We start from the raw sequence: 113,027 nt of genomic DNA, 5'->3' as shown, positions 1-113,027 counted from the left end.
GCCTTTTCGGCCCAGGTCTTGTACGCTTCGGCGCCCAGATCCCGGCGGAACTGTTCGATCTTCACGGACCGCTCGGGCAGGGGTCTGGTGAAGTCCTCGTATTGATACGCGTCATCGAAGCCGATTTCGCTGGTGTCGGCCAGGTCGCTCGCGAAATGCACGGCGTCGAGACGTGCCCAATAGATCGCGCTCATACACATGGGACAGGGTGCGCCGCTGATGAATATCTCCATCCCCATCAACATTTTCGCGCGTTCCGGAACCTTGTCGGGAGATCCTTCGGGTCGCGGGACCAATTCGAGCGTCGACTCGTTCTGATGCTCTTTCGAAATACTCGGGGACTCACCGTTGAGCACCTGGGTCGCCTTGCGGATGGTTTCTATTTCGGCGTGGGCGGTGGCATCACCGGTGAGCAGCACCCGATTCTGACCGCGCGCGACGATCACCCCGTCCTTCGCGATGACGGCACCGAACGGTCCACCCCAATCGTTGTCGACAGACTCTTTCGCCAGCCTGCATGCCTCTTCCATGAGTTCATCCGGTGTCATAGGACATTGCACCTCGAATTGTGGTTCGGACGTACTTCATCGAGCCTCTGCCGCATACCGAATCTACCTCCGGCCCGATCCCCGGGGAACAGCGTGCGCAATGGCGACGCATTCGTCTGACTTTGGAAACCACTCCGTGTCCTTGGACCAGATCGCGGCCGACAGCGACCGGGTCGAGCTCGCCGGGTTCGGCCCGGCTCACCCTTTTCGGGTGAGCCGCACACGCCGCCGCTGTGTGACTCTCGCCATCGCGGCACTGTTCTGCGATCCAGCGAACCGGCCGAACCGCAGCTCTTCCGCACGACCCACTGTCCGGCATTCACAAACAAGGAGAATCCGTTGAAACTCAGAAACAGCGTCTGTGGGATCGCCTCGATCGCGGTGGTTCTGCTGATGACCGCGGCGTGCGGCTCCGATGACGACTCGTCCGCACCGGCAGCCACCTCGACCACCCAGACCACCGAGACCGACGCCATGCGCAGCAGCGTCGCCGCGACGGCGTCCTCGATGCTGAGCACGGTGCGCGACACCGCGGATCAGGCGGTGCAGGACGCGATCAACACGGTCCTGGCCGCCGCGCCGGTCACCTTCGCCGCGGGAAGTTCCGATCTCAGCGCGGCCGCCACCGCAACCCTCAAAGCGGTAGCGGTGCCCCTGCAGGGCAACGACACCCAGATCCAGATCACGACCTACGCCGAGGATTCGAATATCGCCTCGGCCAAAGCCCTGGCCGAGGCGCGCGGCGACAACATCGCGGCCGCCCTCGAGGGCGACGGCGTCGACAAGTCGCGCATCACGGTGAAGTCCGACGCGAATCCCTCCGATCCGGAGGTCGACGCCAACGAGGCCGCGATCACGGTGGTCGACGAATAGCGGCTTGCCGAAGGTCTGTCAGACACCGCCGTGACCTGCGCTGATGCCGGTCACGGCGGTGCGATGCCGGGCGGGGTACCCGGGCCGGGTAATCTTTCGCCTCATGTGGATCATCCTTGCCATCTCCGTGGTCAGCTCGGTCGCCATCGCGATCTTGTTCGCGACGGGCTTCCCCAAGGACTGAGCATGTGCCGATAGCCCTGTGCGCGGCGGGCATCGGCGATCCGTGCCGTTTTCGTCCTGTTCAGTGGCGATCGGCCTAGAGTTGACTGATTGTGCGGGGCACTGTGGCGGGGGATGGTGGGCTTGCCTTCGCGGTGCGGCGACGTCGCAAGCCTGGGGCTTTCCGGGTGTATTGGACGCTGGCGCGGGCGGGATTCAAGCGGCAGGCGCAATACAAGCTGGCGATGTTCGCCGGGCTGTTCACCAATTGCGTGTTCGGGTTCGTGCGTGCGGCGGTGATGGTCGCGGCGGTGCGGGCCGCCGGTGATTTCGGCGGGTACGACGAAGGCACCATCGGGGCCTACGTGTGGTTGTCGCAGGCGCTGCTGGGCGCCACCCAGTTCATGGGGCCGCAGATCGACCTGGTCGACCGGATCAAGACCGGTGACGTGGCGATCGATTTCCTGCGTCCGATCGACGTGCAACTCGGCTACCTGGCCACCGATATGGGCCGCGCCGCGTGCACGATCCTGCCGCGCGGAGTGCCGAGCATCGTCATCGGCGCCGCCACCTTCGGCTTGTCGATGCCGAGTACGCCGGTGGCCTATCTGCTCGGCCTGATCAGTGTGCTGCTCGCGGTGGCCCTGTCGTTTCTCTGCCTGTTCGCGGTGGCGCTGATCGGGTTCTGGGTGGTCGAGATCCGTGGCATCCGGGTGCTGTATCAGATCGTCGGAACGTTTCTGGCTGGGCTTTTCGTCCCGGTGCACATGTTTCCCGACTGGTTGCGTGTCGTCGCCATGTCTACACCGTTTCCCTCCATCCTGCAGGCCCCGATCGATACGCTGTCAGGGCGGGCCGCCGGGTCGGACGCCTTGATCATCGTTGCGATACAAGGCTTCTGGGTGTTGGTGATCGGACTGCTCGGCAGGGTGTTGCTGCGGGCGGGACAACGCAGGCTGGAGGTACAGGGTGGCTGAACCGGATTCCGCGCGCGTTGTTGCCGGGACCTGGTTCACTCCCTATCTCGCAGTATTGCGTTCGCGTGTGAAAGCACAGCAGGTGTACCGCCTTTCGTTCGCCACCGAGGTGTTCAGCGCCTTCCTGATCGGGCTGGTGGAGTTCGCCGAGGTGTGGGTCATCTTCCACAATGTCAAAACACTCGGCGGCCTCGATGTGGACGCGGCGCTGCTGCTGTTCGGGCTGTCCAACACCTCGTTCGCGCTGGCCCAGGTCGCGGTCGGGCATCTGGATTCGCTGCCGTCGATGATCCGGATGGGCACGCTGGACGCGTATCACCTTCGCCCACAGCCGTTGCTGTTGCAGCTGGTGACCAGCGACATCTCGTTACGCAGGCTCGCGCGGGCCGCTGTCGCGGTGATCGTGCTCGGGATCGGGCTGTGGCGCAACGATATCGACTGGGGCATCGCCCCGGTTACCTTGATCGTGATCACCCTGATCAGTGGAATCGCGCTGTTCTGTGGCCTTTTCGTGTGCGCAGCCGGACTACAGTTCTTCTTGATCGACGGTGCCGAGCTCACCAACAGCTTCACCTACGGCGGTTCGTTCGCCGCGATGCAGCCGGCCTCGGTGTTCCCGACACCACTGAAACTGTTGTTCGGGTTCGCGATTCCCGTCGCGTTCACGGCATACGTGCCGACGATCGCCCTGCTCGGTTTGCCGGGGCCGCCACTGTTGCCCGCGTGGTCGGCGTGGCTGACGCCACTCGCCGCGGCGTGGGTGTGGCTGCTCGCATCGGCTGCGTGGCGGATCGGTACGAGGCACTATCAGGGAGGAGGGGGATAACGATGGACGAGCACGAGAACCAGGATCCGATCATCGACATCGATGACCTCACCCGGCAATTCACCGTCTACCGCAAGAACGGCAGCCGCTGGCGCCGACATCGCGACACCATCACCGCCGTCGACCGGATGAGTTTCCGGATCGAACGCGGCTCGGCGGTCGGCTATATCGGCGCCAACGGCGCGGGCAAGTCGACGACCATCAAGATGCTCACCGGCATCCTGGTGCCGACCACCGGAACCGTGCGCACCTGCGGCCTCGAGCCGGTGCGTCAGCGTAAGGAACTCGCCTCGCGCATCGGCGTCGTGTTCGGGCAGCGTTCGCAACTGTGGTGGGATCTGCCGCTGCACGAGTCGTTCGCGATCCTGGCCGCGATCCATCGTCTCGATCCCGATATCGCCGACAAGCGGACCCACGAACTGGTGGAACAGCTGGAAATGGCCGACACCCTCGACACTCCCGTCCGCCAGCTCTCGCTCGGTCAGCGCATGCGCGCGGAAGTTGCGGCCGCACTGTTGCATTCGCCCGAGCTGGTGATTCTGGACGAGCCGACGATCGGCCTCGATGTGCTGTCCAAGCAGCGATTACGTGAGTTCCTGCGCGCCGAACGGATCGAGCGCGGCACCACGCTGCTGCTCACCACCCACGACATGGGCGATATCGAACGACTCTGTGATCGGGTGCTCGTCGTCGATTACGGCAGGCTGGTGTACGACGGTTCGCTGGCCGGGCTCGGCGCCACCGTCGGCGCGCGCCGGGTACTGGTGGTGGACCTGGCCGCGCCCACACCGGATCTCGATGATCTGCCGTCCGGGGCCCAGTTACTGTCCAGCGAGGCGGGCGGCATGCGCCAGCGCCTGGCCTTCGACGCCGAGAAGACCACCGCGGCGGCGTTACTGGCGGCGGTGTCGGACCGGGCGCAGGTGCGCGATCTGTCGATCGAGGAACCCGATATCGAGGACGTAGTCCGCCGGATCTACGAGTCGACCCGCTGAATTCAGCTCGGCCCGTCCGGGTTTCCCGAGTACATGCGCACCTCGCCGCCCTCCCCCAGGAAGGCGTTGACCAGCATGATCCGCTGCGCGCGCAGCTCCTCGTCGCCGGGGGCTCCGGTGGTGATCGAAATCTGTGGGATGGCAGCCCAGTTCACGACGTAGCGCTCGGGCGGGCCGTCGTCGTCGGACAGGCGCGCGAGCCGGAACACCGACACCGCACGACGTTCCATGAGGCCGCGCACGACATCGGCGATGCGCTCTGGGTCCTCCAGGGCGAACAGGAACCCGAAGGTCAGCTCGGGCGATGACACGTAAGCGGGCACAATCACCGAGATTAGTGCATGCGGCCCCGAAATGATTGCCGGAAATGTGCCACCACGGTTACCCGGGAGTGCTCGTGGGGAGACCCGGCCGTAATGGTGGATAACAATTTCCGCCGACCACCGAGTTTGTACACCCTACTATTGCGCGTCGGCGCCGCATCGCGCTTTCCTGAAAGGGTCCCGATTCCCCCGGGCCGTCTTCTCCACCCGCAGCGTCGCGGACTCTTGTCGACGTCCGGGCGGGGCTACGCCGGTGCCGGGGAGTGCACCCCCATACCCATCCTCCTCGGCTCTGGCGTATCCATGCACAAAAGCGTTGTCAGGGGGCGTGCCCATGCCGATCGATCACGGCCACCGTCTGGATGCCGCACAACTGCCGACTCCCTCGGCACTGTTGCGGGCCTTTCTGGAAACCGACCACCCCGACCCGGCGCCACACCGGGTTCTCGACGCCGCCCGCGGGCTCGCGAGCTGCCACGATCGCCGGCGCAGAGTGCTGGAGCAGGCACGCGACCCCGCCGCGTCGAGCAGCACCGGCGCGGCGTGCGCGCGACTGGTCGACGACATCGACAACGACCGCGGCGCGCTGATCGCCCGCATCGACGACTGGGTCGCCGCCCACGTGGCACACCGCGACGGCGCCTCGCTGCACACCGAGACCCTCGGCGCGGTGATCGACCGGATGGCCGCGAAATGGATCGCCGCCCAGCAGGCCATGGCGGGACCGGCTCAAACGACGACGACACCACGGCAGCGGGAGGCTCGCACCCATCTGCAGTGGTGTCGTCTTGCCGAATTGACCGACGGCTACCGAGATCTGATCACCGATGTCACCGAACACCGCAGGCGGTTGCCGGTGTGGTGAATCGTCAGGCCTTGTCGCCCGGTTCGGCGAACACCGGCGCCGAACCGAGGTCGCCGTCGGCCGGAGCGTCGAGGTCGACCGGGTCGGTCTCGGCATCGCGTGCCTTCGCCAACTCCGCCTCGGCCCGGTCCTGCGCCGCGTCGCGACGAGCAGCAGCCGCGGCTTCTCTCATCTCGATCGCGTCGGTGACGAACTCACCGATCTCCCGGGCAACCTCGGCGACCGTTCCGGTGATCAGCATCGCGATCTTGCCGACCCGCTGGGCACCGGAGGACGTCAGTTCCTGGACCAGATCCTTATTGCTTTCGAATTTGCCGACCATTTACACGCCCACTTCGGTTGCCTTCCGATTACGCATAACGATAACACCGGGCTTGGGTGCCCTCTTCACGAAACGATCGGGCACCGCGAGCAGGAAGATCTTGGCCCAGACCGAACCGATCTGCTTGGAGAAACGACCGGTGTTGTAGGGCAGGCCGTACTTTTCCGCCAGCGCCTTCACCTCGGGCGCGATCTCCGGGTACCGGTTCGCCGGGATATCGGGGAACAGGTGGTGCTCGATCTGGTGCGAGAGGTTGCCCGACATGATGTGGAACAGTCGCGAGCCGTTGATGTTGGCCGAGCCGAGCATCTGACGCACGTACCACTCACCGCGGGTCTCGACCTCGGTCTCCTCCTTGGAGAACGTCTGGACGCCCGACGGGAAGTGGCCGCAGAAGATGATCGAATAGGTCCACAGGTTGCGCACCAGGTTCGCGGCCGCGTTGCCCGCCAGCGTGTGCAGGAACAGCGGGCCGGTGAGCGCCGGGAACATCACGTAGTCCTTGAGGACCTGCTTGCCCGCCTTCTTGCCCTGCCCCTTGAGCAGCGGCTTGAGTTCGGACCACTTGCGCTTGCCCTTGATGATGTTGTCGGCTTCGAGGTCGTGCAGCATCACGCCCCACTCGAAGAACGTCATCAGCAGGAAGGCGTAGAGCGGGTTGCCCAGGTAGTAGGGGTTCCACTTCTGCGCCTCGTCGATCCGCAGGATGCCGTAACCGATGTCGCGATCCATGTCGACGATGTTGGTGTAGGTGTGGTGCATGTAGTTGTGCGAGTGCTTCCACTGATCGGCCGGGCAGACCGTGTCCCAGTCGAATTCGCGGGAGTTGATGCCGCGCTCGCGCATCCAGTCGTACTGGCCGTGCATCACGTTGTGGCCGATCTCCATGTTGTCGAGGATCTTCGACACACCGAGCGCGGCGACGCCGGCCAGCCAGAACGGCGGCAGGAAGCCCAGGTACATCAGACCGCGGCCGGCGATCTCGAAGCCACGCTGGGTCTTGATGATGTTGTAGATGTAGTCGCGGTCGCGTTCGCCGAGGTCGTCGACGACGCGGGCGCGGATCGCGTCCAGCGCGGCGCCGAGTTCTTCGACCTGCTCCGGGCTCAGGATGACCGGACCGTCTGTGCCTTCGGTGAGGATCGTCATGGCTGTATCTCCCCTTGCTGGTGTTCGGTGTCGTTCTACAGTGCGATGTCGACGTCGCCGACCGCTGTGTTGATGCAGACCTGGATCTGCTTGTCGGGCTCGGCGTCGAGTTCGCCGGTGCGGATGTTGCGGGTGCAGCCGGAGACCTTGGTCGCGGTGCAGGAGAAGCAGATCCCCATGCGGCAGCCGTATTCCGGGGTCAGGCCGGACGCTTCGGCCTGCTCGAGCAGCGTTGCTCCGGTGTTGTCGGCGGCAACGTCGCTGCCGGAGAAGGTGACCGTGCCGGTGGCCTCGGACGGGTCCGCCGGGACCGTGGTGAGCGTGAATTCCTCACTGAGCACCCGATCTTGGAGACCCTCGGCCTCGAAGATCGTGTGCACCGCCCGCATCAGCGGCGGCGGCCCGCACACGAAGGTCTGCGCGTCGGCGAACCAGGGCGCGACCCGCTCGAGCTCGTCGTAGTCGAAGAATCCACTGCCGGTGGAGGTTTCACCGTCGATCACCGTGCCCGGCTCGACCGGGTAGCGGTATTCGATACGGAAGTTGGCGCGACGCTGCGCGATCGAGGACAGCTCGGCCCGATGCGGCACCATCTCGGGCTGACGGGCGTAGTGCAGGAAGGTGACCTGCCCGGTGTAACCCTCGGCGTCGAGGGTCCGCAACATCGACAGTACCGGCGTGATCCCGCTGCCACCGCTGACCAGCAGCACCTTGCCGGGCCGGCGCTCGGGTAGGTGGAACACACCGGCGGCGGGCGCCAGGTCGACGACCATGCCCGGCTTGGCGTTGGCGTGCAGGTAGTTCGAGACGAGCCCGCCCGGGTGCGCCTTGACGGTGAGCTGCAGGTAGCGCTCGCCGCGGCTCTCCGGGTCGATCGGCGAGTAGCAGCGGGTGTGGCGCACGCCGTTGATCGAGACGCCGATCTGCACGTACTGACCGGCGGCGTGGCCGCGCCACTGCCGCGAGGCACGCAGGGTGAGCGTCACCGAGCCGGGCACCGCGTGCGAGACATGGGTGACCTCGGCGCGCAGTTCCCGAGCGGTGAGCCCGGGGCGGACGAGCTCCAGGTACCGGTCCAGCGGGTGCGGCGTCGTCAACGTCTGCACCAGATCGATCAGTCCCACCATGTCGTGTTGCCCCTTATTGCGAAGTACGGAGAAGTCCAGCGACGTGCTCGTCAAATTTCAGTGCACGTCTGTACACTCACTAGTGTGCCCGATGGCCCCGGGCCACTGTCAACCGGCAATAATGTGAGGCGGACAACATCATGACGAAGGCCGCTATGGTGAACGGATGTATGCTCACCGATGTGACTGAGCAGGCAGGAACCCGCAACGAGCGCAAAGCGCATACCCGGGCAGCCCTCCTCGAGGGCACCCTGGCGCTGGCCTCGGAGCGCGGATTCGCGGCATTGAGCCTGCGTGAGATCGCCCGGTCGGCCGGTATCGTGCCGACCGCCTTCTACCGGCACTTCGCCTCGCTCGACGACCTCGGCGCGACCATCGTCGACGAGGGCGTCACCGCGCTGCGGCTGGCGTTGCGTGAGGTCAGGCGTAAGCCGGACGCGCATCTGGCCGATACGGTCCGCTTCGTCTTCGAGCAGGTTCGCGCCAAACGCGCCCTGTTCGGTTTCCTCATTCGCGAGCGTCACGGTGGGCCTGCCCCGCTGCGTCAGGCGATCGCGATGGAGATGCAGCTCATCGTGCGCGAGATCGTCGCCGATCTGTCGCGCCTGCGCGCGCTGGATTCGTGGAGCACCACCGAGCTGGAGATCGCCGCGGATCTACTGGTCACCACCGTTACCGACGGCATCGCTGCGTTCGTCGCGTCCACCTCCCGTGAGGAATCGGCGATCGTGGAGCGCACCGTGATGCAGATGCGCCTGATCGCATTGGGCATCGCGGGCTGGGTACCCAAAAACGCGGACTGAATTCAGAGTACGGGCGTACACACAATTCGGCGCCGCCCCATCGGTGATGGGTCACATATCGGCCGCCACCGCGCGCGACGGCGCGTGCACCGGGAGCAGCACCAGCAGACCCGCCGCCAGCACGACCAGAAGTCCGGCGATGCCGGCGCGGTCGCTGTGGAACATCGAGACGAACACCCCGAACAGGGCCGGTGCCAGGAACGACACCGCCCGGCCGGTCGTGGTGTACAGGCCGAACAGCTGACCCTCCCGTCCCGGCGGAGCGAGTCGCGCGAGGAACGAACGGGCCGAGGCCTGCGCGGGACCGACGAACACCGTGAGCGCGAGCCCGAAGATCCAGAACATCGCCGGGCCCGACACCATCAGTAGCGCGAGACCGCACCCGATCATCCCGACCAGTGCCGCCACGATCACCCGCTTGGGCCCGATCCGGTCGTCGAACCGCCCGGCCACGACGGCGGCCGCCCCCGCGACGACGTTCGCGGCGATCCCGAACAGCAGCACATCGGCGTCGGCGAACCCGTACACCGTCACCGCGAGCACCCCGCCGAAGGTGAACACCCCGGCCAGACCATCCCGGAACACCGCGCTGGCCAGCAGGAAGTACACCGTGTGCCGATCCTGACCCCACAACTCCCGCACGTCACGCACGAGCACCCGGTAGGAACCGAGGAAGCCGACTTTCGCGGCGCCGGGGTCGGCGCCGGTGCGCGGCATCTCGGGCACCGCGAACAGCACCGGCAGCGCGAACACCGTGAACCACACTGCCGCGAGCACGATGACGAGCCGGACATTGAGGCCCTGATCGGTGGGCATCGCGAGCAGTCCGCGGGTGTCACCGTCCCCGGCGAGGAATCCCACGTAGCAGATCAGCAGCAGCACGATGCCACCGAAATAGCCCATCGCCCAGCCGAATCCGGAGACCCGCCCGACCGTGGCCGGGGTCGACACCTGCCGCATCATCGCGTTGTAGGGGACGCCGGCGAGTTCGAAGGTGGCCGAGGCGAAGGCGAGCAGCGCCAGGCCGAGCCAGAGGTCGTGATAGTCGTCGCGGACGAAGAACATCAGCGACATCGCGCCGACCGTGAGCGCCGTCAAGGTCGCCAAGGCCCGTTTACGGGAACCGACCGCGTCGAAGTACTGCCCACAGACCGGCGCGGTCAGCGCGACGATCAGCCCCGCCCCCGCCAGCGCCCAGCCCAGCCACGCACTCGCCGGTGTCGACCCCGGCAGATCATCGCCCACCTTGTCGGTGAGATACACCGAGAACACGAAGGTCAGCGTCACGGCCTGGAACGCCGACGATCCCCAGTCCCAGAGTCCCCACGCCAGTACCTGCCCGCGTCCGGCCGCCTCGCCGACGGTCTCGGCCGCGTTCACCTCGGTCATAAGCCGAAGAGTAACGGCGAACCGGCACCCACGCCGTCCAATACATCCACGCCGTCTGTTCATATGAACCTGGTTGCATAGTACCCAGCGTTCCGGATACTCTCGTGCCATGGCACTGGAGCACGCGCTACTGGTCTCGCTCACCGAGCGGGCCGGGTCGGGTTATGAGCTCGCTCGCCGATTCGACAAGTCGATCGGCTACTTCTGGAGTGCCACCCACCAGCAGATCTACCGGGTGCTCAAGCGAATGGAGTCCTCCGGCTGGGTCACCGTCGAATCGGTGAACCAGCAGGGCAAGCCCGACAAGAAGGTGTATTCGGTGGCTCCGGCCGGTCAGGCCGAGATCGCCCGCTGGCTCGCCGAGCCCACCGACGCCATCCCCGCCCGCGACGAACTGGGTGTGAAGATCCGCGCCGCCGCCTACGGCGACATCGATGCCATCTGCGCCGAGGTGCAGCGCCATCGCGGCCAGCATGCCCAGCGCCTCGACGAGTACCGCCTCAGCGAAAAGAAATTCTTCCCGGTGCCGGACCAGCTCTCCGGCACCGCTCTGCACCAGTATCTGGTGCTTCGCGCGGGCATCCGCGCGGAGTCCGGCTACCTCGAATGGTGCGACGAAGTACTGCAGGCCCTGCGACCGCGAAAAGGTGACGACCACCCATGACTGCCTATCCCCATCTGTTCGAGCCACTCGACCTCGGCCACACCACGCTGCGCAACCGCGTGGTCATGGGCTCCATGCACACCGGTCTGGAGGACCGCGCGTGGGACACCAACAAACTGGCCGCCTACTTCGCCGAGCGGGCCCGCGGCGGTGTCGGCCTGATCATCACCGGCGGCTACGCCCCCAACCGCACCGGTTGGCTGCTGCCGCTCGGCGGCAAGCTCACCAACAAGACCGAGGCGTACCGGCATCGCACGATCACCAAGGCGGTGCACGCCGAGGGCGGCAAGATCGCCATCCAGATCCTGCACGCCGGGCGCTATTCCTACATGCCGACCAGTGTGTCGGCGTCGGCGATCAAGTCCGCGATCAACCCGTTCAAGCCCCGGGCGCTGTCGTCGAAGGGCGTCGAGCGAACCATCGACGATTACGCGCGCTGCGCGGGCCTGGCCAAGTTCGCCGGGTACGACGGCTGCGAGATCATGGGCGGTGAGGGCTATTTCCTCAACCAGTTCCTCGCGCCGCGGGTGAACAAGCGCACCGACAAGTGGGGTGGCACTCCGGAGAACCGGCGTCGGCTGCCCGTCGAGATCGCTCGTCGCATCCGCGCCGAAGTGGGCCCCGATTTCATCATCGTGTTCCGGTTGTCGATGGCCGAACTCGTGGAGAAGGGCCAGACCTTCGATGAAATCGTCGCCCTGGCACAGGAATTGGAAGACGTCGGCGTCGACATCCTCAACACCGATATCGGCTGGCACGAGGCACGGGTGCCCACCATCGTCACCTCGGTGCCACGCGCGGCGTTCGTGGAGTTCACCGCGAAGATCGCGCGCACGGTGAACATCCCGGTCTGCGCCTCGAACCGGATCAACATGCCCGAGGTCGCCGAGGAGATCCTCACGCGCGGCGACGCGGCGCTGATCTCCATGGCCCGCCCGCTGCTGGCCGACGCCGAATGGGCCAACAAGGCCGAGCAGGATCGGGCCGACGAGATCAACACCTGCATCGCGTGCAACCAGGCCTGCCTCGACCACGCCTTCGGCAACAAGAAGGTGTCGTGCCTGGTCAACCCTCGTGCGGGTAGCGAGACCACGTTGAACCTGCTGCCGACTCGGCGCGCCAAGCGGGTCGCCGTCGTCGGCGCCGGTCCGGCCGGGCTGTCGGCGGCGGTGAGTCTGGCCGAGCGCGGCCACCACGTCGATCTGTTCGAATCCGACGACAAGATCGGCGGCCAGTTCGATATCGCCCGCCGTATCCCCGGCAAGGAGGAGTTCGACGAGTCGATCCGCTACTTCCGCCGCAAGATCGACCTCACCGGCGTCACCCTGCATCTCGAAAAGCGGGTCACCGCTGAGGAATTGATCGCCGGCAAGTACGACTCGGTGATCCTGGCGACCGGTGTGCGCCCGCGCATCCCCAACATCCCCGGTATCGACCACCCGATGGTGCTCTCCTACGCCGAACTGGTGAAGGAGGAGAAGCCGGTCGGCAAGAAGGTCGCGGTGATCGGCGCGGGCGGCATCGGCTACGACGTGAGCGAATACCTCACTGTCGAAGGGCATCCCACGCTCAAGCTCGACGAGTGGAAAGAGGAGTGGGGCGTCGATTCCGAGAACGAGCAGGCCCCCGGCCAGCTCAAGGAGCCCAAGCCCTCCCCCGCGGCTCGCGATGTCGTGCTGCTGCAGCGCAAGTCGACCCCGTTCGGCAAGGATCTCGGCAAGACCTCCGGGTGGGTGCATCGCGCGGCCCTCAAGGCCAAGGGTGTCGAGCAGGTCGGCGGCGTGAACTACGACCGCATCGACGACGCGGGCCTGCACATCAGCTTCGGCGAGAAGCACGAGAACCCGCGCGTGATCGAGGTCGACAACGTGATCGTCTGCGCCGGACAGGAATCCGTGCGCGAACTCGAAGAGCCGCTGCGCGCAGCGGGTGTCGACCTGCACCTCATCGGCGGCGCCGACCTGGCCGCCGAACTGGATGCCAAGCGCGCGATCAACCAGGGCACCCGCCTGGCCGCCCGCCTGTAGTAGTCACCTCCCCCCAAGACCGGTCGTCCGACGCGACGGACGACCGCACCGCCCCGCCCACCGAACTCGCATCCGGTGCGCGGGGCGGTGATCGTCTGCGGATCCGGCCGACCTCGTCGGCCGACCCGATGCGCTGGTGCCCCCGTCGGCGGGACCCGGTGTGCGCTCAGCGGGCAGAAGCGTTGCGAATCAGATCACGCAGGTCGATTCCCTCGGGCGACTCGTACCAGCGCAGATGGCCGAGAAGCCAGTCCCGATAGGCTATTTCGGCGTTGTGCGAATCCTGAGCGACCGTGAGGAAGTAGTCGATTTCGGAGAGTTCGTAGCCGATGTGGACCAGCGGGAGCAGGTCGGGGAGCAGGTCCCGTTCGGCCGCTGACAGCGTTCGCTCGGATTGATATCCCTGGATCAGCGCGGTGATCTGGTCCGCGCGGACGTGTGCGGGGCCGCCGTCACGCAGGGAAACCCAGTCGATGGCGGTGCGCTCGATGGCGGTGGCCAGGTCGAACACGGCGGTGGTCCGGTCGGCCAATCCGAAATCGATCACCGAGGTCACCTCGTGGTCGTCCCACAGCAGGTTGGTGCCGTGCCAATCCCCATGCGTCCACAGTGGCGCGACGCCGGAGATGTCGACCGCCAGTTCGGGCACCTCGGCGCGCCAGTCCCTTTCACCGAGGAACCGGGCGACCGACGGCCGTCGAGCGATGTGCTGTTCGAACGCGCTCACCACATCACCGTGCAGGCTCGCGAGCAGGGGTCGAGCAGGGCGCGTGGGTGCATCGAAATCTGCTGCGGCAGTGTGCAATCGACCGAGCATCGCGCCCGCCCTGGCCGCGTCGTCACCATCGCGATACGGCGACCAGGAGAAGTCCGCGCGATACCGATCCTCCCCCCGACCCACGCGATGCACCTCGTAGACGAACTCGCCTGGATCGCGCCTCGCACCATCTCCGGCACGACGGAGCTCATCGCTCGCCCCGGACCCACGACCGGGGTCGCGTTCGCGCGCCCGGTCGCCGCTGCGGTCGTGGCCGAACGCGGGCGTCGCCCGATCACCCACGGTGACGCGCACTTCGGGCACCGGGATACCCCGATCCCGCAGATGCGCCATGAAGAGATGCTCTTCGCCCAACGCCGCCTCATCACGCAACAGCACCGGCATCCGCTTCACCACCAGCCGCTGCCCGCCGTTCAACCGCACCCCCACCGTCGACGACAGCGGTCGCGCACCACGCCATTCGATCGCCGCGAGTGCCGGTCCACCCCAGGTCGTGGCGACCGCGCGCGCGATCTCGCCGTCGGTGAGGGCGGGCCACGTCGGCTCGGCCAGCGGGTCATCGCCCATTCCGAACACCTGCTCGTCAGCCATCGGTCCAGTATCGATGGTGCCGGGCACCCGGCGTCGAACCCTCGCGGCGCTGTGCCACCCCGTCGATGCGGACACCGCACGGCCGTAGCCGATCCCCTAAGCTCCCCTCGTGAGCTTGCCCTCCCCCACTGCAGACAATCGTGCCGTCGTCACCGGCGCGTCCTCCGGCATCGGCACCGCGCTGGCCGCCGAACTGGCCGGGCGCGGCTATTCGCTGATCCTGGTCGCGCGCCGCGGTGAGATCCTCACCGAGCTGGCCCAGCGGTTGACCCTGGCCCACGGCATCACCGCCGAGGTCCGCGCGGTCGACCTGGCCGATCGCACCCAGCGGGCCAGCCTCGTCGACGAGCTCGCGGTGCGCGATATCGCGATTCTGTGCAACAACGCGGGCGTCGCGACGTTCGGCCCGGTCGCCGAGCTCGACTTCGCCTACGAGCGCATGCAGATGGAACTCAACGCCACCGCCGTGCACGACCTGAGCCTGGCGGTGCTGCCCGGCATGATCGAGCGCAAGGCGGGCGGGATCCTGATCAGCGGTTCGGCGGCGGGCAATATGCCGATTCCGAACAACGCCACCTACGCGGCGTCCAAGGCGTTCGCGAACACCTTCTCGGAGTCGCTGCGCGGGGAGCTCAAGGGCAGCGGCGTGCACGTCACCCTGCTGGCGCCCGGTCCCGTCCGCACCGAAACCCCGGCCCCCGAAGACCAGTCGATCGTCGACAAGATGGTCCCCGACTTCCTCTGGGTGTCGTCGGAGTACACCGCCAAGGTCTCCATCGACGCGCTGGCCCGCAACAAGATGCGCATCGTCCCCGGCCTGATCAGCAAGGGCATGAGCGTCGCGGGTAACTACGGTCCCCGCTCGTTCACGGCACCGATCGCGGGTGCGTTCTACAAGAAGCTGGGCAGCTGAGCACCGCCTGATGCATCGCCGCTGTCAGCAACCCGTCAGGATGGCCTCGCAGGTGGTCAAGGACCCGTAAACACCGAGTTCAGCGGGCCGCGCAGAGCGTAATCCTGGAGTATGCCCCGCCATTCCGAAATGCGGGGGCGTCCTCAGGAGACCACAGTGACGTTGCTCGACATCTTCCCGTCGTTGCGCGCGACCACCGTGCCGCGGCTCGATCCCGCGGTCTGGCCGACCGATACCCACTACGACCACGAGGGCCGGATCACCCTCGGCTCGGTGGCGCTCGCCGATGTCGCCGACCAGTTCGGCACCCCGGTCCAGGTGGTGGACGAAACCGAGGTGCGCGAGCGCTGCCGCGCCTACCGCAAGCATTTCCCCGAGGCCGAGATCGTCTACGCGGGCACCGCGTTGATGGTCGGCGCGGTGGCGCGCTGGGTCGCCGACGAGGGTCTGGCGGTGCAAGTCGGGTCGAGCGGTGAGTTGTCGGTCGCGCTCGCCGCGGGCATCGATCCGCGCCGGATCGTCTTGCACGGCAACGGCAAGACCCTCGATGAACTGAAGACCGCCGTGCGCTGCGGCGTCGGCCGCATCGTGGTCGGTTCGCTCACCGAGATCACCCTGCTCACCGCCCTGGCGACCCAACCGCAGCAGGTGCTGCTCCGCGTCGCCACCGGCATCGATGTTCCCGGCGCCGACCAGTTCGGCTTCCCGCTCGGCAGCCGGTCGTTCGAGACCGCGGTCGCCCGGATCGCGGGCCGGTGCAACCTGCAGCTCGTCGGCCTGCACTGCCACCTCGGCTCGCAGATCCACAACCCCGACCACTACGGCGAGGCGATCCGCCGGATGATCGGCGAGATGTCCTGGATCGACCACGAATACGGCCTGCTGCTCTCCTACCTCGACATCGGCGGCGGGCACGCGGTGGCACTGCGCAGCGGCGACGCGGAACTGAACCTGCGCGAACTCGCCGATATCCTCGACGATGCGCTGGACGCCGGTTGCGCGCGCCACCGTTTCCCTCGTCCCGTGCTCGCGATGGAACCCGGGCGCGCGATCGTCGCCAGGGCGGGCGTCACCCTGTATCGGGTGCTCGCCGTCAACGAGACCGCCGACGGCGGAACCCGTGTGATCGTCGACGGCGGCGGATGCGGCGGCCGAGGCCGTGGACACGGCGGCGCGCTCGTGGTCAACCGACACCCGACGGGCCCGCAGATCACCGCGTCCATCGCGGGCAAGCACAGCGAGTCCGGCGCGCTCATCGCCACCGAGGTGCGGTTGCCCGCCGATCTCCACCCCGGCGAAGTTCTCGCCTTACCGTGCACCGGCGCCTACCACCACGGGCTGGCGACGACCTACCGCACCGTGGGCAGGCCACCGATCGTCGCCGTCGCCGACGGCCGTACCAAGCAGTTGCTGCGCCGTGAGACCACCGCCGACCTGCTCACGCGTGAGCTCGTGGACTGAGTAGCCGACGCGAGCTCGCGCCGCCGAACGGCTCGATCACCGGCGGCGGGTGCCGAAAAGGCTGCGACTGATCTCGCGACCGGCCGCGCTCGCCGCCGAACGCAGGAAGCTCTTCACCGCCGGGTTGGCCATGATCCGCTCGGCGGCCGAGTCCTGCTCCTGCGGAGACGGCGAGCCTGCCGGTGGTGGCGGCGCGGATTCGGGTGCCGGCTCCGCGGCCGCCACGCTGGCCAGCAACATCTCGTAGGCCGACTCCCGGTCGATGCTCTGCCCGTATTTACCCTGCAGCGCGCTCGACAGCGCCTTGGACTTGATCGCCTCGTCGCCGATGGTGTCCATCAGCGAGCGCGGTGGCGCGATCTTGGTCCAGGCGACGGGCGTGGGCGCACCGGTCTCGGAGAGCACAGTGACGATGGCCTCACCGGTGCCGAGCGAGGTCAGCGCCTCTTCGAGGTCGTACACCGACGACTTCGGATATGTGCGCACCGTCTTGGACAGCGCTTTCTGGTCATCGGGGGTGAAGGCGCGCAACGCGTGCTGTACGCGGGCGCCGAGCTGGGAGAGCACCGGGTTCGGGATATCGGTGGGCAACTGGGTGCAGAAGAACACCCCGACGCCCTTGGACCGGATCAGCTTCACGGTCTGCTCGACCTGTTGCAGAAACGCCTTGGACGCCTCGGCGAACAACAGGTGTGCCTCGTCGAAGATGAAGACGAGCTTCGGCTTGTCCACGTCACCCACCTCGGGCAACGTCTGGAACAGATCGGCCAGCACCCACATCAGGAACGTCGAGAACAGCGCGGGCCGCGCCGCCTGCTGACCGAGCTCGAACAGCGTGATCACACCGAGCCCGCCCGCGGTGCGCAGCAGATCGGCCGGGTCGAGTTCGGGTTCGCCGAAGAACGTGTCGCCGCCGTCGGCTTCCAGATTCACCAGCGACCGCAGGATCACCCCGGCCGTCTGCGAGGACACACCACCGATGCCCTTGAGGTCTTCCTTGCCTTCTGGGCTGGTCAGGTGGGTGATCACCGCACGCAGGTCCTTCAGGTCCAGCAGGGCGACGCCGCGCTGATCGGCCCAGTGGAAGATCAGGCCGAGCGTCGATTCCTGGGTGTCGTTGAGGCCGAGCACCTTGCTGAGCAGGATCGGGCCGAACGAGGTGATCGTCGCCCGGATCGGCACCCCGATGCCGCCGGTGCCGAGCGAGACGAACTCGGTGGGCAACGCTCCCGGCGCCCAGTCGGTCGCACCGGTCTCCGCCGCGCGCGCCCGGATCTTCTCGGTGTCGGCGCCCGGCTCGCTCAGCCCCGACAGGTCACCCTTGACGTCGGCCATCACCACGGGAACGCCCGCGCGGGACAGATGTTCGGCGATCCCCTGCAGGGTCTTGGTCTTGCCGGTGCCGGTGGCGCCCGCCACGAGACCGTGCCGGTTCATCATCCGCAGCGGAATACGCACGCGCGCACCAGGATCGGCCACACCGTCGACCATCACCGTGCCGAGTTCCAACGCCGGGCCGCTGACGGCGTAGCCCTCGGCGATCTCCGCGGCCGCACTCGACTCGCCGGACGTCGGTGGCTCCGGAGCCGATTCCGCACTCGCGGAATCGGATTCACTGCCCTCGGCGGGTTTCGCGTTCGCCGCCGCGGCTTCCTGCTCGGCGGCCTCCGCGGCCGCCATGGCCTCGGCGGCGACCCTGGCCGCGTCTTCGGCCGCCTTGCGTGCCGCTGCCGCCTTCTCCTGTGGGGTGGTCATTCGCGCGTCCTCCGTCTGCTCACTGGCACGTACGCAAGAAATGCTCGAAACGTCTGTGGTCAATTCCAGGCAAACTGTATCCGTGCCGGTCACCTGGTCGGCGAACATCCGGAGATGTCGGTGGCAAACCTGGCCCGCCTCGCCCGTGCGACACACCTGCCGACCCGGGGCACGGGCCCACCATTAGGGTGACTCCCGTGTCAGACAAACTCCTGGTCTGGATGGATTGCGAAATGACGGGGCTCCGTCTCGACAGCGACAAGCTGATCGAGATCGCCGCGCTCGTAACCGACAGCGACCTCAACATTCTCGGTGACGGTGTCGACATCGTCATCCACGCCGACGACGCCGCCCTGGCCTGCATGCCACCGGTCGTCGCCACCATGCACGCGAAATCCGGTCTGACCGAAGAGGTTCGGCGTTCCACCGTCACTCTCGAGCAGGCCCAGCAGCAGGTACTCGACTACATCCGCGAGTACGCGCCCACCGCGCGCACGGTGCCGCTGTGCGGTAACTCCATCGGCACCGATCGCGGTTTCATCGCTCGCGACATGCCGGAACTGGACGCGCACCTGCACTACCGGATGGTCGACGTGAGCTCGATCAAGGAACTGTGCCGACGCTGGTACCCGCGCATCTACTTCGGTCAGCCGGAGAAGGGCCTGGCTCACCGCGCGCTGGCCGACATCAAGGAATCCATCCGCGAACTCGAGTACTATCGCCGCACCGCGTTCGTCCCATTGCCCGGACCGACCACCACGGAGATCGCCGCCGCCGCGCAGGCCGCCACCGAGGCCGTGGATGTCACCGGTTCAAGCCCTCTACCAGCGGATTAGGGCCTGGCACCAAAGTCACGCTAGTATCGACGGCGCCGGTGATTCACCGGTGATGGTGACCGTAGTTCAGTTGGTAGAGCACCAGGTTGTGATCCTGGATGTCGCGGGTTCGAGTCCCGTCGGTCACCCCGAAGAGAAGGCCTGGTCCTGATGGACCGGGTCTTCTTTGTTCTCCCGACGTTCCGCGACTACGGACCGACTGGGGCGGCACCGCTTTCGGCGCGGCTCGCTCGGTGCCGCCGCACGGCAGACCGGTTCGCACAGGCCGGGCTGCAGAAGCGTTGCCTGCCGTTGCGGGACGTGTCGGCGTACACCAGCGAGCACCCCTCCGCCGCGCAGGCGCCGAGACGGTCCATCCCCAGCCCGGTGAGGTGCAACGCGGTGCCGACAGTGATCAGCGCCGCGATCTGACGGTCCGTCGCCACCCCGGGGTCACGGAAATGCAGATGCCAGCCGTCGCCCACATGGTCGGTCAGGCGGGGCGCGGAGGCGTACTCGGCCAGCAACACGTTGAGCCGGGCGGCACGCTCGGTACGGTCCGCACACTCGACCACGCCCCGCCAGCGCCCCAGGAAGGCTGTTACCGACGCCAGATCACCCTCGGACACCGGTGCGGACAGCACCAAACCCGCCGCCGCGCAGCGCCGTGCCAACTCCGCGGCGTTCAGACACGGATCGTTGAGCAGCTCGACGCCCAGCAGCACCGGCTCCCGCCCGTAATGGTTGTAATGCACAATGCCATTACATCAGACTCGAATCATGAACACCCACCCCGCACACACCTGGCAGATCGAGTCACGCCACCGGACCAGCGAGGGCGTCGTGGCCTACCAACGCTGCCGCTGCGGCGCGCGCAGGGTAGTCGTCGACCATCTCAGCGTCGCGTCCGAGATCCATCGCGACGAACCGGACCTGGCCGCCGCCGGATAACTCGCACCACCATGACGAACATCACGTTTGACCGCTACACTTTGGACCGCTGCCCAGATGTGGGGCAGATCTCGCCATCGCGTCAGCGCTCGACCGGAAAGACCCCTTGATGAAGCGTTCCACCGTCGTCGCCGTCCTCGCGGCCGCCACCGTGCTCGGCCCCGTCGCCGGGACCGCCACGGCCTCGCCCGGCCTGCCCCTCACCGACTTCACGGCGGAGGCCCCCATCGGCGACTTCGGTCTGCCGAGCGATCAGCCCGAATCCGGTTCGGCGCAGAGCGGCTCCACCACCGGCGTCGAAACCACCGGCTCCTCCGGTACCGGCTCGGCCGGCCTGCCCAACCTCGACCGCCTGCTGTTCGGCGGACGCATTCTGTGCGGCGCTTTCGGCAGCGCGCTCGCGGTCGCGGGCGAGGCGATGATGGACTGCAGCGAACTTCCCACCCCGGTCTGAACCGGCCACGGACACCACGAAGGGGCACCGGAAGTTTCCGGTGCCCCTTCGTGGTTCGTGCGTCGCGCGACTACGGAGCGTCGGCGTTGCCCGCCTTCCATTCCGGCCACGCGATGTTCCAGTCGCCCAGCCCGTCGACACCGGACAGGGTGCCGCCGACCGTGTTCTTGATGACGGTGATGTCGCCGCGCTTGGCGTTCTCGTACACCCAGCGCGCGTTCGCCGGACTCAGGTTCAGGCAGCCGTGGCTGGCGTTGGAGTAGCCCTGCTGCCCCACCGACCACGGCGCCGAGTGGAAGAAGATGCCGCTGTAGGAGATTCGCGTCGCGTAGTCGACCGGCGTGCGGTACCCGTCGGAGGAGTTCACCGCCACACCGTAGGTCGAGGAGTCCATGATGATCTTCTCGTGCCGGTCGCTGACGATGTAGATGCCGTTGTCGGTGGGCGTGCTGTCCTTACCCATCGAGGTGGGCATGGTCATGATCACCTGACCGTTCTTCTCGACCACGACCTGTTTGGTGTTGTCGTCGGCGGTGAAGACCACCGCGTCACCGATGGTGAAGAACGAATGGATGTTGTCCTGGCCGTACAGACCCTTGCCCAGGTCCTTGCCGTAGACGTTCACATCGATGGTCACCTTGGTGCCCGGAGTCCAGTAATGCTCTGGGCGCCAGCGCACTTCGCGATTGTTCACCCAGTAGAAGGCACCCTCGACAGCGGGCTCGGTGGTGATCTTGATGGCCTCTTGCGCGGCACGGCGATCGGGAATGTTCTCGTCGAACTGGATCGCCACCGGCTGACCGATTCCGACCACTTCACCCTCGCCGGGCAGCAGGTACGGCTTGGTCTGGCTCTTCGGCGAGCTGGTGGTGAAGCTCAGCGTCGAGGAGTTCGCGCCACCCAGCCCGATGGCCGAGGCCGTGAGCTTGTAGGTCTTGCCGTAGCCGAGCACCTCCGCGGTCGACCAGGAGCGCCCGTCCGCCGCCAGCTGGCCCGCCACCGTGGTGCCCTGCTGGTTGGTCAGCGTGACCTCGGTGAATTTGCCGTCCTCGACCTGGAAGGCCATCGGCATGCCGGGCGAGACGCCGACCTGCCCGTCCTTGATGGTCGAGACGAGCTTCGGCTTGATGAGCTCGGCGAGGGGATTGCGATCGATCGCCACCTCCACCCCGGTGCCCTCCGCGGCCGAGCATGCCGACGCGCCGAGCGCGAACACCGCCAACAGCACCACTGGAACGATCGTCCGTAGCGACCGAGGTCGCCCCCGCTTCTTACCCATGTCAACCCCGTTTCCGTACCGACGCGATTACAGTGCGCCGCAGATCCCACCGACCCGAATCGCTAGAGCCATCCGTGTAGGCGGGGGGCGTTACGAACTCGACGTCTCGCCCATTCTGCCAGCTGGCCCGGCCGGTTCCAACGGGAAAGCCCCCGCGACACGACCAAGTCACAATCGTTAGATAGGCGCGGGGGCCGTCGGCGTTAACAACGCCAGATGTGCGGCATTGTTGCTGGTCAGCGCCCGATTTCACTTTCCTCCCCACACCCTGCTAATGTTTGTTCCGCACCGGAGACGGGGCAAAGAACAAAAACACGCGCCATTAGCTCAATTGGCAGAGCAGCTGACTCTTAATCAGCGGGTTCGGGGTTCAAGTCCCTGATGGCGCACCACAGACCGCATCCCGGCAGTTACCACAACTGCCGGGATGCGGTCTTTTTGCTCGGAGTCGACCGCCGGGCAACGGTCACGATCTCGTTATCGGACCGCCATGGACAATCCGGTGTGCTAGCGCTCAGGCCGCGATTCGGACTCCCTCGAGCTGCGCAAACCTCCGCAAAACCTGATTCGGGCAAACTTTTTCTGTGACGGCCGCCACGCAGATCAGAGTCGCAAACCTCCTGCATACATAACGATTCTGCAACTGCCCGGCAAGGAACCAAGATCGGCAACGTTTGCCGTTCAGGTTTCGTTCACCTTGCGTTAACCAGTCGTGACCATTCTGTCATCAGGTCACAAACGGACCTGCGGTTTGGTTAGCCCGGAAGTATCCAACCTCCGATAGCACCGAACAGCGCGTGGTCTCCCCGCAGCCAGCTGTGGAGCACCGTGCGGCGCCAGCGATGAACTGCCATCGAGCGTTCGTCCCCCGACAGTGTCGCACCTTCCCATACAGACAGAAACAACGCATCGCCTGACCGGCGTGTACTCCCGTGCGCGCTGCGCGATCCATCGCGCCCTTATGCAGGGCCTGCGTCGCCAGACAGAGATGAAGGAACAGAAAAGCAATGCTCAACAAAGACAAGCTCAGCACCGTTATCGGCCGTCGCTCGCGCCGTGAGGCGTTCACCGTGGCAGTCGCCGCAGTCGGTCTGGTCGCCGTAGCAGCGTCCTCCGCCGTCTCGTTCGCCGACGACAGCGTTCCCGAGCGTGCCGCCATGGTCGTCGAGCAGGCGGAGAACATCCCCGCTGCCGCCGCACCCGCCATCCAGGCCATCCCTGCCCCGGCGCCCGCGCCGCAAGCCGTCCCCGCGCCTGCTCCCGAGGCCGCCCCGGCCCCGATGCCCGAGCCCGCACCGGCCCCCCGCGCCTACGAGAACAACCTCGACGGCTGGATCCGTGAGGCGCTCGACATCATGGCGGCGAAGGGCATCCCCGGCTCCTACGAGGGCATCCACCGCAACATCATGCGCGAGTCGACCGGTAACCCCCAGGCGATCAACCTGTGGGACATCAACGCGATCAACGGCATCCCCTCCAAGGGCCTGCTCCAGGTGATCGACCCCACCTTCGCGACCTACCACGTCGAGGGCACCCCCTTCGACGTCTGGAACCCGGTGTCCAACATCGTCGCGGCCTGCAACTACGCGGCCAACCGCTACGGCTCGATGGACAACGTCAACAGCGCGTACTGATCCACCGCGCTCGACAGCGCCTGCTGAACAACCTGACGGGTGAACGCCCGCGCTCCGGTCATCGCCGACCGGAGCGCGGGCGTTTCGTCGTAGAATCGCCGTCGTGCCAGACAGCGCCGATCAGGCACCCGATCACGCGCATTCCGACGCGGCCACCGCCAGCCGCGTCGCCAAAGCCCGCCGCATGGCCGCCTATGCCTGGGCACGCGATATCCGCGGCGCCGAACTGCTCGCCCTGCCCGCGGCCACCCTGCGCAAGCTGGCCCGCGCCGCCGACACCAATCCACCGAGCACCGGCGAGACCTGGCTTCTGGTCGCTGACCTCCTCGACCAGAAGGACGCCTGGGCGGCCCGTAACCCCGAGCACGCCGCCGCGGTGCGCGCCCACGCCGACGAGAAGCTGCTGTGGGTCAAGCCGCCGGTGAAGCCGTGGGCGGCGGAGTCCTAGCGCCGCGTCTCAGGCAAGCAGCAGCCCGACGGCCAGCGTGAGCATGACCACGGCGATCAGCGAATCCAGTACACGCCACGCGATCGGGCGCGCGAAGAGCGGACCGAGCCGGCGCGCACCGTAGCCGAGGGCGACGAACCACACGACGCTGGCGAGCATGGCCCCCGCCGCCAGGAACCAGCGGTCGGGCGTCGCGTAGGTGCTGGCGAAGGAACCCAGCAGGACCACCGTGTCGAGATACACGTGCGGATTGAGCCAGGTCAGCGCCAAGCAGGTGAGCACGGACGCGCCAACGGCCACCGAGGCGCCCGCCGCTTCGGCGATCAACGTCGACGAACCGAGAGCGCGCCGGGCCGCCAGCAGCGCGTAGCCGACCAGAAAGGCCGCCCCCGCGTACCGGGCCACGGTCAGCACCGCCGGAACCGACTCGACGACGGTCCCGAACCCGGCCACGCCCGCGCCGATCAACACGATGTCGGACACAGCGCACACCGCGATCACCGGCAGCACATGCTGCCCCCGCACCCCTTGACGCAGCACGAACGCGTTCTGCGCGCCGATGGCCACGATGAGCGAGAGCCCGAAGCCCAATCCGGAGAGGGCGGCCAACGCCGCCGATGATGCCGTCACAGTTACCGACGTTAAGAGACCGTCAATTTTCAGTCCAGCTAATGATTCTTCACAACCATTAGAGTTGCTTACGTGGATCTCCAGCTGGACCAGTTGCGCGCCCTCAACGCCGTTCTCACCGAGGGCACGTTCGACGCGGCCGCGCGTCGGCTCGATCTCACCCCGTCGGCCATCAGCCAGCGGATCAAGGCGCTGGAGGAATCAGCGGGACGCGTGCTGGTGCAACGCTCGAAACCGGTGCGCCCCACCGAATCCGGGCTCGCGGTGCTGCGGCTGGCCCGGCAGGTGGAGTTGCTCGCGGGCGACACCGCGCGTGAACTCGGCGATGCCGGCCGCCCCGCCGACCGGCCGATCCGCATCCCGATCGCCGTCAACGCCGACTCCCTCGAATCGTGGGTGATGCCCGCGCTCGCGACGGTGCCCGCCGGAATCTCCTTCGACCTGCACCGCGAAGACGAGGAACACACCACCCGGTTGCTGCGCGACGGCACGGTGACCGCCGCGATCACCGCCACCGCGACACCGGTGCAGGGCTGCACGGTGACCCCGCTGGGCGCGATGCGCTACCGCCCCACGGCGACACCACGATTCGTCCGCACCTGGTTTCCCGACGGCCCGACCTCCGCCGCGTACACCCACGCGCCTGTCGTGCACTTCGACCGCAAAGACGATCTCCAGTTCCGTCAGCTACGCCGACGCACCCGCCGCCAGGTGGATCCGCCGGGTCATTATGTGCCGTCGTCGAGCGCGTTCGCCGATGCGGTGCGGCTGGGCCTCGGCTGGGGCATGCTGCCCGACCTGCAAACCGAGAAAGACCGCGCCGCAGGCACTTTGGTCAACATCGACGGTGATTCCCACATCGATGTCCCGCTGTACTGGCAGCAGTGGAAGCTGCACTCCCCCGCTCTCACTGCCGTCGCCACCGCGATCGCCGCGTCCGCCGCGTCGGCACTGAGCTGACCGGTCGCCGACTCAGACGTCGTCGAGATCCGGAACCACCCTCAGCCCCCACTGATTCGCGCAGTTGGTGCACACCCACGTTCCGTTCATCTCCTGATAGGTGTACTTGTCGTCGCAGGCGGGGCAGTTGAGCGAATCGGTCATCGAAGATCCTTGTGAGTGGTGAGTTATCGAGCAGCGGAGAGGAATTCGATCAGGATGCGGTTGACCTCATCGGGTCGTTCCAGATACCCGTAGTGCCCACACCGTTCGATCTCGGCATAGGTGGCCGTCGGGATCGCCTCGGCGACCTCCCGGCAGAACCGCGGCGGCACCATCCGATCGTCGGCGAACCCGACCACCAAGCTGGGCACCGAGATCCCCCGATAGGCCTGGCGCCGGTCCTGCGACCGATCCAATCCGGCTTGCGCCCGAGTGCCGGGAGTTCCCTTCCCCGAAGTGAATTCGAAGATGTCGAGCCACTCCTGCGCCTTGGCCGGATCGGCCAGGGTGTGGGGCGACAGATTGATCATCGCCTTGACGGCGGCCGCGTATTCCGGCGGCAACTGAATCCCCTTGTCGAACAACGCCTGTTCGCCCTTGCTCAGCGTGCTCGTCACCGGGTGCGGACGCGCGGTTGCGGCGAACATGACCGCCCGGCGCAGCAACGCGGGCCGGGCCAGCGCGAGTTCGGCGACGATCCGTGACCCCATCGAGGTGCCGACCACATGCGCCGGGGCACCGAGGTGCTCGATCAGCGCGGCGGTGTCACCGACCAGCTGCGCCATGGTGATTCCCGCAGCGGACTCCGACGACGGCGCGATCCCGCGATTGTCGACAGTGGCGACGGTGAACCCCGCCTTGACCAGGGCGGGCACCTGATAGGTGCGCCAGACGCGTCCAGGACTCCCACTACCCATCACGAGCAGGACAAGCGGTCCCGAACCGGTGACGTCGTAACTGAGCTGGATGCCGTTGAGCGAGGCGATGGGCATGTCTCAACGTACCGCCACGACAGCACGGACTCGGCATCGAGGACTGCCACGCGGGAGTCTCAGCTCACCGCGGCGAGATTGCCGACTCGCTTCGGGCCTCGCTCGCCGCTGTCACCTTCGCCGCCAGCGACCGGATTGCCGCACTCTCCGCATCGGTCATCCGGTCGATGAACAACTCCCGCACCAACTCGACATGCTCGGGCGCGGCCTCGCGCAGCACCGTGTGTCCGGCCTCGGTCAGCGATACGACGATTCCGCGCGCGTCGTCCTCGGCGGGCACTCGATCGACGAGGCCGCGCGTGGCCATCCGAGCCAGTTGCTTGGACAACCGGGACTTGTCCCAGCACACCCGGGCGGCCAGTTCCTTGGCGCGCAGGCATCCGTCCGGCGCCGCCGACAGCGGGACCAACAGCTCGTAGTCGGCCATCGACAGTCCGTGTTCGCCCAGGCCCGCGGCCAGGACGGCGTCTAGTCGCTGGCGCATCAGGATGTAGGACTGCCAGGTCTGCTGCTCTTCTTCGGACAACCATCGGGGCACGGGAATGATTCTAGAACGTAGTTGGTTGACATGGAAACCAACTACGTAGCTCCCAGGAGGCACCCCATGCCAGCTATCACCGTCGACGACATCATGGTGCTGCCCCGGCTGCCCCGTCCCGATGTCACCGAGACCCAGCGACCGGTTCGCCAGATCGTCACCGCCGCCCGCCAGCAGGAGGGCGCCGGATTCGAGGTGACCCGGCCGTTCCCCAGCGTCGACCTGCGCTCGGCCGACCCGTTCATCCTGCTCGACCAGATGGGCCCGGTCGCCTACGAGCCGTATGCGGCCAAGGGCGCGCCGTGGCATCCGCACCGCGGCTTCGAAACCGTCACCTACATGCTCGACGGCACCATGGTCCACCACGATTCCCAAGGCGGCGGCGGGGTGATCGGCGAGGGCGACACACAGTGGATGACCGCGGGCTCCGGCATGCTGCACGACGAACTGCCCGAGGAGAAGCTGGTCATCTCCGGCGGTACGTTCCACGGAATCCAGCTGTGGGTGAACCTGCCGCGGGCGAACAAGTTCGCCGCCCCGCGCTACCAGGACCTGCGCGCGAGCGAACTGACCCTGGTGAGCTCGCACGACGGCGGAGCGCTCGTGCGCGTCATCGCCGGTGAGGTCGCCGGTTTCTCCGGCCCCGGTTCCACCTACACCCCGATCGCCTACGCGCACGCCTCGCTCGTCCCCGGCGCCCAGCTGGAGACACCGTGGCCCAAGAACTTCACCGCGATGGCGTATGTGCTGTCGGGCAGCGGCACGGTCGGCGTCGATCGCAGGCCGATCAGCGCCGGGCAGCTGGTGGTTTTCGGCAAGGGCGATGCCCTCACCCTGACCGCTGATCTCACCCAACACAGCACCACCGGCGATCTCGAGGTCCTGCTCCTCGGCGGAACTCCGTTGCGCGAACCGGTGATTCAATACGGGCCATTCGTGATGAACACTCGGCAGGAAATCATCGAGGCGATGGAAGATTTCAACGCGGGCCGCATGGGCACCATCCCGGCCGAACACCTGACGGGGCGCAGACTGGGCGAATAACCGACCGCGACTCGCGGCGATCCTCGCCGAAGCGTGCGGTTGACAATCGGACGCCCCGTCACAAAGGTGGACGGGGCTACCGGCCACATCGTGGCCGTGACCACACCCGAACCGCAGCAGACATAGAGGAATTCATGAACGTTCGTCGGCTCACCGTCAGCCTTGCCGCCGTAGGGCTCGCCCTGATCGCCGCTCCCGTCGCCAGCGCCAACCCGTTCGCGGGCTCGGCAGGTACCGGTTCGTCGAGCTTCGACTCCATCCTCGGAGCGACCGGCTCGGCCAACCTGGTCCAGTCCGGTTCCGCCGGTGGCGCGTTCCGCAGCTGCGACGACGCGATGGCCGCGGGCCGCGCACCGCTGTTCCGCGGCGAAGCGGGCTACTCGCCGCACCTCGATCCCGATGGCGACGGCCTGGCCTGCCCCACGCAGTAGAGACAGAAAAACACCCGATGTGACTCGTTGGCACATCGGGTGTTTTTTATTGTCCGGCCGGCTGATTCAGCGGCGGAAGATCTTGACCAGAACCAGGCCGGCCACGAGGGCGCCCGCTCCGATCAGCGTGTATTTGACCTTCGGCTCGTTCAACTTGGCGACCACCATCGTCTTGGTGTCGTCCGCGATCCGTTGCGGATCCGCGCGCACCGCCAGTTCGTCGAGCGTGGTCGCCAACCGGGTGCGCGCGATCTCGATCTCGCGTTCGATCCGGTCGGTGTCGTCCTTGGCCACCGTCACCTCCAGGTATATGTCTTGCTGCTCGGCACCGAGTCTATCCATGCGCCGCGCGGACCCGGTCGGTTACCGTGCGGTGGTGACCGACAACCATCGCCTCTCCCCCGGAGACACCGCCCCCGAGTTCACGCTGCCCGACGCCGACGGCAAGGACGTGTCGCTGTCGGACTACCGCGGCCGCAAGGTGATCGTCTACTTCTACCCCGCCGCCAGCACGCCCGGCTGCACCAAGCAGGCCTGCGACTTCCGCGACAATCTGGCCGAGCTGGGCGGTGCGGGCCTCGAGGTGATCGGCATCTCGCCCGACAAGCCCGCCAAGCTCGCCAAGTTCCGCGACAACGAGGGCCTGACCTTCCCGCTGCTCTCGGACCCCGAGCGCGAGGTGCTCAAAGAATGGGGCGCCTTCGGCGAGAAGATGATGTACGGCAAGACCGTGACGGGCGTGATCCGCTCGACGTTCGTGGTCGACGAGCAGGGCAAGATCGAGGTCGCCCAGTACAACGTCCGCGCCACCGGGCACGTCGCGAAGTTGCGCCGGGATCTGTCGGTCTAGTCGCCGAAGGTGGCGATGAAGACCTCGTAACCGTCGAGTAGCCGGGCGAGCCCGAACTCGAAATCGGCTCTTTCCCAGTCGATATCGTCGTCGTCGAACGCGGCGTTGGAGAGGGCGGCCGACACCGAGGGGAAGCGCTGCGGGTCGAGCACCCTGGCCATCACCGAGGCGAAGTCGCCGCCCTCTTCCTCCTGCAGGTCCCGCAGGAACCGCCGTTTGCCGACCACGAACATCGACACGTTCATCACCAGCTGGAGCTTGACCGGCTCCGGCACGGCTGCCTCGGCGAGCACCTGCAGCGCGGTTTCGAGCCAGGCCATGTTGTTCGGACCCATCGGTGGGCGGCTCAGCGGGATGTCCAACCACCACAGATGACGACCGAGCCGTTCGAACTCGGCCACCGCCCACCGCTCGAGACCCACCCGCCACGGCGTCCCGGCGGCGATCTCGGGCGGGGGGCCGACAACGCGATCCATCAGCAGGTCGACCAGCGTGTTCTTGCTGTCGACGTAGCGATACAGCGACATGGCGGTGAAGCCGAGCTGCTTGGCGACCCGATTCATCGACAGCGCGGCGAATCCTTCCGCGTCGGCCACTTCGGTCGCGGCGTCGAGAATCTGATCCAGGGTGAGACCGCGTTTGGGTCCCCTGCCGCCGGGTTGCTCGCGCCCCCACATCAGCTCGACCGCTTTCGGTAGCGCCATGTCTCCGGACGTCGCCATCTGCCTCCTCTGCTCGCCTCGACTCTAACCCGCGCACTCTTGCGCTCAAGAACTGTTTAGCCTATAAACTGTGTTTATTACATAAACAGTTTCTCGATCGGAGAGAACTCATGACATCCGCGCCACCGCCCGCCCTCTCGATCCGTCGATTGCACAAGACCTACGGTGCCCACGTCGTCCTGGACGAGCTCGACCTCGACATCACCGCGGGCACCGTCTTCGCCCTGCTCGGACCCAACGGTGCGGGCAAGACCACGCTGGTCCGCATCCTGGCCACGCTCAGCAGGCCCGATCGCGGCGACATCAGGCTCTTCGACCACGATCTGGCACAGGCCCCCGATACGATCCGGCGCCTGATCGGCGTCACCGGTCAGTACGCCGCCGTCGACGGAGTACTCACCGGCGCCGAGAACCTGCGCCTCACCGGCAGGCTGCTGCACCTCGGCAGGGACGAGACCCGACGCCGTGGCGACGCACTGCTGGAGCGCTTCGACCTGGTCGACGCCGCCGACAAGCCCGTCGCCTCCTACTCGGGCGGCATGCGGCGCAGGCTCGACCTCGCGATGAGCCTGATGGGTGAGCCGCGGATGGTCTTCCTCGACGAGCCGACGACCGGCCTCGACCCACGCAGCCGACGCGATCTGTGGTCCGCCATCCGGGAATTGGCGGCCGAAGGGACAACCATCCTGCTCACCACGCAGTACCTGGAAGAGGCCGATCAGCTCGCCGACCGGATCGCCGTACTCGACCACGGCCGCATCGTCGCCGACGGCACCCCGGCGGAACTCAAACGCCTCGTGCCCGGCGGCCACATCCGATTCCGCTTCGGCGACCGGGCACTGCTGACCGCCGCGACACACGCACTCGACACCGCGGCCGGCGCCCACCCCGACCCCGAACAGCTGACCCTGCAGGTGCCCTCGGACGGCAGCGCCATCGAGATCAAGCGGCTACTCGACCGTTTCGCCGAGCTCGATATCGCGATCGAGCAGCTGACCGTCCACACTCCCGACCTCGACGACGTGTTCTTCGCGTTGACCGGTCAGCCCGGCCGAACCGAGGTCGCCGCATGAACGCCACACGCACACTGCAGGATTCGGCCACGATGCTGGACCGCAACATCCGCCATACCCTGCGCAGCCCCGACACCATGATCATGACGGTGGTGCTGCCGGTGATGATCCTGCTGATGTTCGTCTTCGTGTTCGGTGGCGCCATGGACGTGGGTCCCGGCGCCTACATCGACTACGTGGTACCCGGAATCATTCTGCTGTGTGCGAGTTTCGGGGCGTCCACCACCGCGCTCGCGCTGTCCACCGACGTGGCCGAGGGCATCATCGACCGGTTCCGCACCATGGCCATCGCCCGGTCGGCGGTGCTCACCGGGCACGTCGCCGAGAGCGTGATCCGCAATCTGATCACCTCGGCGATCGTGATCGGGGTGGCGGTGGTGCTCGGTTTCCGCCCGACCACCGATCCGCTGCGCTGGCTGGGCGTCTTCGGGGTGCTGGCGATGTTCGTGTTCGCACTGTCATGGTTGGCCGCCGCGTTGGGCCTGCTCGCCCCGAACCCGGAGGCGGCCAACGGCTTCACCTTCGTGTTCATGTTCCTGCCCTATGTGAGTTCGGCGTTCGTACCGACCTCGTCGATGCCGACGTGGCTGCACTGGTACGCCGAGAATCAGCCGGTGACCCCGGTGATCGAGACGCTGCGCGGGTTGCTGATGGGCACGCCGATCGGGAACAGCTGGATACTCGCGGTGCTGTGGTGTGCGGGCATCGGGCTCGTCGGGTACATCGCGGCGGGGGCGCTGTTCCGGCGCCAGACCAGCGTCTGAGCACCACGAAGGGGCAGCGCGTGCGCTGCCCCTTCGTGGTGGCGACGATCAGTCAGCGGACGCCGTGTGCGGGCCCTGCGGCATCGGCGCCTGCGCGGGCTGCATCCCGAGCGGGATGCCGGTGCCGGGCAGGGTCGGTGCGGCGGCGGGGATCTGCGGAACCACGGGCACAGCGGGTTCGAGCGGGAGCGGGTCTTCCTCTGGCGCGTCCCCGTACAGCTGGGTCGGGTAGTCGAGCGGGAACTCGCCCGGGTTCACCAGCTGCGGATTCGGCGACACCGTTTCGTACGGCGACGTGGGCGACTCTTCCACCGGGCTCACCTGCAACCCGCTACCGGAACCCACACCGCCGCTCGAACCGGACTCCACCGAGGCGGCTTCGTGTGTCTGGGGGGCTTGCGGAACGACCGGCGCCGACGCGGCGCCGGGCTCCGACGACACGGCGGTGTTGTCGACCGCGGGCGGGCCGCTGTTGATCACCGCGTACGAACCACCCGCGACGAGCCCACCCGCGAGCACACTCGCCGCGGCGACCAGTACCGTCCCCCGCTTGGACCGCGACCCGGTCGAGATCGGCACCACGACGGTGTCGCCGAGCGCGACCAGCGCGGCACCGGCGGCGGGCGCGAACGGCGCCAACCGGCACGGCAGCACCGGCACCCCGAATCCGGCGACCGCGTCGCGCACCGCGGGCGCGTCCGACGACGAACCGACCAGCACCACCGCGCCCGGCTGCACCGACGCCGCCTCGAACTGATCCCACGCCGCCGACACCCCGGCGCGCAATGCGTCGGGTGTGGGCGCGCCGGTCTGCGAGTAGGCGGCCAGCACGCGGTGACGACCCTGGTCGATCAGTGTCATCGCCTGATACCCGGGCACCGCCTCGTAGACGAGCAGATTGTCGAACTCGTCGAGCCAGGTCATCGCACCCGCGACGAACAGATGCGACGATTTCGCCGAAACCAGCGAGGCCGTGCGCCATGGGGTCTCCGCCAAACGGGTCACGATCGCGCGCCGTTCGACGGCGTCGCGGTAACTCACTGCCACCCCGGCGATCTCGTGCTCGTCATCGAGCTCGGCCTTGATCGCGTCGAGGGCGGTGTGTACCGCTGCCGCCACTTCGGACTTACCGTCGCCGTTGGCACGGACGGTGCGCCGCAGCAGCATCCGATCCGTGAGGGTGACGCCCGATTCGGCGAACGCCACCGCGTGCACGGCTCCCCGTTCGGTGCTGACGCCGAGGGTTACCACAGATCCTGCTGCCACAAGTCTTGCCTTCCCCTGTGCGAAACGGTGCGGGACGGGACCACACAGGGTCCGTCACCTCGCGGTAGGTCTGGTGCGGCGTGAGCTGGCTAGCCGCGAATAAGCGTGCGGATAGACGCACACTTATCTGATGATTCGTCACCGGTCAGGGCATGGATGGGTCAGGATTTCTGCCAGTTGTTGACACGCTGTCGGTAGAGGCGTGTCGCGGATCTGTGTATACCGCTAGCCTGGATGGGTGGAAGTACACGCGCAGGCCCGGTCACCGCAGAGCCGTCCGGACCCTGCGCTGGAATTGCAGGACGACCCCCAGGAGTTGATGCCGCGCAAGCGGCCGACGCAGGAGCGCAGCAAGCGCAAATTCGACGCCCTGCTGGCGTCCTCGCGCGAGTTGCTGGTCGAGGTGGGTTTCGAGTCGTTCACCTGTGAAGAGGTCGCGCAGCGCGCCGAGGTGCCGATCGGCACCCTGTATCAATTCTTCGCCAACAAGTACGTGATCGTCTGCGAGCTCAATCGGCAAGACCTGGTTGCGGTTTCCCGCGAGCTGGCCGACTTCCACGGTGAAGTGCCCTCGCTGGACTGGTTGCGGCACATGAACCAGTTCGTCGACCACATGGCGAACCTGTGGACCACCGACCCGTCGCGGCGCGAAGTGTGGCTGGCGATGCAGTCGACCCCTTCCACCCGGGCGACGGGCGCGCTGCACGAAAAGGAATTCGCCGCCGTCGTCTCGCAGATGCTGCGACCGCTGACACCGCGCACGCCGCGCGCCCGGCGCACGATGATGGCCGAGGTGCTGGTGCACGTCGTGTATTCGATGCTGAATTTCTCCGTGCAGGAAAATCAGTCGAATACCGATGCCGTCGCCGAACTCAAGCGACTCATGGTGGCGTATCTGCTGGTCGCGGAAAAAGAATCGCGAACCGCCGAAGAGAAGTGACGGTTCGCGAGTTCTAGTTTCGGCCTTCGATCAAATCGGCCAGTTCGCCCGGGTCCTCCAGCACGACCATCGCCGCGGCGGTGTCGCCGTCGTGGGTCAGGGACAGGTGCACCCGCACCCGGGGCAGGAATTCCGCGGCGAGGCCGTGGAGTTTGATGCTCGGCCTGCCCCACGCGTCGTTGACGACTTCGATGAGCGGATATGGGTTGTCGCCGATCTGTGGGCTGCGGGCGAAGCGAGACGATGCCCAGGCTTTGAGCACCGCCTCCTTCGCGGCCCAGCGTGCGGCGAAGCTGCGGTCCGGGTCGGTTTGCTTGCTCTGGCAGTAGCGTCGTTCACCAGCGGTGAACGTCTCCCTGAGCATGGTCGACCCGGGCCGTTGCAGCTGTTCGGCGAACTCGGAGATGGTCACCAAGTCCAAACCGATACCGAGAATGGTCACGAATCGGCAGCCTACGACGCTTCGGTCGGCTGCGGGGCGATTTGCCCGGTGCCACAACCCCATCCGCTCGCGTTGTAGACGCCGTCGCTGTCCAGGCGTGCCTGCGGCGAGAGCAGCATGTCGGCCTCGAGCTGACGGATCTGCTTGGCCGGCGTGCCGTCGGCGCCGAGCCGGCGATCGGCGGGCTTGTCGTACAGTGCCGACCCGCCGCACATGGCCTCGGCGAACCGCTGCCTGCCCGCGAGCTGACGCGTCTGCGCCCGCTCCTGGTATTCGGCCCGCGCGGCCGGTTCGATCGCGGCCAGGAACGCCTGCGGATGCACCACCGCGAGCAGACCGGACACGTGACCGAAGCCGAGCGAGGTCACCAGACCCGCCTTCAGCGCGAACTTCTCGCCGAAGCGCAGCGGCTCGCGCGCCCACACCAGGTGCGGGTAGCCCGCCATCTTCTCGTCGACGCAGTCCAGGCTCCGGTTCGGCGGCACCACACCGTTTTCCAGCACCTGGCACAGGCCGATGAGCTGGAACGCCGCCGCACCGCCCTTGGCGTGACCGGTGAGGCTCTTCTGCGAGACCACGAACAGCGGTGCGCCGTCGGTGCGACCGAGCGCGCCCGCGAGCCGCTCGTGCAGCTCCGACTCGTTGGGGTCGTTGGCCGCGGTGGAGGTGTCGTGCTTGGAGATCACCGCGATGTCGTCGGGGGTCACACCGAGCTTGCGCAGTTCGGCCGCCAGTCGCGACTCACTGCCGCCGCGCCCGGCACCCAGCGCGCCGAGACCCGGCGCGGGGATGGAGGTGTGCACGCCATCGGCGAAGGACTGGGCGAAGGCGACGACGCCGAGCACCGGCAGACCCATCTCCACGGCCACGTCACCGCGGGCCAGCAGCACGGTGCCGCCACCCTGCGATTCGACGAACCCGCCGCGGCGGCGATCGTTGGCGCGGGAGAAGTAGCGGTCGCTGATGCCCTTGGCGCGCATGCTCGCCGAGTCGGCGGTGGCCGACATGTCACCGAAGCCGACGATGCCCTCGATACCCAGGTCGTCGAAGCCACCGGCGACCACGACCTCGGCCTTGCCGAGCCGGATCTTGTCGACGCCTTCCTCGACCGAGACCGCCGCCGTGGCGCACGCCGCGACCGGATGCACCATGGCGCCGTAGCTGCCCACGTAGGACTGCACCACGTGCGCCAGGGCGACGTTGGGCAGCGCTTCCTGCAGGATGTCGTTCGGGCGCGGTTCGCCGAGCAGGTTGTCGACGTAGAGCGAGCGCATCGAGGACATGCCGCCCATGCCGGTGCCCTGGGTATTGGCCACCAGGCTCGGGTGCACCCAGCTCATCAGCTCATCGGGGCTGAAGCCCGCGCCGACGAACGCGTCGACGGTGCAGACGATGTTCCACAGCGCGACCCGGTCGATCGAGGCGGCCATGTCGGCCGAGACACCCCAGATGGTGGGGTCCCAACCGGTCGGGATCTGGCCGCCGACCACGCGGGACAGCTTCGCCTTGCGCGGCACCCGGATCTCGGTGCCCGCCTGACGAGTCACGGTCCAGTCGCTCGAATCGGCGACCGGCGCGATCACGGTGTGCTCGGGATCGGCGGTGTGGAAGGCACGTGCCTCCGCCTCGCCCGCCACGGTGAACGACAGGTCCTGATCGAGGAACACCGAGGTGAGCAGCGGGGCCGCGTTGTCGAGCATGGCGCCGTCGTCTTCGTAGCGGCGCACACCGCAGCGCTCGACCACGGTGTCGTGATAGCGCTGCGCGACCTCGGATTCCGGCACGAAGTCGCCGGATTCGGTGTCGTACCAGCCGGGCTTGGGTTCGTTCTCCCAGCGGATCAGACCGGTGGTCCAGGCCAGCTCGAGCACGCCGGCGGCCGAGAGCTGGTCTTCGACCTCCATCTCGAAGCGGGTGCGCGAGGAGCCGTACGGGCCGAGTTCACCGGCACCGACGATGACGACCATCTCGCTCAGGTCCGCGGTGACGGGGGCCCACTCCGGCACCGGCAGTGCCGAACTCAGAGTGGGCGGTGCGGGCAGTGCGGCGATGGTCACGGCGGTGGCGGCTTCTTCGATCTTCTCGACCGCGGCCTCCTGCGCCTGCTTGGCGAGCGCGGGCAGGTCGAGCTTGGCGCGCGCCAGACCACCGGTGAGGTCGATCTGCTGCGGGCCGGTGATGGTCACCTGACGAGCGCGCGAGGTGCACCACTTGAGCAGTTCGTCGGCCATCTCGTCGGTCGACCAGGTGTGCACGCCCGCCTTTTCGACGGCCTCGACCATGGGGTCGTTGTGACCCATGAGCCCGGTGCCGCGCACCCAGCCGATCAGCGCGTGCACCAGGGTGACGCGTTCGGCCCAGGACTTCTCGGCCTTCCACTTCAAGACCACCGCGTCGAGGGCGGCCTTGGATTCGCCGTAGGCGCCGTCGCCGCCGAAGAGGCCGCGATTGGGCGAACCCGGCAGCACCACATGCAGTTTCGCGTCGACGTCATGGTCGGCGCCGAGGGCGGACAGGCCGCCGATCAGCCGTTCCACCGACCACAGCAGCACCCGCATTTCCATTTCGGCGCGAGCGCCCGCGTCGGCGAGGTCGCCGGCGACGCGCGGCGCCGCGAACGGCAGCAGCATCGTCGGGGTCATCGCGTCCTTGACCTTGACCTTGGCGCCGCCCGCGTTGTCGACCTGTTCGTTGCCGACCCAGTCGATCAGCGCGTCGAGGTCCTGGTAGGAGGCCATGTTGGCGGGGACAACCCACAGCGCCGCGCCGTGGCGGGCGTTGTCGCGGTAGAGCGAGCGGTAGAACCGCAGCCGCTCGTCGTTGAGGCCCGACGTGGTGACCACCACGGTCGCGCCGCCGGACAGGAGCTTGCCGGTGACCGCTGCCGCGATCGAACCCTTGCTGGCGCCGGTGATCACGGCGAGGTCGTCGGACCACAGACCGGGCTCGGTGGTGTCGAGTGCGGTCTTCGCGATCTGCGCGTACACCCCGGCCAGCACCGAACGGGCCTCGTGCATGGCCCGCTGCCGCCACCAGTTCGCCTGGGCGGCAACAGCTTCACCGGCGCCGGCGAAACCGTCGATCGACTGCTCGGCGGTGGTCGCGTCGTCGCCGAGCCACATCTTCGCGAGGTCCTCGCGGGCGGTGGCCCACCGGTCGTCGATGAGAACGGCCTTGCGGGCGTCGAACGCGGGTGCGACCAGACGCGGCCAGTCCGAACCCAATTCGGCCGAGACGAGGTCCGCGAGCGTGTCGGGAGTCGCCTCGGGGGCGCTGATCTTCTCGCTGAGGCCGAGCTGTTCGAGCACCACCCGCGCCGCGGTGGCGAGCACGCCGTCGCGGCCGGTGATCTGCTCGGTGAACTCGCCGAGCGCCGCCGCGTCGACGGTGCCGCCTGCCGCACCACCGGAGGAGGGCATCGAGACCGCGACACCGCGTCGCGCGGCCACGGCCTGCACGGCCGCGTCGATCGCCGCGTCCACCGATGCCGCATCGCTGAGCGCACCACCGGCGAGACCGCCGAGGTCACCGCCGCGCACGCTGGCACCTTCGCGGGTACCGAGCGAGACCTCCGCGGTGACGTGGCTGGCCCAGCCGTCGCCGAGTTCCCAGACCTTCTTGACCCGGTCACCGATGGCGGCAGGGCGCTTGCCCGAGGGGCCGAAGACCTTGCGCAGGTGGTCGCCGATGGCGTCGGTGAGCACGGTGCCGAAGGGCTTGTAGGTGCGGGCCAGACGTTCGACAGTGGCGGCCAGTGCGCCCATGTCGGCGTCCGCGGCGCCGTCGATGGCACCGAGGGACAGCTCGGCGCCGAGGTCGACGAGCAGCTGGTTGCGGCGCGAGGAGACACCGTCGCAGAGACCCTCGATGGTGTCGACCGGGCCGATCTGGTCCATCCGCAGCTTGGTCCACAGCGCGATGAGCACGCGGGTGGCGTCGGCGGCGCTGAAGGTGATGTCGTCGGGGCGGGGGCCGCCGGTCGCCACCGGAGCGGCGGCGACGGGGGCCGCCGCGGTCGCCACCGGAGCGGCGGCTTCGGCCGGGGTGTCGTCGATGTCGTCGACCGGGGCCGGATCGGTGTCGGTGGAGTAGACGACCGCCGCGTCACGTTCGACGTTGACGACCTCCACGGTCGCCCCGCCGAACGCGGGCAGCTTCAGCGTCTGCGAGGCCAGGTTCGCCACCGTCGGGGTGGCACCGAGGCCGATCTCGACAAAGCGCTCGACGCCGAGACCGCCGTGCGCGGTGTCGGTGAACAGCAGATCCTGGGTCTCGATCCAGCGCACCGGGCTGGCGAACTGCCAGGCCAGCAGCTCGATCAGCACCACGCGGCACAGCTCGGCATCGCGCGTGGCCCAGCTGTCGAAGTCGGCCAGCACAGCCACGAGCGGCTCCGAGGGCACCAGCTCGGCGATCTCGGTGAGGAACGCGCGATCCAGGGAGAACGGGCGGGGCACCAGGTTCGGAATGTAGCGTCCGACCAGGACCTCCGGGTGCACCTCGGCGGGCAGCAACTGCTCGAGCTTGTGCCGGAACTCCGGCACACCGTCGCGCAGCACCGAGGAGTGGAACGGCACGTCGATGCCGGGCACCAGGATGAAGGCCCGCTTGCCTCCGAATTCGGCACGGCGACGGTCGATTTCGGTTTCGAGCGCTTCGAGCCCGGCCACCGTGCCCGCGATGGCGTACTGGGAGCCGCGCAGGTTCAGGTTCACCACCTCGAGGAATTCACCGGTCTGCGCGCCGATGCCGTTGACGAAGTCGATCACCTCGGCGTCGGGCAGCCCGATCTGCGACGGGCGGATGGCGGCCATCCGGTAGTCGCTGCGGCCCTGCGCGTCACGCGGCACCAGCTCGTGCATGGCCGAGCCACGCTGGAACACCACCTCGAGCACGGCTTCCAGGGGCAGCACACCGGCGACGGCGGCGAGGGCGTTGTACTCGCCGACCGAGTGGCCGGCCAGCATCGCGCCTTCGACGAACGCGCCCGCTTCCCGCAGCTCGGCGACCTGGGCGACCCCGAGGGTGGCCATGGCGACCTGGGTGAACTGGGTCAGGTGCAGCACGCCGTCCGGGTGCCGGTGTTCGACACCGCGCGCCTTGAGGTAGGTCGGGTTGTCGCGCACCACCGCCAGGATCGAGAAACCGAGGGCGTCACGGGTGTGCGCGTCGGCACGCTCCCACACTCGCTTGGCCGCCTTCGAGCGGGTCAGCGCGTCCAGGCCCATCCCCTTGCGCTGGATGCCCTGGCCCGGGAAGGCGTACACGGTCTTCGGGGCGGCGGTGCGCCCGGTCGCGGTCATGACCAGGTCACCGTCGACGCGGCAGGAGACCTCGACGATCTCGGCGCCCGCGTCCACCGCGATCCGCTCCACCCGCACGTCCACGGTCGCGCCGGGGCGCACCATGCCGAGGAACCGGGTGGTCCATGCCGTGAGAGTGCGTGCGGGAACGGAGCTTTCGGGATCCACGGCGACCACCGCGTGCTGGGCGGCGGCCGAGAGCCACATGCCGTGCACGATCGGGCTGCCGAGGCCGGCCAGCTTGGCGGCGGCGTCGGAGGTGTGGATCGGGTTGTGGTCGCCGGAGACCGCGGCGAAGGCGTGCATGGCGCGCGGGGCGGCCATCTGCACGTCGCGGCGACGGCGGCGCGGGGTGTCGGTGGCGGTGCCGGACACCGCACCGGCCGCGCGCGGCGGATCGGTGAGCTCACCCGCGCCGTTGCGGCCACGGATGGCGAAGCGTTCGACGAGGCGGGCCAGCGGGGTGGCGTCGAGTCCCTGGTCCAGGATCAGGCCGACGTGCACCACGACCTCGACCACGCGGCCCATGTCGGTGTCGACCACCGCGCCGCCTTCGGCGCGGACGACGAGAATGCTCGTCTCCGAGGGCAGTTCGTCGAGCAGGTCGATCTGGTGGTCCAGGTGGACCAGGTCGAGCATGCCCTCGATGACCGAGCCACCGACCGGGGTACGCGCCGCGCCGAGCACCGCGAACACCGCGGGCCAGCAGGCGCCGACGAGCACATCGGGGGCAGTGCGACCGAGAGTGCTGAGGGTGTCGGGCAGGCCCGAGCCGGTGACGCCTGCATGGTCGGCGATCAGATCCGGCATCCATGCCAGGTTGAGGTGTGCCACACCGGCTTTCACCTCGGGCAGCGATTTCCCGGCGGCGACGCCGAGCAGGGCCGACATCGCGGTTTCGGCGTCGGCGTCGGTGATCACCGGCGCGCCACCGGAATACACGCTCGTGGGCACGGTGATGCGGATCCGCACGGAGTCGCGGGCCAGCGGCACCGTCAGCTCCACGTAGCTGAATTCGCTTTCGGGACCGGTGGTTTCGGTCAGGGTGGCGCCGGTGCTCTGGTGCACCGCGCTCCCCTGCTCCACGGTCCACTCCGAGATGTCACCCAGGCGGTGCACCGGGTTGACGGTGGTGCGACCTGCCCACTGCACGTCGGGGGCGGCGAGCACGGTGTCGATCGCTCCCGTCACCACACCGGCGACACGACGCGCGTCCACCGGCTCCGGGACGACACCGGCCCTGACCAGGCTGTACGCGGTGTCCTGTTCGAAGCGGTCGAGCAGCTCGCCGACCGGCTCGTCCACCCGCGTGATACCCGCGACGGCGACGGTGCCGGGGATGACGCACACCTGATCGGCCGAGTAGCGCGGATCATGGGCCTGCCACAGCGAGTCCGAACGCCACCAGCGGCGCACATCGGCGTCCACGACGGGCACGAAGTTCACCGGCTTGCCCGGCGTCTTGCACAGGGAGACGAAGAACGGCACATCGGCCGGGTGCAGCACGGTGTCGGCGACGGTCGGGTACTGATCCTTCAGCGCGCACAGCGCCCGCACCGGGTGTTCGAAGGCGTCGTCGTCGGCGAACAGGGTTTCGATCTCGCCGCTGTCGGCCGGGTTGAGCCGGGATTCGGTGCGGCGCATCATCTCCGCGAACCGGTCGCGCCAGCTGATGTCGAGCCAGTCCGAACGGGTGGCGTCGCGGATCGCGTCACCGATATCGCTGCCGCAGTCGAACGAGATCGGCACCTCGCTCGAAACAGCCAGCGAGACATAGCGTTCCAGCCACTGCTGGTAGGTCATGGTGGCGACGTCGCCGAAGTAGGGCTTGGCGGTGGCGTCGAGCGCGGCGATGATCTCGGCGCGACGGCTCGCTACGGCCTCGGCATCGCCCGCGACCTCGTCGAGCAGGCGGCCGGTACGCGATGCGGCGTTGTCGATCTCGTGGATGTCGGCGCCCAATTGGCTGCGCCCGGAGGCCATTCCGCCGCTGGCGGTGCCCGCACCGACCCACTCGGGGGTGCCGGGGGTGTCGACCAGCAGTTGCTTCACCGCGGGGGCGGTGGTGGCTTCCAGGGTCGCCATGGCCGCGGTGCCGACGAGCACACCGTCGAGGGGCATCAGCGGGTAGCCGTGGCCGGTGGACCAGGTGCCGGTGAGGTAGTCGGTGGCGCGTTCGGGGGTGCCGATGCCGCCGCCGACGCAGATCACCACGTTGGACTGGCTGCGCAGCTGGGCATAGGTCGCCAGCAGCAGGTCGTCGAGGTCTTCCCAGGAGTGGTGCCCGCCGGCTTTGCCGCCTTCGATGTGCATGATCACCGGGTAGTCCGGGACGGCGTCGGCGATGCGCAGGACAGCCTTGATCTGGGCGACGGTGCCCGGCTTGAACGCGACGTGACTGATGCCGGCCTCGGACAGCTCACCGATCAGCGCGACGGCCTCGTCGAGTTCGGGGATACCGGCGGTGACGATCACGCCATCGATCGGCGCCCCCGCCGCCCGCGCCTTCTGCACCAGGCGCTTCCCGCCGAGCTGCAGCTTCCACAGGTAGGGATCGAGGAACAGCGAGTTGAACTGCACCGCGCGACCCGGCTGCAACAGCTGACGCAGCTCGGTGACCCGGTCGGCGAAGATCTGCTCGGTGACCTGCCCGCCACCGGCCAGCTCGGCCCAGTGACCCGCGTTGGCCGCGGCCGCGACGATTTTCGCGTCGACGGTGGTCGGGGTCATGCCGGCCAGCAGGATCGGCGAGCGACCGGTGAGCTTGGTGAACGCCGTCTCGACGACGATGCGGCCGTTGGGCAGACGCACCGGCTTCGGCGCGAACGCCGACCACGGCGTCGACGCCGCCGGTGCGGCGCCCGGGGTGAGCAGGCTGCGCTGACCGGCGCGGGTGGCGGCGGCGATCACGCCGACACCGCTGCCCTTGAGCGAGCCGCCGGTCACCCGCGAGAGCAGGTCGCCGGGGCCGAGATCGAGGATCCACTGTGCGCCCGCGTCGACCACGGCGTCGACGGTGGCGACCCAGTCGATCGGGTCGACGAGCACCTGCTGGGTCAGGGCGGCGGCGAGGTCGGCGTCGATCTCGCACTGGCGGGCCCAGCCCGCGACCAGTTCGACGGTCTCGGCGAGCGCCGGGTGGTGGAAGGCGACGTCGACGGAGATGTCCTCGAACACGGGCGCGAAGACCGCGCCGCCGCGAGCCTTGCTCTCACGCTCACGGGTCTGCTCGTCGTGCAGCTGTGCGCAGCGCGTGCGCACCCGATCGATCTGCGCGGGCGCACCCGAGAGCACGACGCGCCTGCGCCCGTTGCGGATCGACACCACCGCGGCGATCGCGGGGTCGACTCCTTGCGCCACCTCGGTGACGATCGCCCGCAGCTGTTCCGGGTCCACGTTCGACACCGCGACCATCGGCGAGCGCTCGCCCACCGGCATCAGTCCACGCCGGCGCGCGACGAGCCCGGCAGCGGCGCCGACGAGCTGGGCGATGGCCAGCAGCTCCGCGTCGCGCGTGCCGCCCGCCTCGACCGCGGCGGCGGCGAACAGCCCCTGCGAATGGCCGACGATCGCGACGGGCGCGTGCTCGGCCGGGTCCAGACCCTGCAACCGCAACGCCCTGGTCGCGGCGAGCTGGGCCAGCAGGACACCGGGCATGGAGACAGCCACCGAGCGCAGCACCGAGTCCGAGGGCGCCGAGGACGGCTCCTCCGGCTCGTCGAGCTCGCTCTCGAGCACCCAGCCCATCGGGTCGAAACCGCCGGGGCGTACCACCAGCAACTGCGTCGCAACCGGCTCGATCAGTGCGGCCGCCTCATGGACCAGCGCGGTCAGCTCGGGCTCGAGCGCACTGTCGCGCCCGATCTCCTCGAGCTCGCGCAGCCACTGCGCACCCTGTCCGCCGAACGCCAACGCGTATCCCGCCCCGCTGCGCAGCTGCTCCAGCAGCGCCGCGCGGACACCCCTGGCCTGGCCGCGACCATTGGCGCTCGCGGTCGCTCCCCTGCCGATTTCGGTGCTCTCGTTGATCGTCAAGACGCTCGACTTCCTTCTCCTGGCGTGTCGCCCACCGACGGCACGCACACGTTTCCGGCAGCCCCTCGGGCCTGTTGAGAGCCACAATCGCACAAAATCATGAGGAAAGCCTCACGTTTCCAGCCCATTAGCGAGCTACTCCCCAGTATTTTCGTACGTCCGTACCAGAATGTTCAGAAACATGACACAGCCTCATGTTTGAACCCGCAGGTCCGGCCTGTTACCCGAGTTATCAAACATGAGTGCCCCTCACATTGAGGTTTATCGAATCGTTATAACCCCAGGTCGTGTTACCCACGAGTACGCCACGCCGCCCCAACGCTTCGCGAAGCCCGATTCGCCCGGTAGAGTTTGGACGGTCGTACACATCCAAGCGCGAGTGGCGAAATTGGCAGACGCGCCAGATTTAGGTTCTGGTGTCCACGGACGTAGGGGTTCAAGTCCCCTCTCGCGCACAGATTTGTGGCATACGTGCCACGTTCGAGGCTCCAGCGTTCGCTGTGGTCGTGACGCGGGTCGTGTCACCGACCGTGCGGTGCCATCGACGATGGATTGCCCCTCTGGTAGCGGGCCGCGTGATTCGGCGGGCGCAGCCGATGATTCATCCGGTCCGGGTGATGTGCCCTCCCTGTCGGCACGATTCGGTGGGAGGTGACGGCCCGGACGTGGAGCTGGGCGATAGCCGCGGGTGAGGGAGATTGCATGACGCGATACGACGATCTGGCCGAGTCCGACTTCGAGGGCGGGTTCGCCACCGAGGAAACCGTGCGGCTGCTGACCGAGGAGTTGCGGTTCCAGCGTGCTGTCCAGGCCTACCTGTGGGCGTTGCCCGCGGTGAACATCTGGGCGATGAAGGAGGCTTCGGAGCGCCGCTTCGGTGCCGGGTACAACGTGCTGCCGGTGTGGCAGGACCGTATCGATGCCAAGACGCTGGTCACCACACCGAACTTCGATGTCGTGTACGCGATGGGCTATCTGGACCTCGCCCAGTTCGGGCCGCTGGTCGTGGAGGCACCGGCCGGGGTGCAGGGCATCCTCGACGATTTCTGGCAGCGCCCCATTCTGGGACCGGTCATCGACGGACATCAGCACAAAGGCGATGTCGGCATGGTCGGGCCGGACGAAGGCAAGGGCGGGACCTACGTCCTGCTGCCGCCGGGATTCGACGGCCCCGAACCCACCGACGGATTCGTCTACCACTCCCGCACCAACAACGTCTTTCTGTTCTGGCGTTCGTTTTTCGCCGATCCCGCCGATCTCACCGAGACCGTCAACCGGATCGAGGCCACTCGCATCTATCCCCTCGGCGACAGCACCGGGGCCACGGCGATGCGGTTCCCGCACGCCTCCGGGGTCGAGCTGGACATGCTGTTCCCCCGCGACGGCGCCTACTTCGACATGCTCGACCGGTTCGTTCAGGCCGAAGCGGTTGACCCCCACGACCTGGACATGCGCGGGTTTCTGCACACCATCGGCATCGAGAAGGGCGCGAAGTTCGCGCCATCGGCGCAGGACCGTGAACTGCTCGACAAGGCGGCCCGGACCGCGTTCAAGATCAGCAAGGTCACCATCACCGACCTGCTTCCGCTGGAGCCCGGCGGCACCTACTTCCCGGAACGGCCCTGGCTGAACGTGTTCGCGGGGCAGAACACCGAATTCCAGGCCAGCGGCACCTTCACCAACCTCGAACAGCGCGCGGGCTACTTCACCTCGGCCTATTCCGACTCCCCCGCCATGGTGGTCGACCTCGTCGACAAGGGCGCCAAGTACCCGGTGACGATGCGCGACACCAACGGTGACCGGCTCGATGGCGCCCGCTCCTACACCCTGCACCTGCCCGCTGACGTTCCCGCGAAACTGTTCTGGTCGGTCGCGGTCTACGACCCGGTCACCGCTTCCGGCCTCGACAACGGCCAGCGCTTCCCCTCGATCAACGCGATGGACAAGCCCGCCACCGACCAGGACGGGTCCCACACCATCTACTTCGGTCCCGACAAGCCCGCCGACGCCGACGAGCGCAACTGGCTACGCACCGTGCCCGGCAAGGGATTCTTCGTCATCGTCCGGCTCTACGGCCCGGGCAAGGATTTCTACGACCAGGTCTGGACACCGGGCAACCTGTCCCCGATCAGCTGACCCAGGCCCGCTGGACCCCGCGCGTCAACCGCTCCGTCGGCAGCCAACTGCTGCCGGAGATGTCTTCGTAGTCCGTGCGAACTACCCGAACCCCGGTTTGCTACAGCGCCAACAGCAATCCGCTGCGCGCGCAAGCTATCTCCGCTCGGACCAGTTCCAGGAGCCGGCCGACCCAATTGGTACCGGCCTCGCCGTCACTCCCCCAGTACAGGGACCTGAACTGCTGGTAGTAGATGGGGCTGTCACCGGTGGCGATGAGCTGTTCAGCGAACTCAGGGTATTGAGCGAATTTTGCGCGCAGTAGTGCGGCCATGACGGCGGACCGCGTCACCGACCACTGCGGATGTCGCGTGCCCGTCGCGGCAACCTGTTCGGCGTCGTACGGGCGCTCGGCCTGCCGGATCTGTTCGGCGATTTCCGGTTCTTGCGTGGACAGCGCCCAATAGGCGTGCACGAGCGTGGGATACACCTCGTCGCCGTAGGTGATCGGCGCGGGAAACTCGTTGCGCAACACCAGAACCCCGGCGTCTTCGGGCCATCCTCGCGGATAGACGACCTGGCTCGAGGTGATCGGGCCGGATCGCCCGTGTTCTGGCTCGTCCGCAGCGCGCCGATTCGCCCACTTGTCTTCGGAATGCTGTCGGTCGATGAAATAGTCGAACGCCTCATCCCGCATCTTCTCGGTGACGACCTCACCGTCGACCAGGCCATCATCGCCCACCATCGGCTCATCGACGGCGGTGCAGATCACGCGCAGGGGCCAGTCCTTGTAGTCCATGTCACCGAGCGCGTAGCGCCGGTCGGATGCCGGGATCTGCAGGTACGCCTCGGCCAACGCGCGGCGGTCGGACTCGTCACGGCTGCTCACATAGTCGGCGATGAGTTGCCGGCAACGACCGGTCGAATCGGGTCGATTATTGAGCCGGTCGATCGCGTCCGCGACCTGAACGACGAAGTCGTCCGGGTTGATCGAGACCTGCGGGTCGAGAAACTGCCAGTCGGCCAGGTCGTGCGCCGACCCACGAGCGTTCGGCTCGATCGTGGTCGCGATCCAGCCACTCGCCAGTTTGGCGCGTAGACCGTCGAGATCGACCGTGCCCCAGCAGTCGATCGCGCCGTCCGCGAAAATCTTCAGGTCGGTGAGGAAATAGCTGCCCCCGTTGCGAATGAAGATCGGGCGCCAAGTGCCCTCGATCCGCTGTCCATCGACGACCCGATATGTGCGATTACCCCGACTCACGCAACTCAGGATAGCCCCTCCGACACAGCCCTCGGCCCGCCCGAGATGTCCCCCCACGTCGTATGGCTGGGTTGGAGGGCGGTGCCTGTTCCACTTGCCACACGTGGCCGATATCCTCCGCTGAGCCGTTCAGTGGCAATAGTTTTGAAGGTAGCGATGGTCGACCAGCCGTGGCCGCCAGCCGGGACCTCGGAACAGGAATCCGAGCTTGTCCGAGAATTTCGCCGCGTTGTTGACGTCGTGCCAGATCGCGACTATCTCGCGGGCGTTGATCTTCGCGATGTTGTAGGTGTTGACGTTCTTGGTGAGGCCGTAGATCGCCGGCTCGCCCTCCGGCTCGAAGGAGCCGAAGACGCGGTCCCAGATGATGAGCACGCCGCCGTAGTTGCGGTCGAGGTATTCGGTGTTGGAGCCGTGGTGCACGCGGTGGTGGCTCGGTGTGTTGAACACGAATTCGACAGGCGCCCAAAGTTTGTCGATGGCCTCGGTGTGGATGCCGAACTGGTACAGCAGGTTGATCGCGTAGGCCGCGGCGATGATCTTGCCATCGATTCCCGACAGTGCCAGTGGGGCGAGGAACGGCAGGGACGTGACAACCAGCCATGGCGTGCGCAGTGCCGTGGTGAGGTTGAAGTTCTCGCTCGAGTGGTGCACGACGTGCACCGACCAGAACACCCGGATTTCGTGGTGCGCGCGATGGAACCAGTAATAGGCGAAATCGACCCCGACAAGTGCGACGGCCCACGCGACCCAGCCGTCGAGGTGCCACGGCACCAGCGAGGAAATAGACGCGAAGATCGCGAGTTCGGCCAGCGCCCAGGGAATGTTGAGGAGTTGGTACCCCAAACCGGCGGCGATGGAGGTCGCTGAGTCACGGTAGTCGTACGGCTTGCCGTGACGCTCGAGGTAGACGATCTCCGCCACAACGGCGACAACGAAGACCGGGATCGCCAGCCAGATCAGAACGGTCGAGACATCCATGCCCACACCTCGGTGGTCGATTTCCTGCGACTCATAGGTCAACCATCGTCCGGAGCGGCGCCGCATACCAGGGACCCCAGGTGTGGCTGATCGCCACCTTGGCCCCGACCGGGCCGAATGCCCGCCGATATCGCGACATCAGGACGATTTCGGCGCGGCTTCCGGGATTCGCCGCATCCGGAACGAGTTGAACAACCCGACGAGCCCGGCCAGGAGCGGAACCAGCAGGGCCACTTGCAGCGCGAAGGGCCTGGCGTCGGTGTTGATGCGAACGATCTCGTCACGGATCTGTGGAGGTTGGTCGACGAGCAGTTGACCGAGCTGGGTGTTGCTCATGACCTCGGCGTCGTCCTCCAGCACCTGCGCCACCTGCTGTTGCTCTGCCTGCGGGAGCACCGTGCTCGATTCCGCCATGCGCGTGAACGTGATCGACAAGGTCGCCAGCATGATCGCGCCGGCGAACGCCAGCCCGAAAGACAACCCGAACGACCCGGCCGCCGAATTGACACCGGCGGCTTCGCTGATCCGCTCCTCCTCGATCGGGGCCAGTGTGTAGTTGTTGAGCTGAGACACCAGCAGACCCAGCCCCGAGCCCGCGATGATGAGGGGAATGATGAGCCCCCAGCCGAATTCCGCACGGGGCACGATCGGAATGAGTACCACCGTCCCGATCGTGAGGAGCACGAATCCCCACCGGATGATGGTGCTCGCGGGCCGATCGCCCGCGTATCTGCCGGTGAGCACCGCAACGGCGAACATGCTCAGCGACAGGGGTGCGATGGACAGGCCCGCTTGCATCGCGTTGTACTCGAGCACCATCTGCAGGTAGATCGGCAGGGCGATCATCGTGCCGCCGAGGGCGATCTGCTGCAGCATCTGTCCCGAGATGCCCAGCCGGAAGGCCTTGGAACGGAACAGGTCCGGGTCGAGCAAGGTCGGCTTTCCCGCCCGCTTGCGCCGGACGAGCCAATAGGCGAGGCCGGCCAGCGCGACGGCGCCGACAGCCAGGACTGCGCCGACCGATTCGCCGCCCTCCTGCCACACCAGGATGCCCAGCACGATTCCGCCCATACCGAGTACCGACAACACCGCCCCGACCAGGTCGACGCTGCGTGGGCCGGTATAGGACACATCGCGCACAATGCCCATCCCGGACAGCACGATCGCGATCACGACGACCTCCAACACGAACCCGACCCGCCACGACAGGTAGGTGGTGATGAATCCTCCGAGCAGGGGGCCGACCGCGGCCGCGATCGCGGCCGCCGCGCCCACCAGGGCATAGACCTTCTTCTGCGCCGCGCCGTCGAAATTGCCGTGGATCAGCGATTGCATGGCGGGCAACAGCAGCGACGCGCCGATCCCGCCGAGCACCGCCCAGAAGACGACGATCGCGATCAGGCTCTGCGCGAACGCCATCGCCGACGCCCCGATCGCGTAGCCGATCAGCCCCAGCGCGTATGCCCGCTTGCGTCCGATCAGATCGCCTGCTTTGCCGCCGATCAGGATGAAGGCGGCCGAGACCAGCGCCTCCAACGCGATCGCCGCTTGGACCCCACTGACGGTCGTGTCGAGATCGCGCACCACCGCCGAGATCGACACGTTCATCAGCGAGGTATCGACGACGAGCACGAACATCGCCATCGCCAGTAACGCCGCCAGCAGGCGTTGTGTGCCGCCCGTCTGCCCAGCCGAATCGTTGCTCATCGAAGCTCACCATCCCGGCAGTCGTGACGTGCTCCCGCTGTTCCTCTGACCGGAACCCATTCCAACATGGAATTCACCGTGATCGTCGGACCGGCGACGATCAGCACTCACCCGTCCTGTGTCGGCACCGCCTCGGTGACCGGTGAGTCGCGTTCGGTCAGCGCAGGGCGAGCCACCAGTTCCACCGCCAGCAGGGCCGCCACCGCGACGAGCACGGTCACCACCACGACCACGCCCGACGGGTACGGCCAGAACACCAGGGTCGTCACCGCGATCACGATGACGACCACCCGCAGCGGGATGCGCAACCGTGCGACCGCGGACGCGATCGCAGACGGTGCCCGCCCGTCCTCGGGCCCGCGCAGCGCGTCGAGCGCCTTCGCTCCCGCGCCGCGGACCGCGGCCGCGGATCCCGACGATCCGGTGAGGTACCCGACGACCGCGATCACCATGGCCAGCACGAACACCGCCCGCACCATGGTGCGCAGCGGAACCAGCACGGTGTCGATCAGCACCTCGGCCGCCTGCGCGGAGAGCACATCCGCCGGGACCGCCCCCAGATACCACGACCGGCCGAGCGCGATCGCCACGGCCAGCAGCGCCATCGCGATCGCGATGCTGACTCCGACCAGCGAAACAGCGCGCCGGCGTGCACCGTTCGGCGCCACCAAGGCAGCACCCACGGCGGCCAGCAGGGTCAACCAGGGCAGCACCGCGGAGGCCTTGTCCAACGCCGAGGTCACCCGCTGCGCCTTGACGAGTTCGGGCGATTCGAACAGCACGAACGACTTGTCGACCGTGGGGACCTTGTCCGCGAACGCGAAGCCCCGATCGATCAGCGCCGCGCGGACCCGGTCGATGATCGGGGCCAGCGAGATGCTGACCACCCCCTGGTCGCTGACATCGACCGCGGGCCGGGTCTGCCCGGTCAGCACCGCGACCAGCGCCTGATGCGCCCGCTCGTTGGCCTGGATCCACAGCGTCTCGAACTCGTCGGAGGCAACGAACGATTCCACCGTCCGGTGCACGAACGACTCGGCCTGATCGGCGATCACCGGCGACAACCCGACCACGGCGGGCGGCACGCGAGGAGCGTCGTCGGCGATCGACCGCAGCGCGTCGGCGGTGACGGCCTCGACGTCGAGGCGTGTGACGATCTCCTCGGTGATCTGATCGGTGAGTTCGCGCTGCAGGACCGGGTTCGATCCCAGCGATGTCATTGTCCGGACATAGCGGTCGGTGTCGAGGACCTCGTTGTGGGTGTAGCGGGCGAGGACCGCGGAAAAGGACAGGACGGCGACCAACACGAGCAGGACCGCCGCGCCCGTCCAGCGCAGCTTCCGGTGACCGGAGGAACGTGTGCCGTCGACCGGATCGGCGGTCGGCGATGGCGCGCCGCGGAGTTCCGCCAGCTCCTGTCGTAAGCGCTGCAGTTCCGCCCGATCAGCCGCGTCGAAGGGTTCATCGGCTCCGATTGAGGCACTCACCATGCTCCTTCGAAACGGCCTGGAGACCGGCCGGGAGTCGCCGCTCCACGGCCGGTTGTCTCGTCGCTCAGACCAACTCGGGAACGCGCAGGTGGGCGAAGCCGAGTCTGAACTCCGCTACCTCGAGGACTTCGGCTCCCATGGTGCGGGTCGCTTCGGTTCGCATGCGATCCACCAGCGGTCGGCTGTTGTCCAATTCCTCTCGGCTCGCCCAGACTGTGGATCCCACCCCTCGGCCGGTTTCCCGGTCGACGAACAGGCTGGCGCTGCGGAATCCTTCGATCTTCTCCAATTCCGGCAGCAAGGTGGACTTGAACGTATGGATTGCCAGGTCGACCGCGGTCGGCTCGACTGTGATCCAGGTGCATCGGGTGCAGGCACTCGCGCCGGCCAGGTGATCGCGGTGCATGACCGCGACTTCCCATTCCTCGATGTTCTCGACCTGGCCGTTGAGCGCTTCGGCCAGACCGTCACGCAGCGATCGGACGTGCATCCTGCTGTCGTGCAGGGCGTCCTCGGATTCCCACGCGGTCGTGGCGATGCATCGGCCTGTCGCCCTGTCCACCATCAGTGACATGCCGACCCACCCGTCGATTTCGGGCATGTTCGGCATCACCGCATTGTGGAGGTATGCGATACCGCGGTCGATCGACGACCGCTGGGCAGCGAATGTGCTGGAACGTGCGTACACGGGCCACCTCCTACTCCAGGAAGGGCGGCGCCCCGGTGGGCGCCACCGGACATATCCACTGTCCTCCGAAACGACCGTCCGCACAATGCGCGACAATGCGCGCCGTCGTGACGGCGCTCGAAATCAGGCGATATTCGATAGCGCGAAGGTATTGACATCGGGCAGATCCGGAGAAGACTGGACACATACCGGAACACCGGAATGAGTTGCACTGCCGACAAAGACGTTTGCCGACAGCAGTAACGTCATTTCAGGATCTGGCTAAGCCCCCGGCAAGCCAATCGAACACCGGAGTTGTCAGCGACGACTGAGCTCATGGATTCGATGGAGACTACCGGGGACTGTTCTGTTTACAGCCGAACTTTCTTGGCGATTCAATGCAATTCAACGGCAGAGCCTCTCGTGGTGGAGAGCGAATCGCCGCCTATGCCATTCATGTCCGGGCCGCTCGCCTAGGCGAGGGTGATGTCGACGGGCACGGGGGTGCGCAATGTGTGCCCTACCGGTGAGCTGGACAGGACCTTTGTGTGTAGGTCCTCGAGTTGCTCCCGGGAGGCGTCCGAATCGATCGACACTGTCGCGGTGATCGATTCGAAACCCGCGTGTCCCTGGGCGAGCCCGAGGAATACGTGCAGGTCGAGGTCGCCCTTCACGTCGATGCGCAAGTTGTCGATTCGGATGCCGGCGATCGTGGCGTTGGCCGCGTAGCCGACCGCGAGGCAGTTGCCGAGTGCCGCGAGGAGTTGTTCGACGGGGTTGGGGGCGGTGTCGGCGCCGCCGAGGGCGGACGGTTCGTCCGACGGGATCGCGGCGAACGTGCGAACGCGCGCCTCCGAGGCGAAGCCGCCCTTCCACCCGACATGCGCCGCCCAGGTGGTCTGTCCCTTGGCCGGATCGGCTCGAACAGCCGCCACTAGACCACCTACGGCGTCGATATCCACGTCGTTGAGTCGGGTGCTGGCTTCGACGGTCATGAGAATCTCCTTGCGGCAGCGAACGGAATACTCGGACCACCACAGGGTCCTCGCCGCAGCCGCACCCTCAACAGGGTTTGCCGCACGGTGAATCCAGCACCACCAGCACAACCCATCGCGCCCCCTGACAGGCCAGGGCGCGACGCGCGAGTTCGCTGCGTCAGTGCGAGTAGTCGCGGAAGGTCATGACACCGCCGACCAGGACTACCACCGCCGTGAGGATGTAGACGGTGACGCGAAACCAGGTCGGCCCGTAGTAACTGACCGCCATCGACGCGCCCAACGCTGCGAGAATCAGCACCACCCCGTAGAAGGGTGTGCGTTGCTCCCTGTCAACCATCCCTCCAGTGTCCGCCGAGTGCGCCGCGGGTGCCAATACCGATCTCGCCGATCACGGATGCCGTCCTGCCGCGACACTTGTTTATACGTATACATCTACGTATAGTCACAAGCGTTGCCCGGCACCACCGCCGAGTCCGCACGCTCGATCGGAACGAACATGACCGTCTCGCAGATCACCCACCCGGAAATGCTGCCCACCAGCACCTACCCACTGTGGGTCGGCCCTGCGGCACGCATCGATCCCGTCCGCGTGCTGCGATTCCTGCGCGGCGACCACACCTTCGCTCAGCTGATCCGGTTCGCCCTGGTCGGCGGCGTCAGCAACATCGCCTACGTGCTGTTGTTCATGACCATGCACGGAAGCGGGCCCCTGGTCGCCAATGTCGCCGGATCGATGGTGAGCACCGTGATCGCCAACGAACTGCACCGCCAGCTCACCTTCCGGGCGGGGAGCAGAGTCGGCGGGTTCACCGCACAGTGGGAGGGCGGCGGACTGGCGCTGCTCGGCCTCGGGATCAGCACGGCGGCGCTGGCCGGGCTGGACTGGCTGGCACCGGATCTCGGCGAGGCCGCGCAGGCGGGCGCCGTGATCGCCGTCATGGCCGCGGTGGGCGGGTTGCGGTTCTTGATCCTGCGCAAGGTCGTCTTCGGCACCGACCGCCGTATAGATCTCGTATAGATCGCTCGTCGGCGCTTGAATTCACCGCCGCAGCGGATAGTGTCACGGCGGCCCGCCGTCGGGCGCTCGTCCACGGAAGGAAAACAGTGACCGCATCGCCGCCGTCCACGTCGACCGTCACCGGGCCGGGGACGGGCCGTGAGGTTGTTCGCCTCGCCGCGATCGTCGCCGCACTGGGCGTGGTGTTCGGCGATATCGGCACCAGCCCGATCTACACCCTGCAGACCGTGTTCAACCCCGCAGACCCACATCCGGTGCCGGTGAGCCAGGAGAACGTGTTCGGGATCGTCTCGCTGATCTTCTGGTCGGTGACCGTGATCGTCACCGTCACCTACGTCGCGTTGGCGATGCGTGCCGACAACAACGGCGAGGGTGGCATCATGGCGCTGATCACCCAGCTGCGCCGCTGGAGCGCGCCGGGCGGCAAGCGGACGGCGGCATTTCTCGCGGCACTCGGCATTTTCGGAGCGTCACTGTTCTTCGGCGACTCCATGATCACCCCGGCGATCTCGGTCCTCTCGGCGGTGGAGGGACTGAAGGTCGTCGAACCGTCATTCGAGGATTTCATCATCCCGATCACCGCGGTGATCATCGTGGGACTGTTCCTGGTGCAGCGCAAAGGAACTGCCGTCGTCGGACGATTGTTCGGGCCGGTGATGATCGCGTGGTTCACCGCGATCGGGGTGTGCGGGATCGCGGGCATCAGTGACAACCCGGAAATCCTGAAGGCGATCTCGCCCACCTACGCGGTGGGATTTCTCTTCGGCCACTTCGGAATCGCGTTCTTCGCGCTCGCCGCAGTAGTCCTCGCGGTGACCGGCGCCGAAGCGCTCTACGCCGACATGGGCCACTTCGGGCGGCGCCCGATCGCCCGGGGCTGGCTGTTTCTGGTGTTCCCGGCCTGCATGCTCAGCTACATGGGCCAGGGCGCGCTGATCCTGTCCGACTCATCCGCCATCACCAGCCCGTTCTTCCTGCTCGTCCCCGGCTGGGGCAGGCTCCCGATGGTGTTGCTGGCCACCGCCGCGACGGTCATCGCCGCGCAGGCCGTGATCACCGGCGCGTTCTCCGTTGCCTCCCAAGCGGCGCAACTCGGCTACCTGCCGCGGCTGCGGATCGTGCACACCTCCGATTCCACCATCGGTCAGATCTATGTCCCGTGGATCAACTGGCTGCTCATGGTCTCGGTGCTGACCCTGGTCTTCGCGTTCCGCACCTCGCACGCCCTCGCCTACGCGTTCGGGATGGCGGTCACGGGCACGATCACCATCACCACACTGCTGTTCTTCTACGTCGCCCGCGCCCGGTGGCAGACCCCGATCTGGCTGCTCGCGCTCGGCGCGGTGCCGCTGCTCGGCATCGATCTCCTGTTCCTCGGGGCAAACCTCACCAAGATCGTGCACGGCGCCTGGTTGCCGCTGCTCATCGGTGTCGTCGCGTTCACGGTGATGACCACCTGGGAGCGCGGCCGCGACATCGTCACCGCGGCACGCGAGCAACGCGAAGGCCCGCTCCAGGAGTTCGTCGACGAACTGCGCGCCGGGCGACCCAGGACATTCGGGGTTCCCGGCACGGCGATCTTCCTCAACCGAGGCAAGAAGACGACCCCGCTGGCCATGCGCGCCAATGTGGAGAACAACCATGTCCGGCACCAGCACATCGCGATCGTGAGCATCGCCACCGAACCGGTGCCCCGTGTCCCGTTCGCGGAACGGCTCGCCATCGACCCCCTCGGCCACGGCGACGACGGCATCATCCACGTCACCGCCCGCTACGGCTACGCCGAACGTCCCGATATCCCCGCGGCGTTGCGGTATCTCGACGTCGCGGCGACAGAGGGCAGACTCGATCTCGAGCGGGCCTCCTATTTCGTCTCCAAGATCGAACTCCGCCGCGGCGACCAGCCGACCATGGCCACGTGGCGCAAACGGCTGTTCATCGCTACCTCCCACATCACCGCCGATGCCGCCGACTACTTCGCCCTGCCACGAGATCGCACGGTCATCATGGGCTCGCATATCGAAGTCTGAGTGAGCACACCGATTCACTATCGGTAGCACCGAATTCACTATCGTCCCTGGACGAATTCCATTGGGTGGCAGTCGTTTACGCACAGATCGCGCAATCGATACCCCCACATAATTTCACCCTGTCAGAAATGTCTGATGAATGACGGGCCCTGTAGACCGGGCGGGACAGTTCTGCTGACCGGGCTGCCCAGTTCGGGAAAATCCACCATCGCCGCCGCCACCCGGCACCGTGTGGCGGCCGCGGGGCATCCGGTCGAGGTACTCGACGGCGACGACGTGCGCGGGCGGCTGTGGCCCGAACTCGGCCTGACCCCCGGCGACCGCACACAGAACCTCGGCCGGATCACCACTCTCGCGCTGATGCTGGCCGGGCACGGCGTGCTCGTCCTCGTGGCAGCCATCGCGCCGTACTCCGCCGATCGTGCGATGATGCGGGACCGCCACGAGGACGCCGGCCTCGACTTCGCCGAAGTCCACGTCGCGACCGCGCTCACGACCTGCGCACAACGCGACGTCAAAGGGCTGTACGGGCGCCGGTCCCGAGGCGAGCTCACTCAGCTCACCGAAGTCGACGCGGCCTACGAGGAACCACTGCTCCCCGCCCTGCGGATAGACACCACCGCCGAGTCGATCGCCGAATCCGCCGACCACGTACTCGAACTCCTGATCCGCCGGGGCCTGATCACCGCCCCGCTGCCGAGCCCGCGACCGTGAAGCAGGCGACGGCGAACCGACTCGTGCCCGCGCCGATCTTCATCCTGTCCGCGCCCCGATCCGGGTCGACCCTGCTGCGTTCGGTCCTCGACAGCCATGCGCGCATCCACGCCCCGCACGAATTGCACCTGAACCTGCTGACCGTCCAGGAACTCGAGTGGGCCGCCGACGACATCACCGAGCGCTACGCCAGCATCTCGCTGGACGCGCTCGGCCTGACGATCCGCGAGCTCGAACATCTCCTCTGGGACCGCCTCCTGCACCACGAACTGGAACGCAGCGGGAAGGACCGGATGGTCAACAAGACGACGAGCAGCGTACTGACCTGGCGACGGATCGCCGCGTGCTGGCCCGACGCCCGCTATGTGTTCCTGTTGCGCCACCCGGTCCAGATCGCCGAGTCCTTGAGCCGCGCCTGGGCGGATCGCCGTGAGATCGACCCGGTGCGGCGGACTCTGGAGTTCGTCGCGGCGATGAACGAGGCCAGGGCGGCGCTCCACGGCCACGAGATCCGCTACGAGGACCTGACCCACCGCCCCGAGGAAACCGTGCGCGGCCTGTGCCAATTCCTCGACGTCGAGTGGCAACCCTCGATGCTCGACTACGGCCGTTTCGACCACGGCAGCTACGTGCGCGGCATCGGCGACTGGAGTGACACCATCCGCTCCGGTGCCATCCAGCCCGCGCGGACCCTCCCCGCCGACGAGACGATCCCGGACGCACTCAGGCCTGCCTGCCGAGAGTGGGGCTACCCGGCCCGTCCGTAGGCGCTCGACGCTGAGCTAGCGGCTCAGACTCCGGAACCGCTGCACCGCCAGCGGGAAGAACACCGCGATCAAGGCCAGCGGCCACGCCACCGCCAGCATCTCGGCGTGTGCGCCCGCCCAGGAGTCCCCGACCGCACCCGGATTGCCCAACAGGCCGCGCACTGCCGTGGCCGTCGCCGACATCGGGTTCCACTCGACGACCGCTCCCAGCCACGACGGCATCGACTCGGGCGAGGCGATGGCATTGGAGAGGAAGCTGATCGGCCAGACCAGGATCTGCACCGCCTGCACCAGTTCGGGCTTGCCCGCGACCATCGCCAAATAGATGCCGATCCACAACATCGCGAACCGGAACAGCAACAACAGCCCCACCGCCGCCAGGAACGAGGCGGCACCGTCGTGCCAGCGCCAGCCGATCGCGTATCCGACCGCGATCATCACGATCAGCCCGACCGCCGACTGCAGCATGTCGGCGACGCTGCGACCCACCAGGACCGCGGCCGAGTTCATCGGCATCGAGCGGAATCGATCGATGACCCCCTTGCCGAGGTCCTGGGTCACCGCGAGCATGGTGGCCTCGAGACCGAAAGCCATTGTCATGGTGAGGATTCCGGGGACCAGATAATCCTTGAAGTCACCGTCGATGCCACGCCCGCCGCCGATCAGGTAGCTGAACATCAGCAACAGCATCACCGGGAACACCAGCCCGATGACCACCTGAACGGGCTGGCGGGCCCAGTGCGCCAGCTCGCGTCTGGTCATCGTCCAGGAATCGGTGATCGCCGTGCTCAGTGTCGAACTCGGCTGGTTCGTCGAATATGTCGTGCTCACGCCGCGACCTCCTTGGTCAGCTGCAGGAAGACTTCGTCGAGCGTCGGCCGTCTGATCGCGATGTCCTCGGCTTCGATGCCGTTGGCCTCCAGCGCCCGGACCGTCTCGGTGAGCGCCACCATCCGGTCGCCGACCGCGGCACTGACCATGCGCCGATCCTCGTCCACCACCGCCTCGCCGGGGATGAGCGCGGCCGCGCGGGCCAGGTGGGTGGCGTCGTGCAGGACCACGTCGATGCGGTCGCCGCCGGTCTTGGATTTCAGCTGGTCGGCGGTGCCCTCCGCGATGACCTTCCCGTGGTCGATCACCGAGATCTGATCGGCCAATTGATCGGCCTCCTCCAGGTATTGCGTGGTCAGCAGCACGGTGGTGCCGCCGTCGACCAGGGAACGCACCGAATTCCACACCTCGGCGCGGCCGCGGGGATCGAGCCCGGTCGTCGGTTCGTCCAGGAACAGCACCTGCGGTTCGGAGATGAGCGACGCCGCCAGGTCGAGCCGGCGCCGCATACCGCCGCTGTACTGTTTGACCGCCTTCCTGCCGGTGTCCGCGAGACCGAATCGCGCGAGGAGTTCGTCGGCCCGCGTACCCGCGCGCCGCGCGCCGAGGTGGTACAGACGCCCGAACATCTCCAGGTTCTGTCGCCCGCTGAGTTCCTCGTCGACGGCCGCGCTCTGGCCGAGCAGACCGATTCGGGCACGCACCTCGTCGGCGCGCGTGCGCACATCGATGCCCGCCACCTCGACTCGCCCGGCCTCGGGGCGCAGCAGCGTGGACATGATGCGCACGGCCGTGGTTTTTCCCGCGCCGTTCGGGCCGAGTACCGCGTGCACGGTCCCGGCTCGAACAGCGAGATCGAGTCCGTCGAGGGCCTGCTTCGCCCCGTACTTCTTGCGCAGGCCCTCGACGACGATCGAGAGATCGTGGTCAGTCACAACATCCTCCATCACCAGTGATCAAATTTGACTAGGCGCCAAGGTACCCGGGCCGGTCCGGTTAGTCAAACTTGAATACTGCTATTTTGATCGCACTCGCTCGGAAGGGAGACGTCCATGTCAGCGATCCGGCTGCTGGTCCTCGGCGCGGTCCGTCAGCACGGACGAGCGCACGGTTATCAGGTGCGCAACGACCTGGAATTCTGGGGCGCGCACGAATGGTCCAACGCCAAGCCCGGCTCGATCTATCACGCGCTCAAGCAGATGGCCAAGCAAGGACTGCTCGTCGCGCACGAGGTCGCCCCGAGCACCGTCGGCGGTCCACCCCGCGTCGAATACGAGATCACCGACAAGGGCACCGAGGAATTCCGCGCACTGCTACGCGAGGCCCTGACCTCCTACGACCAGCAGATGGACATGATCTCGGCCGCCATCGGGTTCATCGTCGACCTACCGCGCGACGAGGCCGTCGCACTCCTGAAGCAACGCATCATCGGCCTCGAGCAGTGGCGTGCCTCGGTCACCGAGTACTACACGCCGGAGCAGGGGCCGGGGCAGCTCGGGCACATCGGCGAGATCATGAACATGTGGGTGCACTCCGCCGACAGCGAAGCAGTCTGGACTCGCGGCCTGATCGACCGTATCGAAGGCGGGGCCTACACCTTCGCCGACGAGGGCGAACCTTTCGTGGGCATCCTCGCCGAGGACGAGCCGAATCCGTTCGGGACCGGCCCCCACCCCGACGACCTCCGCTGACGAATTCCCGGCTGAGCAGAGTTTGGCACCGACCACAAGGTCGCCTTTGCCGACTCTGGACCTCAGTGCAGTGACGGCGCATACCGATCGGTTACAGACTTTCTCTTGCCGCCACCACGAAGCGATACGCATCACACTGTCGCCCGTTCGTGGTCCGAGTCACCGGGATCGGTGGTGTGCGGTCGATCAGATAGGAATTGTCGAAATGCCTGCAATGAAGCAGCACATGCGCCAGACCGCCGTCGCCGACGCGCTCATCGAGGCAGACGCGGTCGAGCACGGCCGGCGGCGGCACACCGTGAGCCCCCGATGACCAGCGACGTCGAACTCGGGTCCACCGCGCAACTCTCGCCGGCGACCGATCGGATCGCGCACAAGATTCTCGAGACCATCCCGCGCCGTAGCCGACGGGGAAATGTCTTGCGCGAGGAGATCAGCGCCATGGTCGCCGACTGCCTGGCACTGGTGTCCAGCGCGGAGCGGACACACCACAGCGTCCGGATGCCGCGTCTTCGTCCGGCCGTCGCGCGCTGGGCGAGCATCGGTGTCCCCCTCGACACTGTGCAGCAGCACGTGCACGCGGGATTCCGTCTGCACCTGGACGACCTCCAAGCCCACTGCGCGCCCTTCGACGACGTTCGTCGACTGATGGACGCGCTGAGCTCGGTGACCGCCACGGTGTCGACGATCTATATGGAGGTCGCACCGCCCCACAGCGATCACGGCGCGTCCGTGGCGCGCACTCTGCTCAGTGGCCGCTACACGACCAGAGCCACCCGCGAGCACGGAGCACCGCCCGATGAGCGGTACCACGTGCTCGCGGTGGCCGCGGATCGGTCCGCGCGCGATGCGGTGTCACCGCGCGACTTCCGGGCGATGCTGGAGACACGATTCGGGCAGCCCGTTCCGGGTTTGGAATCCCGGTTCGGCGCAACAATTCTGGTGCCGGAATCCTTCGCCACCGAGAAGATCCGCGACATGGTCACCTCGACGTCCCTCACCGTGGTGGGGATCACCGCCGACCGACATCGGATTCCCTCGACGGTCGAGGAGGTACACGAACTGTTGGATGTGGCGACAAGACTCCACTACCCACCGGGCATGTACCAGATCGAAGACCTCGCCGTCGAGTATCAACTGACTCGGCCAGGACCTGGACGGGATCGTCTCGCATCGTTCCTCGACCCGGTTGCCGAGTTTCCGGACTTGATCAGCACGCTGCGCGCACATATCAACAACGGCCTCAACCGCCGACTCACCTCACGCGCAACCCATGTCCACACGAACACCGTCGACTACCGGCTCCGGCGCATCTACGACCTCGTGGGACTCAGTGCCCACGATCCCAAGCTCCTGTGGCTCCTGCAATCCGCGCTGGTCGTGCGCGACTACCAATCGGTGGCCCGGTCCGACAACACGGTTGTCTAGTGCCTCGCCTGCCCGGCCGCCACGTCGCGGGCCGACGTCAACCGCCCGGGTGATCACCTCGTGGGCCAGCCTCCGTTGCGGTCACTCATGTCCGGCTCGTCGTCGTCACCGGCCAGGTGCTGGATGCCGAGCTGCTCGGCGAACAGGTGGCGCTGGGTGATCCAGCCGACGACCGACAGGCCCACCCAGGCCAGGGTGGCGGTGACCTGCTGCCAGCCCGGCTCGGGGTCGCGCAGGAACGACAGCGAGTCGCTGAACCGCGCGACACCGCTGCACACCATGCTCGCGCCGCCGATCGAGGTCAACCACAGCAGTGCGCGAGCCCGGAACTTCTGTGCCAGGAACGCGCCCGACACACCCACCGCTAGCGCGACGATCATGCTCAGGGCGACGTTCTTGTCGCCGGGCTGCAGCACCGTCGCGAGCTTGGTGCCGATCATCACGCCGGTGAGACCGCCGATGAAATAGGCGGCGAACCGGAACACCAGCGAGGTGACCACCCAGACCGACACCGCGCCGATCAGCGCGGCCAGCAGCAGCCACCAGAAGCTCGCGTTGAACAGGTCGGCGATCAGCCAGCCGAGACCGAACCCGATCGCGAGCAAGCCCAGGTGGACCGAGCGAATCCCGTAGAAGCACAACAGCGCTCCGACGAGGGCGACCAGAATGCCGTTCATCTGTGTTCCTTTCGGCAGGCGAGCACGTTCATGACCCGGACAGTGCCGCGGCCGCGGCGGCGACGGTGGGATAGATCGGGACCGGGACGTCACCGTGCTCGGCCGAGCCGAGGGCGTCACCGAACTGGGCTACCGGTCGCGCGATGGCGAACCCGATGCGGCGGGCGGCCAGGGTGTCGCGCAGGGCGAGCAGCATCGCCGCAGCGGTCACGTCGACCGACGGCGAAGTCTCGGCGTCGAGGACGACCATCCGGGTGCGGTCGGTGCACAGCCCTTCGATCTGGTCCTTCACATAGTCGGAATTGGCGAAGAACAACCCCGATTCGACCCGGACGACCAGCAGATCGGGGCGCGTGGCCGCGTCCGGGTGCCGGACGACGGCCACCCACAGTGACCCTTCCTTGCCGAGCTCGGCCACATGCGGTTGCGAGGCCCGATACACCAGCAGCAGCATCGACACGCCGATACCGATGAGCAGGCCGGGCAGCGTGTCGAAGACCAGCACGCCCAGCATCGCGGCCATCGCGGCCAGGAAGTCGGCGCGCGCCGCCTTGCCGTAGATGCTGGCGAGCATGTGGGTCCAGACCCGGTAGAGGCGGCGCAGCGCGGCGATGTCGACCAGCTCGACGACGGCCGCGATCACGACCGCCGCCAAGGTGGCTTCCGGCAGTTTCTCGAACAACCCGGTCAACAGCAGCAGGGTGAGGATGGTGAGACCGGCCACGATCAGCCCGCTGAGCTGGGTCTTCGCCCCGGCGCCGCCGTTGACCGCCGTCTTCGACAAGCTGCCGTTGACGACCATCCCCGAACTCACCCCCGAGCCGAGATTGGCGAGACCGAGTCCCATCAGCTCCCGGTTCGGGTCGATGGGGTAACCCGCCTTGGCCGCATAGGTTTTCGCGGCGCCGAGCCCCTCGGCGAAGCCGATCAGCAGGACACCGACGGCTGGTCCGAGCAGATCGAGATAGTCACCGAAGGACACCCCCGACGGCATGCCGAGCGCGGGCAGTCCGGAGTCGACATGACCGACGATCGCGACGCCTTTGTCCTCGAGTCCGAACACCGTCACGACCAGGATGCCGAATCCCACCGCCACCAACGCGCCTGGTACGAACGGCAGCCAGCGGCGCAGTGCGAGCACGAGCGCGAGGCTGATCAGGCCGACCGTCACAGTGCGCCACTCGATGTCGCCCAGCTCGGTGACGACGCCCCACGCTTGCTCGAAGAAGTTGCCGTCGTGCTTGCCGACGCCGAGCAGCTTGGGCACCTGGCCGATGATGATGACCAGGGCGAGTCCGACGATGAAACCTTTGAGTACCGGTTCGGAGATGAACGCGGCGATGAAGCCGAGCCGGATGAGACCGGCGAGCAGACCGACGAGGCCGGTCGCGATGGCGAGGGCGGCCGTCAACGCGATATAGCGGCCGTTGTCGGCGCCCGCGAGCGGCGCGATGATCGCCGCCGACAGTGCCGCGGTCGCCGACATCGGGCCGACCACCAGGTGGCGCGAACTGCCCGCCAGCGCGTAGAGCACCAGTGACGGCACCGCCGCGTACAGGCCGACCACCGGCGGCACGCCGGCGATCGACGCGTAGGCCAGCGCTTCGGGCACGAGCACCGCCCACACCGTGAGACCGGCGATCACATCCGGTCGCAGCCACGCCCGCCGATAGCCGTGCAGTGACTCGAACACCGGTGGTATCGACAGCGCCACGTTTCCTCCTCGCTACAGCCCGCCGATGCCCTTGCCGACGACCACCGAGCCCATGATCAACAGCACGATCGCCATCACCGCATGGTTGTTGAGCTGCAACCATTCCCGCAGACTGTCGAGCATGGGACCGAGTTTGTCGGCCGCGAGCATGTACCCGACGACCACGGCCAAGACGGTGACCGAGGCAAGCAAGGTGAACACCACGATCGCGACCAGGTCTCCCCCGGCGCTCAGACCGCCTGCCCCGATCGCGACACCCGCCGACACACACAGCAGCAGATTCTTCGGATTGACGCCGGAGAGCAGCGCTCCCAGCCCCAGGGCCTTCACCGGCGTGAGCGTGTCGATCGCCTTCATCCAGCCGGGCACCTCGGTCTGCGACCGTTCCTGCCACTGGATCACCGCCAGGACCACCAGCGCGACGCCCAGAATGATCTTCACGATCGAGGCGCCCGTCGACGGTTCGCTGTCCGTGCCGCCCAGCGTCCCGGCGAGCAGTGTCATCACACCGGTCACGACGAGGATTCCGGCCACCCACCCCACGGCGAAACCCTTCGCGGCACCGCCCGCGTTCTTCGACAGGATCATCAGAATGGCCGCGATGATCGGGATCGGCGAGACGGCCACACCCACTGCCAGTGGCAAGAGACCGCCGATTACTGAGCCCATGCCACGACGCTAAGCGGGCCGATACCGGCGCGCCTCACACTTTCCGGGTGAACTGCGCGCGCCTGTTTTCATCCGAATCGGGTGAAGCGGCCCGGCCACCGGCGACGGCATGATTCGGCCATGGGATCACCAGCAACGCTCGGACCGGTCGAATTCCTTGTGCTCACCTTTCCCGGCACCGAGATCGACGAATCCGTGTCCGCGGCACTGGCCGAAATCGTCGCGAAAGGCACGGTCACGCTGCTCGATCTGATCGTGCTGTCCATGGACGACGCGGGCGCCGTCACCGAACGTGAGATCGACGACGACATCTCCGCCGTGGGTCTGACGGGTCTGACGGCGGCCGACATCGACCTCGTCAGTGACGACGACCTCGACGTCGTCCGAGCGTCGATGGAACCGGGAACGACCGCTGTCGTCATCGTGTTCGAGGAAACGTGGGCGCTGCGCCTGGCAGGCGCGGTGCGCGCGGCCGACGGCGAGGTCGCGCTGCACGTGCAGGTACCCCGCGATGCCGTCGACGCCGCGCTCGCCCTCGCCTAGGAAGGAATCGTCATGCCACTTCGCCGGGGTCGCGTCGGGCGACCGGGACTGATCGGCACCATTGCCAGGACCGCGGTCGTCGCGGGCACCGCGACCGCCACCTCTAACGCGATGAACCGGCGCGGAGCGCAGCGGGCCGCCGAACAACAGGCCTACGCCCAACAGCAGGCACCGCCTCCGCCGCCGCCGCAACAGGCTCCCCCACCGCCCGCCGCCCCGAGCGCGGGCAACGACACCGTCGCTCAGCTCGGCAAATTGGCCGAGCTGCATTCCGCTGGCGCGTTGTCGGACGCCGAATTCGCCGCCGCGAAAGCCAAACTGCTCAGCTGAGTTCCCCGCGCACGACGCCCCCGGCCCGGTGCCGGGGGCGTCGCACTGTGGTCACTGCACGCGACCACCGACCGTGTGGATGATGACCACCTTCGGGTCCCAAGGGACGAGCTCGTCCACCTTCCGCTGCAACTCCTCGCGCGGCGGCAACTGCGCGGGGCCGAGCACCGCGACGGTCGCGATATCGCTGTGCAGTGTGACGTCCATGACCTGCGCGTTCGGTGTGTCTCGGAGCCAGTCGTCGGCCGCGTCGGCGATCTGACCAGCCCACAGGGTCGACAGCGAGTTCAGCACCATCGGGATCGCCACCAGCACCAGCGCCGCGCCGAGGACCATGTAGGCCCTGCCCCGCCGCATCGTCGCCGGATCGGCATCACCCGCGTACCCGGCGATGAGCAGCACGATCGTCGACGTGATGATCATCGCGATCACATTCGATGCGAACAGCACGAACGCGCCGCCGGCCAGCGCGGGCGCCTGCGACCCCAAACACACCCCGACCACCCCGAGCGGCGGCACCAGCGAAATCGCGATAGCCACCCCGGGCAGCACATCGCCCACGTCACGCCGGGTGATCGCGATCGCCGCGACCAGACCGGTCGCCATCGCCGCGGTCAGATCCATCAATTTCGGCGAGGTCCGCCCGACGACCTGGGCGTTGGACAGCACATTCACCGGATTGGGCAGCAACTGTGCGAAGAGGAAGCCGAGCGCGACCACCACCACGATGCCCGCCACGACCAGCAGCAGACTCCGCCCGAGCAACGGCCCGCGACCGGTTACCACGCCCAACGCCACACCCAGGATCGGTATCGACAACGGCGCGACGATCATCGCGCCGATCACCGTCGCGGTGGAATCGCCGATGACACCGGAGATCGCGATTACCGCCGACATCACCAGCATGATCCAGAACGCCGATCGCTTCGACGCGACCTGGCCCACCGACAGATCCAGCTTGTCGGTCAGCTCGTCCAGCGATCGACGTTGGTCCTGCGGGACCAGAAAGCTCAGCATGGCGGTCCTTTCCGAAGAATCACGTCAGCCCGGCGAGGTTGACGATGCCGCGAGCGGTGAACAGAGCACCGAATCCGAGGAGTACCGACAACGTCAGTACCCGGCTGTGGCGCAACATCCACGCCTGCGCGACCGCCAGCCCGTGTTCGGCCCGTTCGCCCATCGCCAGATAGATCCCGATCGGAATCAGGAAGTCGACGACCGCCGCGACCAGCAGGATCACTGTCGCCAACAGCGCCGCCTCCAGACCGACGGCGGAGCTGGCGATCACGCTCATTCCCGACATCATGATGAACAGATTCGGGTTCAACACCCCGAGTACGACAACCGAATAGACCACCAGGAACCCGAGCCCGAACGTCGACGCGTTGCGCATCGGGTCGCGCGAGCGCAGCAGCAGGACACGGCCGATCACCGCGCCCGGTGTCACCATCAACCCCACGATCTCCGGCAACAGCAATGCCATCAGTCCGCCCACATCACGACCTCCCCTCTCGTTGGATCCGAACCTCGGCATCGGCGTAGGCGGCCAGGGTCGATTCGCCGAGAGTGCGTGTCGCCGGGAAGAATTCGATGTGCAGACCCTGCGCGTGCAGTAGGTCGTCGGTCCAGACCTCGCGAATGCGCGGGTCGACACCGCTGAGGTAGAGGCGGCCGCCGAGCGCGTCCAGCCGGCGGGCGTAGTCGCCGACCACGTGCAGGAAGGTCGCGCTCACGCTCGTGCGCCCGCGCAGTCGCAGGATGACCACCGGGTCGTGCGCGTCGTCGGGGTCGGGCAGCTTCGCCTGCAGCGTGCGCGCGCCCGCGTAGAACAGGCTGCCGTAGACATCGAGGATCACGATCTCCTTGTCGGACAACGTGGTCGGTGCTCGGGCCTCGATGAGATGGTCACCGTCGACCCGCAACCGCACCACCTTCAAGTCGATGGCCTCCTGGTTCAGCTGCAGCAGCAGCGACAAGCCGACCCCCACACCGACCGCCGCCGTCACAGGCAACAGCAGGGTGGCGAAGAAGGTCACCAGCAGCGCGGTCCGTGAGATCGCGCCGCTGCTCCAGATGGCGACGAGGCGGTCCGGATCGATCGAACGCGCGGCGGCGACCATCAGAATCGCGGCCAGCGTGGGCAGCGGCACCCTGCCCACGACCCCGGCGAGCGCGACCAGGATCACCAGAATCCAGAGCCCCGACCACATTCCGCCCCAGCGGCCACGCGCTCCCGAGGACTGATTGATGGCCGTCTGTCCCACCGAACCACCGACCGGCATTCCGCGGAACAACCCGGCGAAGACATTGCCGATGCCCTGGGCGGTGAAATCACGATCGACCGAGCTGCGCGCACCGCCGGGGTTGGGCGCCGACTCCGCCACCCCGGCGCCCTGAACCAGCACGATCAGCGTCACCGCCAGTGCCCCGGCGACCATGGACAGCGACAGCGTGCTCGGGTCCGGCAGGTGCGGCAGGGGAATCCCGGTAGGAATCTCGCCTGTGTCAGCGACCGTGCCGACAGTGCTCCAGCCGAAAACGAGCACGACGATCATCGGCACGAGCAAGGCGAACAGGGCGGCGACCGTGCGCAACCGCGTGGGCGCCAGCCCGACGAGCAGGATCATCGCGAGCAGTCCGACCACGGCGGCCCGCCAGTCGAAGTCCAGCGGATGCAGCACCACGTGCAACGCCTTCTCCACCGCGATCGACCCCCCGCACCGGCGCCCCGAGCAGACTCGGCAACTGACCGAACAGGATGTTGGCCGAGATGCCGAGCAGGAATCCGGTCATCACCGAATGCGAGACGAACCGGGTGTACTTGCCCAGCCGCAAGATCGCGGCGACGATCATCATCGCGCCCGCGACCAGCGTCAACATCACGATGGCGCCCGAGCGCTGATCCGGTGCGACATCGGTCAGGGTCGATCCCACCGCCAACGCGGACGCGCTCGTCGTGGTGATCACCATCAGCTGCGTGCTCGTGCCGAACCCGCCGAAGAATCGCCCGGCCATGCTCGCGTACAGCCCGTGCACCGGGCTCACCCCCGCGAGTACGCCCGCCGCCATGCCGTCCGGCACCCCGCCGATCGCGCCCGGAATCCCCGCGACGACATCGGCTTTCGACATCCGCTCGGTCGCGAACCAGCCCCGCACCCGCCGCACGACCTCACTCAACGCCTCCACCGCCGCACCGTCGGCATCGCGCCCATCGCAGCTCCTTCGACGGCGGACCGGTGGATCAGGGTGTGACGATCGCGAAATCCGGGTCGGGGGCGTCGAGGTAGCCGACCAGTTCGGCCAGCTCGCTCGGGTCACCCTCGACGGTGACCCGACCGTCGCCGATCATCGTCGCCAGATCCTGGCCGCCGAGCAGTGCCGCGCGCAGGTCCGCTTCGGTGAGCGCGAACGTCGTCCGGGCGGGTGGGAGGTCGCCCTCGACGTCGAAGTGCACGAGCAGTCCGTTGCGCAGTTCGGTGCGGTGCACCGTGCCGGAATCGGTGATCCGCCAGTCGATGACGATCCTCGCGTCCCACGCGCGCGGGCCGTCGATGCGCAGCGCGATCGCGTCGAACACCTGCTCCACGGAGAGGGCGGCGGAAATGTCGGCCGAGGATGTCGCCAGCGGAGTACCGACGTTGCCGTTGCGCAATTCGTAGGCGCCCATCAGGAAGAAGTTGCGCCAGGTGCCGTTCTCCGCGCCGAAGCCGAGCTGTTCGAGCGTGTCGGCCTGCAGCGCTTTCGCCTCGGCATTGCCGGGGTCGGCGAAGATGACGTAGTTCAGCACCTGGGCGACCCAGCGGAAGTCGCCCTCGGCGTAGGACTTTCGTGCCTTGGCGATCGCGTCGCCGGCACCGCCCATGAATTCGACATGGCGTCGGGCGCTCGCGACCGGCGGATGCTGCCACAGCGTGGCGGGATTGCCGTCGAACCAGCCCATGTAGCGCTGATAGATCGCTTTGACGTTGTGGCTCACCGAGCCGTAATAACCGTGGGTCGACCACGAGTTCACGACAGCCGGTGGCAAGGGCAGTTCCTCGGCGATCTCGATGCCGGTGGAGCCCTTGTTCAATGCCCGCAATGTCTGGTCGTGCAGGTAGCCGTAGAGATCGCGCTGTAGCGACAGGAACTCGGTCAGCCGGTCCGTTCCCCAGGTCGGCCAGTGATGTGAGGCGAACACGACATCGGTGCGGGCGGCGTAGCGGTTGATCGCCTGCGTGAGATATTTCGCCCATACGTGCGGATCGCGAACCAGCGCACCGCGCAAGGTCAGCAGATTGTGCAGGGTGTGGGTGGCGTTCTCGGCCATGCACAGCGCCCGCCGGTCGGGGAAGTAGAAGTTCATCTCCGATGGCGCCTCGGTGCCCGGCGTCATCTGGAATTCGATGCTCACCCCGTCCACCGTCACGGTCTGCCCGGTGTGGTCGATGTAGACCGTCGGCGAGATCAAAGTCGGGGTGCCGAGCGAATTGGTCGGCCCGAGGCCGGCACCGACCGCTCCCTTCGGCCCACGGGGAAGCGCGGCGCCGTACATGTAGGCCGCGCGGCGCGCCATCGCGGTGCCCGCGTACACGTTCTCCTCGACCGCGTGTTCGGTGAAACCGACCGGCGCGATGATCGGGCAACGCCCCGCCGCGACCTCTGCTTCGGTGGTCACCCCCTTCACACCGCCGAAATGGTCGATATGGGAATGCGAGTAGATCACCCCGGCCACCGGGCGGTCACCACGATGCTCGCGGTACAGCGCGAGCCCGGCGGCGGCGGTCTCCTCCGAGATCAGGGGATCGATCACGATCACGCCGGTGTCACCTTCGACCAGCGTCATATTGGACAGATCGAATCCGCGGATCTGGAAGATGCCGTCGGTGACCTCGTACAGGCCTTGCTTCACACACAGTTGCGACTGCCGCCACAGACTCGGATTCACGGTGGGCGGGCACTCGCCGTCGAGGAACGAGTAGGCGTCGATGTCCCACACCACCTTGCCCGCGGCGTTGTGCACCACCCCGGGTGTCAGCGCCGCGACGAAGCCGCGCTCGGCATCGGCGAAATCCTGTGTGTCGCCGAACGGTAGCGCGCGCAATAACGTCTCGTTGTTGGCTTCGATGCTGGCCGAGACACCCTGCTGACTGGTCATCGAATCCTGTTCCTCTCTGTGGCGACGCCGGATTACGTAGTCGTTCGCGGATTTCAGGCGAGGGCCTTGGCCTTGAGCTGCTGGAATTCCGCCTCGGTGATGGCTCCGGCGTCGAGCAATTTCTTCCCGTCGGCGATCTGGGCGGCGGAATTGGTGCCCGCGGCCTGCCTGATGTAATCGTCGGTCTCCGTGCGCGCCTGCTTCTGCGCTTCGGCGGTCCGCTCCGCCATGCCGCTACCGCGGAAGATCAGATACACCAGTCCGGTGAGCAGCGGGAACAGGATCAAACACACCACCCACACCGCTTTCACCCAGCCCGAGGTCGACCGATCCCGGAAAAGATCGGTGAGCAGGTAGAACATCAACATCAGGTAGGCGACAAAGCAGAAGCTCACAATGATGACCCAGAGAACGTCCCACACCGACGACATGATTCGACCTCACTTCTGTGATGCGTGACTACCGGCCGGTGGTCACGGTTCCATCCGTGCCGCCATCGTGGCGGAGCACACCGGCCGCACACATCATCCGAATCGGGTGAATCCGTCCGAGCGGCCGCTCGACTTCACCCGGAGCGGGGGATGCCTGTCCCGCCCCACGGCCCTACCGTCGGATCCATGACGATCACCTCGCAACCCGTCCGGCGCGGCCTCGCGGCGGGCATCACCATGCTCGCGGTGATCATGCTCCTGGTGGCGGGCACACTGAGCATTCTGCGCGGCATAGCCGACGTCACCACAGACGAGATGTTCCTGATCCCGAGCGAATACAGCTACCAGCTCGACGTCAGCGGCTGGGGCTGGATCCACCTGGCGCTGGGTGTGCTCCTCGTAGCCGTCGCCGTCGGGATGATTCTGACCGCGACCTGGGCCCGCATCGCCGCCTACTGCCTGGCCGCCCTCTCGATCATCGCCAATTTCCTGTCCCTGCCGTACTGCCCGTGGTGGTCGGTGATCCTCATCGGCATCGACCTCGTCGTCATCTGGGCGATCTCCACCTGGAACCCCCGGCCGGGTCTGAGCGTGCAGGTCGCCCCCGTGCCCGCGATGGTCACTTCTTCGTAGCGGTGATCTGGGTCAACACGCAGTGCCATCGGCCGTCGGTGTGGAGGAACGCGTCGGTGGTCCATTCGTCGGCGTCGAATCGTGTCCCTTGGTAGTGGGCGGTATTGGTGACCCGGGTCGTGAGCAGGGCGAGTTCGCCGTGGTATCGGATTCTGGGCTCACCGGCGCGTGCCATCGCCGAGTGCGTGAGGTCGCCCGAGCGGACGAAGGCCAGGAACTGTTCGGCGGTGGTGATGCCGTTCTCGGAGACCATGATCCACTCGTCGGCCATGTAGGAACCGATCCGGTCCGCGTCGTTGGCGACGATCGCCACCTGCCACTCGTCGAGAACGGCCAGGAGTTGCTCATCGATCGCACGATCGGGGGACGTTCGTGTTGTTGCCATGCGGCAACGCTAAGGCTGAGCGCTGTCGGCAGTCTTGGACGAATGGAACGCGCCGCCACCGCCCTGACCCGCGATGCGGCTACGGTGTCACGACCGCGAAGTTCGGGTCGGGAGTATCCAGGAGGCCGAACAGTCGCTGAAGGACGCCGGGGTCGCCGGTGTGGTCGATCCCGGCCAAGCCCTTGCCCGCGAGGATGCCGAGTAGTTGTGGCTTAGTCAGCGTGACAGTGAGGTCGATATCGGCCTTGGACCGCGGGTCGGGCGTCTGGATGAGCACACCGTTGGACAGGGTCAGGCGCACGACGGAGTCCTGGTCGGTGAAATGCCACTCGATCCGAAACGAATCCTTCGCCGCGCGTGGACCGTTCACCCGGATCGCGATCGAGTCGAACAGCTGATCCACCGACAGTGCCGCCGCCATCCCACCGCCGAGGTCGAGCGCGGTCCGCTGGATTCCGTGCCGCAATTCGTTGTCGCCGGTGAGGTAGAAGCAGCGCCAGGTGGCGTTCTCCGCACCGAAGCCCAGCTGTCGATAGGTCTGGGCGAGTGCGTCTTTCGCGGCCTTGTTGTCCGGTTCGGCGAACACGGCGTGGGTGAGCAGTTCGGCGGCGAAGCGCAGATCACCGGAGTCGGCGTAGGCACGTCCCTTCTCGATCACCGCGTCGATGCCGCCGATGGTCTCGACGTAGCGGACCGCTTTCGCCGTCCGCGGGTGCTCCCACAGCGAGGTCGGGTGCCCGTCGAACCACCCCAGATAGCGCTGGTACACCGCCTTGACGTTGTGGCTCACCGAGCCGTAATAGCCACGGGCGCTCCACGCGTCGGCCAGGTTCGGCGACAACTCGAACTGTTCGGCGATCTCCGGGCCGTTGAGTCCCTCGTTCATCATCCGCAGTGTCTGGTCGTGCAGGTACATGTACAGGTCGCGCTGCACCGACAGGAATCCCACGATGTTCTCGGCACCCCAGGTGGGCCAGTGGTGCGAGGCGAACGCCACATCGGCGTCGACGGCGAACATCTCGATCGCCTCGTCGATGTAGCGCGACCAGGTCCGCGGATCACGTACCTGGGCGCCGCGCAGGGTCAGCAGGTTGTGCAGATTGTGGGTCGCGTTCTCGGCGAGGCAGAGGGCGCGGTGGCGGGGAAAATAGAAGTTCATCTCCGCGGGCGCTTCGGTGCCCGGCGTCATCTGGAAGACGATCGGGACGCCGTCGACGGTCTCCTGCTGGCCGGTGTGGGTGATGTCGACGGTGGGCGGGATCAGGCCGAAGGTGCCATGGGAGGCCTCGATACCCAGCCCGGTGCTGCACTGGCCTTCGGGTCCTGGCGTCATCCCGATGCCGTACATGTAGGTGCCGCGCCGCGTCATCGCGACGCCCGCGTAGACGTTTTCCGACACGGCCTCCGCCATGAAACCGGCGGGCGCGAGAATCGGCACGTCACCGCGACCGTCGGGCAGTACGCCGTCGACACCGCCGAAGTGGTCGCCGTGGGAGTGGGTGTAGATGACGCCGGTGACGGGCCGGTCGCCGCGCTCCTCGCGATACAACGCCAACCCGGCCGCCGCGCACTCGGCCGAGATGAGCGGATCGATCACGATGATGCCCGTATCGCCCTCGACGATCGTCATATTGGAGATGTCGAAACCACGGATCTGATAGATGCCGTCCACGACCTCGAACAGCCCGTTCTTCACACAGAGCTGGGCCTGCCGGAACAGACTCGGGCTGACCGTTTCCGGACACGGCCCGTCGAGGAACCCGTACCCACTGGTGTCGAAAACGACCGTGCCGTCGGCCTTGGCGATCCGCATAAGCGTCAGGGTCTTGATGAACCCGCGATCGGCATTCTCGAAATCGGTGCGAACGTCGTAGTTCAATGCCATCGCGAATCAGCTCCTCAGCTCGGTCGACCCGTCCACCCGATGCTCGGTGTCCGCGGTACACACCGCCTCACCCGCCGCGGGTGAATTGGGCCGGTCGGGCGGCATCGCGCCGCAGAATCCGGCTGCTGAGAAGCTGGGCTGGTCAGCTGCGGGTCTTCCCGGCTTGCGAGAAGTTCCGCAGCTGACCGGCACCGCTACAGGTTGACGCCGAAATCGCGGGCGATGCCTTCCAGGCCGGAGGCGTAACCCTGGCCGGTGGCGCGGAACTTCCACTCGGCGCCGTTGCGGTACAGCTCGCCGAAGACCATGGCGGTTTCGGTGGACGCGTCCTCGGAGAGGTCGTAGCGCGCCAGCTCCTCGCCGTTGCTGCGGTCGAGGACGCGGATGTAGGCGTTGCGTACCTGGCCGAAGGACTGGTTGCGGGTGGCGGCGTCATAGATCGATACCGGGAACACGATGGAGTCGATCGTGGCCGGGGTGTTGGCCAGGTCGACGTTGATCGTCTCGTCGTCACCGTCGCCGGCGCCGGTGGTGTTGTCGCCCGCGTGCTCGATCGCGCCCTCGGGCGACTTCAGGTTGTTGAAGAAGACGAAGTGCCCGCTCGACACCACCTTCTTGTCGGCGCCGAGGCCGATGGCGCTGGCGTCGAGGTCGAAGTCCGTGCCGGTGGTGGTCCGCAGATCCCAGCCGAGGCCGACCGCGACGGCCGTGAGGTTCGGCGCCGCCTTGGTCAGTGAGACATTGCCACCCTTGGACAGGCTGACACCCATATCGAATCTCCCCTTGATCATCGCGGCACGAAGCGCGCCGACGCCCACACCCTAGCGTTCGACTCTGAACGTTTGCTGTGATCAATCCTGTTCGGCCGCACCCGTTTCCACGGGCAGGCGATCTGCGCCCCAGCTGCGGCGCAGATAGCCGATCACCCGGTCGAGTTCGGCGCGCTCGACGGCGGCCAGTTCGCCCGGCTCCAGCGGATCGAAATGGAAGATGTAGAGGCGCGAGGCGAATTGCTCGAAGGGCAGCGACGCTTCGCCGAAACGCTCACCGTGCCCGGCTGTTCCGACGACCACCCCGTCGCCCCAGTCCTGGCCGCTGTCGTTGTTCGGGTTGTAGAAGTACACCCGCATCACATCCTGCGGGTCGAGGCTGACGCGCAGCACGGTGATCGCGTGCCAGCCGACGAAGCGGGCCGCGCTGTCGGTGACGGCGATACCGGCGGGCTGCGGGTGGATCACCGGCTGGTTGCCGTTGTAGAAGGGGTGATAGCCGGCGTAGAAGTGGCGCAGGAATTCGTCGAGGTCGGTCAGCAGGCCGGTGGCCACGTCGACATTGATCCGGAAGCCGCGTCCGGACCACCAGCCGTGGAACTCCGGGTTGATCCAGCGGTGCGGATCGCCGTCGCGGCCGACACAGCGGCGTCCCATCTCCGCGTAGATCCGGTCCAGGTGCGGGACCACCAGCAGCGAAACCGGGTCCAGATCGAGTTGCAGCGCAGTCGATTCCGTGTCACCGGTCTCCCGCGAGGAAATCGGCTGACCCTCGAAGTGCATGACGATCTCGTCGTCTCGGGCGGCCCACACCAGTGTCTGCAGCAGATAGTCGGGGTCGTTGTAGGCCCACATCGACAGTGCCCGCGCCGATTGGCAGGTGGGGTTGTCGCCCTGCCCGATTCCCAGCGGCAGGCCGAGCACCGACAGCATCCCGGACAGCAACCACGCCCGCGGATCGGGTGTCGGCCCGAACACCCGGGTCAGCCGCGTGCGCGAATGCGGTGAAAGCCGCAGTGCCAGTTGGCGCCACAGCGCGGGCGCCACCGGCGGCTGATAGAGGATGCCGCGTTCGAGCAACAAGGTCAGGCCGTACACGCACTGCGCCGTTTCGACGTGAACGGCCTGCTCGATGAGACTGTGGACGAGTTCGTGATAGCAGAGCAGGCTGTCGCGGCCGGTGCTGGACAGGCCCATCGCCTCGCCGAGCAGATACTCACCCTTGGTGAGCAGAAAGCGCAGCAGCACAGCGTGATACGGCGAGACCAGCCCGGTGTCGTGCATGGACCGCGCGAATCCCGTTGCCTCGTACTGCAACGCACTGTCGTCCATCGATTCCAGCCGCGTGCGATAGATCTCGACCCCGGGGTCTTCCCTGCACCCCTCGGTGGTTCCGTAGAGACTGCTGATCAGCCGGTCCGCGCCGAGACCGCTGGCGCCGAGATCCACCTCGGGATTCGCACGGGCGACAGCGATCTGGGTGATCATCCGCTTGACCCCGTCGACCTGGATGGGCCGCTGGCGCAGGATCCGCCAGATCTCGTCGACCAGGTTCTCCAGCACTTTCTCGTACCCGACCTCGGCGACGAGGTAGTGCAGCAGCTCACGCGAGACCTGCGCCATCCGCCCCTGCTGTTCCCGCTCGGCCTCGGTGGCCGGGGAGAACAGCAGCGACAGATTCACCGCGAGTACCTGCGAGAGATGATCGTCGGCCTGTTCGGCCGAGATCAGCGCGTGCCGGTACTCGCCCTTGGCGACCGCGAGCAACCGCAGGTCACTCACCGCCTCCAACACCACCGTGTCGGCGTTGGCGCTGCGCAACGAGCCGGTGCTCAGCGCCGGGATGAGGATCTGCGGCTGCGCCCAATCCGTGCCGAGGAAAAGGCCCGCGGTCTCCAGCTTTTCGGCGCGTTCACGCACCGCCGCGCACCCGCCGGGCAGCAACAGCACCCGCCGCAGCGAGTCCATCGCCCTGGGCAGTTTGACCTGCTTGCCGAAATCGCCCGCGTCCGCGAGGGACTGCGTGGCGTGGTCCACCGCGGCCAGGCGCCGGTCCAAGCTCGCCGGGTCGTGACCGTCCGGACTCAATCGCCGATCCCTTCGCACACCGCTGCCCCTGGCAACGGATCAAATATAGAAGTCGAGCTCTTCTTGTCGCTTCAACAGATCCCGCAGAGTGTACGGGTCCTCACCGAAGAAATAGAGCAGACCCCAGTGATTACCGAATGCGGTTCGTTTGGTGACCTTTTCGGCCTGCGGCGCGGTGAGCTCGTGTGTGTCGAAGTAATCGTGATCCTCGGTCTCGGGCGGCACCGACAGCCGGCTGACCACACGCCGACGCGGATACACGCCGAAGCATCCCGCGTGGCCGGTGGCATCCACCACTTCCCTCGGGAAGAACGCGTCGATCTCCTCGTCGGTGGTTTTCGGGTCGAACGCCAGCACCAGCGCGTGGTAGGCATTGAAACCGTAGGTCCGCTCCAGCAGCTCGAACACCTTGAAACCCGGCGGCCGGTAGGCGACCTCGCCGAAATACATTTCCCCGTCGCTGGTGACGAAGTACTCGGGATGGATGAAGCCGAACTCGATATCGAAGGTCTTGATCAGCTTTTCGACCTGCCGGGTGATCTCGGGCCGGTACTTCTCGAGTTCCGGCGTCGCCGGCACGAACACCGAGTATCCGAGCGTCACGTACTCCGAGATGTTCAGGAAGCAGATACGGCCGTTGTGCACCCAGGCCTCGACCGCGAATTCCCAGCCGTCCAGGTGCGATTCCATCAGCATCGGGAACTCGTCGTCGGGGATGAAGTCCACCTCGTCGGGGGTCCGGATGATCCGGTGGCCGAGACAGCCTGCCTTGTCGAACGCCTTGAGGTGAATCGGATCGTTGGGGTCGCCGTCGAGTTTCAGCAGGGTTTGATTGACGCGCTTCAGGAACCGGATCACGTCATCGCGTTCGTGCGCCTCTTCGAAAATCCCGACCCGGATGCCGCCGAGCTGTGCGCGCCGCTTCATCAGCGACTTGTCGCGCAGGAGCATCGACTGCCCGAGCAGACGGGGATTGTCGAGCAGGACGGAGTTGATCGCACCCGCCCATTCCACCGTCTCCTCGAAGATCGGAATGGCGACATCGACCCCCTTTTCCTTCAGGGTCTCGGCGATCTCCATCGAACGATCGTTGAGCCGCTCGAAATCCCAGGGGATATAGGGAATGTTGTGCTCTGCGCAATAATCTTGCGCCCATTCGGGCGCGACGACAATATATCGGCGATCGAACCGATCAACCGCCTCGACCGCGTTCAAACTCCAGCCGAGTAGGGCTACATAACCTTTGTTCGGGTTTCGAATTTTCGATTCGTCAGCTGAAATCGACAAACCTTATCCCTTCTCGAACTCCACAGCCCGGAAGGCTGCTATTTCCGTGGGGTACCCGGCGCTTGCGCGATCAACCATGACGAAGCTGTGACCGAGGGGCTTGTGACCGGGTGCGACCAGCACTCATCGCGCGGCGGGACTACGCTCAGGCAATGCCCGGTCCCGAGACCTTTCCGCCGCCACGCAACGGTGTCGGCCTCGCGTCGCTGGTGCTCGGCATCGTCGCCTGTGCGGTCTCGTTCATTCCCGTCGTCAGCGAGTTCGTCGCCGCCCCAGCCGGTATCGGGGCGGTGGTCGCCGCGTTCATCGGCTGGGATCGGATCGAGAACGGTGTGGCCACCAACCGCGCCGACACCATCGCGGGCGGCATCCTCGGCGCGATCGCACTGGCGGTCACCGCCCTCGTCTACCTCGCGACCCACTCCGGCTGACGAGCGGATTCCCGTCGCCATGCACGTGGCGAGCGAAGTCCGTAGCCTGAAAATCGTGATTACTCTGAAGAAGGAAGACGGCGCGGCCGATCTCGCCGGTATCACCAAAATGAGCGTGGGGGTGAGCTGGGATCCGTCGGCGGGTTCCAGCGGCGGAATTCTCGGAATGGCCCGGCGCAAGCGCGGTGTCGACCTCGACCTGATCGCCGTGCTGTTCCAGGGCGCTGAGCCGGTGCGATTCGCCGGCCTGGATTCGCTCGACCCGCTCGGCAACGGATCGGTGTTGCACACCGGTGACGAGCAGACCGGTGCGGCCGCGGGCGACGACGAGACCGTGCACGTCACGTTCGGCACTGTTCCCCCTGCCATCGACTCCATCGTTTTCGTCGCCGTCGCGTTCAAGAAGGGCAGTTCCTTCGAGAAGGCGAACAACGTCTCGTTCAAGATCTACGACGCCACCGGTGGCGATACCCAGCCCGTCGCCGATATCTGGCCGTCACTGCTCGGCGCGGAGAACGCCAACGCGATCGCGCGGACCTTCCGCAACGGTCCGGTGTGGCAGCTGGAGGTCCTCGACCGCAAGGGCAAGATCAAGCAGGGCGATCGCCAGGCGTTGCTGCGCTTCGCGATCGGCTGATATCGCGGCGGCAGAGCCCGGCGCGCGGTGCGCCGAGCTCCGCCGAGGCGCGGGGAACGGACCTCGCACTTTCGCACATCTGCGACATCAGCGAAGTTCGTCAAGTCCACGCGATTTCGGTGTTCCCTGAATAGTTGCTGCGCTACGGTTTTCCGCATGGACGACATCGAGTTGGATTTGCCGAGCGTCGCTACTTCCCACAACGCCGGACGAATTCTGGAAATCGGCGCGGTCGGTCTGCGCAACCCTCTTCCCGTCGACGGAGAACAGACCCACGCCTACGTGTGCTGCGTCGACGGCACCACCCTGCAGCTCCCGGATTCGCTGCAGAACTGGGCCATGCAAACCCTCGCCGCGAACTTCGACCTACGCGCCACCGGCCTACCCTCACTGTTTCCCTGCCGCTTCGAATTCGGCATCCGCGACGGCGCGGCCTACGCGGTACCGGTGACCCAGCGGTCGCTGCGCGAGAAGGCGAACGCGTGACAACCTGAGCAGCGCCTATCGTTACCCACGTGGACGAGGGACTCACCTACACCCCGGCGGGCGCGACCAGCCCCGCCGACGATCTGTGGACCGGCGAGTTTCCCGGATTCCGCCGGTTCGACACCACGGTGGTGATCGGCCACGGCGAGCCGGTGTGGACCGCCGCGTCCGAAGCTGTGCTGCGATGGGGCATCAAGCGCCGCAGCGGTTTCCGCGTTGCCCCCGAGGTCACGGCGTCGACCGGCGCGGAGTACCGGATCAGCGCGGGATGGGGGCCCGTCTCCGTCCACGAGCCGGTTCGCGTAGTAGCGGTGGTCGATACCGAGAGCCGGTGTGGCTTCGCCTACGGCACCCTGCCCGGTCATCCGGTCAGCGGCGAGGAAGCCTTCGTCGTGCACCGCGATTCGACCGGCGCGGTCTCGCTCACCCTGCGTTCACTGACGAGACCGGCACCGGCCGGAGTATGGCGCTTGCTGTTTCCGGTACTTCTTGTCGCACAACGCTTCTACCGTCGCCGGTATCTGCGCGCGCTGGTGGACTAGGCGATCGGCGGCAGGTGAACGACCTGCCCCGCGTATGCCAGACCGGCGCCGAAACCGAGGAGCAGCGCGGTGTCGCCGGGTTCGGCGGCGCCGGAGCGCACCAGTTGTTCCATGGCCATCGGAATGGAGGCGGCGCTGGTGTTACCGGTTTCGATGATGTCGCGCGCGACGGCGACCGTCTCGGGCAGGCCGAGGGTGCGGACCAGCGCGTCGGTGATGCGAATATTTGCCTGGTGCGGGACGAACGCGTCGAGGTCGTCGGCCGTGAGGCCCGCGAGGTCGAGCGCGTCACGACACGCCTTCTCCAGAAACGTGACAGCCCAGCGGAAGACCTCGGTACCGTTCATCCGGATGTAGGGACGTTGCGAAGTGCCGCCGCTGGCCTCCGCCGCGGCGACTTCGGCGAAATACTCCAGAAAGTCCTTGTCCTGCTTGATCGCCGAGGTGCGCGCGCCATCCGACCCCCAGGCGACCGGACCGATCCCCTCCTGTTCGGCCGGGCCGACGACGACCGCGCCGGCACCGTCGGCGAAGATGAACGCACACCCGCGGTCGGTGGTGTCGAGCAGATCCGACAGCCGTTCCACCCCGATCACCAGCACCTGCCGCGCCTGACCCGAGCGCACCAGATTCGCCGCATCGGCCAACGCGTAACAGAAGCCCGCGCAGCCCGCGGAAATGTCGAAGGCGGCGGTGTCGTGCATGCCGAGTTCGGTCGCCACCACCGCGCCCGCCGACGGACCGAGCACCATCTGCGACGACGTCGCCAGCACCACCGCGTCGATCTGCTCGGCGCTCACCCCGGCCGCCGTGAGCGCGTCGCGAGCGGCCGCGACACTCATCGAGACGATCGTCTCGTCCGGTTCGGCCCAGTGCCGGGCAGCGATCCCCGAACGAGTCTTGATCCACTCGTCCGACGAATCGATCGCGTCGACGATCTCGGCGTTGGGCACGACACGGCGCGGGCGGTACACGCCGAGGCCGAGAATTCCCGCGTGGGTGACCGGAACCGCGGTGGCAATGGGGGTGGGCATGGCATCCTCTCCATATGAACCGATCGGTTCACGTAGGAATAGGTCTAACATGAACCGATCGGTTCAATCAAGGGGTAGGAGAAGATCGGATGGCCGCCGGACCACGCGCCCGACTCATCGAGCACACGATCAGCACCGTCCAGGAACACGGTGTGCACGCGTCGTCCCTCAGCGAACTACTCGAGCGCAGCAGAACGTCGCGCAACTCGCTGTACCAGCACTTCCCCTCCGGCAAGGGCGAATTGGTGCAGACGGCGGCACGGATCGTGGCCCGCCTGGTGTACTCCCACGTGAGTGCGATGGCCGACGCGCTCCAGACCGCGCCGTCGGCCCAGCAGTGGCTCACCGATCTGCTCGCCTTCTGGCGCGTTCCACTGGAAAAGTCCGACTACACCGCGGGCTCGTTCATGATGGCGGCCGCTCTCGACGAACTCGACCCCGCCGTCCAGTCCATCGCGGGCCAGGCGTTCGCCGAATGGACCGCCCGGCTCGCCGACGGGATCGTCGCCACCGGAATCGAGCGCGCGACCGCGGTGTCGCTGGCCGGGTTCCTGCTCACCACCATCGAGGGCACGATCGTGCACAGCCGCGCGCTCAAGTCCTCACACCCGTTCGACCAGGCGGTCACTCAGCTGACGATCTTGTTCAAGGTGCACCTGTCCGAGCGTTGACCGGGCTCACGAGATGGCGTGTGCCGCATCGAGTTCGGTGCGCAGGGTGGCGATGATCCGGCGACGGGCCGCCGCGCCTTCGCGGCTGGGCGTCAGCGGGTAGACGTGCACGAGTCCGGGTTCTTCCTGATAGTCCAGGTCGACGCCCGCCGCGCGCGCCTTCGCCGCCAGCAGGCGGGCATCGGGGTTCAGGATGTCGTCGGTGCCGGTGAACACGGTGATCGGGCCCAGCCCGCCGAAGTCGCCGAACAGGGGACTGACCAGGGGGTCCTTCATCGAGAGTTCGCCGCTCCACATCCTGCCGAACACCAGGCCACCGTCGCGACCCAGCCACGGGTCGCGCAGCAGAACCGCGTCGATCTCGGGGTTCTCCAGGGTCAGGTCGAGGGCTGGCGAGATCAGCAGCGTACGGGGAACGGTATGGCCCGCGTCGCGCAGGTGCAGCGCGGTGGACAGCGCGATCTGACCGCCCGCGGAGTCGCCGGCGAGGAAGGTCGGGCCGTAGCGCTCGCCGGCCGCGGTGACCAGTTCGGCGAAGCGGGGAATCACCTCGGCCGCGGTGCCGAACGGAATCAGCGGATAGATCGGGACCGTCACGACGAGATGGGTCCGGGCGGCGATCCTGGCCGCGAGCTGCCAATGTTGCGAAGCGATTTCGCCCACCCAGCCGCCGCCGTGCGCGTACACGAGGCCGCCGCGGGAAATCCCGTCCGACGGGGTCAGGGTGTAGATCGGCCAGCCACGGTCGTGCTCCACCGAAACCTCGACACCGCGGAGTTTGCGCGGCGGACCGTAGGCGAGCGGCCGCAGACCGCGCTCACGCACATGCGCCGCGGCCAGCTCGGCATCGACGTAATTCCGGTTGCGCCGGGTGACCCGCAGGAATCCCGGAATCACGAACCGACTCATCACACCGGGCACCGCGACCTCCACTCGACAACGAGACCGGTGCGGTCCAAGCGCTCGGGCCGAGCGTCACCGGTGCCAGCCAAGCTACTCCGTGCCGGCCTCAGCCGAGGGGCTGCTCGGTGACATCGGTGCGCAAGCTGGTGCCGTTGAGGTCCAGATAGAGCACACCCTCGGTGACCGAGAGGGTGGCGGTATTTCGGCGGTCGACCAGCCCCGCGGCCTCATCGATGAACGCGCGATCGAAACTGACCAGCGGAATCTGCGCGGCGTTGTGAATCTTCTTGCCCGCGTACTGGGCGAGCACCTTCGCCGGATCGCGGTGGGTGTAGACCACAGCCCGACCGGCGAGTTTGCTCCCACGATGAATACGGTCCGCGTCGGGGGCGCCGACCTCGATCCACGCGGTCGTCCGGCCGGTCATATCCCGAACCTGCACCGCGGGCTCATCGGTGGCCGAAATCCCACCCTCGCTGAACACGATCCCCTCCTCGTACTGCAAGCAGTACGCGAGGATCCGCGTGACCATGTATTCCAGGGTCTCCGACGGATGCCGTGCCACCCGCAACTCGAGATCCTCGTACACCCCCCGGTCCACATCGGCGAGCTGAACGGCGAAGTTGTGCAGTGTTGCGCTGAGTGCCATAGGAAGTTCGACCCTACCGGGCCGCGACGTCGACCACTCTCGCGCACCCGGTTGCACTTACCGGTCCGGACCGCCAGCATCACTACATGAGAATCACTCACGTTTCGACTCTGGCCGCCGTCGTCCTCGCACTCGGCCCGGCAACCGCCGCGGCAGCACCGAACGCGGCCGACTCACCCCGTCAGGCCATTGCCCGCGCCTACCTCGATGCCCTGGTTTCCCACGACGCGAGCGCGGTCCCCTTCGCCCCCGACGCCACCCGCGTCGAGGTCGGCCTGCAAACCGGCTACTCGGGCCCGCAACTGAAGGCCGATCTGGAGAACGGCCTCCAATACCGCGTGATCCAAGGCATTCGCGACCTCACCATGTCCGAATCCGGCGACACGGTCACCACCCACTATCTCCTCGATACCGGGGTAGCCGACATCCGCCTGACCACCGTGGAGATCACCGAGACCTTCGTCATCCCGGTGGACTCCATCCAAACGATCGAGGCCACGATCACGCCGGTGCTGTAATCGATCTCGCGGCCCAGTGTGCTGTCCCGCGCTCACTGGTCCGCATCCAGCAAGGCCCGTGGGGCGGCCTGGCGCCAGGAGTCGGTGACGATGGCTTCCAGTTCCTCGCGATCGTCGAGTGACGCCAGGCGGACGCGGACCCAGGCATTACCGGACTCGTGCGAGGCGATCCAGAACTTGCCGGGTTCGGCGAGGACCAGTTCGTCGCGGTCGAGGATCGGGCAGCGGACCGCCATCGAGGTCTCGTCCTCGGGAAGGGTGAGGAACAGCTTGCCCGCGACCCTGAAAATCGGCATGCCCCAGGCGAATTGCTCTGTCGTCTGCGGTAGCGACAGGACGCAGGCGCGGACATCGTCCCCGGTGACATTCATGATCTACATCCTGACAGCACACACCGACACCGACCGGATCACCGATCCGCTGCCGTCGGAGCCCTAGTCGACGACCCCGATGGTGGTCACCGACTTCCGGGCACGCGAGGCGCTGATCCGGCGGCCGATCACACCGTGGCGGGGGGCGAAGAGGTAGACGAAGGTGAAGGCGATGCCCTGCGTCACCACCACCATGCCGCCGGCGGCCGTGTCGAGGTGGTAGCTGATGTAGAGGCCGGTGACCGCGCACAGCACCGAGATGGTGGGAGCGATGACGAGCATCCGGGAGAAGCGGTCGGTCAGGAGATAGGCGGTGGCGCCGGGGATGATCAGCATGGCCACCACCAGGACCACGCCGACCGCTTGCAGCGCTACCACGGAGGTCAGGGCCAGCAGGGCCAGCAGGGCGGTGCCGAGGACGCGGGGGTTGAGGCCGATGGCGTGGGCGTGGGTGGCGTCGAAGGCGTAGAGGGTGAAATCGCGGCGTTTGAGGACCAAGGCGACCAGGACGATCGCGGCCAGGATCATGATCTGGATCATCTCGCCGCGGCTCACGCCGAGCAGGTTGCCGAAGACGATGTGGTTCAGGTCGGTCTGGCTCGGCGTCACCGACACCAGCACCAAACCGAACGCGAACAAGGTGGTGAACACGATGCCGATGGCGGCGTCCTCCTTCACCCGGCTCGTATCGCGGACCACGCCGATCAGCGCGACCGCGAGGAACCCGAAGATCACCGCGCCGACGGCGAACGGCCAGCCGACGATGTAGGCCAGCACCACTCCGGGCAGCACCGCGTGTGACACCGCGTCACCCATCAGCGACCAGCCGATCAGCACCAACCAGCACGACAGCACCGCACACACCACCGCGGCCGTGACCGTGGTGGCCAGCGCGCGCACCATGAATTCGTAGCGCAGCGGGTCGATGAAGAATTCCTCGAGGCTCATCGGTCTCCGTCCACATCCAGGCCGAAGGCCTTGGCCAGGTTCTCCGGTCGCAACACCACATCGGGGTCGCCGTGCTCGAGCACCCGGCGGTTCAACAGCACTGCCTCGTCGGCCAATTGGGGCAACGCGTGCAGGTCGTGGGTGGACACCAGGATGGTGGCCCCATCGGCGGCGAGCTCACGCAACAGCGCGGTGATGGTCGCCTCGGAGCGCTTGTCGACACCGGCGAACGGCTCGTCGAGCAGCAGGATCGTGGCCTCCTGGGCGATGCCGCGAGCCACGAACGTGCGCTTCTTCTGACCACCCGACAGCTGCCCGATCTGCCGGTCGGCGAGCTCGGTGAGCTCGACGCGGGCCAGCGCGGCGTCGACGGCAGCACGGTCGGCCTTGCTCGCCCGGCGGGTGAACCCCATTTTCCCGTAGCGCCCGGTCATCACCACATCGCGCACCGACAGCGGGAAACTCCAGTCCACGTCCTCGGACTGCGGCACATACCCGAGGCTGCCCGCTTTGCGCGCGGCCGCCGGGGGGCGGCCATTGATCAGTACCCGGCCGCGATCGGGCGTGACCAGTCCCATCACGGTCTTGAACAGCGTCGATTTGCCCGAGCCGTTCATGCCGATCAGCCCGCACACCCGGCCCGATTTCAGGGTCAGCTCGACAGTGTCGAGGGCGAGCACATCACCGTAATGGACTGTCACGTCCTGGATTTCGACGACGGGCGCGGTCATTTCGAGGCTCCGGCGAGTGCGGTCGCGATGGTCTTCGCGTCGTGGCGGATCAGGTCCAGGTAGGTCGGGACCGGCCCATCGGCTTCGGAGAGCGAATCGACATAGAGCACGCCGCCGAACCGTGAACCGGACGCCTCGACCACCCGTTGCATCGGCGCGTCGGAGACCGTCGATTCACAGAACACGGCGGGCACGCCGCGCTGGCGGACGAAGTCGATGGTCGAGCCGATCTGCTGCGGAGTGGCCTGCTGTTCGGCGTTGACCGGCCAGATGTATTTCTCGGTCAGCCCCGCGTCGCGGGCCAGGTAGGAGAACGCGCCCTCGCAGGTGACCAGGGCCCGCTGGTCGGCGGGCAGGGTGTTCACCGCGGCGACGAGATCGTCGCGCACGGCGCCGAGCTGCGCTTTGTAGGCGTCGCCGTTGGCACGGTAGGCGTCGGCGTGTTCGGGGTCGAGATCGGTGAACGCGCGGACCATGTTGTCGACGTAGATCTGTGCGTTCACCGGCGACATCCAGGCGTGCGGATTGGGCTTGCCCCGGTAGGCGTCCTCGCTGATGTCCATCGGCGCCACCCCCTCGCTGACCACGGCGTGCGGCACCTCGAGATCGGCGACGAACTGGCTGAACCAGGCCTCGAGGTTCAGCCCGTTGTCCAGGATCAGATCAGCCTTCGCGGCCTTCTTGATATCGCCCGGCGTCGGCTCGTACCCATGGATCTCCGCCCCCACCTTCGTAATCGATTCGACCCGCAGGTGCTCGCCCGCCACATTCCGCGCCATGTCGGCGAGCACGGTGAAGGTGGTGAGAACTACCTTCTTCCCGTCGTCATCGGAGGTGATCCCACCGCAGGCAGTGAGCGCGAACGCCAGGACACTCAGAACACATGCCGCAAGTACCCGGCGTCGCACCGGCGAACGGTAGAACCCAACCCTCATTCCAGAATTATATTGTTCGGGTAGCCGAACTTTCAAGTTCTGGCCTTGAAACAGTCGCGAGGACGGCTCAGGATGCCCAGGGCGGGGCGAAAGTAGAGCCGTCGGGGAGCTCTGCCGCGAAGCCGACCCGCACGGTCACCAACAGCGTGGCGACCTCGCCGGCCGAGTTCGTGAGGGCGATCAGCGAACCGGCGGGCGCGACCGCCGCGTCACCGGGTTTCATCGGCGCTGATTCGCCGTCGATCGTCATGGTCACCTCGCCCGACAGCAGCACGAAGGCCTCCTCACCCAGGATGCGATGGGGCACGCCCACCGAATCGGCCCGAACCTCGGTCTGCCAGACACACAGTTCGGCACTGCCGGTGCCGGGTCGGACGAGGGACGTGAAGCGGGCGTTGTGCACCTCGTGCACCTGCGCGTCCGCGGAACGGATCACTGGCATTCGAAACCTCCATACGGTCAAGCAACTTGTCTATATGGTCAAGTAGATTGACTATCGTGTCAAGTGCCAGAATGACTGTCGTGCCCGCGAACGCAGACCTGCCCCTCCTCCTGCTCGCGGCAGCGGCCGAGATAACCCAGGCGGTGCACGCCAGGGTCGCGGCGGCGGGGTTCACCGACATCCGGCCGACGCACGGCTTCGCGTTCGCGCGTATGGCACCCGACGGCGCGACAGTCGGGGAGATCGCCGACCACCTCGGCGTCACCAAACAGGCGGCCAGCCAGTTGGTCGACGAGCTGGTCACCAAGGGCTACGCCGATCGCAATCCACACCCGCGCGATGCGCGCGCCCGCCTGATCACCCTCACCGAGCGCGGCTGGGCGTGCACACGAGCCGCCGAAGCCGCGCTGGCCGAGTTCACCCAGAACTGGTCGAACACTCTCGGCGCGAGCACTCTCGCCCAGGTCAGCAAGGCACTGGGTCGCGTGGTCACCCCGGGCCGAGTCCGCCCGAGCTGGTGAACCGGCACCGCCGCCGTAACCAAATGTTGCGAATCGACGATTTGCATATCGGGTACCCAATAATTCGAAGAACTGCATTTTCAAAACCTGCGCGGTGACACGACGAGCGGCATACTCTCGGATCGAGCGGTGACGCGCCACCGCAGCACCCGGTCCGACGGTCCGGGTAGCGCACTCGTCACGTCACCGTTCATCTCGATCCCGGAGGGTCAATGTCAGCCCTGGTCACCGTTCCTACTATCGACACCGTCACTCGGCACAAGTACGAGCGGCTGCAGTACACCGGTTCGGCCGGCGTGGTCGCCTCGCTCGAGGACGCCCGCCTCGTCGATCGCTGGCGCGCTCAGTACCCCGGCTGGGACGGCGAGCACTGGGCATTCGACGCGGGCACCGACAGCCCGGGGCGACTGCGCCCGATCAACGTCGCGACGCGCAACAACTGATCAGCGCGGGAACAAACGGCTGATCAGCGCAGTGCGCACCGGCTGATCAGGCGGCACCCGCGGCGGCGGCCCGATCGACGATCCGTGGGAACGGGCTCGCCGCTTCCAGCTGGTAGGCCAGGTCGAGCAGCGTCCGCTCGTCACCACGGCCCGCGGCGAGCTGGATCGATCCGGGCAGACCGCTCGGCAGCAGACCGTGCGGCAGTGAAATGCCCGGCCCCCCACCGACATTGTTGAGCGGGGTGAAGCCCACGTAGTCGACAAGTTTGGTGAACAGCGCGTCGAAGGGCTGACCGGGCGCGAGTTCCCCGATGCGCGGGGCGGGATGCGAGAGCACCGGGGTGAGCAGCACGTCTACCGCGGCGAAATGCCGGTCGTAGGCCGCGACTCCCCCGCGCAACCGCCACGTCGACGCGGCCACCCCGAGCGGATTGCGCTTGGCCAGCCTGATCAGACCGGTGGTGAACGGGTCCAGCTTGCGCGAATCGAAGTACCCGCGGTGCCCCAGCCGGAACGACAGCGCCATCGCCGCGGCCATCACCGCCCAGTACTGCTTGAAGTCCTCCACGAAGCGCGGATCCACGTCCAGACGCATCTCGACGATCTCGTGGCCGAGGCCCTCGAGCACTGTCGCCGCGGACGCCAGGACGACGCCGTTGTCGGCGTGCACCGGACGGCCGAGGACATCAGCGGTGATCAGGCCGATCCGCAGGCGTCGCGCGCTCGGCCCCTCGACCAGCCCCACCGGTGCCAGCGCCGAATTCGCGCCGAATCGTTCGACGGCGGCCAGGTAGTGCGCGGTGTCGCGGACCGAGCGAGTGACCACGCCCTCGGAGACCAGGTGCACCGGCAGTTTGCGGGCGCCCGGCTGATCGAGCAGGCGGTTGCGGGTGGTTTTCAGGCCGACGAGTCCGTTGGCCGCCGCGGGAATCCGGATCGAGCCGCCACCGTCGTTGGCATGTGCGATGGGCACCACCCCGGCCGCCACCAGCGCCGCCGAACCACCCGAGGAGGCGCCCGCCGAGTACTCCGGATTCCACGGATTACGGGTCGGCGCGCGATCGGTGAATTCGGTACTCGCGGTGAGCCCGAATTCCGGCAGCGTCGACTTACCGAGCACGATCACGCCCGAATGCAGGAACTGCGCGCCGGGACCGCTGGTCACCGTGGCCGGACGGGGCGTGAACGCCGCCGAGCCGTGGCAGCTGGGCAGCCCCGCGATGTCGGTGTTGTCTTTCACGAAGGCGGGCACACCGGCGAACACGCCCGCGGTCTCGGGCGCCGACGCCGCGCGATCGAAACACGTCATCTGCACCGCGTCCAGACTCGGATCGACCCGCCGGGTCCTGGCGATCGCGGCCTCGAGTACCTCCGACCGGCTCACCTCCCCCGCGCGCAACGCCGCGGCGACACCGACCGCGTCGTGCGTGCCGAGGGCGTCATCGGTGAATCCATGGACCGCAGAGCTCATGGCCGCAGCGTATCGCCGCCGACGGCCATTCGCAGCAGTAACGACCTACCTCCGCCGCGACGCTGGCGAAGCGACGACAGACACGGCACTATCGAGATCGTGGATCTCTTGGGAATCAGACAAACCACCCGAGCATCGGGCGCTGCCTCGTGACCGTGCTGGCTCCCGGCGAGAACCGGCCCGCGCCCGGCGATCAGTTGACTGTCACCGTGGCGAGTTCGGCATCGGTCGACGTGTCGGCCCTGCTGGTGAATACCGCGGGCACAGTGCGCTCCGACGCCGACTTCGTGTTCTTCAATCAGCCGACCGGGCCGGGTGTGGTGTACCGGCACGGCAACGGTGGCCCCGACGTGGTGGGTGTGCAGACCTCGGCGTTGCCCGCCGATGTGGACAAGGTGGTGGTCACCGCCAGCCTCGACGGTCGTGGACCCGCGACGTTCGCCGCCGTCGGCACCTTGACCACCACCATCGAATCCGGTTCCACCGCACTGACTTTCCCGATCCCCGGCCTCACCACCGAGAGCGGTGTGGTGTGCGTGGAGATCTATCGCCGCAACGGCGCGTGGAAGGTTCGCGCGATCGGCCAGGGCTACGACGACGGGCTCGCCGGTATCGCCTCTGCCTACGGGGTGAACCTCGACGACGACCCCGAACCCGCTCCCCCACCGGTCGCACCGGCCTCCCCACCACCTGTCTACCGACAGCCCAGCCAACCCGCTCAACAGCCGATGTATGCATCTCAGCAAGGAGCCCAGCCCGTGCACAGCGACCTGTTCGACCCCTCGCATGCCGAGGTCAACGGCCTCGGTATCCAGAAGCAGGGCGGCAAGATGGTGAAGGTCGGCATGAACGGGGAGGTGATGGCGCGGGCCGGGTCCATGGTGGCCTACCAGGGTGACCTGAAGTTCGAGGCGCTCGGCTCCGGCGGCATCGGCCGCGCCATCCGCCAGCATCTCACCGGCGAAGGCGTGCCGCTGATGAAGGTGACCGGCCGCGGCGACCTGTTCCTGGCCAACAGCGCCGCCGACGTGCACATCATCGACCTCGACGGTACCGACGGACTCACCATCAACGGCGCCAACGTCCTCGCCTTCGACTCCACGCTGCGCTACGACATCGGCCGCGTCCAGGGCGCCGCGGGCTACGCCTCCAACGCGGGCCTGTTCAACTGCGTCTTCACCGGTCGCGGCCGCATCGCCATCACCACTCACGGCTCCCCGGTCGTCCTCACTGTCGACCAGGCCACCTTCGCCGACCCCAACGCCGCGGTGGCGTGGTCGTCCAGTCTGCAGACCGGCATCAAGCGCAACGACTCCTTCGGCCTCGGCCGCCTGATGGGCCGCAGCACCGGCGAGGCCAGCACCCTCGCCTTCTCCGGCCGCGGCTTCGTCATCGTCCAGCCTTCCGAACTTCCCCCGGGCGGCCTCATCGGCGGCACCGGCGGCGGCCAGCAGGCGGGCACCGGCGGCGGTCTCTTCGGCTGACCCGAATACGACAAAGGCCGATACCCGCACAGTCTCGGGTATCGGCCTTTGTCGTGCTTCTAGTTCGCACGCTCCTTGCGGGCCTGGCGGCGGGCCTCACGCATATCGTTGAGTTCCTGTTCCAGGCTCTCCGCGATGCGGAACTGGCCGGTGTCGTAGATGCTGGTCGGCTCGATCGCCTCGTACCCGAAATTGGCTTCGGCGAACGCCTTTTCGACCCGGGCCTCGATGTCGGAGATGGCGCTCTTGCGGGCGGCGGGAACCGAATCGGTGGCCGGCTCCGGCTTGGCCGGTTCCTTGGCGGGCTCCGGTGCCACGACGGGCGCGGAGACGGACTTCTTGGCGGTGGCCTTGTCCGCGGAGGACGGCTTGCCGATGCCGAAGCGCTTGCGCTTCTCCGGCGAGCGGCCGTTGCCGTTGGCGACCGGCTCGGTGGGGGTCCAGGCGGGTTCGCGGGTGATCGGCGTCGTCGCGGCCGTTTCGGTGGCGGCGAGCGCCTCGGCGCGAGCCGAGCTCGTCATCGGCGGGGTGTAGGTGAGGCGGATACCCTCGGTGGCCTGGCGGCCGAGGATGTTGTCGGCGGGGTCGGGCAGGTCCCTGACCTGGCTGGTCGCGCGAGTGATGGCCAAGCCGTACCTGGCGCTGACCGCGTCGTGGATCAGTAGCGCGACACCGATCATCACCGGCGCGACCGCGTGCACCGCGACGTCGTACCACCGGCCTTCCCGCACATAGGGATAGGTGTTGAGGGTGACGGTGAGCCCCAGCAGCGCGAGCTCGGCGAGCGCGACCTGGCGGCGGTTGTCGATCACGCCCCACTCGGCCACCTTGTTCGTGCCGACCATGATGATGATCAGACACACGCTGATCATCGCTTCGAGCAGATAGCTGAACCAGAACAGCGGATCGCTGGGCCCACCGGGCGCGATGTTCTGCTGCACGTTCACCGCGGACCACAGCATGCCCGCGCCGACCACACCGGCCAGTGCCTTCAGCGACCACGACCGGTGCCGGTACAACGAAGCGAGCTTCGCGTGCGGGCTCGATTCGCGACGCTGGGACGCCATCGCCTTCCTGGCGAGCAGCAGATCTCGCATGTCGGCCTTCTCGATCGCTTCGGTGGTCTGTCGGCTACGGTCCGATGCGGATGCCATCGCCTGGGTGTGCTTCCAGCGCTGCTCGCGATCCTGTTCGCGGATGCGCTCGGCGAGTTCGCGTTCGGCGCGCAGCTCGTCTTCGGAGAGCGCGTCGGTGAGTGCCGGATCGAATTGGTAAGCCAGACGCCCACGGGCACGTTCGACTCGCTGGGCGAGCTGGCTGACGTCGTCCTCGAGACCGGTTTCGATCGTCATGCCAGACCACCGCCCCGGGCGCGCGAAGGCAGGCAGGTGACCACAGGTGTGAACGGCACGGACCATTCTTACAGCATGTCTGGAAACTCCGATAGTTTTCAGGCACCGCCCTTCTCGGGCGTCGTCGATTCACACCGCGAGCGCAGCGTGAATCTCGGTTCCCGCTTCTTCCGGGACGGTTTCACCGACACCCCAAGGGTGACGGTCAGCGCCTTCCCGTCGGCGGACTTTGGTTACCCGGCCTCCTGCTCGGGGGTCCGGGGATCGTGAAAAGTTCTGCTGCATCGTCGGCCAGATGGCGAGATTGATCGCCGCGTTGTGGTCACGATCTGCGCTGAACCCGCAGTCGCAGAGGAACACTCGATCCGCCAGCGACAGGGCCGCACTGATCGTTCCACAGGAAGAGCAGCGTTTGCTCGATGGATACCAACGATCCGCGATGGTGACAGTGCCGCCACGCCATGCCTGTTTGTAGGTCAGCAGTCGAGCGAAGCCAGCCCATCCGGCATCGCTGATCGCACGAGCCAGACGGTGGTTACCGAGCATCCCCGTTACGTTCAGGTCTTCGATCACGATCCGGTCGTGGGTCTTGACCAGTGTGTTAGCGACCTGATGAGTGAAATGACGGCGAATATCGGCAACTCGACGATGGTGGCGTCCAAGCCGCACGACCGCCAGGTGATGGTTATGTGACCCTTTCTGTTTGCGAGACAACGACTTCGCCAGGCGTCGTTCCTGACTCAGCCCAGTGGCCAATGGTCTAGGAGCGGTATCGAAGCGGGCGACCTCGACCCCGTCGGCAGTAGCGGCGACAGCAAATACTGTCAGCCCGCGGTCGATCCCGACCCAACCCTGGTAGTCGCCGTCTTCGCGAGGCTGATGACGGTGTGCCGGATGCAGATCGGACGATTCGGTAGCCAGGCTGATCCACCAGCGTCGGGAGCGGTAGGAGACTGTGGCGTAGAGGATCTTCGCCCGTCCTTTGGCGAGCAACCTTCGTAACCGGCGGGTATCTTCACGGACCCTGACCGCACCCAGCCCGGGCAGAGTCACTGACCGCGCTGTGTCGTGGTCACCGACCCGGACAGACGCCCGCCCGGATTTCGCCTGGACGCTGCGGAGCCGAAACGACGGGACAGTTTTGCCCTTACTCTTGAACTCTTGAAACGGGGAAACCCGATCCGCGTACCCGCGCGTTTGCCTGTCCTGGAGTCCGAGAATGCGGCCAGTGCGCTACCGCAGTCGGCGGCGGCTTCCTCGAAGACTTGCTGGCGGACCTGGGTACGCCACGCCAGGCCGGTCACCTGGATCTCGGTGATCCCGGCCGCGTCGACAGCGAAGACTCTTCCTGCTGCTTCGGTCTTCTTCCAGGCGTTGAACGCGTTGATCAGGTCGAACCGTGTCCACGGAACCGGATACTCAGGGTCGATTTTACGGTGCGTGAGAGCGGTTTTCACCAAAGCTAGGCTTTGGTTGAACGCGAATCGGGCCGCGCCGGCATGACGGACGAGCACGGCGGACTGCTCGACCGTAGGGTCGAGGCAGTACCGGAAAGTCGTGTGGCGGCTCATCATCAGCGAGTGTGACACAGGCCGCCGACATCAAATCCGAACGCGCAGCCGCAGGACGGGTTCCAGGTTTCAAATGTCCTCAGAGCGGACATCTCCAGGCGACCTGCGTTGATTTCGCGAACACTTGTCGGACCTTCATGTCATGCTGTACGGCACCACTGGGGAGTGGGTGGACTGACTCGAAGGGGACGAGCATGTCTACGGAGGGAACAATGTTGTCGCCCGCGCCGCATTGCGAGCCGCGGTTGGAGGGTGGGGAAGCGGTACAGCGGTCTGCGGCCGTGAATACCGCTGTGCCCCATCGGGTTACTGGTTCCGGCCGACCGAGGGCCGCGGGCGGAACGCCGGCGAGTATTCGCAGGGCAGTGCGTGCGTCCTGCCCCCGAGCAGCGCCTACGGCCGAATCTTCCGCGACTGCAAAGCGATTCACCGAGCAGATACTCCGGCTGCTCTTGGAGGTGGTCGATCGGCGCAGATCGTCGACTCACCTGCGCGCTTACACAGACGCACGAGCGCTCGCCGCCATCAACACCATGCTCGCGCAGGACTTGGTCCCCGGCCGGGGCCTGGGCAGCGCCACCCTGACCCGCGTGAAACTGACCGCGGCACAGGACGGTGCCGCCGAAGTCTTCGCCTCGTATCAGCGTGGGCCTCGGACGCTCGCTATCGCCGGCCGCATCGAGTCGACCAAGGACAGTTGGCGCTTGGTCGCGGTGCGGATGTTCTGATCGCCGGGGCGAAGCGTGATGTCGATTCGACGAGCTCGTGGGCGAGGTCCGTCGACTGCCTCAACGCAGCGCGGTGACTCCCGAGAAGTCATGGAATGCACGATGATTGCGGTCGGGGAGGCTGCCGAGGGCATGGTCGGGGTGCAGGCCGAAGTACTGCTTGCGGGTCTTGCTGGTCCAGGCCAGCGCAGCCGCGGCGGCGATGCGGTGGAAGTGGACGGTGTAGCCGTGTTCGTAGATGCGCAGCAGGGCGTAGCCGCCGGGGTACTCCTTCACCGCCGCTACCTCCAGGTACTCGACGTGGCCGGAATCGGGACGGCTGCGGCGATTGCGGTGGGTGTGACCGCTGTGGTGCAGGAATACGCCAGGAGCCGTTCGGTAGCAGGCTTGCAGGGCGGCCACGCTCGCACGATCGAGAACGAAACCGGGGCCGGCGGGGTTGCTCAGGGCCGCATAGCGGGTCGCGGGGTGGTGTCCGAAGATCAGCGTCGGGCGGTCGGGGTCGGCGGCGAGTGTCGCGCGGAGCCGGGCGAGTTGGCCGGCGTTGATCGTGCCGCCGGAACCTCGCCCGCGCGTGGTGTCGAGGCCGATCAGGCGCAGACCGCCGAGCTCATGGCTGGTGAGTTGCCCGAAGGGCTGAAACACCCTGCCCCAGTGATCATTCGCGCCGCGCGGAACGTCGTGGTTGCCACGGCAGACGAAGTGATCGCTGCCCGCCGTGCCCCAGGCGTCCAGGCGTGCCCTGATGCCCGCGGACTGTTCGGCGGTGCCGCAATCGGTGAGGTCGCCCGCGACCACGAGATGATCTGCCGCGCGCTCGGGTCGGCCGATGTCGTACAGCAGCGCCTCGGTCATCACCTGGGGGTAGTGGCCGTCGTCGTGGCGCAGACCCGGCGGCAGCCCGGCGACGATCAAGCCGCTGCGGTCCTCGCCCCAGTGCAGGTCGTTGGCGAGGGCGATCGTGCGCAGCAGCCGTCCCGGTGGTGGCGGCGCGGTCAGGAAAACCCCCGTGACCTCCGGCGTCCCGGGGCGTCGTGTCACCCAGGTACGGCCGGGAACAGCGGTTTCGCCGTCGGAGCAAGCGCGGAAGCGATAACGGCGGCCGGGCTCGAGGCCGCGCAGTTCCGCGTAGTGGTGCGCGGTGCGACGACCGTCGAGGTAGCGGGTCACCGGTGCGGCCGTGCCGTCGGCCGGCGCGAGCAGCACTTCGGTGTCGGCCGCGGCCGGGCGAAGCTGTCCCGCGCGATCGCGTCGATGAGTGGACCACGTGAGGATCGCCGTGTCGTGAGTAACCGTGACGACCTCGAGATCGGTGACGACGAGCCGATCGCGCACGCCGCTCCACGCATACGGCCGCGCCATCGGCGCACGCACGGTTGCCGCCGCGGCCCCCGAGGCAGCGTTGACCAACCATGCGGTGTGCAGTCGCGGATCGAGCATGCCGGGCTCCGTTCGCCGTCTCTCGCTGACGGTACGGCGCCCGGCTGAACACCCGTGGGCGGTGATGTGGACGTTGATCGCCCAGGTAGCGACCGGAAAACGATGGTGGCGCCGCTAGTCGTCGCGTGGCTTGTTCCGGAGTTGCTGTGTCCCATCGCTTTCCGGTGGATCGCCGTCGAGCCCATCGGGTAGCCGCCGTGCCCCGCTGGCAACTTCGGCGATGAGATCGTCGTAGCCACACGCCAATTCGTGCAGGCGTAGCTGTGCGGCGTGCAGTGGGGCTTCGGCGCCGCAGGCCAGCGCACGGTAGGTGAGCGCGGCGAAATGGGCCATGCGGTCGACGACGGCGCCGATGCTCTCGGTGTGCATGGGTGCCGAGGTCGCCGGAGTGGGCGAGCGGATCACCACCCAGCGGTCGATCTCGCAAACCAGACGTGCACGCGCCCAATCGATCTCGCTGGTATCGCCGGGGATCTGCTGTTCGCGGCGTTCGTGCAGCGTGGCCAGCTCGTGGGCGGCGGAGAGAACGGGATCACTCGCACCGGCGACCCCGCAGACCGCCTGCATCATCTGCGCTCGGTCCGGCAGTACCGGTTCCGGTCCGGGTCGTCCCGTCGAACCGCTGCCGTCCGTGTCCACTGCTGCCGCACCGTCCTCGTCGTCGGAAATGTCGCTGTCAGTCGAAGGACATTCGTCTCGGCAGGGACGACGGATAGGTCACGAAATGACCTGCCAACAGCGAAAACCGGCCGCGAACAGGTGTTCGCGGCCGGTCGGGATCACCGATGGAGCTGCAGTGTCACAGGCTCCGGGCGATGATTTCCTTCATGATCTCGTTGGTGCCCGCGTAGATCAGCTGGACGCGGTTGTCGACCCACATGCGTGCGATCGGGTACTCGTTCATGTACCCGTAGCCGCCGAACAGCTGCAGACAGGTGTCGGCGATCTGCATCGCCTTGTCGGTGGTCCACCACTTCGCCATGGCGACGGTGGGGATGTCGAGTTCGCCGCGGATGTGCTTCTCGACGCAATCGTCGATGAACACGCGCGCGATGCGGGCCTCGGTGGCGACCTCGGCCAGCTTGAACTTGGTGTTCTGGAAACCGAACACCGGGCGGCCGAACGCCTCGCGCTCCTTGGTGTAGCGCAGCGTGTGGTCGAGGGCCACCTCCATGCCCGCGACCGCGCCCATCGACACGATCAGGCGCTCCTGGGGCAGCTGCTGCATCAGCTGGATGAAGCCCTGACCCTCCTGGGTGCCCAGCAGGTTGGTCACCGGGACACGCACGTCCTCGAAGAACAGCTCGGAGGTGTCCTGGCCCTTCTGGCCGATCTTGTCGAGCACGCGGCCGCGACGGAAGCCTTCGCGATCGGCCTCGACCAGCACCAGCGAGACGCCAGAGGCGCCCTGGGTGGGGTCGGTCTTGGCGACCAGGATGATCAGGTCGGCCTGCGCGCCGTTGGTGATGAAGGTCTTGGAGCCGTTGATGACGTACTCGTCGCCGTCGCGGATCGCCTTGGCCTTGACGGCCTGCAGATCGGAGCCGGTGCCGGGCTCGGTCATCGCGATGGCGCCGACCACCTCGCCGCTGGCCATCTTGGGCAGCCAGTGCTTCTTCTGCTCCTCGGTGCCGTAGGCGAGGAGGTAGTGGGCCACGATGCCGTTGTGCAGGCTGACGCCCCACGAGGTGTCGACCGCGCGGGCCTGTTCCTCCATGAGTACGGCCTCGTGCGCGAAGGTGCCGCCACCGCCGCCGTACTCCTCGGGGATCGAGATGCACAGCAGGCCGACTTCGCCCGCCTTGTTCCACAGGTCGCGGTCGACGTGGTGCTGCTCGCGGTACTTGTCGATGTTGGGGACAAGTTCCTTGGCCATGAACGCGCGGGTCATGTCACGCAGGGCGTCCAGGTCCTCGTTCATCCAGCTGGACCGATTGGCGGCCATCGAGTCTCCTTGTTCGGCTCGGCACAGCACCGGTCCAGGCGTGACCGGTGGTTACGGACACCAGTGTGCCGCAGTATTGGCGTCGTGACAATAGTGCTGCCGAAATAGCCTCTCACCAGCGGATCATGGGTAACGGTGAGAGCGGATGGATGAGCGCGCGCCGGACCGTCAGCTCCACCAGCTTGAAGTGGAAGCCGCTGTCCGGGTACCGCCGCATCAGCGCGGAGTACGCCGCGTAGGGCAGGCCGTAGCGTCGCGCGCCGAACGTCACGTCGATCAGATCGGCCCGCCGGAACAGCTCCACCGGATCGGTCGCGCCGCCCGCGGGGCGCACCCGATGGTGGTCGCGGATCATCCCGGTGACGAGCTCGGTGATGTCCTCCCGGTCGTGCGTGATCAGCCAGTCGGTCGCCAGCGCGCACGACGGTTCGAGGTAGTCGAAGGTGCACGCTGCCCAGATGCCGAGATCGTGGAAGGTCGCCGCGGTGCGGAACTCCTCACGCGAACTCGGCGGCGGCCCCGGCTCGCCGCTTCGGGCGAACAGGAGATCGGCCGCGCGCAAGACGCGCAGCACATGATGGAAATAGGCCTTGCGGTCGGCGCCGAGCCGGGCGGTCCACGGTTCGAGTCGTTCGGCGATCGCCTGGTCGAGTTCGCTTGTGTGCTCGGTCAATTCGTCACTCCGAAGTAGATCTCACGGGCGTACGCGAACCCCCCGGCACCCCCGAACCAACCCTAGGTGCCCGCGATGGGCGCCGCCCGGCGAAACGGAGTTTCCCTCGAACACGTCCATCCCCTCAGAACAGCGTCATCGGTTCGTCGGACTCCGGCGTCGGCTGTGCGGGGAGATCGGGGACGATCGCACGGACCTCGTCGTGGAAGCGGCGAGCCAGGCCGCGCGCCGCGGCATTGTCGGGGGTGTGCACGAAGACCGTCGGCGAGCGACCTTCGCGCAGCCAGCCCGCGACGGTCTCCACCCACGGCTGCCAGCCCGCGACGGTGCGGTCGGTGTCGGCCCGCCCGTGGTAGCGCACGATCGGGTACTCGGTGAGCGCACGCATCCGACGCGGAACGCGCGGCTTCTTCGCCCGTGCCTCGAATTCGGAAGGGTCTCCCGGTGGCCCGTCGAACAGGACCGTCGTGTCGAAGGGCACCCATTCGGCTCCGATCCGCCCGAGCACTCGTTCCAGCTGCACCGCGGCCCGCTCGTCTTCGAAGAACGCCGGATGACGCACCTCCACAGCACTGCGCAGTCCACCGGGCAGCTCACGCTGGAAACGTGCGAGGGCGCCGAGATCGGTCGGTCCGAACGACGCGGGCAACTGGATCCACAGCGCGTGCACGCGCGATCCGAGCGGCGCCATCACATCGAGGAACGCACCGAGTTCGGCGCCCGCGTCGACGAGTCGGCGCTCATGCGTCACCGCCCTCGGTGGCTTGAGCACGAACCGGAAATCGGGCGTGGTCTGGCGCGCCCAGGACTCGACGGTGGACGCGGACGGCGTCGCGTAGAACGTGGTGTTGCCCTCGACCGCACCGCAGTGCCCGGCGTAGGCGCGCAAGCGCTCCCCCGGCGCGGGCAACCGCTGCTGCCACTGCGGATGCGTCCACATCGCACACCCCATCCGCAGCTCACGCACAGGCCGACGGTAATACAGCGACCGGCCGCCCCTAAAATGAGACCGGTTGCCACCAGTTCGCCCTGTGCGCGGGCGGCGGGAGTAGCGGGTCCGGCCGAGCAGGTCGGGGCCCGTCCACCCGCCACATCCATGAATTCCGGTGCGCGCACGACGGAAAGGGCCTGTGATGGCGATTCTCACCACCGAGCGGCCCAGTGCTGTCTCCGTCACCCGGGCGTGGCTCGGCGTGTCCGCCGCCATGGTGGCGATCGCGTGGGGCGGCAACGAGTTCACGCCGCTGCTGGTGATGTACAAAGCCCACGGCCTTCCACTGACCGCGGTCGACCTGCTGCTGTTCTACTACGTCCTCGGCATCGTGCCCGCCCTGCTCATCGGCGGCCCGCTGTCCGACCGGTTCGGCCGCCGCCCCTTGATGCTGCCCGCACCGCTGATCGCCGCGGCCGGTTCGCTGCTGCTCGCGGTGGGCGCGGCCTCGGTGCCGATGCTGGCGGCCGGGCGGATGCTGTGCGGTGTCGCGCTCGGACTGGCGATGGCGGTCGGTGGCAGCTGGCTCAAGGAACTGTCGCAACCACCGTTCGCCGCGGCCGCCACGGGCAAGGGTGCCCGCCGGTCCGCGATGAGCCTGACCGCCGGATTCGCTCTGGGCGCGGGTGTGGCGGGAACGCTCGCGCAGTGGGGTCCACTGCCCGATTCGACCGCCTATCTCGTCAACGCGGCGCTCTGCGTCGCGACCGCGTTCTGGGTGGCTCGAACACCAGAAACCGTGACCCGCCGCGCGAATCCGGGCAGGCTGCGCGACGACCTGAGAATCCCCGCCGCCGGGCACCGACGATTCCTGCGGGTGGCGGTGCCGATCGCCCTGTGGCTGTTCACCGCCAACGCCACTGCCTACGCCGTCCTGCCGACGCTGATGCTGCCGCGCGTGCAGCAGGCCCCGATCGCCTTCTCCGCCCTGGTCACCATGGTGACGCTCGGCTGCGGATTCACCATCCAATCGGTGGCGCGACGCATCGACCGCCCCGGCACCGCGCGCGCGGCGGTGGTCGCGCTCGTGCTGCTCACCGCCGGCATGGTCCTGGCGGCGTGGACGGCGGCCACCCTGAGCATCTGGGTGACCCTGCTGACCGCCGTCGTGCTCGGCAGCGGCTACGGCATCGGCCTGGTCGCCGGGCTGCAACAGATCGAACGTATCGCGGGCCCCGGCGACCTCGCGGGCTTGAACGCGGTCTTCTACTCGGTGAGCTACCTCGGCTTCGGTGTGCCCGCGGTCCTGTCGTCCCTGCACAGCGGCCTCGGTTTCGGCTATCCCGCCATGTATCTGGTCACCGCCGCGATCGCCGCCGCCTGCCTCGCGCTCGTAGCCGCGAATTACCGCGAACGGATCTGAGCCGACGCCTTCCCGCCGCAGCCATCGCTCCACCTCGGACAACCGAACGCTCCGCGATCGCGGAGCATTACGGTGGATCGAGTGAGCACCGACCCCGTCGAAACCCTTCTCCGCTGGCAGGATTGCGGCGCGGTCTGGCGGGTCGTCAGCCGCCGGCCGGACTCCGTGACCATCGCCCTCTACGAATGCACCGGCGGACAGGAAGTAGACCGCTTCACCTCCACCGATCCCGGCTTGCTGCGGTTTCTCGGCGAACGCGCCACCAGCGAGGACTGACCCGCCCGCGGCGAACAGGGTTACGCTGGTTGGCGCCATCGCTTCACGCCCGTCGGCCCGCACAAGGGCCGGATCGCCCAGTGAGGAGAGACCATGTCGGCCCCTACCGGACTACCCGCGGGAACCTGGGTCATCGACCCCGCGCATTCCACGCTCCAGTTCTCCGTGCGCCATCTGATGGTGAGCAAAGTACACGGCCGATTCACCGATTTCGCCGGCACGCTCGTGGTTCATCCCGACGGCACGGCCGACGCGGATGTCGAGATGAACGTCGCCTCCGTCACCACCGACAACGCGCAGCGAGACGGGCACCTGGCATCCGCCGACTTCTTCGACGTCGCCAACCACCCGATCGCCACCTTCAAGGCCACCGGCTTCACCGCGCTGAGCACCGAATTCTCCGTCACCGGCGAGTTCACCATCCGCGGCAACACCCACCCCGTGACCCTCGAGGTCGAATTCCTCGGCACCGGCCCCGGTATGGCCGACGCCCCGGTCGCCGGTTTCACCGCGACCGCCACCATCAACCGCCGCGATTTCGGCCTCACCACCGACCTGCCGATGGCCAACGGCGGCGCCGTGATCGGCGACAAGATCAACCTCTCGCTCGACGTCGAGGTCGGCCTGCGGAGCTGAGCGGCACCGAGCACAGGAGGGGCGCATGTCAGGACGACGTTTCCGAGCCGGCCTAGCCGCCGGGCTGCTGGTGCTGGTCGCGGCCTGCGGCGGCTCCCCCACCGACTCTGGGACCGAGTCCGCCGCCCCGGCACCGGCGATCTCGGTCGCGCCGGAAGACGGTGCGACCGAGATCGATCCGCTCGGCCCGGTCCGCGTCAGCACCAGCGACGGACAGCTCACCGCGGTCACGATGACCAACGAGCAGGGCGGCACGGTCGACGGCATCCTCACCCCCGACCAGTCGGCCTGGAAACCGTCGGAACCGCTGGGCTACGGCCACACCTACACGGTCACGGCCGAGGCGGCTACTGTCACCGGCCGGGTCGGGCCGATCACCTCGTCGTTCACCACCCTGGCGCCGAACAACCAGACCAAGGTCTCTTTCCGGACCACGGGCGGCACGGAACTCTCCTCCTCGGGCACTTTCGGCGTGGGCACCGTCGTCGTCGCGCACTTCGACGAGGACGTGCCCGATCGCGCGACGGCCGAGAAGTACCTGTCGGTCACCACCGACCCGCCCGTCACCGGCTCCTGGTACTGGCTCGACAACCGCAACGCCCACTGGCGCCCCGCGAACTACTACGCACCCGGCACGACCGTGACCCTCACCGCCGACATCTACGGCAAGGATCTCGGCGGTGGCCTCTACGGCCAGGAAGACACCGAGACCAGCTTCACCATCGGGCCCTCGCACGTCTCGATCGTCGACGACAACGACAAGCAGGTGCAGGTGTACGAGAACGGCACTCTGATCAAGACCATGCCCACCTCGCTGGGCATGGGCGGTAGCCAGACCGTCGCGGGCAAGACCATCACCTTCTGGACCCAGCCCGGGGTGTACACGGTGATGGACAAGGCGAATCCGGTGATCATGGACTCCTCCACCTACGGCCTGCCGGTGAATTCCCGGCTCGGCTACAAGGAATCCATCGGCTGGGCGACCAGGATCAGCACCGACGGCATCTATCTGCACCAACTCGACGACACGATCTGGGCCCAAGGCAACACCAACGTCTCACATGGCTGCCTCAATCTCAGCGGCGAGAACGCCCGCTGGTTCTACGATTTCTCCCAGCCCGGTGACGTGGTCGAGATCAGGAATACCGGCGGCGCCCCGCTCGAGGTGTGGCAGAACGGCGACTGGAGTGTGCCGTGGGAACAGTGGCAGGCAGGTAGCGCGCTGCGGTGAACGGGGACAACGCCTTTCCGGCGCCGCCGCGCGGAGACACAGCGCGGCGGGGACCGCAGCGTGTCGGCAGCCACGCCGCCACCGGCCATCGCGCGCCACGGCGCGGACGCGCTCGCCGAGCCGGGTTGATCATGGCCAGGTTGCTGGTGGCGACCACCGCGCTGGCCGTGCTCGCGGGCACCGGCCTGGCCTGGTCGGCCAAGCAGGACTTCGATTCCGGCTTCACCCAGTCCACCGCGCTCGGTGAGGACGCTCCGCGTTCCGGCGGCGGCGCCGTCAACATCCTGTTGATCGGCCTGGACACCCGCAAGGACCTCAACGGCAACGACCTGCCGAAAGAGGTGCTCGACCAGTTGCACGCCGGTGACGGCACCGAGGGTGGCTACAACGCGAATTCGCTGATCCTGCTGCACATTCCGGCAGACAAGAGCAAGGTCGTCGCCTTCTCCATCCCCCGTGACGACTACGTGCCGGTGACAGGAATCCCCGGCTACCAGCAGATCAAGATCAAAGAAGCGTACGGCCTGAAGAAGGCCGCGGTGCAAGCGAAGTTGATCGAACAGGGCGAAAAGGATCCGATCGTGCTGGAGCGGCGCGGCCGGGAGGCCGGACGCGCGTCCATCGTCACCACTGTCCGCAATCTCGTCGGGGTTCCGATCGACCGGTTCGCCGAGATCTCCCTCGCGGGCTTCTACGACCTGGCCACCGCGGTCGGCGGGGTCGACGTGTGCCTCAACCACGCCGTCGACGACAGCGAGTTCTCCGGCGCGAGCTTCCCCGCGGGCAGGCAGCATCTCGATGGTTCACAAGCCCTGGCGTTCGTCCGCCAACGTCACGGACTGCTCAACGGCGACCTCGACCGCACCCACCGTCAACAGGCCTTCCTCACTTCGGTTGCCAAGTCGCTCAAGGACTCCGGAACCCTGACCAACCTGAGCCAACTCGCGGAACTGATGGATGTGGCGCACCGTGATGTGGTGCTCTCCCACGGCTGGAACCTGTTCGACTTCGCCCGCGACATGGGCTCCGCGGGCTCGGTACCGGTCGAATTCCGCACGCTGCCGGTGGTGCGCTACGACGTGATCGACGGTCAGGACGTGAACATCATCGACCCGGCCGCGATCAAACGGGAGGTGCGGGCGGCTTTCGGCCAGGAGGCACCGAAAACCACGACCACGGCGCCGACCCCGACGAGCGTGGTCGATGTGCACAATGTGGGCACCGCGAAAGGCCAGGCGGCGGCGCTCTCGGCCGCGCTGACGAACCGGGGCTACGGTGCGGGCCTGATCGGCAACGGTGATTCGAGCGACGGCCAGTACTCGGCCATCACCTACGGCCTCGGCACTGCCGACGATGCGCACGCGCTGGCCGAACTCCTCGGCGGACTGCCGGTTTCGGCGTCGCCGTCGATCGAAGACGGGCGGATCAAGGTCGCGCTCGGCGCGGACTTCACCATGCCCACCGAGCTGAGCCCGACCACATCGACGACCACTCCCCCCACCACCACATCGTCCGGCTCGATGCCGCTGCCCGATGAGGGAAAACCGTTGTCCACCAACATCGGCGACACCATTCCCTGCGTCAACTGAACACCTGCACCGCGTCGGCCGGGCGCCGGGCGCAGCGCGGATATCCGGTCGGCCACCGGAACGACCGGTGGCCGACCGAGTCTCATGCCTCCGGTGCGTCCGGATAGGCCTGCTGGCGGTATCCCCCGCGCAGCGTCCCGTCCAGATACGCGGCCTTGCAGGCCCGCCGGGCGATCTTGCCGCTCGATGTCCGCGGAATCGACCCCGCCGGCACCAGCAGCAGGTCCCGCACCATCACTCCGTGCCTGCGCGCGATCGCCGCGCGCACCGCGTCCGTGATCGGGCCCGGCTCGAGTTTCGCCGCACCCGTCCCTCTTTCGGCGACGATCACCAATTGCTCCGCCGCCGGATCGGACACCGTCCCCGCCTCGAGCACCGGGGTGGGCAATTGCCCGGCCTGTACCGAGAAGGCCGCGATGAAACCGGGGCGCAGGGCGGTACTGGCCTCCTGTGCCGAGTATTCGAGATCCTGCGGATAGTGGTTGCGGCCGTCGACGATCACCAGGTCCTTCACCCGACCGGTGATGAACAGCTCACCGTCGTGATAGGCGCCGTAGTCGCCGGTCCGCATCCACTTCGCGTCATCGGGCGCGCCTTCGGCGCGACTTCCGGCCGGCAGCCGCGCGACCACCCGGTTGTGGAAGGTTTCCGCGGTCTCCTCCGGCCGGCCCCAGTACCCGATGCCCATATTGTCACCGTGCAGCCAGATCTCGCCGACCTCGCCGTCGCGACGCTCGACCCCGGTGCCGGGATCGACGATCACCGCCCACTGTGACCGCGCGACGTGTCCGCATGACACCTGCGCCACCGCGTCCTCGGCGTGCTCGTCGCACTCCACCATCCGGCCGTCGTTCAACTGCCCGCGATCGACATAGACCACCCGCGCCTCGTCGTCGCGCTTGGTCGCCGACACGAACAACGTGGCCTCGGCCATCCCGTAGCACGGCTTGATCGCGGTCTTGGACAGCCCGTAGGGCGCGAACGCCTCGTTGAACTTGCGCATCGAGGCCACCGACACCGGCTCACTGCCGTTGATCAGTCCGATCACGTTCGACAGATCGAGCGGCTCGCCGCCCTTGGGCAACCCACGCATCGCCGCATGTTCGAACGCGAAATTCGGCGCCGCCGAATAGATTTCGGCGCCGTCCGCTTGTGCGGCCAGCTCCTTGATCCAGCGCGCGGGCCTGCGCACGAACGCGCTGGGCGACATGATGGTGATGAACTTGCCGCCGATGGTCGGCAGGATCACCGTGAGCAGCCCCATGTCGTGGAACAGCGGCAGCCAGGTGACCCCGCGGGCGTTCTCGGTGATCCCGATGGCATCGATCATCTGCAGCAGGTTGGTCCCCACCGAGCGGTGGGTGATCTCGACACCGGCGGGCACCCTGGTGGATCCGGAGGTGTACTGCAGATACGCCACGCTGTCGATATTGATATCGGGCCTGCGCCAGCGGGTGCCGACGGTGTCGGGAATCGCCTCGACCGCGATGATTCTGGGCCGTTGCGCCGCGGGCTGCTCGCGGAAGAAGGTGCGCACACCGGCCGCCGCACTGCCGACGGTGAGCACCGCGGCGGGTTCACAGTCGCCGAGGACGGCGTGCAGCCGGTCGCTATGGCCCTGCTCCTCCGGATCGAACAGTGGCACCGCCACATTCCCCGCGTACACCGCCGCGAACAGCGCGACGACATAGTCCAGGCCCTGCGGCGCCAGCACCGCCACCCGGTCGCCGGGCTGGGTCACCTGCTGCAATCGCGCGGCCACCGCGCGCAGCCGCACGCCGAACTCACGCCAGGTCAGCTCCTGGTATTCCCCCTCACGTTCTGTCGAATAGTCGATGAAGCGATAGGCCAGGTCGTCTCCGTTGGCCTCGCTGTGTTTGTCGACGAAGTCGATCAAGGTCTGATCGCCGGGAATCCGGATAGTCCCCAGTTCGTCTACATAGTCGTCGAAAGTCTCGCCGATCATTCCCAATCCTTTTCAACGCACATTGACTCCGAACCCGCCACGACAAGGTGAGTCGTCAATACCGCCCGAACGAGATCGCCACGTTGTGACCGCCGAAACCGAAGGAGTTGTTCACCGCGTAATCGATGCGGCCGCGCCGCGCCTGACCCGACACCACGTCCAAATCGATGTCGGGGTCCTGATTGTCCAGATTCAGCGTGGGCGGAACGATGCCGTCGCGCACACTGAGCACCGTCAGCACCGATTCGAGCGCACCGACCGCGCCGATCGAATGCCCGAGAGCCGATTTCGGTGCGTACACCGAGGCGTGCGAGCCGATCGCCTTCGCGATCGCATTCGCCTCGGCGGTGTCACCGATCGGCGTCGCGGTGGCGTGGGCGTTGATGTGGGTCACGTCGGCGCGGCTGATCCCGCCCGTCTGTATCGCGCGTGTCATCGCCCGCGCGGCCCCGGTGCCCTCGGGATCCGGTGCCACGAGGTGGAATCCGTCGGAGGTGACACCCGCGCCGAGCAGCCGGGCGTGAATCGTCGCGCCACGCGCCTTCGCGTGCTCCTCGGTCTCGATCACCATCATCGCGCCCGCCTCGCCGAAGACGAACCCGTCGCGGTCGGCGTCGAAGGGGCGCGAGGCCGCCTTGGGATCGTCGTTGCGGGTGCTCATGGCCCGCATCTGCGTGAACGCCGCGATCGGCACCGCCTGGATGGAGCCCTCGACACCACCGGTGACCACCATGTCGGCATCGCCCATCATGATCATCCGCCACGCGTTGGCGATCGCCTCCGAGCCCGACGAGCAGGCCGACACCGGCGTGGAAACCCCTGCCCGCGCGCCCAATTCGATGCCGACGCAGGCCGCGGGGCCGTTGGGCATGATGGCCTGCACGGTCAACGGCGAGACCTTGCGGTAGCCGCCGTTACGGAGCCGGTCGCGGGCGTAGATCAGCGATTCCGCGCCGCCGAGGCCGGTACCGATCGAGACGCCGAGCCGGTCGCGGTCCACGGCGGGGGTGCCGGCGTTGCGCCACACCTCGCGACCGAGAACCACGGCCATCTGTTCGACGTAGGACAGTTTGCGCGCCTCTTCGCGGGTGAGCGAGAGGGTGGGCGACACCTTCAGGTGGCCGCCGATCCGCACCGGCAATTCGAAGTCGTCGATGAAGGAGTCTTCCAAGACGTCGATTCCGCTCTCGCCGTTGAGCAGACCTTTCCAGGTCGAGTCGACGTCGCCCGCGATCGACGTGGTCGCCGCCAGGCTCGTGACCACGATGTCCGTCATAATTTTTCGCTCACTCTCTCTAGCTATGCCACGACTGAACGGGAACCGCTGATGGAGCTGAACTGGTGGAGCGTATATGCACACGGCGCGACGCGCCCAAATTCCGAAACAGTGCGCAGGAACACCGTGTCGTTTCCAGGCGCGATGCGCCGGGTCTATTGTGACGACGGGCAACACTACCGGACCGACGCAACTCTCGCTTTTCACTAACCGGAAAGGGCAACGAGCGTGGCCAGGAACCTGACCCAACTGGAACTACTGATCGAACTGGAACCGATCGCCGCGAGCAATGTCGACCGCCATCTGTCGATGGCAAAGGACTGGCACCCGCACGATTATGTGCCGTGGGACCGTGGCCGCAACTTCGCGGCCATGGGCGGAATCGATTGGGACCCAGAACAATCCGCTCTCAGCGAAGTCGCCAAGGCGGCGATGGTCACCAACCTGCTCACCGAGGACAACCTGCCCTCCTACCACCGGGAGATCGCCGAGAACTTCTCCAAGGACGGCGCCTGGGGCACCTGGGTGGGTCGCTGGACCGCCGAGGAGAACCGGCACGGCATCGTGTTGCGCGACTACCTCGTGGTGACCCGCGGGGTCGACCCGGTCGCGCTCGAACAGGCCCGAATGATCCACATGACCAACGGGTATTCGGCGATGGCCGTCGTCGACGACAAGGCACCTGGCTTCGACATCCATGCCTCGACCGGCGCCGGATTCCTGTTCTCCGTGGCCTATGTGACCTTCCAGGAACTGGCCACCAGGGTGAGCCACCGCAACACCGGCCGGGTCTGTGACGATCCGATCGCCGACCGCATGCTCGCCCGCATCGCCGCCGACGAGAACCTGCACATGATCTTCTACCGCAACCTGTGCGCCGCCTCGCTCGACCTGGCCCCCGACCAGACCATCGAGGCGATCAACACCATCGTGCAGAACTTCCAGATGCCCGGTGCCGGTATGCCGGGCTGGCGGCGCAACGGCGTGCTGATGGCCAAGCACGGCATCTACGATCTGCGCCAGCATCTCGAAGAGGTCCTGATGCCGGTGCTGCGCAAGTGGGACATCTTCGAGCGCAACGACTTCGGGCCTCGCGGCGAGCGTGCTCGCGAGGATCTGGCGGCCTTCCTCGAGGGGCTGGGCGGCGATGTCCTGCGCTTCGAGGAGCAACGCGATCGCTCACTGGCGCGGGCGGCCGAGCGCGAACAGCAAACGGTCTGATCGAGGCCGGGCCTGCCGCTACCGGGCTGGATCGCGGCGCGCGTCGTTCTTGTTGCGGTACATCGCGGCATCGGCGGCGTGCACCAATTCGTCCACGGCGCCGGGCAATTGCTCGAAGAAGGCGGTCCCGATACTGGCGCCGACGGCGAGCATGTGTGTGTCCACCTCGAGCGGCTCGGTGAGCGCGGACAGCAGCTCGTCGGCCAGTCGTGCCAATTGCGCTTCGCCGGAGCATCTTTCGACCAGCACAAGGAACTCGTCACCGCCGATGCGGGCGGCGAGCGCCTGGTCCGGGCGCACCGCGTCACGCATCCGGTCGGCCACGACTTCGAGCACACGATCCCCGATCGTGTGCCCCCACAGGTCGTTGATCTCCTTGAACCCGTCGAGGTCGAGATAGCAGACCCCGATCGGCGGTTGCGCGTCGGCCAGTCTGTTGAACAGGTGCGGGCGGTTCGGTAGTCCGGTGAGCGCGTCGTGATTGGCGTCGTGCCACAGACGGTCGGCGAGCTGCTTGCGCTCGGTGACATCGACCGCGACACCGATCAGGAACTCGATTCCCCCATCGGTGCCGCGCACCGCCGACATCGACAGGTCGATCGCGGTCACCCGGCCGTCGGTATGCAGATGCTCGGTCTCGGTGCGGAAGCTCTCGGATTCGCCGGCGACCATCAGCTGGAGCTGTTCGAACGCGAAGTTCAGGTTCTGCGGGCCGAGGATGTCGGCGACAGTCCGGCCCGGCATCGTCTCCGGGGTCTGGCCGAGCATCTGGGCCATGATGGCGTTGCAGTCGACCACCTGGCCGGTCATGTCGACGGTGCCGATGCCGACGAGCGCGCCGTCGAAGACCGCCTCGAATCGGGCTTCGGAGAGCGCCCGGCGGTTCTCGGCCTCCTGCGCCGCGGCGAGCACTGCAGCCAGCGTGGCCTCCTGCTCGGCCAGCGCGGCGGCTCGCAGCGCCGAGGTGAAGCCGGCTGCGAAGTCGGCGGCCAGGACGATCGCCCGGTCGCGGATCTGCGGTAGCGCGGGGTCGGCCGGGCCGTCGGCGACGAGCTCGACCAGATCGGCACAGATCACCGGCACCGAACGGCTCACCGCTGACGGGTCACGGTAGTTGGCGGCGACCAGCATCCGAGCCGCCCGCCGCGCGATGTCCGGATCCTCTCCGCCACGCGCCGCGTCGATCAGACCGGTGCACAGGGCAGCCAGCATCTCTTCGATCTGCGAGCGGTTGAGGGTAGGAGCTACGACGCCATCGAGGGCATCCGCCCACCGCCGCGCCAGCTCCCACGACCCCACTGCTTCATCCACCTGTCATCGTCTATCGCACCGCCATGTCAGGCGGTCTACTTCTTGATCGCGACCCCACCCAGGCCGAGCGAACGGCCTGGCTTCTCGTGCTGGTCACGCTCGGACTCGGGCCGCCACAACGGCAGCTCGACAACGCCTGGCTCGACCGAATCCCATCCCTCGAACAACGCGACGATCTCGTCCTTGGACCGGAAATGAATTCCGACCTTGGATTGGTTCACCGAGTGCGTACCCAGTTTACCGGCGTCATCGGGACGAAGCTCTGAGGTGAGATGTGAAATGGCTATGAAACTACCCGCTGCCACCGTTTCGCGCAGCGCCGTCACCTTGCCGACCGGATCATCGACGTCGGGCACCAGATGCAGCACCGCGATCAGCAGCAAACCCACGGGAGCGTCGAAGTCGATCAGCCCTGTCTCGCGGACCGCGGCGACCAGGTCGCCGGGTTTGCGCAGGTCGGCCTCGATCGCACCCGCGCGATCGTTGCCCTGCAGGATGGTTCGGGAATGGGCGACCGCCACCGGGTCGATGTCGACATAGAGCACCCTGGCCTCCGGGTCGAGCTCGTGCACGATCTCGTGCACATTGCCCGCGGTGGGGATGCCCGACCCGATATCGAGGAACTGCCGGATTCCGGCGTCGAGCATGAAGCGGACCGCCCGGCGCAGAAACGCGCGATTGCTCAGCGCCAACCGCGGCAGGTCGGGAACGAGGCTGATCGCCATTTCCGCGGCGTCCCGGTCGACCGCGAAGTTGTGCGAGCCACCGAGCAAAGCGTCGTACATCCGAGCCGGACTCGGATGCTGCATATCGACACCTTCGGGCGCCCATACCGGCCGATCCATCGAATTCCCCTGTCTGCCATTACCGCACCGCATCCTCGCAACCCGCGACGATGCCACCCGCATCGTAATCGGCGGCACCGACATCGGCGCGGCTATCAATTAGCGAGGGTCATGTTTTCGAGTAACGGCGCGGTCGGGGTCTACTTTTCGGAGCCGTAGGGCTGGGCCCAGAGAGGGGCCACGTCCGGCGTCATAGTGGCGACGACCGGGATGCCGGCTGCCAGAAAGTTGTCCACGGCGCGACGCATGTGGTCGGCGGAGGTGATCAGGACAGCTTCGGTCACGCCGAGCGCTGCCATCATGCGCGCCGAGAACTCGGCATTCTGCACGGTGGAACCGGCTTCGGTTTCCGCGTGCAGCCGGTGCCTGGCGACACCGCGAATATTGAGCCAGTCGGCCATCACCTGCGCCTCGGTGACACCGTTGCGTGGGTTGCCGCCGGTCACGATGACCGGGGAAGCGGGTGACATGAAGGCCTGAATCAGCGCCGCGTGCAAGCGATTACCCAGTTCGGGTCGCATCGTGCCATCGGGAAGCAGGCCGTAGCCGAGCACCACGATCGCCGTCTCGGGGCCGTAGGTAGCCGGCAGTTCGATGCCGGCGAGGCCCGCGACCGAACCGACCGCGCCGACCAGTGGATCGACGGAGGGCGCGGCGGCTCCGGGTGGCGCGGTCGCGACCGCTCCGACCAGCGCGGCGGGCAGCACCAGCGCGGCCGCACAACGACGCAGTGCCTGGTGAGCGCAGAGCCAGTTCATGGTGACCTCCCGAAGCGACGTCGCATCATCGTCGCCTACCGGAACCCCCGACATGCCCATTTCTGAAATGTTGATGGTTCGGACTGTTCGCCCAGGATCGGGAGGTATCCTGGGAACGCAAAAAGGCCCTCCAACCGAAGTTGGAGGGCCTTTCGCAAAGATGTTCCGGCAGTGTCCTACTCTCCCACACCCTGTCGAGTGCAGTACCATCGGCGCAGGTGGCCTTAGCTTCCGGGTTCGGAATGGGACCGGGCGTTTCCCCACCGCTATAACTACCGTAACTCTATGAA

The 113,027-nt window shown here is 67.1% G+C and carries 110 protein-coding genes, 3 tRNA genes, 1 rRNA gene and 2 pseudogenes (1 of these 116 running past the window's edge); 51 read left to right on the top strand and 65 right to left on the bottom strand.

All coding sequences use genetic code 11. The features are described 5' to 3' along the window. A protein-coding gene (locus ACFWFP_RS25770; RefSeq protein ID WP_379299112.1) for a nucleoside deaminase crosses the window boundary here: on the bottom strand, positions 1-548 show its 5' portion. Its footprint begins 19 nt before the window's first position; only the first 548 of its 567 coding nucleotides appear in the window; the start codon lies at positions 546-548; its stop codon lies off the left edge, out of view. A gap of 339 nt (positions 549-887) precedes the next feature. Between ACFWFP_RS25770 and ACFWFP_RS25765 the strand changes: the two genes are divergently transcribed. From ACFWFP_RS25765 to ACFWFP_RS25750, 4 genes are all read left to right on the top strand, one after another. After that, positions 888-1,421 carry an OmpA family protein gene (locus ACFWFP_RS25765; RefSeq protein ID WP_379299110.1) on the top strand — a complete coding sequence of 178 codons (534 nt, stop codon included), beginning with the start codon at positions 888-890 and terminating at the stop codon, positions 1,419-1,421. A 275-nt stretch (positions 1,422-1,696) separates the two neighbouring features. Then, positions 1,697-2,560, top strand: coding sequence for an ABC transporter permease (locus tag ACFWFP_RS25760; RefSeq protein ID WP_379299109.1), 864 nt, complete (start codon positions 1,697-1,699; stop codon positions 2,558-2,560). Next, complete coding sequence (locus ACFWFP_RS25755; protein ID WP_266298325.1) at positions 2,553-3,386, top strand: ABC-2 family transporter protein; 834 nt, start codon at positions 2,553-2,555, stop codon at positions 3,384-3,386. The genes ACFWFP_RS25760 and ACFWFP_RS25755 overlap by 8 nt, the downstream gene beginning before the upstream one ends. Before the next feature lie 2 nt (positions 3,387-3,388). Continuing rightward, positions 3,389-4,381, top strand: a complete 993-nt coding sequence (locus ACFWFP_RS25750) for an ATP-binding cassette domain-containing protein (protein ID WP_379299107.1) — start codon at positions 3,389-3,391, stop codon at positions 4,379-4,381. A 2-nt stretch (positions 4,382-4,383) separates the two neighbouring features. On the opposite strand, the gene ACFWFP_RS25745 is transcribed toward ACFWFP_RS25750, so the two are convergent. Next, a complete protein-coding gene (locus ACFWFP_RS25745; RefSeq protein WP_379299105.1) occupies positions 4,384-4,710 on the bottom strand; it encodes a hypothetical protein in 327 nt (108 codons plus the stop codon). A 328-nt stretch (positions 4,711-5,038) separates the two neighbouring features. Here ACFWFP_RS25745 and ACFWFP_RS25740 point away from each other — a divergent pair, with 328 nt between their 5' ends. Continuing rightward, positions 5,039-5,569, top strand: a complete 531-nt coding sequence (locus ACFWFP_RS25740) for a DUF4254 domain-containing protein (RefSeq protein ID WP_379299103.1) — start codon at positions 5,039-5,041, stop codon at positions 5,567-5,569. A gap of 4 nt (positions 5,570-5,573) precedes the next feature. Here ACFWFP_RS25740 and ACFWFP_RS25735 read toward each other — a convergent pair whose 3' ends face one another. Genes ACFWFP_RS25735 through ACFWFP_RS25725 form a run of 3 tightly spaced genes read right to left on the bottom strand, consistent with a single transcriptional unit; the run spans position 5,574 to position 8,167 of the window. Beyond that, positions 5,574-5,891, bottom strand: coding sequence for a hypothetical protein (locus ACFWFP_RS25735; RefSeq protein WP_379299101.1), 318 nt, complete (start codon positions 5,889-5,891; stop codon positions 5,574-5,576). Further along, entirely contained in the window at positions 5,892-7,040 is a 1,149-nt protein-coding gene (locus ACFWFP_RS25730) for a fatty acid desaturase family protein (RefSeq protein WP_379299099.1), read from the bottom strand. A gap of 35 nt (positions 7,041-7,075) precedes the next feature. Continuing rightward, positions 7,076-8,167, bottom strand: coding sequence for a ferredoxin reductase (locus ACFWFP_RS25725; protein WP_379299097.1), 1,092 nt, complete (start codon positions 8,165-8,167; stop codon positions 7,076-7,078). Positions 8,168-8,322: 155 nt separating this feature from the next. Between ACFWFP_RS25725 and ACFWFP_RS25720 the strand changes: the two genes are divergently transcribed. Next, positions 8,323-8,970 carry a TetR family transcriptional regulator gene (locus ACFWFP_RS25720; protein ID WP_379299263.1) on the top strand — a complete coding sequence of 216 codons (648 nt, stop codon included), beginning with the start codon at positions 8,323-8,325 and terminating at the stop codon, positions 8,968-8,970. A 51-nt stretch (positions 8,971-9,021) separates the two neighbouring features. Here the strand turns inward: ACFWFP_RS25720 and ACFWFP_RS25715 are convergent, their stop codons facing one another. After that, positions 9,022-10,359: an MFS transporter gene (locus tag ACFWFP_RS25715; protein WP_379299095.1), complete on the bottom strand. Its 1,338-nt coding sequence runs from the start codon at positions 10,357-10,359 to the stop codon at positions 9,022-9,024. A 109-nt stretch (positions 10,360-10,468) separates the two neighbouring features. On the opposite strand from ACFWFP_RS25715, the gene ACFWFP_RS25710 reads away from it, so the two are divergent. Both ACFWFP_RS25710 and ACFWFP_RS25705 read left to right on the top strand, forming a co-directional pair. Further along, a complete protein-coding gene (locus tag ACFWFP_RS25710) occupies positions 10,469-11,023 on the top strand; it encodes a PadR family transcriptional regulator (protein WP_379299093.1) in 555 nt (184 codons plus the stop codon). Continuing rightward, on the top strand, positions 11,020-13,050 hold the full coding sequence (locus ACFWFP_RS25705; protein WP_379299091.1) for an FAD-dependent oxidoreductase: 2,031 nt from the start codon (positions 11,020-11,022) through the stop codon (positions 13,048-13,050). Before ACFWFP_RS25710 ends, ACFWFP_RS25705 begins: the two co-directional genes overlap by 4 nt. 166 nt (positions 13,051-13,216) lie before the next feature. On the opposite strand, the gene ACFWFP_RS25700 is transcribed toward ACFWFP_RS25705, so the two are convergent. Continuing rightward, positions 13,217-14,419 (bottom strand): phosphotransferase enzyme family protein, encoded by a 1,203-nt coding sequence (locus ACFWFP_RS25700; RefSeq protein ID WP_379299089.1) that lies wholly within the window; start codon positions 14,417-14,419, stop codon positions 13,217-13,219. Positions 14,420-14,528: 109 nt separating this feature from the next. Here ACFWFP_RS25700 and cmrA point away from each other — a divergent pair, with 109 nt between their 5' ends. Both cmrA and ACFWFP_RS25690 read left to right on the top strand, forming a co-directional pair. Next, complete coding sequence (gene cmrA / locus ACFWFP_RS25695) at positions 14,529-15,332, top strand: mycolate reductase (protein ID WP_379299087.1); 804 nt, start codon at positions 14,529-14,531, stop codon at positions 15,330-15,332. A gap of 156 nt (positions 15,333-15,488) precedes the next feature. Continuing rightward, entirely contained in the window at positions 15,489-16,793 is a 1,305-nt protein-coding gene (locus ACFWFP_RS25690) for a diaminopimelate decarboxylase family protein (protein ID WP_379299085.1), read from the top strand. Positions 16,794-16,829: 36 nt separating this feature from the next. On the opposite strand, the gene ACFWFP_RS25685 is transcribed toward ACFWFP_RS25690, so the two are convergent. Next, positions 16,830-18,548: a helicase HerA-like domain-containing protein gene (locus tag ACFWFP_RS25685; RefSeq protein ID WP_379299083.1), complete on the bottom strand. Its 1,719-nt coding sequence runs from the start codon at positions 18,546-18,548 to the stop codon at positions 16,830-16,832. A 197-nt stretch (positions 18,549-18,745) separates the two neighbouring features. Between ACFWFP_RS25685 and orn the strand changes: the two genes are divergently transcribed. Together orn and ACFWFP_RS25675 are read left to right on the top strand one after the other, a co-directional pair. Continuing rightward, positions 18,746-19,384, top strand: a complete 639-nt coding sequence (orn, locus tag ACFWFP_RS25680; protein WP_101464057.1) for an oligoribonuclease — start codon at positions 18,746-18,748, stop codon at positions 19,382-19,384. A 55-nt stretch (positions 19,385-19,439) separates the two neighbouring features. Beyond that, positions 19,440-19,512: transfer RNA gene (locus tag ACFWFP_RS25675), tRNA-His, on the top strand. Positions 19,513-19,572: 60 nt separating this feature from the next. Here ACFWFP_RS25675 and ACFWFP_RS25670 read toward each other — a convergent pair. Beyond that, the gene (locus tag ACFWFP_RS25670) at positions 19,573-20,118 is read right to left on the bottom strand and encodes a CGNR zinc finger domain-containing protein (RefSeq protein ID WP_379299081.1); all 546 of its coding nucleotides are present in this window, start codon (positions 20,116-20,118) and stop codon (positions 19,573-19,575) included. A 25-nt stretch (positions 20,119-20,143) separates the two neighbouring features. On the opposite strand from ACFWFP_RS25670, the gene ACFWFP_RS25665 reads away from it, so the two are divergent. Then, on the top strand, positions 20,144-20,314 hold the full coding sequence (locus ACFWFP_RS25665) for a hypothetical protein (protein ID WP_379299079.1): 171 nt from the start codon (positions 20,144-20,146) through the stop codon (positions 20,312-20,314). 109 nt (positions 20,315-20,423) lie between these two features. After that, the gene (locus ACFWFP_RS25660) at positions 20,424-20,768 is read left to right on the top strand and encodes a hypothetical protein (RefSeq protein WP_379299077.1); all 345 of its coding nucleotides are present in this window, start codon (positions 20,424-20,426) and stop codon (positions 20,766-20,768) included. Between the two features lie 70 nt (positions 20,769-20,838). Here the strand turns inward: ACFWFP_RS25660 and ACFWFP_RS25655 are convergent, their stop codons facing one another. Beyond that, positions 20,839-22,047, bottom strand: a complete 1,209-nt coding sequence (locus ACFWFP_RS25655; RefSeq protein ID WP_379299075.1) for an Ig-like domain-containing protein — start codon at positions 22,045-22,047, stop codon at positions 20,839-20,841. A gap of 316 nt (positions 22,048-22,363) precedes the next feature. Here ACFWFP_RS25655 and ACFWFP_RS25650 point away from each other — a divergent pair. The 3 genes from ACFWFP_RS25650 (at position 22,364) to ACFWFP_RS25640 (ending at position 24,129) form a co-directional block, all read left to right on the top strand. Next, a tRNA-Lys gene (locus tag ACFWFP_RS25650) sits at positions 22,364-22,439 on the top strand. 615 nt (positions 22,440-23,054) lie between these two features. After that, positions 23,055-23,681: a transglycosylase SLT domain-containing protein gene (locus tag ACFWFP_RS25645; protein WP_379299073.1), complete on the top strand. Its 627-nt coding sequence runs from the start codon at positions 23,055-23,057 to the stop codon at positions 23,679-23,681. A gap of 103 nt (positions 23,682-23,784) precedes the next feature. Beyond that, positions 23,785-24,129, top strand: a complete 345-nt coding sequence (locus ACFWFP_RS25640) for a hypothetical protein (RefSeq protein ID WP_379299071.1) — start codon at positions 23,785-23,787, stop codon at positions 24,127-24,129. A gap of 9 nt (positions 24,130-24,138) precedes the next feature. On the opposite strand, the gene ACFWFP_RS25635 is transcribed toward ACFWFP_RS25640, so the two are convergent. After that, entirely contained in the window at positions 24,139-24,759 is a 621-nt protein-coding gene (locus ACFWFP_RS25635) for a LysE/ArgO family amino acid transporter (RefSeq protein WP_379299069.1), read from the bottom strand. A gap of 72 nt (positions 24,760-24,831) precedes the next feature. Between ACFWFP_RS25635 and ACFWFP_RS25630 the strand changes: the two genes are divergently transcribed. Beyond that, positions 24,832-25,719 (top strand): LysR family transcriptional regulator ArgP, encoded by an 888-nt coding sequence (locus ACFWFP_RS25630; protein ID WP_379299067.1) that lies wholly within the window; start codon positions 24,832-24,834, stop codon positions 25,717-25,719. A 12-nt stretch (positions 25,720-25,731) separates the two neighbouring features. Here ACFWFP_RS25630 and ACFWFP_RS25625 read toward each other — a convergent pair whose 3' ends face one another. From ACFWFP_RS25625 to ACFWFP_RS25615, 3 genes are all read right to left on the bottom strand, one after another. After that, positions 25,732-25,863: a hypothetical protein gene (locus tag ACFWFP_RS25625; RefSeq protein WP_379299065.1), complete on the bottom strand. Its 132-nt coding sequence runs from the start codon at positions 25,861-25,863 to the stop codon at positions 25,732-25,734. 23 nt (positions 25,864-25,886) lie between these two features. Further along, positions 25,887-26,693 (bottom strand): alpha/beta fold hydrolase, encoded by an 807-nt coding sequence (locus ACFWFP_RS25620; protein ID WP_379299063.1) that lies wholly within the window; start codon positions 26,691-26,693, stop codon positions 25,887-25,889. A gap of 64 nt (positions 26,694-26,757) precedes the next feature. Next, positions 26,758-27,231 carry a MarR family winged helix-turn-helix transcriptional regulator gene (locus tag ACFWFP_RS25615; RefSeq protein WP_379299061.1) on the bottom strand — a complete coding sequence of 158 codons (474 nt, stop codon included), beginning with the start codon at positions 27,229-27,231 and terminating at the stop codon, positions 26,758-26,760. A 66-nt stretch (positions 27,232-27,297) separates the two neighbouring features. Here ACFWFP_RS25615 and ACFWFP_RS25610 point away from each other — a divergent pair, with 66 nt between their 5' ends. Both ACFWFP_RS25610 and ACFWFP_RS25605 read left to right on the top strand, forming a co-directional pair. Further along, positions 27,298-28,275: a pirin family protein gene (locus ACFWFP_RS25610; RefSeq protein WP_379299059.1), complete on the top strand. Its 978-nt coding sequence runs from the start codon at positions 27,298-27,300 to the stop codon at positions 28,273-28,275. A 134-nt stretch (positions 28,276-28,409) separates the two neighbouring features. Next, positions 28,410-28,706, top strand: coding sequence for an excalibur calcium-binding domain-containing protein (locus tag ACFWFP_RS25605; protein WP_266298247.1), 297 nt, complete (start codon positions 28,410-28,412; stop codon positions 28,704-28,706). A gap of 66 nt (positions 28,707-28,772) precedes the next feature. Here ACFWFP_RS25605 and ACFWFP_RS25600 read toward each other — a convergent pair whose 3' ends face one another. Then, the gene (locus ACFWFP_RS25600; protein WP_379299057.1) at positions 28,773-29,048 is read right to left on the bottom strand and encodes a DUF3618 domain-containing protein; all 276 of its coding nucleotides are present in this window, start codon (positions 29,046-29,048) and stop codon (positions 28,773-28,775) included. 34 nt (positions 29,049-29,082) lie between these two features. Here ACFWFP_RS25600 and bcp point away from each other — a divergent pair, with 34 nt between their 5' ends. After that, positions 29,083-29,556 carry a thioredoxin-dependent thiol peroxidase gene (gene bcp / locus ACFWFP_RS25595; RefSeq protein WP_379299055.1) on the top strand — a complete coding sequence of 158 codons (474 nt, stop codon included), beginning with the start codon at positions 29,083-29,085 and terminating at the stop codon, positions 29,554-29,556. Here bcp and ACFWFP_RS25590 read toward each other — a convergent pair. Next, entirely contained in the window at positions 29,553-30,278 is a 726-nt protein-coding gene (locus tag ACFWFP_RS25590) for a TetR/AcrR family transcriptional regulator (protein ID WP_379299053.1), read from the bottom strand. The genes bcp and ACFWFP_RS25590 overlap by 4 nt on opposite strands. A 110-nt stretch (positions 30,279-30,388) precedes the next feature. Here ACFWFP_RS25590 and ACFWFP_RS25585 point away from each other — a divergent pair, with 110 nt between their 5' ends. Both ACFWFP_RS25585 and ACFWFP_RS25580 read left to right on the top strand, forming a co-directional pair. Beyond that, positions 30,389-31,351, top strand: coding sequence for an ATP-binding cassette domain-containing protein (locus tag ACFWFP_RS25585; RefSeq protein WP_379299051.1), 963 nt, complete (start codon positions 30,389-30,391; stop codon positions 31,349-31,351). Continuing rightward, positions 31,348-32,115: an ABC transporter permease gene (locus tag ACFWFP_RS25580; protein WP_379299050.1), complete on the top strand. Its 768-nt coding sequence runs from the start codon at positions 31,348-31,350 to the stop codon at positions 32,113-32,115. The genes ACFWFP_RS25585 and ACFWFP_RS25580 overlap by 4 nt, the downstream gene beginning before the upstream one ends. Before the next feature lie 48 nt (positions 32,116-32,163). Here the strand turns inward: ACFWFP_RS25580 and ACFWFP_RS25575 are convergent, their stop codons facing one another. Continuing rightward, the gene (locus ACFWFP_RS25575; protein ID WP_379299048.1) at positions 32,164-33,381 is read right to left on the bottom strand and encodes a hypothetical protein; all 1,218 of its coding nucleotides are present in this window, start codon (positions 33,379-33,381) and stop codon (positions 32,164-32,166) included. 319 nt (positions 33,382-33,700) lie between these two features. Here ACFWFP_RS25575 and ACFWFP_RS25570 point away from each other — a divergent pair, with 319 nt between their 5' ends. Continuing rightward, entirely contained in the window at positions 33,701-34,321 is a 621-nt protein-coding gene (locus ACFWFP_RS25570; protein ID WP_379299261.1) for a TetR family transcriptional regulator, read from the top strand. Between the two features lie 13 nt (positions 34,322-34,334). On the opposite strand, the gene ACFWFP_RS25565 is transcribed toward ACFWFP_RS25570, so the two are convergent. Together ACFWFP_RS25565 and ACFWFP_RS25560 are read right to left on the bottom strand one after the other, a co-directional pair. Then, positions 34,335-34,763 carry a holo-ACP synthase gene (locus ACFWFP_RS25565; RefSeq protein WP_379299046.1) on the bottom strand — a complete coding sequence of 143 codons (429 nt, stop codon included), beginning with the start codon at positions 34,761-34,763 and terminating at the stop codon, positions 34,335-34,337. 11 nt (positions 34,764-34,774) lie between these two features. After that, on the bottom strand, positions 34,775-44,101 hold the full coding sequence (locus ACFWFP_RS25560; protein WP_379299044.1) for a fatty acid synthase subunit beta domain-containing protein: 9,327 nt from the start codon (positions 44,099-44,101) through the stop codon (positions 34,775-34,777). A gap of 373 nt (positions 44,102-44,474) precedes the next feature. Between ACFWFP_RS25560 and ACFWFP_RS25555 the strand changes: the two genes are divergently transcribed. Continuing rightward, a tRNA-Leu gene (locus tag ACFWFP_RS25555) sits at positions 44,475-44,556 on the top strand. Positions 44,557-44,803: 247 nt separating this feature from the next. Further along, positions 44,804-46,237: a DUF1254 domain-containing protein gene (locus ACFWFP_RS25550; RefSeq protein ID WP_379299043.1), complete on the top strand. Its 1,434-nt coding sequence runs from the start codon at positions 44,804-44,806 to the stop codon at positions 46,235-46,237. A 100-nt stretch (positions 46,238-46,337) separates the two neighbouring features. Here the strand turns inward: ACFWFP_RS25550 and ACFWFP_RS25545 are convergent, their stop codons facing one another. From ACFWFP_RS25545 to ACFWFP_RS25515, 7 genes are all read right to left on the bottom strand, one after another. Then, a complete protein-coding gene (locus tag ACFWFP_RS25545) occupies positions 46,338-47,477 on the bottom strand; it encodes an NADAR family protein (RefSeq protein WP_379299041.1) in 1,140 nt (379 codons plus the stop codon). A 129-nt stretch (positions 47,478-47,606) separates the two neighbouring features. Then, entirely contained in the window at positions 47,607-48,458 is an 852-nt protein-coding gene (locus tag ACFWFP_RS25540) for a sterol desaturase family protein (RefSeq protein WP_379299039.1), read from the bottom strand. A 138-nt stretch (positions 48,459-48,596) separates the two neighbouring features. Next, positions 48,597-50,165, bottom strand: a complete 1,569-nt coding sequence (locus ACFWFP_RS25535; protein WP_379299037.1) for an MFS transporter — start codon at positions 50,163-50,165, stop codon at positions 48,597-48,599. Positions 50,166-50,272: 107 nt separating this feature from the next. Continuing rightward, positions 50,273-51,655, bottom strand: a complete 1,383-nt coding sequence (locus ACFWFP_RS25530) for a hypothetical protein (RefSeq protein ID WP_379299035.1) — start codon at positions 51,653-51,655, stop codon at positions 50,273-50,275. A gap of 64 nt (positions 51,656-51,719) precedes the next feature. Continuing rightward, the gene (locus ACFWFP_RS25525; RefSeq protein ID WP_379299033.1) at positions 51,720-52,265 is read right to left on the bottom strand and encodes a hypothetical protein; all 546 of its coding nucleotides are present in this window, start codon (positions 52,263-52,265) and stop codon (positions 51,720-51,722) included. Between the two features lie 530 nt (positions 52,266-52,795). Further along, positions 52,796-53,317 carry an OsmC family protein gene (locus ACFWFP_RS25520; RefSeq protein WP_379299031.1) on the bottom strand — a complete coding sequence of 174 codons (522 nt, stop codon included), beginning with the start codon at positions 53,315-53,317 and terminating at the stop codon, positions 52,796-52,798. Between the two features lie 160 nt (positions 53,318-53,477). Beyond that, a complete protein-coding gene (locus tag ACFWFP_RS25515; RefSeq protein WP_358068566.1) occupies positions 53,478-53,657 on the bottom strand; it encodes a hypothetical protein in 180 nt (59 codons plus the stop codon). A gap of 159 nt (positions 53,658-53,816) precedes the next feature. On the opposite strand from ACFWFP_RS25515, the gene ACFWFP_RS25510 reads away from it, so the two are divergent. The 4 genes from ACFWFP_RS25510 to ACFWFP_RS25495 all read left to right on the top strand — a co-directional run bounded on the left by ACFWFP_RS25510 (position 53,817) and on the right by ACFWFP_RS25495 (position 57,849). Further along, the gene (locus ACFWFP_RS25510) at positions 53,817-54,338 is read left to right on the top strand and encodes a GtrA family protein (protein ID WP_379299259.1); all 522 of its coding nucleotides are present in this window, start codon (positions 53,817-53,819) and stop codon (positions 54,336-54,338) included. An 86-nt stretch (positions 54,339-54,424) separates the two neighbouring features. Further along, positions 54,425-56,368 carry a potassium transporter Kup gene (locus tag ACFWFP_RS25505; RefSeq protein WP_379299029.1) on the top strand — a complete coding sequence of 648 codons (1,944 nt, stop codon included), beginning with the start codon at positions 54,425-54,427 and terminating at the stop codon, positions 56,366-56,368. A gap of 135 nt (positions 56,369-56,503) precedes the next feature. Further along, positions 56,504-57,082, top strand: coding sequence for an adenylyl-sulfate kinase (gene cysC / locus ACFWFP_RS25500; RefSeq protein WP_379299027.1), 579 nt, complete (start codon positions 56,504-56,506; stop codon positions 57,080-57,082). Next, complete coding sequence (locus ACFWFP_RS25495; protein ID WP_379299025.1) at positions 57,079-57,849, top strand: sulfotransferase family protein; 771 nt, start codon at positions 57,079-57,081, stop codon at positions 57,847-57,849. The genes cysC and ACFWFP_RS25495 overlap by 4 nt, the downstream gene beginning before the upstream one ends. A gap of 15 nt (positions 57,850-57,864) precedes the next feature. On the opposite strand, the gene ACFWFP_RS25490 is transcribed toward ACFWFP_RS25495, so the two are convergent. Then, the gene (locus tag ACFWFP_RS25490) at positions 57,865-58,680 is read right to left on the bottom strand and encodes an ABC transporter permease (protein WP_379299023.1); all 816 of its coding nucleotides are present in this window, start codon (positions 58,678-58,680) and stop codon (positions 57,865-57,867) included. Beyond that, entirely contained in the window at positions 58,677-59,615 is a 939-nt protein-coding gene (locus ACFWFP_RS25485) for an ATP-binding cassette domain-containing protein (protein ID WP_379299021.1), read from the bottom strand. Before ACFWFP_RS25485 ends, ACFWFP_RS25490 begins: the two co-directional genes overlap by 4 nt. 117 nt (positions 59,616-59,732) lie before the next feature. Between ACFWFP_RS25485 and ACFWFP_RS25480 the strand changes: the two genes are divergently transcribed. Further along, positions 59,733-60,371 (top strand): PadR family transcriptional regulator, encoded by a 639-nt coding sequence (locus ACFWFP_RS25480; protein ID WP_379299019.1) that lies wholly within the window; start codon positions 59,733-59,735, stop codon positions 60,369-60,371. A 309-nt stretch (positions 60,372-60,680) separates the two neighbouring features. After that, the gene (locus ACFWFP_RS25475; RefSeq protein WP_379299017.1) at positions 60,681-61,799 is read left to right on the top strand and encodes a PucR family transcriptional regulator; all 1,119 of its coding nucleotides are present in this window, start codon (positions 60,681-60,683) and stop codon (positions 61,797-61,799) included. 53 nt (positions 61,800-61,852) lie between these two features. Here the strand turns inward: ACFWFP_RS25475 and ACFWFP_RS25470 are convergent, their stop codons facing one another. The 3 genes from ACFWFP_RS25470 to ACFWFP_RS25460 are packed head-to-tail and all read right to left on the bottom strand — an operon-like array spanning position 61,853 to position 64,859. Beyond that, the gene (locus ACFWFP_RS25470) at positions 61,853-62,476 is read right to left on the bottom strand and encodes a DUF4203 domain-containing protein (RefSeq protein ID WP_379299015.1); all 624 of its coding nucleotides are present in this window, start codon (positions 62,474-62,476) and stop codon (positions 61,853-61,855) included. A 28-nt stretch (positions 62,477-62,504) separates the two neighbouring features. Beyond that, positions 62,505-64,190, bottom strand: a complete 1,686-nt coding sequence (locus ACFWFP_RS25465) for a SulP family inorganic anion transporter (RefSeq protein ID WP_379299013.1) — start codon at positions 64,188-64,190, stop codon at positions 62,505-62,507. Positions 64,191-64,202: 12 nt separating this feature from the next. Next, complete coding sequence (locus tag ACFWFP_RS25460; protein WP_378659675.1) at positions 64,203-64,859, bottom strand: GAP family protein; 657 nt, start codon at positions 64,857-64,859, stop codon at positions 64,203-64,205. A gap of 120 nt (positions 64,860-64,979) precedes the next feature. On the opposite strand from ACFWFP_RS25460, the gene ACFWFP_RS25455 reads away from it, so the two are divergent. After that, the gene (locus tag ACFWFP_RS25455) at positions 64,980-65,402 is read left to right on the top strand and encodes a DUF6325 family protein (RefSeq protein ID WP_379299011.1); all 423 of its coding nucleotides are present in this window, start codon (positions 64,980-64,982) and stop codon (positions 65,400-65,402) included. Positions 65,403-65,414: 12 nt separating this feature from the next. Beyond that, positions 65,415-65,732 (top strand): SHOCT domain-containing protein, encoded by a 318-nt coding sequence (locus ACFWFP_RS25450; protein ID WP_379299009.1) that lies wholly within the window; start codon positions 65,415-65,417, stop codon positions 65,730-65,732. A gap of 51 nt (positions 65,733-65,783) precedes the next feature. Here the strand turns inward: ACFWFP_RS25450 and ACFWFP_RS25445 are convergent, their stop codons facing one another. The 6 genes and pseudogenes from ACFWFP_RS25445 to ACFWFP_RS25420 form a co-directional block, all read right to left on the bottom strand. Further along, complete coding sequence (locus tag ACFWFP_RS25445; RefSeq protein WP_379299007.1) at positions 65,784-66,749, bottom strand: DUF389 domain-containing protein; 966 nt, start codon at positions 66,747-66,749, stop codon at positions 65,784-65,786. 19 nt (positions 66,750-66,768) lie between these two features. Continuing rightward, entirely contained in the window at positions 66,769-67,215 is a 447-nt protein-coding gene (locus tag ACFWFP_RS25440) for a GAP family protein (RefSeq protein WP_379299005.1), read from the bottom strand. A 13-nt stretch (positions 67,216-67,228) separates the two neighbouring features. Then, positions 67,229-68,416, bottom strand: a complete 1,188-nt coding sequence (locus ACFWFP_RS25435; RefSeq protein WP_379299003.1) for a SulP family inorganic anion transporter — start codon at positions 68,414-68,416, stop codon at positions 67,229-67,231. 97 nt (positions 68,417-68,513) lie between these two features. Then, positions 68,514-68,801, bottom strand: a pseudogene (locus ACFWFP_RS25430) (SulP family inorganic anion transporter); the annotation flags it as partial. A 172-nt stretch (positions 68,802-68,973) separates the two neighbouring features. Continuing rightward, a complete protein-coding gene (locus tag ACFWFP_RS25425) occupies positions 68,974-70,869 on the bottom strand; it encodes an alkyl/aryl-sulfatase (protein ID WP_379299001.1) in 1,896 nt (631 codons plus the stop codon). Between the two features lie 53 nt (positions 70,870-70,922). Next, positions 70,923-71,300, bottom strand: coding sequence for an SHOCT domain-containing protein (locus ACFWFP_RS25420; protein ID WP_379298999.1), 378 nt, complete (start codon positions 71,298-71,300; stop codon positions 70,923-70,925). Between the two features lie 186 nt (positions 71,301-71,486). Between ACFWFP_RS25420 and ACFWFP_RS25415 the strand changes: the two genes are divergently transcribed. Then, positions 71,487-71,933 (top strand): hypothetical protein, encoded by a 447-nt coding sequence (locus ACFWFP_RS25415; RefSeq protein WP_379298997.1) that lies wholly within the window; start codon positions 71,487-71,489, stop codon positions 71,931-71,933. Here the strand turns inward: ACFWFP_RS25415 and ACFWFP_RS25410 are convergent. From ACFWFP_RS25410 to ACFWFP_RS25390, 5 genes are all read right to left on the bottom strand, one after another. Beyond that, positions 71,920-72,318: a nuclear transport factor 2 family protein gene (locus ACFWFP_RS25410; protein WP_379298995.1), complete on the bottom strand. Its 399-nt coding sequence runs from the start codon at positions 72,316-72,318 to the stop codon at positions 71,920-71,922. The genes ACFWFP_RS25415 and ACFWFP_RS25410 overlap by 14 nt on opposite strands. A gap of 79 nt (positions 72,319-72,397) precedes the next feature. Further along, on the bottom strand, positions 72,398-74,203 hold the full coding sequence (locus ACFWFP_RS25405; protein WP_379298993.1) for an alkyl/aryl-sulfatase: 1,806 nt from the start codon (positions 74,201-74,203) through the stop codon (positions 72,398-72,400). Positions 74,204-74,397: 194 nt separating this feature from the next. Continuing rightward, positions 74,398-74,973 carry a TerD family protein gene (locus tag ACFWFP_RS25400; RefSeq protein ID WP_067457219.1) on the bottom strand — a complete coding sequence of 192 codons (576 nt, stop codon included), beginning with the start codon at positions 74,971-74,973 and terminating at the stop codon, positions 74,398-74,400. Positions 74,974-75,054: 81 nt separating this feature from the next. Then, entirely contained in the window at positions 75,055-77,061 is a 2,007-nt protein-coding gene (locus ACFWFP_RS25395) for a hypothetical protein (protein WP_379298991.1), read from the bottom strand. A 39-nt stretch (positions 77,062-77,100) separates the two neighbouring features. Further along, complete coding sequence (locus ACFWFP_RS25390) at positions 77,101-78,141, bottom strand: acetyl-CoA carboxylase biotin carboxylase subunit family protein (RefSeq protein WP_379298990.1); 1,041 nt, start codon at positions 78,139-78,141, stop codon at positions 77,101-77,103. 359 nt (positions 78,142-78,500) lie between these two features. On the opposite strand from ACFWFP_RS25390, the gene ACFWFP_RS25385 reads away from it, so the two are divergent. The 4 genes from ACFWFP_RS25385 (at position 78,501) to ACFWFP_RS25370 (ending at position 80,444) form a co-directional block, all read left to right on the top strand. After that, positions 78,501-78,779, top strand: a complete 279-nt coding sequence (locus ACFWFP_RS25385; RefSeq protein ID WP_379298989.1) for a hypothetical protein — start codon at positions 78,501-78,503, stop codon at positions 78,777-78,779. Positions 78,780-78,834: 55 nt separating this feature from the next. Beyond that, positions 78,835-79,416 (top strand): TerD family protein, encoded by a 582-nt coding sequence (locus ACFWFP_RS25380; protein ID WP_379298987.1) that lies wholly within the window; start codon positions 78,835-78,837, stop codon positions 79,414-79,416. Positions 79,417-79,572: 156 nt separating this feature from the next. Then, positions 79,573-79,902 carry a hypothetical protein gene (locus tag ACFWFP_RS25375; protein WP_378639262.1) on the top strand — a complete coding sequence of 110 codons (330 nt, stop codon included), beginning with the start codon at positions 79,573-79,575 and terminating at the stop codon, positions 79,900-79,902. A 29-nt stretch (positions 79,903-79,931) separates the two neighbouring features. Beyond that, positions 79,932-80,444 (top strand): DUF1990 family protein, encoded by a 513-nt coding sequence (locus tag ACFWFP_RS25370; protein ID WP_379298985.1) that lies wholly within the window; start codon positions 79,932-79,934, stop codon positions 80,442-80,444. Here the strand turns inward: ACFWFP_RS25370 and ACFWFP_RS25365 are convergent. Further along, entirely contained in the window at positions 80,441-81,478 is a 1,038-nt protein-coding gene (locus ACFWFP_RS25365; protein ID WP_379298983.1) for a beta-ketoacyl-ACP synthase III, read from the bottom strand. The two genes, ACFWFP_RS25370 and ACFWFP_RS25365, sit on opposite strands and share 4 nt — an antisense overlap. 89 nt (positions 81,479-81,567) lie before the next feature. Between ACFWFP_RS25365 and ACFWFP_RS25360 the strand changes: the two genes are divergently transcribed. Beyond that, a complete protein-coding gene (locus ACFWFP_RS25360; protein WP_379298981.1) occupies positions 81,568-82,149 on the top strand; it encodes a TetR/AcrR family transcriptional regulator in 582 nt (193 codons plus the stop codon). Positions 82,150-82,155: 6 nt separating this feature from the next. Here the strand turns inward: ACFWFP_RS25360 and ACFWFP_RS25355 are convergent, their stop codons facing one another. Together ACFWFP_RS25355 and ACFWFP_RS25350 are read right to left on the bottom strand one after the other, a co-directional pair. Beyond that, the gene (locus tag ACFWFP_RS25355) at positions 82,156-83,058 is read right to left on the bottom strand and encodes an alpha/beta hydrolase fold domain-containing protein (protein WP_379298979.1); all 903 of its coding nucleotides are present in this window, start codon (positions 83,056-83,058) and stop codon (positions 82,156-82,158) included. 100 nt (positions 83,059-83,158) lie between these two features. Then, positions 83,159-83,701 (bottom strand): YaeQ family protein, encoded by a 543-nt coding sequence (locus tag ACFWFP_RS25350; RefSeq protein WP_379298977.1) that lies wholly within the window; start codon positions 83,699-83,701, stop codon positions 83,159-83,161. Between the two features lie 86 nt (positions 83,702-83,787). On the opposite strand from ACFWFP_RS25350, the gene ACFWFP_RS25345 reads away from it, so the two are divergent. Further along, entirely contained in the window at positions 83,788-84,219 is a 432-nt protein-coding gene (locus tag ACFWFP_RS25345; protein WP_379298975.1) for a hypothetical protein, read from the top strand. 32 nt (positions 84,220-84,251) lie between these two features. Here ACFWFP_RS25345 and ACFWFP_RS25340 read toward each other — a convergent pair whose 3' ends face one another. From ACFWFP_RS25340 to ACFWFP_RS25320, 5 genes are all read right to left on the bottom strand, one after another. After that, the gene (locus ACFWFP_RS25340) at positions 84,252-84,590 is read right to left on the bottom strand and encodes an MmcQ/YjbR family DNA-binding protein (RefSeq protein WP_379298973.1); all 339 of its coding nucleotides are present in this window, start codon (positions 84,588-84,590) and stop codon (positions 84,252-84,254) included. Positions 84,591-84,653: 63 nt separating this feature from the next. Further along, positions 84,654-85,538 carry a metal ABC transporter permease gene (locus ACFWFP_RS25335; protein WP_379298971.1) on the bottom strand — a complete coding sequence of 295 codons (885 nt, stop codon included), beginning with the start codon at positions 85,536-85,538 and terminating at the stop codon, positions 84,654-84,656. Beyond that, positions 85,535-86,269, bottom strand: coding sequence for a metal ABC transporter ATP-binding protein (locus ACFWFP_RS25330; RefSeq protein WP_379298969.1), 735 nt, complete (start codon positions 86,267-86,269; stop codon positions 85,535-85,537). Before ACFWFP_RS25330 ends, ACFWFP_RS25335 begins: the two co-directional genes overlap by 4 nt. Beyond that, complete coding sequence (locus tag ACFWFP_RS25325; RefSeq protein WP_379298967.1) at positions 86,266-87,204, bottom strand: metal ABC transporter substrate-binding protein; 939 nt, start codon at positions 87,202-87,204, stop codon at positions 86,266-86,268. The genes ACFWFP_RS25330 and ACFWFP_RS25325 overlap by 4 nt, the downstream gene beginning before the upstream one ends. A 67-nt stretch (positions 87,205-87,271) precedes the next feature. Next, a complete protein-coding gene (locus ACFWFP_RS25320; RefSeq protein ID WP_379298966.1) occupies positions 87,272-87,646 on the bottom strand; it encodes a cupin domain-containing protein in 375 nt (124 codons plus the stop codon). 80 nt (positions 87,647-87,726) lie between these two features. On the opposite strand from ACFWFP_RS25320, the gene ACFWFP_RS25315 reads away from it, so the two are divergent. Next, positions 87,727-88,167: a MarR family winged helix-turn-helix transcriptional regulator gene (locus tag ACFWFP_RS25315; RefSeq protein ID WP_379298964.1), complete on the top strand. Its 441-nt coding sequence runs from the start codon at positions 87,727-87,729 to the stop codon at positions 88,165-88,167. A gap of 212 nt (positions 88,168-88,379) precedes the next feature. After that, positions 88,380-88,610, top strand: a complete 231-nt coding sequence (locus tag ACFWFP_RS25310; protein ID WP_379298962.1) for a hypothetical protein — start codon at positions 88,380-88,382, stop codon at positions 88,608-88,610. A 46-nt stretch (positions 88,611-88,656) separates the two neighbouring features. On the opposite strand, the gene ACFWFP_RS25305 is transcribed toward ACFWFP_RS25310, so the two are convergent. Beyond that, positions 88,657-90,081: an amidase gene (locus ACFWFP_RS25305; protein WP_379298960.1), complete on the bottom strand. Its 1,425-nt coding sequence runs from the start codon at positions 90,079-90,081 to the stop codon at positions 88,657-88,659. Positions 90,082-90,230: 149 nt separating this feature from the next. Here ACFWFP_RS25305 and ACFWFP_RS25300 point away from each other — a divergent pair, with 149 nt between their 5' ends. Further along, the gene (locus tag ACFWFP_RS25300; protein ID WP_379298958.1) at positions 90,231-91,565 is read left to right on the top strand and encodes an AIM24 family protein; all 1,335 of its coding nucleotides are present in this window, start codon (positions 90,231-90,233) and stop codon (positions 91,563-91,565) included. A 59-nt stretch (positions 91,566-91,624) separates the two neighbouring features. Here ACFWFP_RS25300 and ACFWFP_RS25295 read toward each other — a convergent pair whose 3' ends face one another. The 3 genes and pseudogenes from ACFWFP_RS25295 to ACFWFP_RS25285 form a co-directional block, all read right to left on the bottom strand. Then, positions 91,625-92,917, bottom strand: coding sequence for a hypothetical protein (locus ACFWFP_RS25295; protein WP_379298956.1), 1,293 nt, complete (start codon positions 92,915-92,917; stop codon positions 91,625-91,627). 129 nt (positions 92,918-93,046) lie between these two features. Then, positions 93,047-94,138: an RNA-guided endonuclease InsQ/TnpB family protein gene (locus tag ACFWFP_RS25290; RefSeq protein ID WP_379299257.1), complete on the bottom strand. Its 1,092-nt coding sequence runs from the start codon at positions 94,136-94,138 to the stop codon at positions 93,047-93,049. 224 nt (positions 94,139-94,362) lie between these two features. After that, positions 94,363-94,488 (bottom strand): annotated as a pseudogene (locus ACFWFP_RS25285) (helix-turn-helix domain-containing protein); the annotation flags it as partial. Between the two features lie 137 nt (positions 94,489-94,625). Between ACFWFP_RS25285 and ACFWFP_RS25280 the strand changes: the two are divergent. Further along, positions 94,626-95,216 carry an Rv3235 family protein gene (locus ACFWFP_RS25280; protein WP_379299255.1) on the top strand — a complete coding sequence of 197 codons (591 nt, stop codon included), beginning with the start codon at positions 94,626-94,628 and terminating at the stop codon, positions 95,214-95,216. A 60-nt stretch (positions 95,217-95,276) separates the two neighbouring features. Here the strand turns inward: ACFWFP_RS25280 and ACFWFP_RS25275 are convergent, their stop codons facing one another. The 5 genes from ACFWFP_RS25275 to ACFWFP_RS25255 form a co-directional block, all read right to left on the bottom strand. After that, positions 95,277-96,656, bottom strand: a complete 1,380-nt coding sequence (locus ACFWFP_RS25275; protein WP_379298954.1) for a metallophosphoesterase — start codon at positions 96,654-96,656, stop codon at positions 95,277-95,279. 114 nt (positions 96,657-96,770) lie between these two features. Next, positions 96,771-97,226, bottom strand: coding sequence for a DUF4254 domain-containing protein (locus ACFWFP_RS25270; protein ID WP_379298953.1), 456 nt, complete (start codon positions 97,224-97,226; stop codon positions 96,771-96,773). A 229-nt stretch (positions 97,227-97,455) separates the two neighbouring features. After that, a complete protein-coding gene (locus ACFWFP_RS25265; protein ID WP_379225675.1) occupies positions 97,456-98,601 on the bottom strand; it encodes an acyl-CoA dehydrogenase family protein in 1,146 nt (381 codons plus the stop codon). Between the two features lie 112 nt (positions 98,602-98,713). After that, positions 98,714-99,274 (bottom strand): hypothetical protein, encoded by a 561-nt coding sequence (locus tag ACFWFP_RS25260; RefSeq protein WP_379298951.1) that lies wholly within the window; start codon positions 99,272-99,274, stop codon positions 98,714-98,716. A gap of 124 nt (positions 99,275-99,398) precedes the next feature. Then, positions 99,399-100,241 (bottom strand): DUF72 domain-containing protein, encoded by an 843-nt coding sequence (locus ACFWFP_RS25255; protein ID WP_379298949.1) that lies wholly within the window; start codon positions 100,239-100,241, stop codon positions 99,399-99,401. Between the two features lie 166 nt (positions 100,242-100,407). Here ACFWFP_RS25255 and ACFWFP_RS25250 point away from each other — a divergent pair, with 166 nt between their 5' ends. The 5 genes from ACFWFP_RS25250 to ACFWFP_RS25230 all read left to right on the top strand — a co-directional run bounded on the left by ACFWFP_RS25250 (position 100,408) and on the right by ACFWFP_RS25230 (position 105,360). Continuing rightward, on the top strand, positions 100,408-101,628 hold the full coding sequence (locus tag ACFWFP_RS25250) for an MFS transporter (protein ID WP_379298947.1): 1,221 nt from the start codon (positions 100,408-100,410) through the stop codon (positions 101,626-101,628). An 81-nt stretch (positions 101,629-101,709) separates the two neighbouring features. Then, the gene (locus tag ACFWFP_RS25245) at positions 101,710-101,904 is read left to right on the top strand and encodes a hypothetical protein (protein WP_379298945.1); all 195 of its coding nucleotides are present in this window, start codon (positions 101,710-101,712) and stop codon (positions 101,902-101,904) included. Positions 101,905-101,997: 93 nt separating this feature from the next. Continuing rightward, positions 101,998-102,540, top strand: a complete 543-nt coding sequence (locus ACFWFP_RS25240) for a YceI family protein (RefSeq protein ID WP_379298943.1) — start codon at positions 101,998-102,000, stop codon at positions 102,538-102,540. A gap of 25 nt (positions 102,541-102,565) precedes the next feature. Next, complete coding sequence (locus ACFWFP_RS25235) at positions 102,566-103,771, top strand: Ig-like domain-containing protein (RefSeq protein WP_379298941.1); 1,206 nt, start codon at positions 102,566-102,568, stop codon at positions 103,769-103,771. A gap of 131 nt (positions 103,772-103,902) precedes the next feature. Next, positions 103,903-105,360 carry an LCP family protein gene (locus tag ACFWFP_RS25230; RefSeq protein ID WP_379298939.1) on the top strand — a complete coding sequence of 486 codons (1,458 nt, stop codon included), beginning with the start codon at positions 103,903-103,905 and terminating at the stop codon, positions 105,358-105,360. 82 nt (positions 105,361-105,442) lie between these two features. Here ACFWFP_RS25230 and fadD32 read toward each other — a convergent pair whose 3' ends face one another. Next, complete coding sequence (gene fadD32 / locus ACFWFP_RS25225; RefSeq protein ID WP_379298937.1) at positions 105,443-107,326, bottom strand: long-chain-fatty-acid--AMP ligase FadD32; 1,884 nt, start codon at positions 107,324-107,326, stop codon at positions 105,443-105,445. 55 nt (positions 107,327-107,381) lie between these two features. Continuing rightward, entirely contained in the window at positions 107,382-108,629 is a 1,248-nt protein-coding gene (locus ACFWFP_RS25220) for a KasA/KasB family beta-ketoacyl-ACP synthase (RefSeq protein ID WP_379299253.1), read from the bottom strand. Positions 108,630-108,830: 201 nt separating this feature from the next. Here ACFWFP_RS25220 and ACFWFP_RS25215 point away from each other — a divergent pair, with 201 nt between their 5' ends. Next, on the top strand, positions 108,831-109,823 hold the full coding sequence (locus ACFWFP_RS25215; protein ID WP_379298936.1) for an acyl-ACP desaturase: 993 nt from the start codon (positions 108,831-108,833) through the stop codon (positions 109,821-109,823). Between the two features lie 18 nt (positions 109,824-109,841). Here ACFWFP_RS25215 and ACFWFP_RS25210 read toward each other — a convergent pair whose 3' ends face one another. From ACFWFP_RS25210 to rrf, 4 genes are all read right to left on the bottom strand, one after another. Continuing rightward, positions 109,842-111,134: a diguanylate cyclase domain-containing protein gene (locus ACFWFP_RS25210; protein WP_379298934.1), complete on the bottom strand. Its 1,293-nt coding sequence runs from the start codon at positions 111,132-111,134 to the stop codon at positions 109,842-109,844. Between the two features lie 35 nt (positions 111,135-111,169). After that, positions 111,170-111,979, bottom strand: coding sequence for an SAM-dependent methyltransferase (locus ACFWFP_RS25205; protein ID WP_379298932.1), 810 nt, complete (start codon positions 111,977-111,979; stop codon positions 111,170-111,172). A gap of 140 nt (positions 111,980-112,119) precedes the next feature. Continuing rightward, entirely contained in the window at positions 112,120-112,737 is a 618-nt protein-coding gene (locus ACFWFP_RS25200) for a YdcF family protein (RefSeq protein ID WP_379298930.1), read from the bottom strand. Between the two features lie 163 nt (positions 112,738-112,900). After that, a 5S ribosomal RNA gene (gene rrf, locus ACFWFP_RS25195) occupies positions 112,901-113,017 on the bottom strand. Positions 113,018-113,027: the final 10 nt, after the last annotated feature.

It is taken from the genome of Nocardia sp. NPDC060249 (genome assembly GCF_042728755.1).
Taxonomy (GTDB): Bacteria; Actinomycetota; Actinomycetes; order Mycobacteriales; family Mycobacteriaceae; genus Nocardia.
This window is presented reverse-complemented; position numbering and strand designations above follow the sequence as displayed.

Coding starts and splice junctions, on each gene's coding strand:
- ACFWFP_RS25580 (WP_379299050.1), top strand. CDS start 31,348: ATGAACGCCACACGCACACTGCAGGATTCGGCCACGATGCTGGACCGC.
- ACFWFP_RS25700 (WP_379299089.1), bottom strand. CDS start 14,419: ATGGCTGACGAGCAGGTGTTCGGAATGGGCGATGACCCGCTGGCCGAG.
- ACFWFP_RS25320 (WP_379298966.1), bottom strand. CDS start 87,646: ATGCCAGTGATCCGTTCCGCGGACGCGCAGGTGCACGAGGTGCACAAC.
- ACFWFP_RS25330 (WP_379298969.1), bottom strand. CDS start 86,269: ATGACCGCGCCCGTCGTCGAAATCCAGGACGTGACAGTCCATTACGGT.
- ACFWFP_RS25420 (WP_379298999.1), bottom strand. CDS start 71,300: ATGTCGTCGGTGTGGGACGTTCTCTGGGTCATCATTGTGAGCTTCTGC.
- ACFWFP_RS25365 (WP_379298983.1), bottom strand. CDS start 81,478: ATGCCCACCCCCATTGCCACCGCGGTTCCGGTCACCCACGCGGGAATT.
- ACFWFP_RS25520 (WP_379299031.1), bottom strand. CDS start 53,317: ATGACCGTCGAAGCCAGCACCCGACTCAACGACGTGGATATCGACGCC.
- ACFWFP_RS25535 (WP_379299037.1), bottom strand. CDS start 50,165: ATGAGCAACGATTCGGCTGGGCAGACGGGCGGCACACAACGCCTGCTG.
- ACFWFP_RS25725 (WP_379299097.1), bottom strand. CDS start 8,167: ATGGTGGGACTGATCGATCTGGTGCAGACGTTGACGACGCCGCACCCG.
- ACFWFP_RS25270 (WP_379298953.1), bottom strand. CDS start 97,226: ATGATGCAGGCGGTCTGCGGGGTCGCCGGTGCGAGTGATCCCGTTCTC.
- ACFWFP_RS25605 (WP_266298247.1), top strand. CDS start 28,410: ATGAACGTTCGTCGGCTCACCGTCAGCCTTGCCGCCGTAGGGCTCGCC.
- ACFWFP_RS25665 (WP_379299079.1), top strand. CDS start 20,144: ATGAACACCCACCCCGCACACACCTGGCAGATCGAGTCACGCCACCGG.
- ACFWFP_RS25390 (WP_379298990.1), bottom strand. CDS start 78,141: ATGGAGATCGCCGAGACCCTGAAGGAAAAGGGGGTCGATGTCGCCATT.
- ACFWFP_RS25305 (WP_379298960.1), bottom strand. CDS start 90,081: ATGAGCTCTGCGGTCCATGGATTCACCGATGACGCCCTCGGCACGCAC.
- ACFWFP_RS25205 (WP_379298932.1), bottom strand. CDS start 111,979: ATGGATCGGCCGGTATGGGCGCCCGAAGGTGTCGATATGCAGCATCCG.
- ACFWFP_RS25200 (WP_379298930.1), bottom strand. CDS start 112,737: ATGAACTGGCTCTGCGCTCACCAGGCACTGCGTCGTTGTGCGGCCGCG.
- ACFWFP_RS25475 (WP_379299017.1), top strand. CDS start 60,681: ATGACCAGCGACGTCGAACTCGGGTCCACCGCGCAACTCTCGCCGGCG.
- ACFWFP_RS25280 (WP_379299255.1), top strand. CDS start 94,626: ATGTCATGCTGTACGGCACCACTGGGGAGTGGGTGGACTGACTCGAAG.
- ACFWFP_RS25295 (WP_379298956.1), bottom strand. CDS start 92,917: ATGACGATCGAAACCGGTCTCGAGGACGACGTCAGCCAGCTCGCCCAG.
- ACFWFP_RS25710 (WP_379299093.1), top strand. CDS start 10,469: ATGGCACTGGAGCACGCGCTACTGGTCTCGCTCACCGAGCGGGCCGGG.
- ACFWFP_RS25530 (WP_379299035.1), bottom strand. CDS start 51,655: ATGGTGAGTGCCTCAATCGGAGCCGATGAACCCTTCGACGCGGCTGAT.
- ACFWFP_RS25460 (WP_378659675.1), bottom strand. CDS start 64,859: ATGGGCTCAGTAATCGGCGGTCTCTTGCCACTGGCAGTGGGTGTGGCC.
- ACFWFP_RS25470 (WP_379299015.1), bottom strand. CDS start 62,476: ATGAACGGCATTCTGGTCGCCCTCGTCGGAGCGCTGTTGTGCTTCTAC.
- ACFWFP_RS25375 (WP_378639262.1), top strand. CDS start 79,573: ATGGACGACATCGAGTTGGATTTGCCGAGCGTCGCTACTTCCCACAAC.
- ACFWFP_RS25345 (WP_379298975.1), top strand. CDS start 83,788: ATGAGAATCACTCACGTTTCGACTCTGGCCGCCGTCGTCCTCGCACTC.
- ACFWFP_RS25685 (WP_379299083.1), bottom strand. CDS start 18,548: ATGACCACCCCACAGGAGAAGGCGGCAGCGGCACGCAAGGCGGCCGAA.
- ACFWFP_RS25350 (WP_379298977.1), bottom strand. CDS start 83,701: ATGGCACTCAGCGCAACACTGCACAACTTCGCCGTTCAGCTCGCCGAT.
- ACFWFP_RS25715 (WP_379299095.1), bottom strand. CDS start 10,359: ATGACCGAGGTGAACGCGGCCGAGACCGTCGGCGAGGCGGCCGGACGC.
- ACFWFP_RS25230 (WP_379298939.1), top strand. CDS start 103,903: ATGGCCAGGTTGCTGGTGGCGACCACCGCGCTGGCCGTGCTCGCGGGC.
- fadD32 (WP_379298937.1), bottom strand. CDS start 107,326: ATGATCGGCGAGACTTTCGACGACTATGTAGACGAACTGGGGACTATC.
- ACFWFP_RS25645 (WP_379299073.1), top strand. CDS start 23,055: ATGCTCAACAAAGACAAGCTCAGCACCGTTATCGGCCGTCGCTCGCGC.
- ACFWFP_RS25655 (WP_379299075.1), bottom strand. CDS start 22,047: ATGGGTAAGAAGCGGGGGCGACCTCGGTCGCTACGGACGATCGTTCCA.
- ACFWFP_RS25335 (WP_379298971.1), bottom strand. CDS start 85,538: ATGAGCCTCGAGGAATTCTTCATCGACCCGCTGCGCTACGAATTCATG.
- ACFWFP_RS25415 (WP_379298997.1), top strand. CDS start 71,487: ATGACGATCACCTCGCAACCCGTCCGGCGCGGCCTCGCGGCGGGCATC.
- ACFWFP_RS25440 (WP_379299005.1), bottom strand. CDS start 67,215: ATGGCATTGCTGTTGCCGGAGATCGTGGGGTTGATGGTGACACCGGGC.
- ACFWFP_RS25730 (WP_379299099.1), bottom strand. CDS start 7,040: ATGACGATCCTCACCGAAGGCACAGACGGTCCGGTCATCCTGAGCCCG.
- ACFWFP_RS25625 (WP_379299065.1), bottom strand. CDS start 25,863: ATGACCGATTCGCTCAACTGCCCCGCCTGCGACGACAAGTACACCTAT.
- ACFWFP_RS25405 (WP_379298993.1), bottom strand. CDS start 74,203: ATGGCATTGAACTACGACGTTCGCACCGATTTCGAGAATGCCGATCGC.
- ACFWFP_RS25735 (WP_379299101.1), bottom strand. CDS start 5,891: ATGGTCGGCAAATTCGAAAGCAATAAGGATCTGGTCCAGGAACTGACG.
- ACFWFP_RS25450 (WP_379299009.1), top strand. CDS start 65,415: ATGCCACTTCGCCGGGGTCGCGTCGGGCGACCGGGACTGATCGGCACC.
- ACFWFP_RS25240 (WP_379298943.1), top strand. CDS start 101,998: ATGTCGGCCCCTACCGGACTACCCGCGGGAACCTGGGTCATCGACCCC.
- ACFWFP_RS25275 (WP_379298954.1), bottom strand. CDS start 96,656: ATGCTCGATCCGCGACTGCACACCGCATGGTTGGTCAACGCTGCCTCG.
- ACFWFP_RS25515 (WP_358068566.1), bottom strand. CDS start 53,657: ATGGTTGACAGGGAGCAACGCACACCCTTCTACGGGGTGGTGCTGATT.
- ACFWFP_RS25355 (WP_379298979.1), bottom strand. CDS start 83,058: ATGAGTCGGTTCGTGATTCCGGGATTCCTGCGGGTCACCCGGCGCAAC.
- ACFWFP_RS25250 (WP_379298947.1), top strand. CDS start 100,408: ATGGCGATTCTCACCACCGAGCGGCCCAGTGCTGTCTCCGTCACCCGG.
- ACFWFP_RS25525 (WP_379299033.1), bottom strand. CDS start 52,265: ATGCCGAACATGCCCGAAATCGACGGGTGGGTCGGCATGTCACTGATG.
- ACFWFP_RS25750 (WP_379299107.1), top strand. CDS start 3,389: ATGGACGAGCACGAGAACCAGGATCCGATCATCGACATCGATGACCTC.
- ACFWFP_RS25340 (WP_379298973.1), bottom strand. CDS start 84,590: ATGAATGTCACCGGGGACGATGTCCGCGCCTGCGTCCTGTCGCTACCG.
- ACFWFP_RS25480 (WP_379299019.1), top strand. CDS start 59,733: ATGTCAGCGATCCGGCTGCTGGTCCTCGGCGCGGTCCGTCAGCACGGA.
- ACFWFP_RS25720 (WP_379299263.1), top strand. CDS start 8,323: ATGGTGAACGGATGTATGCTCACCGATGTGACTGAGCAGGCAGGAACC.
- ACFWFP_RS25590 (WP_379299053.1), bottom strand. CDS start 30,278: ATGGCGACGTCCGGAGACATGGCGCTACCGAAAGCGGTCGAGCTGATG.
- ACFWFP_RS25740 (WP_379299103.1), top strand. CDS start 5,039: ATGCCGATCGATCACGGCCACCGTCTGGATGCCGCACAACTGCCGACT.
- ACFWFP_RS25360 (WP_379298981.1), top strand. CDS start 81,568: ATGGCCGCCGGACCACGCGCCCGACTCATCGAGCACACGATCAGCACC.
- ACFWFP_RS25455 (WP_379299011.1), top strand. CDS start 64,980: ATGGGATCACCAGCAACGCTCGGACCGGTCGAATTCCTTGTGCTCACC.
- ACFWFP_RS25570 (WP_379299261.1), top strand. CDS start 33,701: ATGCCGCGCAAGCGGCCGACGCAGGAGCGCAGCAAGCGCAAATTCGAC.
- ACFWFP_RS25410 (WP_379298995.1), bottom strand. CDS start 72,318: ATGGCAACAACACGAACGTCCCCCGATCGTGCGATCGATGAGCAACTC.
- ACFWFP_RS25425 (WP_379299001.1), bottom strand. CDS start 70,869: ATGACCAGTCAGCAGGGTGTCTCGGCCAGCATCGAAGCCAACAACGAG.
- ACFWFP_RS25705 (WP_379299091.1), top strand. CDS start 11,020: ATGACTGCCTATCCCCATCTGTTCGAGCCACTCGACCTCGGCCACACC.
- ACFWFP_RS25510 (WP_379299259.1), top strand. CDS start 53,817: ATGACCGTCTCGCAGATCACCCACCCGGAAATGCTGCCCACCAGCACC.
- ACFWFP_RS25445 (WP_379299007.1), bottom strand. CDS start 66,749: ATGCTGAGCTTTCTGGTCCCGCAGGACCAACGTCGATCGCTGGACGAG.
- ACFWFP_RS25550 (WP_379299043.1), top strand. CDS start 44,804: ATGACGCGATACGACGATCTGGCCGAGTCCGACTTCGAGGGCGGGTTC.
- ACFWFP_RS25600 (WP_379299057.1), bottom strand. CDS start 29,048: ATGGATAGACTCGGTGCCGAGCAGCAAGACATATACCTGGAGGTGACG.
- ACFWFP_RS25620 (WP_379299063.1), bottom strand. CDS start 26,693: ATGCCCATCGCCTCGCTCAACGGCATCCAGCTCAGTTACGACGTCACC.
- ACFWFP_RS25585 (WP_379299051.1), top strand. CDS start 30,389: ATGACATCCGCGCCACCGCCCGCCCTCTCGATCCGTCGATTGCACAAG.
- ACFWFP_RS25310 (WP_379298962.1), top strand. CDS start 88,380: ATGTCAGCCCTGGTCACCGTTCCTACTATCGACACCGTCACTCGGCAC.
- ACFWFP_RS25400 (WP_067457219.1), bottom strand. CDS start 74,973: ATGGGTGTCAGCCTGTCCAAGGGTGGCAATGTCTCACTGACCAAGGCG.
- ACFWFP_RS25540 (WP_379299039.1), bottom strand. CDS start 48,458: ATGGATGTCTCGACCGTTCTGATCTGGCTGGCGATCCCGGTCTTCGTT.
- cysC (WP_379299027.1), top strand. CDS start 56,504: ATGAATGACGGGCCCTGTAGACCGGGCGGGACAGTTCTGCTGACCGGG.
- ACFWFP_RS25610 (WP_379299059.1), top strand. CDS start 27,298: ATGCCAGCTATCACCGTCGACGACATCATGGTGCTGCCCCGGCTGCCC.
- ACFWFP_RS25325 (WP_379298967.1), bottom strand. CDS start 87,204: ATGAGGGTTGGGTTCTACCGTTCGCCGGTGCGACGCCGGGTACTTGCG.
- ACFWFP_RS25265 (WP_379225675.1), bottom strand. CDS start 98,601: ATGGCCGCCAATCGGTCCAGCTGGATGAACGAGGACCTGGACGCCCTG.
- ACFWFP_RS25385 (WP_379298989.1), top strand. CDS start 78,501: ATGCCCGGTCCCGAGACCTTTCCGCCGCCACGCAACGGTGTCGGCCTC.
- ACFWFP_RS25660 (WP_379299077.1), top strand. CDS start 20,424: ATGAAGCGTTCCACCGTCGTCGCCGTCCTCGCGGCCGCCACCGTGCTC.
- ACFWFP_RS25235 (WP_379298941.1), top strand. CDS start 102,566: ATGTCAGGACGACGTTTCCGAGCCGGCCTAGCCGCCGGGCTGCTGGTG.